We start from the raw sequence: 115,343 nt of genomic DNA, 5'->3' as shown, positions 1-115,343 counted from the left end.
GAGCTATTATAATAAATTGTTCAAGCAGCAAATCGGGATGCCGCCGAGGGAATATCGCTGCAAATATAGCAGTGGTACTCCCAGGGCGACTGCACCTTATTGAATCAGAGCAATCACAAAAGGCAATACGAGGAATGATGCTAATGTCGTCCATAAAATGCAGCGTGCTACAAACTGGGGTGAAGCGTCGAATTGCTCAGCAAGCATGAAGGCATTAACGGCAGCAGGCATTGAAGCCAGAATGAAGAGTACCGAAAATAAAGTTCCATCGATATTTAGAATGGCCAGCACGAGCAGCGCCAGAAGAGGCGAAAGCAGCAGCCGAATCGAGATACCGGTCCACAATGCCTTCTGCAGGCCTGGCTTCCAGGCTGCCGAGCGGCTGTTCACCATTTGTGCGCCGAGGACGGTCAGAACGACTGGAGCGTATGCGGTAGATAACATCATGATCCCTTTATCCAAACCTTCAGGAATCCCGATATGAAGACTGCGAACGATCACCGCCAGAGCAGCTGCATAGATGGATGGAAGGGTAAGTATCGACTTCATAGCTTGACGCACAGAAAAATGGGACCGGGCAGCGAAATAAACTCCAATCGTATTCACGATAAAAATTTGCCCGATTACATACACAGAAGCCTTTTCCAGACCAAGCTGACCAAATGCCAGCAGCACCAGCGGCAAGCCATAATTCACACTGTTTGTGAACGTGGAGACCATGGTTAAACCTGCACGTTCTGCTGGCGGAAGCTTGAGCACACGTCCGAGTATGCTTGCAATTCCCCATAGCAGCAGCAAGTTCAGGACACTGAAGGCGACGGTTTTGTACACATCATCAAACGACAGCTGCGCCTTTGTCAGCGTGTCGAAGATTAATGCCGGGCTCAGCACATACAAGGAGAGCGTGGATATGGCCTTCGTGTCCAGGCCACGGTACCGTTTGAGCAGCATACCCCCAATCACAGGTAATGAAATGGGAAGAAATACATGATATATGGTAGAAAAAAATGCTTGCAGCATGATGAAAGCCCCTTTACAAACAGACTGTACTTTTTACTTTACGCTACAAACCAACAGCTGTCCAAGAGATAAAGCCTATAATTGCGATAGGTATTTGTGAAGAGACGATGCATCACGATATTTATTTGAGTATTAGGGTTGTCTGTTCTATAATTTGAGTCGTGGTAATCGATTAGATCAGAGCAAAGGAAGTGTTGAAGCGTGGAATTGATTCGCAATATTTATTGTGTTGGACGTAATTATGGCTTGCATGCTGCGGAGCTTGGGAACGACATCCCGGATGAACCGATGATTTTCATGAAACCAACGCATGCACTTACCCCCATTCATGGGCAGATAATTACGCTTCCCGGAGACAAAGGAGAGGTCCATTTTGAAGCCGAGCTGGTTGTACATATCGGACAAGATTACCAGGCTGGTATGTCCGTAGACAGCTTGATCGATACGATGGCGCTTGGAATTGATTTTACACTGCGTGATGTACAGTCTGTGATAAAGAAAAAAGGCCAACCGTGGCTGCCCGCCAAAGGATTTTTGAATTCGGCTGCTTTAACGGTATTTCGTCCGTTCAAAGGCTATGAGGAAATAAGACAAACCGAGTTTTCATTACGAATTAATGATGCCGAGGCTCAACGGGGGAATATCAATGATATGATTTTTAATCTTCAGGTCATTGTTGATTATATTGCCGAGCATTATGGGTTAGGTAAAGGTGATATTATTTATACGGGTACACCTGCTGGTGTGGGTGCTGTTCGCTCAGGGGACAAATTCGAGCTGTTGTGGGGATCAGAAGCTTTGGGTGAATTTACAATTGGATTAACGTAAAAAGACAAACAAGGAGGATCGCTCTGTTAAGCGATTCCTCCTTTGTCCTTTTCAGCTAATGCAGCATCCGAATACAGCTCACGTACCTTGAGAATCTCTGGCAGCTGTGCCATAAAGGCATCGACGACCATTGGATCAAAATGCTGGCCTCGTTCTTCCTTGAACAGATTAAGAATACGATCCAGCTCCCAAGCCTGCTTGTACACCCGCTCACTGCCAAGCGCATCAAATACGTCGGCTATAGCGGTAATACGTCCATAGATATGGATTTCCTCACCTTGGATTCCTTGTGGGTAGCCACGGCCGTTCCATTTCTCATGATGCTGATGAGCGACGATAGCAGCTGTTTTCAAGATGCGTCGAGTTGAATTTTTTAACAGTCCGTACCCAATGTTGGTGTGCGCTTTCATGATATCGAATTCTTCATCTGTTAGCTTGCCGGGCTTCTTTAGTACAGAGTCGGGAATGGCGACCTTGCCGATGTCGTGCATAGGCGATGCGATTTTCAATAACTCGGCTTCCTCGTGGCTCATACCAAGTTGTTTGGCTAGGATGTAAGAGTATTCGGCTACCCGTTTGACATGATTGCCGGTTTCCTTCGAACGGCTCTCGCCGATCTCTCCCATTGTGAAAATAATTTCTTTTTGGGTTTCTTCAATTTCATTGGAGAGCAGGGCGGATTCGAGTGATTTGCCTGCATAAGAGGCAGCCAAGGTGAGATGCTCCAAATCCTTTTTTGAAAATTGCTCCTCCGCAGTCAGCTTATTAACAGCTTGATAAGCTCCCATAATTTCGCCTTCATTATTACGGAACGGAATGACCATCAAGGCTTTGGTACGATAGCCCGTTTTGAGATCCATGGCAATTGCGCCACTTTCCAATACATCCTTGAACTCGGTATTTTTGTAAGCATCCTCTATGAAAATAGGTTGTCCCGTCGTTATCGAGTGCCCGACCAAGCCTGCATCTCGGGGAAGTCTGAGCTGGGGGACGCCATGCGCAACAGTGGAATATAATTCATTGTTTTGTTTATCTATAAGCCATACCGTACATCGGTCTGAAACGATCATCTCGCGGCCCATATCAGCCATTAACATAATCAAATGATCCAGTCGCCGCTCGTTCGCTATCTTTGCTGCATAATCAAAAATAACGAGAAGCATTTCTTCGGGCTCAAGGTTACTCTTTATTTTGGTTGTCCCAAACGGATCAAGTTCATGCACGTAAATACCCTCCCTGGGGTTTTGCATTTTATCAGCTAGGAAAATCATATTATAACGCAATAGTTCTGTAAATATATATTGTGGAATTTTATCGAATAATGGAGGAAAACAATTCATGTTGGACTGGTTGATCGGTTTGGCGTGCAGTTCATTCATTGCCTGGGCAGCCTGGCGCAAACAATCTTTATCATTATCCGGAGCATTCGCTGCGGTGATTGTAGGTACTTTGCTGTATGCGCTTGGAGGGTTGCCGTGGTATGGAACGCTTATGGTCTTTTTCCTTACCTCCACCTTGCTTACGAAGTGGAAGCATAAGCGTAAAGCGGTCGTAGAGAGCAACTACGCAAAGACTGGCAGGAGGGATGCTGGGCAGGTAGCAGCCAACGGAGGCTTGGGAACGCTGCTTTGCTTGGGTAACAGCATATGGCCGCATTCTCTGTGGTGGGCCGCTTTCATGGGCATTATGGCTGCAGTCAATGCAGATACATGGGCAACAGAAATCGGCGGTTTAAGCCGTTCATTGCCACGTTCGATCGTGAGTGGACGAAAAGTTCCAGCGGGCACCTCCGGCGGAATAACAGCTGCGGGACTTGTCGCCTCTTTATCCGGTGGACTGCTGATCGGTGCAGCGGGCTGGGCTTTTACAAGTACGGGCTGGGGACAGCCTATCAGTGAGGCCGCTGCAGCTTCTTCCATCGTCGTCACTACAGCTATGGGTGTCATTGGGCTGCTCACATTAGGTGCTCTTGGCGGCATGGCAGGCTCGCTGTCGGATTCCTGGCTGGGAGCGGTATTACAGGTGATGTACCGCTGTCCGGTTTGCGGTAAGGAAATAGAAAAAAACCGTCATTGCAGCGATACTCTTGCAGTTCGTATTCGCGGAGCTTCATGGATGACGAATGATACGGTCAATGTGATCAGCTCTGGAATTGGCGGTGCTGTAAGCGCAGCATTTTTTTACTTGTACCTTTGAAATTGAATGAGATTCACCAAATGAAAACCGTTCCTTCATCAGCGAAGCTATGTAATTCGCTGGATGAGAAGAACGGTTTTTTTTGCATCGATTAAGGTAAAGTAATCGACTTTAAGTCATTCATGGACGATATGTCAGTTGCTTTTAATATTTGCTCTGATGATGTGTACAGCGCATCTCCAATATATAGAATTCGTTGGATATGGCGTTTGCCATTGAAAGCGACCTGTCCGGCTTTCAAGTAATCGTCACTGCTTAAATGGGTGATTTTTCCTTTGAGCTTAAAGCCGTTTGCTACATCGATTTGGTATGCATAAGCACCTTGAAACGTAAAATCGCCATAGCTTGGAATATTATTGACAGACACTGCCGGGCTTGAGCTTGAAGCTGCATGACTTTTGGTCTCCATTATAGTGACAGGGAAAGCGAGCAGGTTCTTCTCCTTGGAGAACAATAGTGCTTTATGGTTATGAAGCAGCTCCGAATCCGTACCGCGGTCTCCGATGCTTTCCGAGAACAGCTCCTTTGGATTCGCCACATCACTTACATCAAACATCGCCATCTTCATACCCTGATAATAAGCTGTCGTTTGTGCAGAGCCATTAGATCCATTATTGCTTGAGACCTCGACCGCATCCTTACCGAAGCCGATCAGATGGGTATCATCGTATGGATGCAGGTAGTTGCTGTAGCCTGGTATCTTGAGCTTGCCAAGAATTTTGGGTGCCTGCGGCTCCTGCAGATCGATGACAAATAAAGGATCAACGGTCTTGAAAGTAACCATATAGGCGCGATTGCCTGCATAGCGGACCGAATAGATCTGCTCGCCGGGAGCAATATCATTAATTTGACCAATCACATTCATCGATTCGTTCAGCACGTACATGTGATTTTTGGATGTCATATCATCATCGCGTCCGACAAATCCGGTTGTTGTGGCGATCCGGAAGCTGCCATTCATTTCATCCATCGCAAATTGGTTTATGGCCCGTCCTGGAACCTTGCCGCGGCCCGTATAGCGAATGGTGCCTTGATCCATAGCAAATTTGTAAATAACGCTGTTTGTTTCTCCTGGGACTATGCGTCGTTTTGCTAGCGGTTCCTCACCTGTGCTAGGCTGTTCGACGGCAGGTGTGTATTCATTAGTCGTGACAAACAGGTTGGATTGTGATGCATATACCTGCTGACCGGAGCCGAGGTAGCTTGAGACGTTCAGCTTTTGCTCGGGCTGATTCAGGTTAAAGCCGCCGATTAATAAATAGTTTGGCTGCACCGAGTTAGGAAAGTAACGAATGTCTTCATAGCCAATACTAATGAAGGCGTCACCCGCAGCAGAATCCTTGTAGGCTGGGGCTGAGTTTTTTAAGGCTGCTGCTTTGTCAGTTGCTGACACATCGCCGCGCAGCAGCGGATATACATTGAGCCCTTTATTGGAGACCAGATACAGCGAGGAGCCAACCTTGCGTGAAGATACATAATTGCCATCCAGCTCGACCTCACGAAGCTTCTTCACCTGAGTACGATCCCCAAGTTCATAAACGATTGCTTTGGTTGTATTTCGTGCAAGATTAATACCGGGTAAGGATACGATCCTTATATTGTCTGCTGGAACAGGAGTAGGTACAGGTGATATGGCTATGGACGGTACTGCCACCGATTCAGAAGAAGAGACTGCTGACTGCGGGACCGCAGGTCCGGATACTGGCATGGCAGGAGCTGTTTGGCCCTCCATAGGTACTACGTGATCGGCAGTTCTGTAGAAGGTTGAACCGATGACCACCATATGCTTATCATCGATATATAGCTCCTTGGCTCTGAAGTTTTGATCCTCAAATGTCAAGGTTTGTGTGACCTTCATTTGGTCAGCAGGATAAGCGGAAGCAATGATGACACGATTGCGATTAACCTGATAAATATAAGAGCCGTCTGTCTTAATAATATCAGCTTCGTCAACGCCTTCAACCTGAACATTGGTACCTGAATAATCCGGGTTGGCTGCCGCTGCTTGAGGAACGGGGGCTGCTGCAGAAGCACTGCTCGATGATTTTTCTTTGGAAGTCGATTGTTCCTGTACCACGGCCGTTGTAGCCATATCTGATTTCGTCATCAGGCTCACGCTGCCGCCGCCTGCACTAGAATAATCCTTGAACAGCTCCAGCATATGATCTGCAGAGCCGATTGTAGGCAGGCTTTTATCAGCATCGACAATAGCGACTGACTTATTCAAGCCATCCCAATATACATTAAAGTCGAACGATTCACTAAAAAAACGCAATGGAATGAACAGCTTGCCATTGTGCATACGAGGCGCTGCTTCCAGATTTACGGTTGTTTCCCCGCGAAAGGCTTGTTTATTGTCGATTGTCAATTTAATACTGTGTATTCCTTTAACCGCTGCTGCCGTTTGAGAGCTTTCATCCCAATCGATTTGTACACCCAGAGATTCAGATAAATCTCGTAAAGGGACCATCAAGGTATTGTCGATCAAAAGCGGCATAGAGCTGAAGGCTACATGGCTCCCGTTTACTTGCAAACCGATGGCTGTGCCGCTTTCCGTAGCTGCTGGTGGTGCCGCAACCCCATACGAGAAAACTGTAGTTGCCAGAAGGCACACCAACGTTAATGCTTTTTTCATTTTTTTCCCTCCCGTCAATAATTGTATTCCTATACTTCTTACAAGCTCTAACGTAACAAAGAGGGAATATGTTCCATAGTCATCCATTTAATTTGTCCAAATTAAAAAACCGTCCCATAGGAAGGGAACGGCTCTAATGATCGGAATCAGAACAGGCATCTTCACAGGCTGATGCTTATAATTCCGACGAAGGCATTTTCTCGGGTGCAGCATAGGATAAAGGCAGTGAGCCGGCATCAGTGGAAGCTGCTGAAGTTGGAACTGCATGTGCCATTTGTGCCTCATTGAGCTGCTTTTCAAGCTGCTTGATGGTCCGTTTCAATTTGTACTGCTTGCTCATGCCAATCAATCCGAGGATCAATCCGCCGAGCAGGGTGGAGCTAAGAATGATAATAATGAGGGGCAGCTGCATATCTGTAAAAATCAGATGTACATTAACCGGCTCCGTATTGATTGCAGCAAAAATGGCAGTCAACAATCCAAAAAATAAAATACTGATCAATATCCATTGGGCCTTCATGCTAAGCTATCCTCCTTGGGTGCCAAATAACCAACAAGACTGCAAACATGTTGAGCGTAAGCAGCCTTGTTGAGTGAGTCAACTACTTGGTTAATTGCTCCATTTGGTCCAGGAGGCTTTTGAATACATCCATCGCTTGCTTGATCGGTTCCGGTGTTGACATGTCTACACCTGCGCGCTGCAAGATATTGATTGAGTAGTCACTGCCGCCGCTTTTCAGGAAGCCGAGATAACGGTCTACAGCAGGCTGACCCTCTTCGAGAATTTGTTTGGCAAAGCTGGTTGCCGCGGAGAACCCAGTCGCATATTTATAAACATAGAAGCTGTTATAAAAATGTGGAATGCGCGCCCATTCGATTTCGATATCCTGATCTACAACCATTCCCTTACCGTAGTACTTCAGGTTCAGATCGTAATAGATTTTGCTTAGCTCCTGAGGCGTGAGCGCTTCGCCTTGTTCCGCTTTTTCATGAGTAATTTTTTCGAATTCGGCGAACATCGTTTGGCGGAACACTGTCGTACGGAACTGATCCATGTAGTAGGTCAACAAATACATTTTTTCCTTAGGATCTGTTGATTTCTTGAGCATGTAATCCATCAGCAGCGCTTCATTCAATGTGGAGGCTACTTCTGCCAGGAAGATCGTATATTGCGCATAGCGATATTCCTGATTTTCATCCGACAAATAGGAATGAATAGCGTGGCCCATCTCGTGAGTGAGGGTGAACATGCTGTTCAAATTATCTTTGTGGTTCAGCAGCACGTATGGATGGGTTCCATAAGCACCCCAGCTGTAGGCACCGCTCCGTTTGCCTTCATTTTCATAAATGTCAATCCAGTGCTTGTCAAAGCCTTCTTGCAAAATGTTCAAGTAATCCTGACCGAGAGGCTTCAAGCTTTCCTTGACCATGCCTTGTGCTTGCTCATACGTAATATCCATCTTGTATTCATCTACAAGCGGAGCGAACAGATCATACATATGAAGCTCATCGACCTTCAGCAGCTTTTTGCGGAGCTCCATATAACGATGCATCAATGGCAATGACTCATGGATCGTATCAATCAGATTGGTGTACACTTCTTTGTTAATATTGTCTCCATACAGGGAGGCTTCCAGGGCTGAAGGATATTTACGAACCTTGGAATAAAAAATATCTTTTGAAATATTGGCAGATAATGTAGCGCCGATTGTATTTTTATTTTTGGAATAGGTGTCGTACATCGTCTTGAAAGCATTTTTGCGAACATCCCGGTTACGGCTTTCAAGGAATTGAATATAACGCCCTTGTGTCAGCTCAATTTCTTCGCCGTGTTCATTTTTCACCTTGGGAAATTTCAGATCGGCATTATTCAGCATACTGAAAATCGTACTCGGCGCTTGTGAGAGGTTGCCTACCTGAGCCAGTAGCGCTTCTTCCGATTTGGAAAGGATATGCTGTTTTTCACGAATCATTTCGGTCAGGGTACGCTTATAAAAGCTAAGCTCGGGGTGACTCACCAGCTTTTGCAGCTCATCGTCCGACAGGCTTAAAATTTCCGGAGAAATAAAGGATAAGGCTTCGCCCGATTCCACGCTGAGCTTCTTGGCTTTATCGGATAATGCCTGGTAGGTCGGTTCAGCAGTATCTTCATGATGCTTCATATTGGCGTATACGTATAGACGTTCCATATGTATAGAAATTTTGTCTTCCAATTCAAAACATTGCTTGATGACAGCAGGCTTGTTCAGCTTGCCTTGAAATTCGCTGATTTGCTGCAAAGCTTCTTTAACTTCCTTGTATTCCGTATCCCATGCTTGCTGGTTAGGAAAAATATCTTCCAGCTTCCAGCGCTGTTCTACAGGAACATCCGTACGTTTAACAACTTGACTCATGGGAGCCCTCCTCGATAATTTGGATGGTTTGGTGTTGCCGTCCGCCGTTACGGGGGATGAAAGAATCGTACCTGTAAGCAGAATACCTGTCATGACTATGGGGAAAAAACGCATTATGCTCACGCTCCCTGCAATTTTCCCCTAGTATGACCCGATTGTAAGTTAATTATAAGAGAAACCTGTATCGAAGTAAAACAAAGGTGAGCGACCGCGCCTTTAAGGTAGGTTCTCTTGCTGATGAACGAAGGCAATTCCGGTAGTGACGCTCTCATCATAAAGAGAATTTATTATCGAAGTAAAACTCAGGTGAGCGACCGTGCCTTTAAGGTAGGTTCTCTTGCTGATGAGCGAAGGCAATTCCGGTAGTGACGCTCTCATCACTTCTTCTCACTGCAATGAGAAGAAGCTGTACACGATCAAGGTGAAGGCAAAGGCGACCATGACCAGAGCCATAATGGCAAGAGGGCGCTTGACACCGCTCGGTAACGAATCTTTTTTTAAGATCAGGATCAAGGCGAAACAAAATGCAACAATAATAAAAGTAAGGATGGAAGCGGAATTGCTCACCTAAAAAAACACCTCTTCTTACGATGGAATCGCATGTACCGTGTGGAGTACCGGCTGATGCTCTCCTAATGGTTTCGCCGTGCTGTCCCAAACTCCTTGTTTAGCTGTTCATTTTGATAAGCACCAGCTTGCCGTTTTCATCACGACTAGCCTTGAAGCTATCATCCTGAGATATCCCAGCTTCCACAACCAACTCCTGTGGGATGGACAAATGTCCGCTTTCATTGATGGAAACAAAAGCTCTTTGCATTTTTTTAAACATGCCTGCCAGCAGCACACCACCGGTAATTACAATGAGAACCGTCCATTTCATGACAGGGTTATCAGCAAACCATACGTTTACCAATGGATCTCCAGTCAACATTTTACCAGCTGTAAATGCAAGCACACCTGCACCGATATACATGATCCACGGAAATTTTTCCATCCAGCGGATGAACAACGTACTGCCCCAGACCACAATCGGGATGGAAATCACAAGCCCCAGAATGACCAACAGAAAGTTACCATGAGAGGCGCCCGCTACAGCGATCACATTATCAAATCCCATCACCGCGTCAGCAATCACGATGGTTTGAATCGCTGGCCACAGTCGAGATTTAGCCTGGATATTGTGATCTTTTTTATCTGTTAACAGCTTATATGCTATCCACACGAGAACAAGACCACCGAATAATAAGAGAGCGGGCAACTCCAGCAGCCAAACAACCAACAAGGTGGCAACGATACGAATGCCTATCGCCCCGGCAGTCCCCCAGAGAATAGCCTTTTTTTGATGTTCTTTGGGTAAATTTCTTGCGGCCATACCAATCACGATTGCATTGTCACCCGCAAGCACCAAATCAATAACGATAATACTTAGCAGTGCTGTGAAAAAAGCTGCATCCAACCATTCCATTCGAATCATCTCCTCAATAGGTTTGATTACATAAAAAATGACCTCTACCGTAATGGTAAAGGCCATTTCAAACATAAAAGACCTTTACCTAATAGGCAAAGGTCTTGCTAACAACGTTACGTTGCCAATAAAGCCGGGGTTCACACCCGTAATGACGACTTTACTGTGACAGCTACTCCCCTTTGGAGGAAATCCTTATGTAATTAACTTTAGTATAAAAGAAGGACAAGCACCAAGTCAAGTCCAGCTTATGGCAGTTTAGATTTCCTTGAAGGCAGTGAGTATCGCTTCCCGTTCTTCCAGACGATCTGCATACTTTTCCTCGGAAAAACGATTCTCGGCCCAATGCATCATCTCAGGTCGGCTTAAAAAGGTATGACTTTCCTCGCCCCATTGATCGGATATTTCACGCAAAATCAAAGTTTTACCTTGTACCTCAACCGTCATCATGTTCCATTTATCTGTTTTGTATATCGTGTGTTTCTTAAATCCGTGATTAGACAAATCTTTTCCCTCACTTCAAATCTTTTTTGTTGCTTTAGTGTATATCATTGCTCACATAATTTCAATTATTCCTTCATTTTAAATGATTACTGAGCAATATGCCACTGTAAGAGGCAATTTCCGTAAAGCTCTACAGATAAATAAAATGGTATTGTTTGTATGAAATAGGTGTGTTAAAATCTCCATTAAGCTCGCATAGGCGGGCTGTGGCCTTGAAGCCAAGCCAAGCACAGTATAGCTGAGGAGAGATGAGAAATGAGTAATCAGAGGTATGAACAAATCGGTGTTGCCATGACATGCAGATCGTTTGCGGAGTATGAGAGCATGTTTGTGCTCAGGCAATTATCCCTGCAGGATGGTCCTGTGCTGGATGTTGCTGGAGGTGCGTCATCCTTCGTTGCAGAGGCGTGTGCAAGGGGCATACGGGCGCAGGCGGTAGACCCGCTGTATGATATGAACCCCGAATCGATCTACGGGCATGGAACACAGGAAATTTCAGCCTCGACCGAGAAGCTGTCACGTTTGGAAAGCTCCTTTGACTGGACTTATTACGGCAGTCTGAACAATCATAGGAAACAGAGGGAGCAATCTCTTCAGAAATTCATTGAGGATTACCGCTTGCAGGAAGGAACAGGGCGTTATTACTCGGCCCGTCTCCCGCAGCTGCCTTTTGATGATGAAACATTTTCATTTGTGCTGTGCAGCCATTTTTTATTTCTCTATCACGAACAGTTTGATTATGAATTCCATCTCAGTGCTGTTGAAGAACTGCTGCGAGTATGCCGTGCAGGCGGGCAGGTCCGGATTTATCCGCTTCGTTCGCTGCAATGGGATGTATACCCGCACTTGGAGCAGTTAAGGGCAGCGCTTGAAAAACAAGGCTTCCTCACTGAGCTTGTACCGTCTGAGCTTCCGTTTATCCCCGGCTCCTCAGAGCTGTTATGCATAACGAAATAAGCTGTATAGAGGCGCAGGAAGCTACTTTACAGATTGATTTATGCCATTTACGATGCTATAATTATCCTATTCGCTCTCGAATGGCGATATTTCTAGGAGGTAGTTTTTGATGACAGGTACAGTTAAATGGTTTAACGCAGAAAAGGGTTACGGATTCCTTCAGGTTGATGGCGGCGAAGACGTATTTGTTCATTTTTCCGCAATTCAAGGCGAAGGCTTTAAAACACTTGATGAAGGCCAATCCGTTGAGTTCGAAATCACTCAAGGTAACCGTGGTCCTCAAGCAGCTAACGTCGTTAAATTATAAGAATCAGGCTTTTCTCGATAGCTAGTAAACCTCAAACAGCTGCTGAAAACTTCGGTTTTCTCCAGCTGTTTTTATCATTTTCTTTGACCCGTACCCTTGCAAAATGGTAAGATACCTTTGATACTTTTTCCATAGGGAGCGCTATATTATGAAATTTAAGTTATTTAAAGATCGCAAAGGTAAAGCAGACCAAGCGAAAAATAATCAGTTTGTTCGATTAGGACGGGAAATTTTCGTGGCAGCTCGTGCAGGTGGTCCGAATCCTGATAGCAATTTTGCTTTGAAGGTAGCCATTGAGAGCGCACGACGGATCGATATGCCCAAGGACAACATCGAGCGTGCCATCAAGAAGGCGACAGGCGATGGCGACAACGTGGAGTATGAAGTCATCATGTACGAAGGCTACGGACCCGGCGGGGTCGCTATTATGGTTAAATGCCTGACAGACAATCGTAATCGGACTGCTTCTGATGTTCGTGCGGTTTTCAACAAACGCGGCGGTAATATGGGAGAGTCCGGTTGTGTATCGTATATGTTTGACGAGAAGGGGCTGCTTACCATTGACCGCGAGGAGCATCCGCTGGATGAGGATGAGCTGTTGATGCAAGCATTGGAAGCTGGAGCTGAAGATGTGAGGACCGAGGAAGAAAGCTTCGAGATCATAACACATCCACATGAGTTTGAAAAGGTGAAAACCGAGCTGGAAAAGCAAGGGCTGGCATTCACCGAGGCTTCGGTAAGCTGGACACCGCAAAATACGATCAAGGTTGAAGGCGAAAATGCTGAGAAGCTGATCAAAATGATGGATTCGTTCGATGATCTGGATGATGTACAGGATGTGTACTCCAACTACGAAATCGAAGAGGATGAAATGTCCCGCATCGGTTAAACCTGATAGGATTCCCAGGCTGGATAACAGCTGCACATCACATAAGCACAATTGTTAAGCAAAAAGGATGTACGGACAAGCTCAACTCAGGAGCTGCTCTGTACATCCTTTTTATATATGCTTAATTTCACTGACTGCTGATTTGTTATCCCGATCTAGTCGACAATTCTTAAAATATCGTCAACTTCCTTACGCGCCATCAATCCTGGTCGATCGACCGGATGGCCCAAGGAAATGACCATATTGATCTGGCACTCCGCAGGGATGTCCAGATAAGTACGCATCTGCTCGGCAGCAAGCAGGACCGGGCCTGTCATCGGACAGGTGGCCAAACCACGCGCGTGAGCAGCCAGCATCAAATTTTGTGCAGCTAGACAGCTGCTTTTAATACCTTCCTCATCCCATACGGAGTCAGGGACAAGCTGGATGGGATCGAAGATTTTATCACGAAATTTGGATGCATACGGTGTTGCCAAACAGATGATCAACACAGGTGCATCAGCGAATGCGGTAGCGTAAGGACCGAATGACTTTACCAGCATACGGGCTTCGCGGCTCAATCCGCGCGTCTCGGCCTCTGCCGCCTTTTTATGCAGCTGGTCCCAGGTCATTTGTTCAATTTCTTTAATTTTTTCGCGATTGACAACGGCAATGAATTGCCATGTTTGCGAATTTGTATCGCTTGGGGCATAACGCGCGCAGTCGATCAATTCCTTGATATCCTGAATAGAGACATCCTGCTCTGTAAAGCGGCGAATGCTTCTTCGTTCCATGAGTATTGTTTTGAAATCTTCATATTGCATGATTGGTTCATCCCCTTAAGCTTTCCTGCATGTATTATGACTTGGTACTAAGATCTACCGATGATTATAACGGTTTTCATGCTGGAAGACAACCAGGAAGAATGGCAAGCATGGTTGTATCTAAAGGTTACTCCAGTACGACGGTATCTCCTTCATTCAACCCGCTCAGAATTTCTGTCTTCTCCGGTGTTTCCAGGCCGATCGTGATGTCTTGCCGAACAGCTGCGCCTTGTCCATTATCCTTCATCACATAATACTTATCCTTGTCGCGTTGGACAGCAAGCGTATGGACTAACAAGGTATTGGGCTTTTTATCGGCATGTATGGTTGCCGTCAGGCTGAGATCGGCTATTAATTGATCATGGGGCTCCAGGGAAATGACAACCTCGAATTGTGCGGCTGCGGTGCTGCTTGAATTGGAGGTGCTGCTTTTTGCAAATTTGGAAAGCTTCTCGACCTTACCCTGCAGCACGGTATTTCTTAGAGCATCGACCTTGATTTCTGCTGGCATGCCTACTTTAATGCGAAAAAGATCATATTCGCCGACGAGACAGATTAGCTGCAGCTTGGTGAGGTCAACGATTTTGCCGACACGTTCATTTTCTTTTAGTGACTGTGGCTCCTTGGTGCTTTCGAACAAAAAGATGCCATTCTCGGGAGAAGTAAATTGTGCAGCTTTGCGCTTTTCCTGTTTTTGAGCTAATTGCGTTTGCATATGCTCCAGATTCAGCCGATGGATGTCCTCCTGCATTTTTCTGCTCTGAGTTTGCGCATATTTTTGCTTTGCTTCCGTTTCCGATATGCCAGCAGTTTGAAGGTCCACTCCATTCAGGTTTTCCTGTTGAAATTGACTTAAACGGATATCCATCTCGGTTTTCTTTTGATTGGATTCGATCTGTGCGATTTCATCACTTAGCAAGGAATCGTCCAGCTGAAACAACAGGTCGCCTTTGGATACCTGCATGCCCTCGTTTACTTTCCACACCTTCACATCGGCTGAAAAGGGCGCATTGACATAGGTTTCCTTTTGATAAGATGATTTCCCTTTGACTTCTACGGAGCTGACCAAATCCTCACGTGTCACTTTAAAGGTAAGGCTGGACATACTTTTTAATCCATTTTGCTGAGCCTGCTTGGGAGTGTGGCTTAATACATACAACGCAACGGTTATCCCTACTATGAATACTCCGGCTGCTGCGAGCAGCCATGTTTTCTTTTTCATGCTCAGATTCTCCTAGTCTCGTTTGATTGCGGTTAAGGCATCGGTTCGGGATGCTTTGATAGCCGGATAAATGCCTGAGAGCACTCCGGTCATGACGGCAAAAAATAAACCGACAGGTAAAATCCACGTGCTGATAAATAAAATTTCCAGATCGCTGCCTGACTGGGAAGGGGAAAATTGAATGACAGCCAGATTAATGCCCCATATGACCCAATACGATAATAAAATGCCGCAGGCGCCTCCCAGCAGCCCGAGCATCGCGGATTCTGCAATAAACATATTCCGAATCTGACTGAGGTTGGCTCCGAGCACCTTCATGATCCCGATCTGTCTGCGTCGCTGGTGGGTGGACATGGTCATGGCAACAATAATAGATATGGAGGCCACGAACAGGATAAATAAGCCGACGCCGCCAAATATAAACCGTAAAATAACTAACTGTCCCTGCATTTGCTCTTCATAATGAAGGTTGGTTTGGGAAGAGAGCTTCAGCTTCTTGACCCCATCCTCGATATTCTTCACATGGGTACTATCCGTTACTTTAATTTTGACTTCGTTGAACTCAGGTACTGGCTGTTGTTCCTGATTGCTACCATTACCATTGGTATTAGTAGCATTCGTGATCGCTTCCTGTAATTTCTTCCCTAAGGACGGAGAAATGAAAGCCGTTTTCATATTACTGGCAGCCTGGTCAGACATACCTTCCGGTTTCTTTAATATCCCGATTACGCGTAGCGGAAATTGTATATTAGTGGACGTTATTCCATTTGGACCATAGAGATTAGGCTTCAATATGACCTGTTTTTGATATAAAGGGTAAGCGATCAGACGCGTTTGGATATTTCTTGCGGAACTGCCTCCATCATAATCTGAGTCATTGCGGTAGGCCTGCTGATTGGAGCGTGAGAGCTGTTCATCAAAAAGTCCCATCGTCGCGCCATAGCTCAGAATAATCGTATTTTCTTGATCCGTTGGGCCGCCCTGCTGAAATTCAAAGCCGAAGTCGCTCAATGTATCCAGCTCTGTAGCAAACAGGTTGTTGATGTAACCGGATTTGTGATCAACCTCAAACTGCATCGAATTCAGTGTTTGGTAAGTCGCAATGGCTTTGACATTAGGAAAGGTTCGCATAATATCAATTTTGGACTTGGTTATCTCATAGGCCTTGGTTTCATTCGGATCTCTGCTGCTTGTACTTGATGGCGGGTTTCCGCTATGTATAGTGATTTCGTCTGTCTTCATAAACTGGCTCATCTGCACACGGCTGTAATGGTTAATGGATTCGCCAAACGACAGCGCAACGATAATAGAGGCCGATCCGATTGCGATTCCCATCGTACATAACGCCGTAACGACGACACGTCGTTTCAGCTGGTCCCAGGCGAGTCGCAAATAATCAAATATATTCATTCGTCTTCACCGACCCATGGCTCCCCTTCAACCAAAAAGCCATCACGCAGCTGAATCACTCTTTGTGTGCGTCTGGCCACTTCCAGCTCGTGAGTCACAATGACAAAGGTGATGGACAAGGTTGCATTTAATTCGATCAGCAGATCGATAATTTCCTTTTCGGTTTTCGTATCGAGATTACCGGTCGGTTCATCTGCAAAAACGATGGCGGGGGAGGTGATCAGCGACCGTGCAATACTGACTCGCTGCTGCTGTCCGCCTGATAGCTGGGAGGGAAACATATCGCCTTTTTCTTCCAAGCCTACCTTTGTTAATAAAGCGATTGCTTTTTCCTTGCGGATTTTGGCTTTGATACCTTGAAATATCAAGGGCAGCTCTACATTCTCGCGAACAGTGAGATGGGGGATAAGCTCATAGGATTGGAAAATAAAGCCGATTTGCGTTCTACGGAACTCGGCGAGCTGATTTTCCGACATTTTCTCGATAGGATGGCCATTAATGAGGATGCTTCCCTGGGTAGGCTTCATAAGCCCCGCCATCAGATTGAGCAGGGTAGACTTACCGGAGCCCGAGCTGCCAAGCAGTGCGACTATTTCGCCTTTATCTATGACAAAATGAATATCGTTGAGCACTGACGTTTCTTCAGTGCCATTATTGAAACGGTGAGACAGATTTTCTACTGCAAGCACGTGATTCCTCCTAAAAGCTTCCGCAGGAAGCTAACTTCGTAAGCCTAAGCTTAGAGTTTTGCTAAGCAAAACTACTTCGTAAGCATGGACTGAGCTTTCGCAGGAAGCTAACTTCGTAAGCCTAAGCTTAGAGTTTGCGTAGCAAAACTACTTCGTAAGCATGGACTAAGCTTCCGCAGGAAGCCAATTCTGTTACTATCAACTTTGTATGTACGATAGTAAGACGAACGAAGCGGCCATTGTGTTGCAGAAATTGTAGATTTTTAGAAAAAAACAGGGTTATTCGACATCCCGGGATCGTAAATGCAGCACGAAAAAGCTCACCATCGCTACGGCTGACAGGCAAGCGCCTACTCCATACATGACATGTGGTCCCCAATCACGGAACAACCAGCCGCCCAAGGCACCGCTGAATAAGCCGGCAAGGCCCGACCAGGTCACCGCGAACAGGGCTTGTCCGGTTGCCCGATATTCATCAGGAATCATACCCTGAATATAGCGGATAACGGTGAACAGGAAGATGCCGAAGGAAATACTGTGCATAGCCTGAATCGCGATGACCCACAACGGGTTTTCCACCTGACTCATGAACAGGAAACGAATTGCATAAACAAAGGAGCTAACAACGAGCAATGGCAGCTCCTTGTAGCGATGCCCGTATTTGCTGAGCAGAAAAAATATAGGAACCTCGCTTAACGCCGATACCAGCCAGGACCAGCCGATAATGGTCTGATCCGCGCCCAATTGCTGCAGAAACAATGCCAGAAACCCATCGTTAAAGCGGTGGGCCACTGAGGCGATCAGCACAATAAGCATGAACATCAGGAAACCATTGGAGCGAATGACCTTGGCCAAGTCGGCTATTATGAGCTTTTTATGCGATGTTCTTCGACCGTCTGTCAGACCTGTCGATATGATCAATGACAAGCCAATGGTCCCCAAGCACAAATAAATCGTCAGATCAGCACCATATTGCTTCAACACCATACCGAATGCCAGAGAAGCTGCAGCAAAACCGATAGAGCCCCATACCCGAAAGGAAGCGAAGCTTTTGGTAGAGCCCTGAATCGTCAATAGCGTCAAGCTGTCAGATAGCGAATTGATCGGGGACTGGAAAAAGAAAAAAACGGCCATGAGCATGAGCAGCACGCCGAATTGAGTACTTTGAAATACACATAGCGCCATCATCCACTGACCGATCAGAACGACGATTAATATCTTCTTAACTGTTCGGTATTTGTCGCTAATCAAGCCCCAGAACAAATTGGAAAAAATACCGATCATCGGTCCAATTGAATACAGCAAACCGATCTGCACGGTGGAATAACCCATGGATTTGAAGTACAAAGGAAAGTAAGAGACGATGACTGCCATGGTCATGTAAGTAGAAAAGCTGAAGCCTCGCAGGATGGCATACCTCGGCTGCTGTTGCGGTAAAGCGTTGTTCAAACCTATCACTCGTTTCTCGAATTAAGTTTCATATGGAAGGGAGAGCGGTCTCCCGATTTGCGTATATTTCTCAGTACAAGCCCTACGACAACAGCCTCGGCTACCATGCCGAGCGACTGGGCAAAGGCCCCGATCATTCCGTTCATTCCTGGACTTAACGCAATACACAAGGTCAATGTGATTAGCGTAATGAGCACATTTGCCGATTGCGACCATACCATGACCTTCGTTTCACCACGCAGCATGATCAGGCCATTACCATAATCGAGCCAAGGAAAAACCAGTACCATAATCATAAACATCTTCAATGTATTTAAGCTTGCATGCATCAATCGTTCATTTACCCCCATAACGTGCTCCATAAACCACATGCCAATAGGCGTATAGCACAAGATCGTCAGCAGGAGAACGGGTATGCAGGACAGCACAATCGTAAATCGAAGGACAGCCTTGGCATCCTTGTTATAGAAGTTCAACACAATCTGGTGAATATAGGAGAAAAAGCTTTGTACAAGCTGAGTCAAACCCGCTGCGATCGTAAATGATGCGACAGATAGCTGAAAGTCTGACGTTTTCCCCATAAACGAATTAATCGCCGGGCCAATAATGACGGCTATGATGGAAGAATAGAGCAAGGGCTTGTAAAATTGAAAAATTTGACCCGGACGCTCAATCGTATGCTCAGGCGCTTTCTCGGGAATTTTTTTCAAAAGCACGCGTCCCTCCAGGAAGCTCATCAGCGCTTCAACCATCATACCGGACAAGAAAATAATCGCACCAACCTGCCCGCTGGTTACGCCATTGGTTTTAATGAAATATAAAGAAACCAGATACATCACGAGCAGGCGAACGATCATGCCTATGGTCAGCCATTTTGTACGCATGTTAAATATAATGACACCTTGAAATAAACAGCGCAGCCCGGAAAAAATACTCACAAACATCAGTACCCGGTACACATCAATCATCGGTCCAAGCATGTCGTCATCAACGCCGAACAAATAGAAAAAAACCCATTTGCCAATAGGCGTATAGGAGATGAGAGCGCCCATGAGCAGGATACTGGAGAAAATATATAGGCTTACAATGGATACGGCCCTGAACGAGACACGATCCCTGACGAGAGCAGAGCAGGTTTGTCTTAGCAGAATTGCAGGTCGCTCGGTAATCGCCAAAATACTAAAGGGCAGTGCATAGCTGGCGATAATAATTTCAGGATGTGCGGACCTTGCCAGTGTACTGTTAATAATCAAATGAGAGATTGTTATCAAACTGGCTGAAATACCAAGCGGGATAAAAAAAGATAATAGCTGTCGAAAGGAAACTTTAGTTTCTGGATCGTTACTCATATAAGGATCTCCTACTTGAACCCATTCTCAAAATCATTCCTCCCAGTATAGCACACTTTACGAGAACTCAATGCGAAAATTTGTCTATTGCCTCTGGCAGAAGGAAAGGGGTTCATGGTACATTAGTGTACATACAAAACATCTCTATTGCATGGAAAGGTGCTGTGCCGTATGGCTTGGAGCTTCGTAACCGATGAACGTCTCGGCATCCCGCTGCCACACTTTGATAACGATTGGGAAGACTATTCGGAAGAAGAACGTTCGATTATTTTACTGCGATGGGAAGAAATTCGCGGTACGATACCTGATCATATAAAAAAGCTGGAGCAAATCATCATTAAGAAGCAAAATCATCTGAATGTTGAGGATAACTTTAAGCTGTCATGTCAGCTTAACTCCGAAATAGCCGAATTAGCGGGTACGATTAATGAATTAAACCTTTGGTTTAGAGTCAATCAGGACGTTGCACCCTCAGCTGCGCATCACTAAGGCAGGTCATGGGGATTCATTTTGTCGATTCGGTTTATTTATGGTGGGCATTGCCGATTCTTTATATTATAATGTAGGGTATGGGTTTCGACTGGAATCAAGTTAAGGAAGGTGGAAATGTTTTGTCGTGGACAGAAGGAGTAAGTAGATTATGGCTCGTGTTAAAAGAACATCGGCCATCGCTCTATCCTACGGAGGAGTGGGATGATCTGCTGGATATCAAAATTGCGAAGCTGTCGAAGGAAGGCACGAACACGGATCAATTAACTTACGTACATGCCGTTCAGTCGGGTTTGCATTTGTTGAATGAAAGCTTGGACAAGTCACACACGCTCTCGCAGGATATTCACAATTCCACAGGGAGCTATTGGCATGGGATCATGCATCGGATGGAGGGCGACTACAGCAACTCGAAATATTGGTTTCGTCAGGTAGGAGACCACCCTGTATTTACTCTGCTGCTTCAACAAGTGAAAGAGGTTTACCGTCAATCCCATGCTGAGTATGAATCCATAAGCAGCGACAATTTGAAAGGGCGTTTGGACAAACTCGTATCGAACTCGTCATGGGACCCTTACGGCTTCGTCGATCTGGTTCAGCAGCAGGTAACGGTTGTAAGGGATGATAAGGCTGAACAGCTTTTGCAGTATGTGCAATGGATTGAAATCAAGCTCCTGCTGCAATATTGCTATGATAAGAGTGGAGGAACAGCTTTTGATTTTTGAAGCTGGCCGCACGCTGCTCGCTCCACGCCATCCCATGCAACTGATGCTGCGTATGTATCGCTATGTGCTTCCCGAGGTTCAGGAACAGCTTCAGTATTGGCGGAACAAGGCGGAGGCTATGCCAGACCAGGAGTTAAAGAAGCAGGCACTTGACAGCTTGACAAGCAAACAATTTCATTGTCAAGGCGGAGCGGTATATGCGACTGCCAATATGCCTATGCGTCATGTATTAATTCCGTTGATTATTGCGTTTCAGACGATCAGTGACTATCTGGATAATTTGTGTGATCGAAGCACCTCGCTGGACCCTCAGGATTTTCGCAGGCTCCATCAATCGATGCTTGATGCTATTAATCCAGCTCAGCCACTCCATGACTATTATGCATATCGAACGGAACAGGAAGATGGCGGTTATTTAAATGAGCTTGTCAAAACATGCCAGGCTAGTATTCGCATGCTGCCCTCCTATGCGCTGGTCACGGATTCGGTGCTGAAATGGGTTGGACTGTATTGTGATTTACAGGTGTACAAGCATATTCGGCAGGATCTCAGGGAGCAGGCGCTGGCGGATTGGTGGGAGCAGTATAAGAGCAGCCATAAGGACATTAGCTGGAATGAGTTTGCTGCGGCAACTGGCTCTACTTTAGGTGTGTTTATGATGTTTGTGGCAGCTTCGGAGTCAACCTTGACGGTCCGGTCTATTGATATTATCCAGGAAGTCTATTTTCCTTATATTTGCGGCCTACACATTTTACTTGATTATTTGATTGACCAACAGGAGGATCAGCTCGGAGGCGATCTCAATTTTTGCAGCTATTATGCGGATATGGAGCAAACCGTGGAACGTATAGCAGCGTTTGTTATTGAAGCCAGATTGAGAGCCAAGAGGCTGATCAACCCGACTTTTCATCAGATGATTATAGAAGGATTGCTCGCGCTCTATTTGTCAGATCCGAAGGTTAGTAAACAGAGACAGGTGAAGGCAATATCGCGAAAATTAATGAAGGGAAGTCCTTTGACGAGGCTCTTCTTCTTTGCAAACAGCATACTGGTTCGTAAAAGATACTAATTGTTCATTTCCTAGGGAGGAAACCATACATGACAGTCAAAAAAATAGCAGTGCTTACAAGCGGTGGAGATTCACAAGGTATGAATGCAGCGGTCCGTGCGGTCGTGCGCAGCGGGCTTTATCATGGCTTGGAGGTATATGCCGTCCAACGGGGTTATGCCGGCTTGATTAATGATGATATTCGTCAAATGGATCTTAGAAGCGTGGGAGATATCATTCAACGTGGCGGAACGATACTGCAGACGGCTCGATGTAAAGAATTTATAACACCTGAAGGTCAGCAATTGGGTGCCGACAACCTGAGGAGAAGAGGAATTGACGGTCTTGTTGTCATTGGCGGCGATGGCTCTTATCAAGGCGCGAATAAGCTGAGCAAGCTCGGAATTAAAACAATGGGCCTTCCAGGAACGATTGATAATGATATTCCATTTACCGACTATACGATCGGATTCGATACAGCCGTCAGCATCGTAGTCGATGCGATTAACAAGCTGCGTGATACGATGAGCTCTCATGAACGTTCCTCGATAGTCGAGGTTATGGGACGTTATTGTGGAGATATTGCCTTGTATGCAGGTCTGGCGAGCGGTGCAGAAACGATTCTTGTACCGGAGGTTCCATTTGATTTGGATGAAATTTCGGATCGGATGGAAACGAACTTCAAATTGGGCAAACGCCACAGTATCATTATTGTTGCCGAAGGTGTATGTAAAGGCGAAGATATTGCTAATGAAATTTCCAGACGTAAAGATTCGATTGAACCGCGAGTAACCGTACTTGGCCATATCCAACGGGGGGGAGCACCTACGCATAACGACCGTGTCCTAGCTAGTAGTCTTGGAGATTTTGCGGTAAGAATGTTAATCGAGGGTGAGTCCGGCAAAGGCTGTGGAATTATCAAGGGCGAGCTTACCATTACCGATATCGAAAAAGTCGTTAATACCAAAAAACAGTTCAATATGGAGCTGTACGAGCTGGCTAAGCGCCTGTCCCAATAATCTAAACGTTAAACAGGCAGTTCCCTTCAAAGAAGAGGACTGCCTGTTTGTTTGCCGAACCAATATGTCAATCTGAGCTATCTATTTGGTTTGCTGCAGCTTCAGTGCATCCAAAATTTCCGCTGTCGGCCGATTTCCCTTTTTGGCATACACAATGATTCCATCCTTGTCGATTACGAAAACACAGCGCTGCTGGCCAAGGAGAAACATTTTACCGACATCATACAAATGACGCACCTGGTCTCCCTGATCGCTAATTAACGGAAAATCATATCGAAACTTTTGAGAAAATTGTTTGTGATCAGCTAGTGAACCTGGGTTTACTCCCACTACCAATGCATTGTACTTCGCATACTCGGTTTTGGAATCGCGAACAGCACATAATTGTTTGGTGCAAATCGGAGTCTCATCCTTAGGGTAAAAAATCAGCACAACAGGCTGTTTGCCCAAATAATCGCTCAGGTGCAACGGACCTTGTGTGCTCTCAGCGTTAAAAGACGGTGCTTGTTGTCCAATTGCCAGCATGGAGCTTCATCTCCTTTAAGTAGATATTCTGCTATTGTAACGACAAATCGAAATGACATGCAAGTTTTGAGCCTATTAGCAAAAGCAAATCAGCAGACAAAGATTGACCTCGTTATTTGAGTATACTAAAATGTATGAAAACTGCATGATCAAGGGAGATATCATAACATGACAAAAATTGCTATCGTTTCTGGGAGTAATCGTAAACAGGCAACAACTACACTGCTATGCCGCCATTTGAAACAAGTGTTGGAGGATAAAGGATGTCAGGTTATATTTCTGGATTTGTACAGCCTGCCTTTACCGCTCTATTCACCTGATGTCGAATGCGATGATGCGAATCTTGCCATTTTCAAAAATGGTCTGAATGAAGCGGACGGCATTATTTTGGCAACACCTGAATACCATGGTGCCCCATCAGGTGTGTTAAAAAATGCGTTGGATTATACGGGGTTTGCCCAATTTGACGGGAAAGTGGTGCTATCGGTCAGTTCGACAGGTGGTCCGGTAGGCGTGAGCTCCTTGCAGCAGCTGCAGACGATCGTTCGTAATGTACATGGCATCAACTGCCCGGAATGGATTTCGATTGGTGGAGAGAACCGAAGCTTTACGCCTGAGGGTGAGCCGGCTAATCAGAAAACGCGTGAACGTGTTTTACATACGCTGCAATATTTTGTGAAAATGGTCGAGACGTTCAGTTCGATCAAGCAATAACTCAAGCTTGGGGTGAAATCAGCTAATGACAATATTAAGCAATGACTGGGCCGAGCAGCTTGCAATTGAATTTGAACAACCGTATTATCTGGAGCTTCGTCAATTTTTGAAGCTGGAGTATAGCACACGAACGATTTATCCGAATATGCATGATATTTTTAATGCGCTGCACTATACGCCTTATGCGAAAGCCAAGGTGGTTATTCTCGGTCAGGACCCTTACCATGGACCTGGACAGGCACATGGGCTAAGCTTCTCGGTGAAACCGGGCGTGAGACAGCCGCCATCACTGCAAAATATGCTTAAAGAGCTGCGTGACGATCTTGGCTGCACGATACCGAACAATGGATATTTGGTGCCTTGGGCCGAGCAGGGGGTATTGCTGCTTAACACAGTATTGACAGTGCGGGAAGGCGAAGCCAATTCGCATAAAGGCAAAGGCTGGGAACGCTTCACAGACCAAATTATACGCAAGCTTAACGAGCGTGAGCAGCCGCTGGTATTTATTCTGTGGGGCAGCAACGCCCAGCAAAAGACTCAGCTCATTACTAATGAGCGTCATTGCATACTGCGTTCTGTACATCCAAGTCCTTTGTCCGTACACAGAGGCTTTTATGGGAGTAAACCATATTCGCAAACCAACGAATTTCTGCGAAGTATAGGTCAGACAGAGATTGATTGGCAAATTCCGAACTTATAATTTTATAAAAATATAATCCACCTTAACTACGTCTATGAATGAAAATAAGGCCTTGCGTCAGCAAGGCCTTATTTTGTATACCTTTCAACCCGAACTCCAGCCATCACACTCAAAATCAAGCTTGTCCCTAAGGGGCCAAAGCGCCCCGAGAACACCAAAACCCGAACTCCAGCCATCGCACACAAGCCCAAGCGTGTCCCGCAGGGACGATAAGCGCCCCGAGAACACTAAAGTCCGCGCCCCACCCATGGGAGTCCAGAGGGCAGCGCCCTTTGGGGCCCTCCCTATCAGGGAGGGTTTGGGAGGGTCATCCCCCTCCGTAGTTGACGTCCGCCGTATACGTATTAACCGCGTTCCATAATAAATATTCTTCCACGCCGTTGTCCTTTAACGCTCGAATTTGCTCATCCAGCTCATGCTTGCCGTATTTCACATAACCTTTAACCCACGACGCTGTGAAATCCTGAATCCACGGTCGGACAATCGGCTTTAAATTGAGTGCTTGGATCGGCTCCAATTTCTTGGTCGTATCCTTCATGGCTCCGTTAATCGTTTGATAAGGTGCGGCATCCGGCACATTGGAGCCGTACCACCCGGTACTGTAATGACTTGGATAAATCATCGGGCTTATGACGTCTACATTTTCCGAGATTTTTTCAAAATCCTGACCGATCCCTTCCGCGGCAGGAACGGCTGCTGCGTAGCCAAAAATATCAACGGATACTCTGACGCCGAGAGGAGTTAGCTGTTCTCTGGCATATTTGACGAATTCGGATACAGCATCGATTCTTGAACGCTCATCCTTATCATACTTTAAGATGTCAGCACGTTTTTCGAAGCCTTCAGGGAAGCGCACATAATCAAATTGAATTTCTTTAAACCCAGCTTTAGCCGCTTCTTTGGCAATGTTAATATTATAATCCCAGACTTCTTTGCTATACGGGTTAACAAAGCTTTCCTTACCATTGCTCCATAAGGTACCATCCGGATTTACAAATGAAAGCTCAGGTCTTTTTTTGGCTAACACCGTATCCTTGAATACTACGATTCTAGCAATTGGATAGATTTGATGTTCTTGTAGAGTGCTCATGAGCTTTGGCATATCAGCTATAATTTTTTGAGTGGATTCCATAGCTTCAAGCTCAGGATTTCCTGTTGGATAAGTAATATATCCCCAATCGTCTTTAATATCTATAACCATCGAGTTCAACTCGGTGTCATCCATCAGCTTCAGAAGTGTGTTCATCCGCGCACCTGCTGCGCTATGAGCCGTCACATATACACCTTTCACCTTAGGGGCATCCTTTTGCGGGTCTACCTTGTTCACAGGACGCAAACGGTCAGCTGTTGTGCTTCCATTTGCTGCTGTTTGTGGAGAAGCTTGCTGTACGACCGCATTTTTCGAATCGAGTGATGCCTGTACGAGCTGATCAAAGCTTACATCAGGATGATCTGCACCGGTTTGACTCATCATCATTAATAATGAAGCTAGCAATAATTCCATGATTGACTAATCTCTCCTTGCCAGAATGATATTTTCTATTATAATAGAGAAGCTTGGTGCATCATAGGGAAAAATAACGAATTTTGTTGAATTTTCTTATACAGTGACTATTACCCAAAGGACAGGTGTTATGAATAAACAAATTTGGACACTGCGCGGCTTGAACTTAACGTATTATGCAACTTCAGCTGTCCTGATGCCTTTTCTCCCTCTTTATTTTGGCTTAAAAGGTTATTCTTCATCACAAATCGGATTGCTGATGATGGTCGGTCCTTTCGTAGCCATATTCGCACAGCCGCTGTGGGGTTATTTAAGTGACCGCTACAATACACTCAAATTTATTATTTTCGGGTTATGGGCCTTGACGGTTGCTTCCAGTGTAGGAATTTTTCAGACGGACGCTTATATTTGGGCGTTTGTTTTTATGCTGCTGCTTTATTTCTTCATGTTGTCAGCCGTACCGCTGCTCGACAGTATGACAATCAAGGGGGCTGCCCGTAGCGGGAAATCGTATGGGTCCGTGAGACTGTGGGGGTCCATAGGCTTTACAGCGGCGGCAGTGATATCGGGTTTTATTCTTGATCTCCTGGGTGGGGTGCAGCATATGGCCTGGCTTTATTGGTGTTTCTGGATATTGCCGTTGATTTTGCTGCTGTTTTTAAAAGATGATAAAACAAGCGGCAAAAAAATTTCGTTAAAAGAAATCGGCAGCATCGTTAATAATCGCCCCTTTCTTTGGTTTTTGCTGCTGATTTTCATATTGATGGTTCCTCACCGGATGAATGATGGACTATTTGTGCTTTATTTGAAGGATTTGGGGGGAAGCGACTCGATGGCTGGCTGGGGATGGGCTATAGCCGCTATCGGTGAGATACCCGCATTTGCCCTGTTAAGCAGATATATGAATCGTTTTCACGAAATGGCTCTCCTTGGCGTGGTATCCATACTGTATACGATACGCTGGCTGCTGTACGGCTGGGTTACAGATCCAACGGCTTTGATGCTTATGCAGCTGATGCACTCCTTTACTTTCGCGGTTTTTTGGATCGTAGCCCTGCAGTATGCAGTTCGATTAGTACCGGAAGAGATGCGATCCACAGGTTTAGCACTTTTTTCAGCGGTTTTTTTAGGATTGGCAGGTATTACGGGAGGTTTCGTAGGTGGTTACATCAAGGATTTGTGGGGTGGACAGTGGATGTATGTACTGGGTGCTTGTATGACGGCATTAGCTGCAGTGCTGTTCCTCGGGACTCACGTTGTTGCCCTGAAAGCAAAAAAAACCAACTGATTCCTCGAATCAGCCGGTCGTATACGACTTCGTTGAACCTTCAACGAAGTTTTTTTCTAAATTATTTTGTATGCTGATTGCTGGAATCCTGGGTAACTTCATGCAGCTCTTTTTTAGGGGTTGGTGTCGTTTCATCTGATGAGGAAGACCCGTTTCCAGAAGTTGCCTCTTTGAATTCGCGAAACATTTTACCAAATCCGCGACCAAGTTCAGGCAATTTATTGGGTCCGAATAGCAGCAGTGCAACAAGAGCGATTAATATGATATGCCATGGAGATAAAGCTCCCACGTAATACACCTCCGATTTTGTTTAACAAACCTATCATAACATGTTTTTATTATAACATAGCAATCATTTATTACGAAACCATAACAATTTCAAAGGTAGCTCAAAAAGTCACCATTTGATCACGAAGTCACGCAGGATGCTTACTCGGCATCGAATCTTGCATTCAGGCTCGAATTGCGGTGCTCATTTAGATATTGCCTAAACTCCGCTCCTCCTTCTTCACCTTCTTGCAACCTTCTCGGTGCTGAAATGTCGACTTTTTGAACATGCACTTTAATTATGATCCCAAATAAAGACGCCCTCCTTAATGGAGAAAGGCGTCTTTTTGTTGTTCCGAAATACTGTGTTGAATGATTTCCATAGCATCTCCCGCTTCCAACGCTTCAATCCCATTCCTAAGTACAATCTCAAATTCGAGCTCGGATCTTGTCAGGAAAGGATACAACTCGGGAGTCAATCTCATCACGATCGTCGATAACTTCACTGTTTCCACAAGCAACACCCTTCCTCGTCTTATTTGAGAAGATCAGGTTTGACTTACGATGAACAAAGGTAAAGCTGAAGATATGAATGAGATTACTCTTTCATTATAGCACAAGGAGACTAAATAGAAATGGTTAAATTACTTCTTTTTAAAAGATCCCGAGCGTGTATTCGTACTGGGCTTCGAGCTGCTTGGTGATTTATTGGTCGAAGTTGACCCGTCGTTTTTCCTGATATTGCTGGATGAGCTGCTGCTGCTTGGTGATGTTGACGGCTTGGTTGATGTTGATCCAGATGGCTTCGATGAAGATGATGGGCTTGTAAAGCTGCCCTTACCATCGGATACAGAGGGTGCTGCCGGCTTCCCCGTTTCAGGCGCTGCCGGCTTTGAGCTGCTGTTCGAGCTATTGCCGGAAGATGGAGCCGGTGCTGCAGGAGTAGTGCCAAAGCTTCCTTTGCGATCTGACGTTGTCGGCGTCGGTATCGATTTGGCTGGTGCCTGCGGCTTGGCTGCCGGCTGCTGATATTTGCCATAATCATCATAACGCTGGGTGTTTCGGTAACCCTTGTAATCAGAACCTGACCGGTCACCATTAAGCCAGCTGCTTCCAAGCAATGATTGCAGCACCGAAGCTGCCAGGTACCCTTGAAGAAAGGATGAGTCATAGTTGGCTTTGGCATATTCAATGCTGTCGATTTCAACTAATGTATTATTTTCTTTGTCAGGATCCTTTTGTACATTAATAATCCTGCTATTATAAACAAGGAACATTTGATCTAATGATTCCTTGCTCATTTCCTTAGGTTTTTCATTAGCTGCAATTTCTTTGGATACGGTAGGAACGTCCTTGCCTTCTACAGCATAAACCTTGGCTGTGGTTTTTCCTTGTCCCTGAACATCAACAAGCGAATAATTATCTTTTACAAAGTTGCCCGCATCACTGCAACCTACAAGCAAAGGAAATATAAGTGAAAAAACGAGAACGATAGCTAACCACGAGACCCGTCTTTTATTCAAAAAGCATCACTCCTCCATACGGTGGTAAGTACCGTATTGTACCGCCTGCTAGCGGCTGCCTTTCATAAATTTGATTTGTCCTGCCGGTGTTTTGGTGCCTTCCATCGCAATAAATTTACCATCCTGCCATTGCAGGAAGAAGTATTGTCCGTCCGGCCCGAAGTATCTCCATAGCATGACCTCTTCACTGCCGCGGAAATCAGTGTTCCCCTCTATTCGAACCAGATCGCTTGCCTGGCTTTCCAGAGTGTAAGTAATACCTCCATTAACTTCCAAAGAGGTTGGAACATCATGCGGACTATCGAGCGCCCCTTCAACAAATTCGCAAATAAAGCATTCATACGTGCGGCCTTTCTCGACCAGCAAGCAGGAAATTCTATTACCATTTTGCAAATAATAAGCTATTCGATGGGGCGGGAAGCCACGGTCAAAATAAGTCTGTTTACCAGATACAATATACTCCTCAAGGTCAACATTCACAATGTCACCCACCACGGTGTCCTCCATCGGATTGGAAGCCTGCACAGGGGGCTGTTCCTTTTGGCTCTTCAGAATAGAGCCGATTCTTTTCCAAATCGACATGGGCAACTTCTCCTTTATACAACCTTGAAATAAATAACGACTTAACTAACATTATAACTAATTTATACGATTAAGAGGTAGTGCAGGTTTCAAACGTACTGTTATTATTCAAAGTCATCTGAAATTTCTGGAATATTTTTAGAGTTTATGGTACAATACTAAAGATATTCTTAAGTACGGCCTTGCGTATGTAATTACGAATGCTTCGGACGCATTTTATAGATACAAAAAAGGATATAGGAGTCGCACTTAAGGGTATATACAAACACAACACCCTAAAAGGAGAATGAAAACATTTGAAAAATTTTAGTGAATTCGGCTTGGACCCAACGGTATTGCGTGCCATTACAGAGATGGGCTTTGAGGAATCGACACCGATTCAGGAAAAAGCTATGCCTATCGCAATGGAAAATCGCGATTTAATTGGCCAAGCGCAAACCGGAACAGGGAAAACGGCAGCATTCGGTATTCCATTAGTAAACAAAATCGACGTTAAAGAAGACAGAATCGTCGCTTTGATTATGTGCCCGACTCGTGAACTGGCCATACAGGTTGCAGAAGAAATCGAAAAGCTTGGCAGATTCAAGGGCATTCGCTCTTTGCCTATCTATGGCGGTCAAGATATTGTGAAGCAAATTCGTGCTTTGAAAAAAAGACCGCAAATTATTATCGGTACACCAGGACGGTTGCTTGATCATATCAACAGAAAAACAATCAAGCTTGATGATGTACAAACAGTTATCCTTGACGAAGCAGATGAAATGCTGGACATGGGTTTCATGGAGGACATTCAGTCCATCCTGAAGCTGGTACCAACGGAACGTCAAACGATGCTGTTCTCGGCAACAATGCCAACCAATATCCAAAGATTGGCGCAACAATTTTTGCGTAATCCAGAGCATGTATCTGTAATTCCTAAGCAAATGAGCGCACCTTTGATCGATCAATCGTATATTGAATTGCAGGAAAGACAAAAATTCGATACCTTGTGTCGTTTGATTGACATGGACTCACCAGAACTGGCTATTATATTTGGACGTACAAAACGCCGGGTTGATGAATTGGCTGAAGGTTTGCAAAAACGCGGCTATACAGCAGAAGGCCTGCACGGTGACTTGTCACAAAATCAGCGCGATAACGTAATGCGTAAATTCCGTGACGGAAGTATTGATGTATTGGTAGCTACCGACGTTGCAGCCCGTGGTCTGGACGTTTCCGGTGTTACTCATGTAATCAACTTCGATTTGCCGCAAGATCCTGAAAGCTATGTTCACCGTATTGGTCGTACAGGTCGTGCAGGTAAAGAAGGGGCAGCTTACACCTTCGTTACACCAAGAGAAATCGATCACCTGAATTTTATCGAAAAGCTGACTCGTCAAAAAATCGCCAAGAAGCCAATGCCAAGTATTGCTGAAGCTATCGAAGGCAAGCAAAAAATGACAGCTGAGCGTATTTTGGATCTGTTGGAAAAAGACGATCATAATGAATATAAAGGCTTGGCCATTCAATTGCTGGAGCAGCATGATTCCGTTCACCTGTTGGCTGCAGCACTGAAATTGTTAACTGGCGACAAGAAAGAAGTCAATATTGAATTGACTCCTGAAGAGCCATTACGTGCCAAAAAGAGAAGACAAGATGTACGCAGCTCCGGACGCAGACCGACTGGCAGCTACGGTACAGCCGCAGGCGCTCGCAGCGGTGGCAGTGGCAGACCTTATGATCGTTCTTCTGGTTCCAGTAGTGGCGGTTCGAGATCTCCACGCAGTGGCAGCAGCGGCGGTGGAAGCCGTGATTACTCCTCACGCGAAGGTCGCGACAACCGCGGCAGCAGCAATCGCAATGAAGGCCGTGATTATGGTCGTGATCGTGGTTTTAACCGTACCACTTCCGCTCGTCCCAATGAAGATCTTGTGAAAAACTAATGCTCTCGAGGTGAAGCTTGCGTTTCAAGCTTCACCTTTTGTTTTGCTACCTTCCAATGCTAAAATAAGCTATAATAAACGATATACGAATTTTTAGTTACGCATATGAACGAGGAGGGCGTTGTTTTGGAATTTAGAGGTATCATGGGAGGGTTTTACCGTATATCGGAATGGATTATGCGGTTATCTGTTATTAACGTTTTATGGGTAATATGTGCACTTCCCTTTTTTCTGTTAGGGCTGCTTTTATTACAAACGGAATCGTTGGATCAATTGTTATCGACTTTGATTCTGATTGCCATTGTATCGCCGTTTACTTTGTTTCCGTCTACTTCTGCGATGTTTGCTGTTGCTCGAAAATGGTTGACAGGCGAAGAGGATGCACCTTTATTAAAAACCTTTTTCAGAGGCTACAAAGAGAATTTCGTACAGAGCATGATTGGCGGCATTGTGTATGCTTTAATCGCTGTCATCCTGTACACGAACTTTAAGTTTTATGGAAATCAAACAGGAACCTTTGGTGTATTAAAGTTCTTAGTGTTGACGCTTACAGCTTTAATTGGAGTTTCGTTCTTCCATTTCTTTTCGATCATTAGCCATTTACACATGAAATTTTTTCAAATCCTGAAAAATGCGATATTGATCTCAATCGGCCATCCGGTTCGTTCGTTGTCGATGATCATTTGTAACGGATTTGTGCTGTATATCAGCTTTACACAATTTACATTTTTAATCCCATTCTTTATGGGAAGTCTGATCGCGGTTATTTCATTTTGGCACTTTAATCTCATATTTGGCAAGCTGCAAACCAAGCAGCAGGCGATGGAGGAGAAAGCTGCTGAGGAGGCCGAGGAGGCTGCTCGTAAAGCGAACGCTGAGTCGGGTGTTGATTCATTGGGAGCATCAGAAAATGATCAGGATGGCCGGGTATTGCCGACGATAGATCTGCACAAAAAAGACTCGGAAGAAGAAAACAAAACGGATAAACCATAACTACCCTGACCTGGATATCATCTATGGGGCACTGAGGTTTACAAACATGCCTCAAAATCATATAATAAGGGTACAAAAAAATCCTGCGATGTTCGTTACGGTTTTAAGTTGTTTTGAACCAATGACTGTTTCTTGGGAGACCTACATCAAACCATGGCTGACATGCCCTCGAAAAGGGACCTCAAAAGTGGTTTTGCGGACACCCACCTGCGAGAGCGGGTTTGAAGCGCTAAACCGGACGGCATTTGCGGGTTTTTTTGTTTTCCTCGGAAATACACATCACTATATACATAAAGAAGCAGCCGCTAATAGCACTGCTTCTTTTTTTCATCTTAACAGAAGATCCTGCGTTAAGCTTATGAGGAAACGAGGTCGTTGAGTTGATGCATCGTGTTTCGTAATGTGGGATACAATGTCTGATAAACCTCGTAATATTTCTCGTATTGAGCCTGTCGCTGTGGATTTGGATCAACTCGTTCTACAGTCTCGATCCATTGCTCGCAGAGGTCGCTAATCTCCTGCTGAAGCACGCCTGAGGCTGCCATGACGGCAGCACCGTATGCAGGGCCGTCTGTTGAATTGACTGTGATTACCGGATATCCAAATATATCGGCAATCATCTGTCTCCAAAATAAACTGCGCGCACCGCCGCCGCTTACACGCAGCTCCTTGATCTCAATGCCTGAGGCTTTGATAAGCTCCATAGAATCTCTCAGACCAAATGTAATGCCTTCTAGCACAGCTCTTGTTAAGTGAGCCTTGCCATGACGAAGGTTAAGGCCTATGAAGCCTCCACGGGCTTTAGGATCGGGATGTGGTGTGCGCTCTCCGGTCAAATATGGCATGAAGAGCAGCCCTTCGCTGCCCAGAGGAGCACTTTCTGCAAGCGCTGTTAAAAACTCATAAACATCGCGTCCTTCAGCCTCTGCCTGCTGAAGCTCTTCAAATGCAAAATGGTTTTTCCACCATTGAAATGAACCTCCGGCAGCAAGCATGACACCCATCCGGTGCCATTTACCTGGAACCCCATGGCAAAAGGAGTGAAGCCTGCATGCGGGATCCATCTGATAGCTGTCATCATGAACGAACACCACACCCGAAGTGCCAAGAGCTACGGAAGCTATTCCTTCGCGTACAACGCCAACACCTACCGCACCGCATGCTTGGTCGCCACCGCCGGCAACGACGGGTGTACCGGTCTTGAGGCCTGTTAGCTCGGCAATTTCAGGGAGCAGATAGCCTGCGACTTCGTTGCTTTCGAATAAGGGGGGGAGCCACTCCATGGGAATATCGAGACGGTTGACAACTTCCTCAGACCACTTGCGATCGGCGACATCCAGCAATAAAGTGCCGCTGGCATCGGCAACGTCCATACCAAGAGCTCCTGTCAGCTGTAAACGTACATAGTCTTTTGGCAGCAGTAAGTGTTGGGTTTGGCGATAGTGCTCAGGCTCATGATTCCGAAGCCAAATCACCTTGGGTGCTGTGAAGCCCGTAAGTGCCTTGTTGCCTGTTAATCGGCCTAGCTCTGCCTGACCTCCTACAGCCTGCTCAATGTAGTCGCATTCTGCGGCTGTACGCTGGTCGCACCATAATAAAGCAGGACGTACGACCTGCAGCTTGGCATCAAGGAATACAGAACCATGCATTTGACCTGATAATCCGATGCCTGCAACCTCGTCGCCAGCCACCGAAGCTTTGGATAGCAAGGCTGCGACACCTGCTACTGTACCTTTCCACCAATCCTCGGGGTGCTGCTCGGCCCAGCCCGGTTCTGGCTGCAGAAGTGGATATTCCTCGCTATGGCTTGCTTTGACCTTTCCCTGATCGTCAACCAAAATACATTTAACTGCTGATGTGCCTAAATCAATACCTAAAAAATAACTCAATGGGTTTCACCTCGAATTGTGATATGAAAACTTTGTTTATTTAATAAACAAATGATTCTCCTACATATATTCGCAATGAATTGATGAATTCCTGCTCCGTATGCCATACAAATCGTGTAACTGTCATAAAATTGTAAAGAATTTTAATGTGAATCACATAGTTTGTCTAAAGTGTGAAATAATACTTTCTCAACCGAACAAACAATGGTATGATTAAAGATAGTGTTTACAGATTATATTTTGCACTTCTCATGAGGGGGGAAAGCTTTGTTAAAGCGAACCTTAATCGGCCTAATTCGCAGTCACGATGGGACAGGAGAGAAAGCCAAGGATCCGGCATTAAAGACCCGGTACTATAAGCTTTCTATGGATCAAGTATGGGATGAAGTTACCAATATGTTTAAGAAAATGAATGGGTACAAGCTTCTCCATGAGGTAAGAAATGTAGGGGAAATCGTTGTAGAGAAAAAGACAGTTACAGGCCGTACGCAAGATATTACATTAACCTTATTCGGGATAAACCCACTAAAAACAGCTATCGATATCTATTCGGCTTCTCGGGGTTCGCTCGGAGACCTTGGATCCAATTACCGCACTATACTGGAAATATACAAGCAGCTGGACAAGAGGCTTGCCGCTTACAAAGATGATAATTGAAAGAAATGTGCAGGTTGGTTTGAGAGGTATGTAAGGTTATTTAATGAAGGATCTACATAAAAACAGCGGGGGAAGCATGGCTTCTCCCGCTGTTTTTATGTCATGGAAAGCTATACTTTCCACCAGATTGAATTATACGAGCTTTTTGACAGCTTCGATAGCATTTTCGTAATTTGGATGTTCTGTCATTTCGCCTAAGTATTCAACATATTGTACATTATCATTAGCATCAAGAACGAAGATAGATCTCATCAGCAAATGAATTTCCTTGATCAATACGCCGTAAGCTGTTCCGAAGGAATGATTTTTGTAATCGGAAAGTGTAATAACTTTATCAATACCAGCTGCTCCACACCAACGGGCTTGAGCAAAAGGAAGGTCAACGCTAATAGTAAGTACGACTACATTATCACCCAATTTAGCTGCTTCTTCATTGAATCGGCGAGTTTGAGCGTCACAAACGCCTGTGTCAAGAGAAGGGACCACGCTGATCAGCTTGACTTTGCCTGCATAGTCAGCCAGTGTTGCTTGCTCCAACAAATTTTTGTTAACAGTGAAATCTGGAGCTTTGTCGCCTACCTTAACTTCATTGCCAACTAAGGTTATCGGATTGCCTTTCAGGGTTGCTACACCTGTACGCTCTTGTGCCATGTTAATTGGGCCTCCTTATTATCTTATGAGAATGATTGGTATTTCACCAAGTTTTATTATAAACTTTTTAAAAGGAATTTGTCCAATCGAAGGGAGATCAATCGTGTGGAGTTAAGGCAGCTTCAATATTTTGTGAAAGTGGCAAGAAAACAGCATGTAACCAATGCCGCAGAAGAGCTTCACGTTGCACAATCAGCGATTAGCCGACAAATTCATCAGCTTGAAGAAGAATTGGGAGTCCCGTTGTTTGTACGCAAAGGACGCAATTTGCAGCTCACTTCGGTAGGCAAGCTGTTTCTGGAACGGATCGAAGTGGTCTTGGCTGATATGGAGCGTGCGGTCAGTGAGGTTAGGGAATTTCTTGACCCTGAAGCGGGGGAGATTCGTATTGGCTTCCCGCATAGCCTTGGAATCTATTTGCTGCCGACGGTAGTTGCGAGCTTTCGTCAATTGCATCCCAATGTGAAATTCAGGCTGCGACAGGGTACGTATAACAGTCTCATTCGCGATGTGATGAAGGGGGAGATTGATTTATCTTTTATTTCACCTTTTCCTGAAAAGCATCTTTATGTATGCGGCAGACTGCTTTTGCAGGAGGAATTGTATGCAATATTGCCGCAAGGACATAAATTGGCAGACAATGAGACGATCAGGCTTGAGCAGCTTAGGGAAGAATCGTTTGTTATGTTCAGCGATGAGTATTCACTCCGAAATATTGTATTGGAAGCCTGTGCGAAGGCAGGTTTTGTCCCAAGGATCGGTTTTGAAGGGGAAGAGACGGATACGATTCGCGGATTGGTAGCTGCTGGCGTTGGAGTAAGTCTGCTGCCGGAGATGGCCTTAACTGAAATTAGCCAGCTGCAGCCGGCCAAAGTAAGGGTTATTGAGCCGCTGGTTACTCGTAGTGTTGGGTTAATTCAAAGAACCGGGGACAAGCTGCCGATTGTTGCTGAAATGTTTCAGCATTTTTTATTTGATCATTTTCAAGAAAATTGAAAAAGCTGGCCTTCCTGCTCGATAGAGCGTCGGAGGACCAGCTTTTTTTAATCCCTGCGGTTGTTGAAAATCATGATGTACTTGAGAAGCTGGAGCAGGGATATCAGTGCAGCGGCTACATAGGTAAGTGCAGCAGCGTTTAAGACCTTGGCAACACCCTTTTTCTCATCATTTCGAATAAAGCCTTGGGAAATCATGAGCTCTTTGGCGCGATTGCTTGCGTTGAACTCAACCGGTAGCGTAACGAGCTGAAAGGCGACTGCCGCGGAAAAGAAAATGATGCCAATACCGAGCAGAAAATTAAATTGCTGAAAAAATAGCCCTGCCATGATCAGAAACGGAGCAATTCCGGAGGCGAAATTAACTGCCGGAAACATAAAGTGCCGGAATGAAAGCATGGGATAGCTCAGCTTATGCTGAATGGCATGACCGACCTCGTGACAAGCGACGGATATGGCTGAAATGGACGTTTCGTAATATACCGGCTCGGATAGACGCACAACACGATGGCTGGGATCGTAATGATCGGTAAGACTGCCTTCTACAGGTTCGACAGGTACATCATACAGTCCGTTGGCATCCAGCATACGACGGGCTGCTTCGGCTCCTGTGAGCCCTGAAGATGCATGAACCCGCGTCCATTTATTGAAGGTTCCTTTGACTCGAAATTGGGCCCATAAGGAAAGGATAAAAGCGACGATGATCAAATAATCCAAAGGGTGGAAAAACATGCTGTCAGACCTCCAGTGTCTTTAAGATAGGGGACTTTTACCCAGAAGCAAGAGCAAGGCTTCGATGCAGGCCACTGTGTGAGGAGTGAGCACCTTGTTCATTTTTTTCATCTGCGCAGGTTTCATCTTATCTATAATAGGACGAATTTCTTGAACCTCCCGCTGCAGCTGCTGAAGATGAACTTGGATAGAAGTTAGCTTATCCGTTACAAGCTCATTGTGAGTCACCTTGGTCCACGATAATAAGCTTGCCTTGATTTCTTCCAGAGTATATTTGTCCTTTTTCATAATTTCAATACGTTTAAGACGCATTAACGTTTCATCGCTGTATAAGCGATAGTTGGTATCGGATCGCGTTTCCGGATCGATCAACCCGATTTTGGTGTAATAGTCGATTGTTCTGGGGCTGACTTCAGATAAGCGTGCCAGCTCTCCGATTCTATACAATTTCATATCCCCATTCACATCACCCCTAATGAAATTCAATAACGGCAAGCCCCTCTATAATAAGTAGGACTTACATTAAAGTATGTAATCGTGTCGTTCTTTAGTATTTATGATACCTGAAAGCAAACCATACAGTCAAACGTTATGCTATTTTGAAAAAAGAATGAGAGACTGCGTAACATACCTGACATCAATTGGATTAATTAAATGCAAAATATCCATTAAAAAAATGGTCCTGTGTCATGTATAAGGCTGATTTCCCTTGGAAATTGCTATCATATTACTAGAAAAACCGAATTATGCTTAATTCATGTCAGGTTATTTTTCGTTTTTAACTATTTATTCAATAAAATCCTATTGTCAAATCCAAAAAAGCTGGTTATAATGGCAATAAGAGTTTCAGAACATGTTATATAAACTAACATTAAAAAGGAAGTGTCGACCATGTTAAAGAAGTTACTTTTCTCCACTGGCGCCATGTCGCTGCTAGTACCCACCCTTGCTTTTGCTGCAGATGATAAAACACCTGTGCAACTAGCCGCTGCGATTGACTCCGTTTGGGTCATGTTAGGAGCCATATTGGTTATCTTCATGCAAGCAGGTTTTGCATTGCTGGAAGCTGGCTCGACACGTATGAAAAATGCTGGCCACGTTGCCGGTAAAACGATTTTAACCTTCGGTCTTTGTGCCATCGCGTTCTGGGCGGTAGGGTTCGGCTTGGCTTTCGGAGATGGTAATGCCTTTGTAGGAACTGGCGGGTTCTTCCTGGATGGAACGGCTGAGCAAACAGCGGCTTCAATCAGTGTGTTTGCAGGATCACCGATTCCAATCAGTATCCTGTTCTTGTTCCAATTAGCTTTTGCCGGAGTATCACTTGCCATTGCTTGGGGTGGCTTTGCAGAGCGTGGTAAGCTTCCTGTTTACTTCATCTTCGGTATTTTGTTCACTGTGCTGATTTATCCTGTGGTTGCTCACTGGGTATGGGGCGGCGGCTGGCTTGGTGCGTTGGGTATGCAGGACTTTGCAGGCTCGACAGTTGTTCACTTACAAGGCGCAACAGCGGCATTAGTAGCCACTATCCTGCTTAAACCACGGATTGGCAAGTATAATAAAGATAAAACGCCTAATCTGATTCCCGGACATAACCAAGTATTATCGGTTCTCGGTGTTATTATTCTCTGGATCGGCTGGTTTGGATTTAACGCTGGCTCTACGCTAAGTGCAACTGGCGACGGCTTCTTCGGTTATGTAGCCTTAACTACGAACCTTGCAGCAGCAGCTGGTGCGGTTGCAGCGATGGTGGTATCATGGATGTACTTTGGTAAAGCGGACATTCCAAGCATGTTGAACGGTGTACTTGCAGCGCTTGTAGCGATCACGGCAGCTTGCGCATTCGTAACTCCTCGTGATGCTATCATCATCGGTGCGATTTCCGGTATTATTACCTTCTTTACGGCTCAATGGTTTGAGAAGATGGGTGTTGACGATCCAATCTATGCTTTCTCGGTTCATGGTATTGCCGGGATTTGGGGAACGTTGTCCACAGGCATTTTTGCAACACCGCAATTGGCGGAATCAGTTGGTGTAGGTGGAGCTGGATTGTTGTACGGCGGTGGATTCCATCAATTAGGTATTCAAGCTCTCGGCGTGTTCGGTGCTTTCTTGTTCGTGCTCGTACTTTCCTTCATCATTCTTGGTATATTGAAAGCAACTATCGGCTTGCGTGTTACTGAAGAAGAAGAAATTATCGGTCTGGATCTTTCCGAGCATGGAACTTATGGCTATCCGGAGCAAATGAAAAAAGCAGTTCAAGCAGGTACGACATCCGCATAAAGCTTGAATATGTGAGTCACTTAATTAAATAACTTGTGGATTGAAGGAGACGCGCATGAAACCTCTCTCATTGGATATGATTCGTATGGAAATCGAGAAAGCTGACAATGTGGAGCAGCTTCGACATTTACGGGATCAGCTGCATGAGGAATTCGAGCAACGTCTCCTTCTTTCTCATTCTCTGGATTGGAACCGTGAATTGAATCAGGTCCATGACTGGTTGATCCATCAAACGATTGAGCTTGCACAAGCCGTTGTTCATGCTGAGCATGGCGCATCTCCAGAGCCTTATGCCTTCGTGCTTTTCGGTAGTGGGGGCCGACGTGAGCAGACGTTGTGGAGTGATCAGGATAATGGTTTGATCTATGCAGAGCCTGCAGACGAAGCGGCCTCAAAGCGGGCGGATTTATATTTTAAAATATTGACGCAGCGCATTAGCAGCATGCTGATTGAGTTGGGATATCCTCCATGCTCGGGTGATGTGATTTGTACAAATAATAGATGGAGAAATACGTACAGCGGTTATCGCTCGATGCTTCATGAATGGCTGCAGGACCCGCATTGGGAAAATGTTCGGTACTTGCTTATTTTGGCGGACATGCGTTTTATTTATGGAGACGAAGGGTTGGTTAAGGATCTCATGGATGAGTTGTTCGCTTATATCGACAAGCATCCTGTTATGCTCGAACATATGCTGCACAACACGCTTCATCATAAGATTTCACTTGGCTTGTTCGGACAATTAATTAAAGAGAGATATGGAGAAGATGCAGGGGGCGTGGATATCAAATACGGCGCTTATATCCCTATTGTTAACGGAATCCGTTTATTAGCTATACAAGCTGATGTGAAATCATCTTCAACTGAGCAAAGAATTGAAAAGCTGCGGGAGCTTGGGCATGTAGAAGAGGAAATAGCCTACGATTGGCTTGAGGCTTTATCGATTGCTTTGAAGCTGCGCTCATTAACACCGTATCAAATTGAGGAAAATCAATATACATCCAGAGGCAAGCTGACGGCGGACGGACTGACCAAACAGCGGATTAATGAATTAAAGCTGTGCTTGCGAATTGGCAATGATTTGCAAAAATATGTAAAAAAGATGATATCCAAAGAGTTGGATAAAGGTTAGGTGAACCTCGTTATGAAGGATATGAGACCTGCAGGCAGAATGTGGCATTTATATAAAATGGGGGGGATAACACCGGCCCTTACTTCAATGTTTGATGTCCAGAGTGCTCAGCAGATGGCATTCATGCGGTCAATGATGAAGGAACAGAGGAAAAACTCTCTTTATGATATTCCGCTGGATACGGTGGAATTAGTCGTGTTTGATCTGGAAACGACTGGTTTTTCACCTTATAACGGCGATGAGATTATTTCTGTAGGTGCTGTGGCCGTCAATGGTGACGCCATTATGGAGGATCAGAGTTTTTATAGTCTTGTCAATCCGAAGCGGTTGATTCCCGAACAGGTGATCGAGCTGACTGGAATTACGAACGAAATGGTTGATCAGGCGCCTGATTTGTATCAGGGACTACGAGCTTTTTTGGAATTTGTACAGCAGAAGGTGCTGGTAGCTCATGGAACGGGCCATGATAAGCATTTTTTAAACTCGGCATTATGGAAAACCTCAAAGGTAAGTCTGTCACACCGGATGATTGATACGATGATGATCGGCAAGTGGTTGAATCCGAGGCTGGGCAAATATGATTTGGATACGTTGCTGCAATATTATGGTATTGATATATCGCTGCGTCACCATGCTTTAGAGGATGCTTTAATGACCGCTAAGCTGTGGAGCAGCTATATGAATGAGATCAGGTCCAGAGACATCCATTCGCTGGGTGATTTATATACGCATCTTGGCAGCCATTGAACATCTTCCACGGGTCTTGTGCAGACCGGATGGGAGGTGTTTTATTGCATTGAACGCAGTCAGTTAATCATCACCTATTAACATGATCGGGATAGGGTGATATTGAGCCTGTACTAGGCTATGATTATTGTACGTGTACCGGTAAGCTACAATTTCGATCACAGGCTGCTGCAGTGATACGATCCAATGAGACGGGATATCATACCATATTGTTGACAGATCCTCCGAAGAGGGAGTAGCCGCGGCGGATGGATGAGAATGAAGAATCCCCACAATAGTGAAGGTATTATTTGATATAACGGGGATCATATCCGAAGGGTGCATCGAAAATTGGTTCTCTGGCTTTGTAGAAGCATTCGCAACAGGAACAAAAGAGGTAACACGGATCTGGGTTAAGTGCACAGATCCCAACAGAAAGCCGCATGCTTCCTTCGGCTTATTTGCCATGCAATGACTTATGATCGTCTCTTGGACGGATTTTGTTAATTGAATCAATGTATACATGAGAGTCAACATCCTTAGGCAGTGACGTATGACTCTCAGTATAACGGAATGGATGAAGGTTGGAAACCGGCTAGCTGATGGTGCCTTCCGGCTTAACAAGGAAAAAGACAAAACCCAAAGCTATTAGGCATAGCGAGGTCACAGAAATAAAAATAATTCGGTGTGAAATGTCCATCATCCAGCTGAACAAAGGCGGTCCCATAGCGACCCCGAGAAAACGCAAGCTGCTATAGATCGATGTAATCATCCCGCGCTGCTCCCGCTCGACAGAGCCGGTAATCATGGTGTTCAGACAAGGCAGCAAAAGGCCGGTACCAATGCTGCTGAGAGTTAGCAAGCCGATGAGGAGCGGTAAGTTTTTATCGTGCAGCAGAATGCAAGCACCCAGCGAGAGAGTCATCAAGGAAAGTCCGATATTCATCAGCCAGCGCATAAGGGTTCCGTTTTTCTTGATCAACGCTCCTGTGGTGTAGGAAGTAATTACAAGGCCCAACAAAGGAATGGCTAGCACAAACCCTTTTTTGACTCCATCGATCAGATAGGGTGGTTTCTCGAGCAAGTCCGATAAATAAAAAAGCACGCCAAACAAGACGAACAAGGCAAGTGATCCTGCAAAAAATGACGTGATGAGCCAACGCCCCTTTTCGTGTAAAATAGCGCCAATGCTTTTCAAATAAGGCTTGAGCTTCGTGGGCTGCTTTTCTTTGGAAGGTTCCTTCAAGAAAAAAATAACAGCCAGCAAGGACAGCAAGCAAAATACCGGAAAAGCAAAAAAAGCTGCATACCAAACAATAAGTGCTAACAGTGAGCCAAGAATTGGGCTAACGACCTTACCAAATCCATTGGAAGCTTCGGTTAAGCCAAGCACCTTGCTTTCTGTGGCTCCTTTGAATAAATCCCCTGCCAAGGCCATGGCAATGGGAGCTGTCCCTGCTGCTCCTAGCCCCTGAATCGCTCTTGCTATAATGAGAATGCTGTAAGAGTTCCAGACGGCTCCCAAGCCTGCCAGGACACCAGCGGCGCCGTATATAATCAAGGATGGGATCATAATCGCTTTTCTGGAGAACCGATCCGATAAATACCCCGAGATCGGGATGATGAGTCCAGCCGTTACCGAAAATAAGGAAATCACAAGACTGCTTTGAAATTGGCTCACACCAAGCTTTTCCTGTAAATCAGGTAAAATAGGAACGAGCATGGAGTTGCCAAGTACGAGCACTATAGGAACACTTGCAATGGCTGTGAACTCGCGGCCGTGTCCCTGAGAGCTTTGGGAGTCAGGTGTTTTGCTGTTTTCGAAGGATATGCCGAGCTTTCTTTTTTTAGTTTGTTCCATCCGTCAATCTCCCTTATAAGGTTTGATACCACTAAAGTACCCCATTACTTATAAAGTCATTCTTTTCGCGGTTTTGGGCCATAATAACGGCATAAACTGATTTCGGAAAGGGTGTAGGGTAGTGAAGCTAACAACAATAGCGGTGATGCTTGCTCTGATGCTAATGGGGGAAATGGTGAGTTTGGACAAGCTGAATACCCATAAATCTGTTGCAGCAGGAAGGTTCGGTCCGGTCGCAGCACGTAATCAGCCGGCTCCTGAATTTGATTTACAAGGCTTGGACGGTAAGAGTTATCATGTAGGAGGGGCAAGGGACAAGCCGCTTATAATCAATTTCTGGGCTTCATGGTGTGGTCCTTGTCATGAAGAGGCACCAGATCTAAATCGTATGTATGAAGCCTATAAGGATGAATTGGATATTTATGCGGTTAATGTGACGAAGGGAGATCGTTTACAGGATGTACAAGGTTTTGTGAAGCAATACGGGCTGACTTTTCCAGTGCTGTTGGATTCGAAGGGGCTTACAGCAGAACAATATCGGCTGCAGGTAGTTCCTACGAGCTTTCTGATCAATAAAGAGGGTGTCCTGGTGGACGTCATTCATGTGCTGCCAGCAAAATCGCTTGAAGCCAAAATCAGGCTGCTGCTCAATAAAGAACCAAAACCGCCATTGTGATGGATACATCACCGTGGCGGTTTTTGAATACAAATGATATGAGTGGCTGCAGCTTAATGATTAACGAGCCCCAAACGTTCTTTCTGTTCCTCTGGCTGTACTTGAGTTCTCGGTTTGCCGATTAAAGCGTAACGAATGCTGTCGGTTAACGCCTGCCAGCTGGCTTCGATAATATTGGCAGAAACTCCGATCGTGCTCCAGGTGTTGTCAAAGTCAGAAGATTCTATCAGGACACGCACTTTGCCCGCTGTATTATCCTTTTCATCCAGAACGCGTACCTTATAGTCGCTGAGATGAATGTTCTCCAGAGCAGGATAATATTGCAGCAAGCATTTGCGCAGTGCATTATCCAGAGCGTTCACAGGACCATTGCCCTCTGCGGCATTATATACAGACTCGCCATTGACCTTCAGCTTCACGATAGCTTCCGTAACAACCGGTTGGTTGATCGTCTTCACAACCATGATCTTGAACGATTCAAGCACAAATACTTCCTCGGAATTTCCGTAGGCATCACGAATCAGAAGCTCCAGAGAAGCATCGGCACCTTCGAATTGGTAGCCTTGATGCTCCATTTCCTTGATTTGCTCAATAAGCTGACGGGACTCCTGATTGCTGCTGTTAAAGTCGATGCCAAGCTCCTGTGCCTTGAACACAAGATTGCTCTGACCCGCCAATTCGGATACAAGTACACGCTGTTTGTTTCCGACAAGCTCAGGTGTAATGTGCTCATAGGTGCTCGCGTTGCGCATAATCGCAGAAACATGAATGCCGCCTTTATGGGCAAACGCTGCAGATCCGATATAAGCTTGATTAACAGGCAAATGCATATTGGCAATTTCACTGACATACTTGGCTACGCTTGTCAGGCTTTCAAGCTGTGAAGAGCTGATACAGGAATAGTTCAGCTTTAACTGCAGATTGGGAATGATCGAGCACAAATTGGCGTTGCCGCAGCGCTCACCAAAGCCGTTGATCGTCCCTTGCACTTGCGTTGCGCCTGCCATCACAGCAGCCAGGCTGTTGGCTACGCCAACCTCACAATCATTGTGGGCATGAATCCCGATCGGGATTGAAAGAGCCTTCCTGACCTCTGTTACAATTTCCGTGACTTCATGGGGCAGTGAACCACCGTTGGTATCGCATAGTACAATCCAGTCAGCTCCGGCTTTCTCAGCTTGTTTGATTGTTTGAAGCGCGTATTCGGTATTATTTTTATAACCATCAAAAAAGTGCTCGGCGTCATAGATGACTTCAAGACCTTTACTTTTTAAGTAGTGAACGGAATCGTAAATCATCGCAAGATTTTCTTCAAGTGTTGTTTGAATGGCATGATGAACATGAAAGTCCCACGATTTTCCGAAAATTGTCGCAACAGGAACACCGACCTCGAGAATACGGTTCAGATTCACATCATCTTCGGGAAGAATGCCTTTCCGACGTGTGCTTCCAAACGCGGTAATTTTCGCATTTTTTAATTCAAGCTCATGCACGCGCATAAAAAACTCAATATCCTTGTTGTTACTGCCAGGCCATCCACCTTCTATATAGTGAACACCGAGCGAGTCCAGTTTACGGGCGATTTTCATCTTGTCCTCGACCGATAAGCTGATCCCTTCACCTTGGGTGCCATCTCTTAACGTAGTATCAAAAATTTTCACGAAATTAGCCATAATTAGTCCTCCTGATCCTGTAACGCTTTCACGAAATATAATGTAGTATTATACCACAACAAATATCGATAAGGTATTCTTTTCACAAAATAGACGGTTTGAACAGTTGACCTCATACTCTCGTAAAGGTATGCTTGTGAGTGAAATCCTTTTATTTATTTAAAATGTAAGGCTAACTCGTGGGGGTGCATGACTGATGTCTACGCAAGCAACCAGAGCTATCACATTTAATTATATTCAAGGCTCGTCCCTCATAGAATTTAAATTGTTGAACCATTTGTACCGAATATGAATAAGGCGAATCATGAAGCTTATCCGGTTAATGGCAGAGTCATTTTGCATATCGATATGAATGCTTTTTACTGCTCCGTGCACGAAGCGGTAGCCCCTGAGCTTTATCGTAACAAGCCCACTGCGGTTGCCGGGAGCGTAGAGCTTCGGAAAGGTATTGTTGTAACCTGCTCCTATACGGCTCGGGCCAAAGGCGTCAAGACTGGCATGCAGGTGGGGCAAGCGCTGAAGCAATGTCCAGATCTCATTCTTATTCGTCCTGACTTTGATCTGTACCGTGAATTTTCACAAAGGTTTATGAAAATTGCATATGACTATTCTCCTCTGATTGAGGCGATGTCCATTGATGAATGCTATATCGATATTACGGGGTCCAAGCAATTTGGGACACCTATTGATATTGCAGAACAGCTGCAGTCCCGTATACGCCGGGAATTATTGCTGCCTTGTTCAATCGGTATAGCACCCAATAAGCTGCTGGCCAAGATGGCCTCGGATATGAAGAAGCCGAATGGTATCACGATTTTGCGTAAAAGGGATGTGTCAAAGGTATTATGGGACAAGCCCTGCAATCAGCTTTACGGAATTGGGAGTAAAACTGCGGACAAGCTCAGGCTGTTGAATATTCAGACATTAGGCCAGCTCGCAAAGGCTGATGAACACTTGCTGTCGGAGCATTTTGGCATCATGGGAGCTGTATTGAAGAACGCTGCCAATGGGGAGGACGCTTCTGTTGTTCATTCGGAGCGAGAGCAGAGCAAATCCATAGGACATACAACGACTTTGCCGACTAATTTTACGGACCGAACGGCAATATTTAGAGTGTTTCTTAATTTGGCTGATCAGGTGGGCCGTCGAATGCGCAGGCAGCAGCTTCTGGCTCAAACCATATCAATTACGATTCGTGATCCGGATATGCGAACCATTACAAGGGCTGCTACGTTGTCAACTCCTACGGAAATCCGTGAAGACATTTACAGGACAGCATGTAAGCTGTTTGATGAGCATTGGCATCCAGGAAAGCCCATTCGCTTGCTGGGTATCACTCTGCAAAACCTGTTGGACAAAAAGGAAGCCGCAATTCAATTGGATTTGTTCGATTATCAGAAGCAGCCGATGAAGGATAAGCTGGTCCAAACCCTGGACGCCCTACGTGACAAATTTGGCGAAAATGCGGTTTTAACCGCTGGCATGCTGGGTGACGACCCATCCGCTTTGATTCGGAATCACAAGCTGAGAGGTACTTCTTTGCAGATGGACCATCTAAAGCAGCGGCGCTTTGAGGAGGAATAGGCATGGCGGCTGTGATTGGCTTCGCTGGTTTCTCCAACAGCGGCAAAACAAGGCTGATTTCCCGACTCGTCAGCTACTTTACAAGCATAAGCATTCGTTGTGCAGTAGTAAAACATGATGCTCATGGACATTATACAGAGGCGTCTGGAACCGACTCCGCCCAATTTGTAGAGGCAGGTGCAGCAGCGACGGTGATTATTTCCCCCAATTCCTCTGTTATAATGCATAGAGAGTCCTTCTCGCTGGAGATGATGCTGACAAGGCTGCAAGCAGAAGGATTTGAGCTCATACTAATAGAAGGGTTCAAAAAGGGGAATCATGAACAAGTCGCACTGTTTCGCAATAAGGAGCAGGCAGATATTCTCTCTGAATTGAATCATTTGCCTATTGCCGTTGTCGCTCCTGAGGATCTTAAAGCATATAGTGTTGCAGGAGTTCCTTTTTTTGAGCCCGATGATGTTGCTTCTATAGCAGGTTGGATTCGTAGACGTATGTAAGGTTAATTTACTTTTTTAATTGAACTTTTGCTTGTTTTATATTATATTCTAGGATGAGCTTACAATTTAGGAGGGAAACTAACAATGGCAAAATATACTTGGGTAGAAAAAGACACCTGTATCGCCTGTGGCGCTTGTGGCGCTACGGCACCAGACATTTATGATTATGATGATGAAGGATTGGCCGAAGTTATTTTTGACAACGATGGAAATAGAGGCGTAACCGAAATTCCGGACGATTTATACGATGATTTGCAGGATGCTCAGGATGGCTGCCCTACAGATTCAATCAAGGTTGCAGATTCTCCATTTAACTAAGTAATAGTGTTCAAGAGAGATTTTTGAACATCTAATAGCAATTTTTACCAAAAGCCTTTTTCTACAGGGATTTATGCCTTGGGAGAAAGGTCTTTTTTTTGTGAAATGTTGCGAAATTTATGTGTTTAGGGAAAAAAGTATGGTAATATTAGAGCGAATCTTTGGGTAGGGGGCTAAAAATGAAAAAAGGTGTCAGCAAATCTGCCGTCATAGTTATAGGTAATGCACTTGTTGTAGGTATTTGTCTGATTTTTCTCGTATTTGGACTATGGAAGGTATTATCCGATCAAGTATTCGACATCAATATGAAACAATCGATGTCCGGAGCACCGCATGAGGATATTCTTGTCATCGGGATCGATACAACCTCGATTAAAGAAGTCGGTCCGTATCCGTGGGACCGTAAAGTGTATGCACAGTTGATCAGTCAGCTGGAAGCGGCTGGCGCCAAAGCAATCGGCTTTGATATTGAGCTTTATACGGAGAGCAATTTCCCGGAAAGCGATAAGCTGCTTGCAGATGAGCTGACCAAACACAAAAACATTATTTTTCCTTCACACGCCGATTTGGAAGGTGACTTTGACCGATCGAGCAAGGTGAAGGAGGGCGAGCTCATTATGGCCCGCAAAACCGACCAACCAATTCCAATGATTCAAAAATCAGTAAACAAGGCACACATCAACGCGGCCTTTGATACGGACGGAGTTATCCGTACAAACTGGCTGCAAATCAATACACCTGATGGCGTTTTTCCGACGCTCGGTCTGGCATTGGCACAGGTGGCTGGAGTTGATGTAACGAAATATTTGAACCTTCCTGTGCTTCAAAATCGCCCCAAGTCGGAAATGCTGATCAAATGGGAAGGCAAGGAATTTGATTTTGAAACCATTTCATTCGCCAAGGTGCTTAAGGGGGAAATCCCTCCACAAGTGTTCAAGGATCGCATTATTCTGGTTGGTTACACGGCACCCGGATCGGATGAAGGTATCACACCTATTGAACGCCACATGCATCTGGTTTATGCCCATGCGAACATCCTGAATCAAATATTGAATCAGAAGGTTATTGTCCCTGTCAGTGGTGCAATTACGTTAGCGATGTCCGCTTTGATGATCCTGTTGTTCGGTTTCCTCACATGGAGGCTTAAACCGATTACAAGCATCGTATTGGTTTTTGGCGTATCCCTGGGTCTTTTGGCACTGCAATATATAACCTTTACATACAACGACCAATACCTCGACACAATTGGGGCTGTTTTAAGCGGACTCATTTCCTATATTGGCAATATCGCGATGAAAACCTATTTTGAGACAAAGCAAAAAAATTACATCACCAAGCAATTTGGACGTTATATTTCGCCTGATCTAGTTAAAGAAATTGCTAATAGCGACTCGGAAATTCAGCTTGGCGGAATTAAGCGGGAATTGTCCTTGCTATTTCTGGATGTCAGCGGGTTTACTCCACTATCAGAGAAGCTTAAGCCCGAAGAGGTCGTCGACTTCCTCAATATGATGTTTAACCTGATTACTGAGGTTACCCTTCAGAACCGTGGAACTATTGACAAGTTTATCGGTGATGCTGCAATGATCCTGTACAATGCACCGTTGGATGTGCCCGATCATGCTTACTATGCAGTCAAAACCGGCTTTGAAATACAGGAGGGAATGGAGCAGATTCGCAGAGACGTTGAAGCTAAGTACGGTGTTACCTTGAGTATTCGGATCGGGATTAATACTGGAGATGTCGTTGTCGGCAATATTGGTTCTTATCTTCGTGTGGACTATACGGCCATTGGAGACAATGTCAATACAGCCGCGAGAATTGAATCCAATGCGCGTCCGAACAAGGTTTGGGTTTCTGAATCTACCTACGATTTAACCAAGGATTATTTTGAATATGAGTTTGCTGGGGAGAAGCTGATGAAAGGGAAAAGCGCTCCACTCAAGCTGTTTGAAGTAGTCCGAATAACAGGGGCTCCTGTAGAGGGGAAAAAGCAGGTCAAGGTCTCATAATGTGTCAAATTTTGCATTGCCATTTGAAGTCTCTCAAATTACAATTGGTAGAGAGAGTCTGATTGTTCAGAAATATTTCAGATAGAAAACGAGAGGAGATTCATTGTGGGATATTGGAACAGGATAAGGATGGGTGGCAGCAAATCATTTTTGTCTTTATTTGTAGCATTTAGCATGATATTTTCCTTGCTGTCTGTCGTAATCTCCGAGCCCATCCAGGCCAAGAGTACTCGGACCGCTATCATTGTTAAGGTCAAAGGTAATGTAACCGTTAAAAAATCAGGAGGCTCAAAGTCCTATACAGCCTACGGAGACATGACTTTGAATCAGGGAGATGTTATTTTTACGGGAGCAAGCTCTTCGGCTGTTGTAAGAATAGCTGACCATGATGATGAAATCACAATTGGAGACAATGCCGAGGTGAGTGTCACTGACTTGGCTAGCGAGGGCAACGGCAAGCAGTCCAAGGTATCTTCATGGGCGGGTTCGATGTGGGTTAAGGTTAAATCATTGGTTGGCGCAGAGGATGAGTTCGAAGTTGAGACTCCTACGGCAACAATGGGGGTCAAAGGTACGCAATTTTACACAGGCGTTAATCCAGTAACAGGTGAGACTTTTGTCGTGGTTGGAGCGGGAGCTGTTCTGACGACAACAACTACTTATCAGCTGCCGGATACCAGCAATCCGCAGAATACCAATACCACGTTGCTATTGCCTACACAGCAAATCAATTTAACAGGTCGTGACGAAATAACAGATGTGGCTGCCAAGACAGAGATTATTGATATTTTTCAATTGGTAGAAAGATCCTCTCCTGAAATATTGGAAGCTATCATCAAGAACAAAGCGGAAATCGATAAAGAAAACGCGGAGTTTATTGAAAAGAAAAAAGCAGAAATTGCTGAAAAAAATAAAGCGGACACAGGTAATTCCGCATTGACGATCAACGATATAGAGACCTTGAACAAGATCAGTAAAAATCTGGATAACATTATAGGCAATATTGTTAAGGCTGCGTTAGAGCAAAAGAAAATCGATCCGGATAAAATGAATCAGATTGTGGCTGAAGCTAATGCCAAGATTAATGATATTGACAAAAAGATCGATTTGAATAAAGTTGAACCTCTTGATCGCACAGCAGGCTTGGATCTGGAAAAAGAAAAACAAAAGCAGGCCGAATTAGATAAGCTGAAAGCAGAAAAAGAGCGTAAGCTTGCTGAACAGAAAAAGCTTGAACAGGAGAAGCTTGAAAAATATAAAGCGATCCTGGACGCGATAGCCAAAGAAAAACAGCGTTTGCAAGAAGTTAACAAAAAAGCGGAAGAAGAGGCTGCGAAGCTTGCGGAAGCAGAATACCTCAAGCAATTATCTGCTGCTGAGAGGGCAGTGTACGAACAGAACAAAGCTAACAATACGTCGACGCCTACAAACACCACAACCACAACAAACCCTACAACAACGACTCCTGGAACAAGTGGTGGATCTAGCGGAGGCAGCTCCAGTTTACCTTTCCCATTGGCTCCTGTGCTAATAAGTCCAACGCAGGTTACATCTACCAACAATGGCATAGTTCAGTTGAAACTTAGAGCTGATTTCACAACAAATATTAATATTTTAAACGGTACGACTGTGCTTTCCAGTGCACTTGGACAAGGAGATTCTGATGTAGTGTTTAACATTCCTTTGCCAATAGGGGTATACAACCTGACTGCTCAGACCGAGAGGTACGGTAGATTTAGCCCAGTAGTACCGATTCCACAAATTACAGTCGGCAGCAGTCCTGTTAGTTCTGCTAATATCACGCTTTCCCAGGCAGGTGGACCGAGTGGAAGCATCGTCAATCTTAACCTGAATTTAAATGACTTTGTGGATGCCAGCCAATTTTATGCGGTGGAAGCGCATCTGGTTTATAACAATTCCTTGAGCTATACGGGTACATCTGCTTTGGCTGACGTGCCTGGCACCGTTTTCGATGGACCGAATATGGCTGAAACGTTAACACAGCATGCAGGTTCCACACAAAACGAACTTATTTATGCAGCTTCACAATTCGAAACGACTGCAACGACTGGAACCATCAATAATCTTTCTGTAAGCGGCCAGAAGCTTCTAGTAACGATTCCGTTAACCGTCAGCATCGCTGCTCCCAATACGGCAGTGGTAGATCTGGTTTATGTGAAAATTGTTAATAAAACTGGAGCTACGGTGTACGAATTGGGATCAAGCTTGCCAAACGCGCCCAAATCAATAAGTGTTACTACAAGGTAAGGAATGATCCGGGAAGGGGAAAACTATGAAAAAAGTTAGCAAAATCGTTGCCACAGCTTTTATTTCATCCTTATTGATGGGCACATCGACTGTATGGGGCGCTTCATTCTCGGTGGATAGTTTAAAAGGAAGCAACGATCAAATATTAACCGATGTTACATCCTTGGCCGGTATCGGTGATTTCGGAAATGAGGATGGAGCTTCGGCTGCAACCTCGTTTCGAAACCCTTCCGGTGTGGTTGCTTTGTCGGATGGATCGATCCTTGTCTCTGACACTCGTAATCATGTCATTCGGAAGCTGAAAGATGGTCAGGTGACTACTTTTGCCGGGCTGAATCTTCTTAAAGATGCAAAGGGCTTTCCGGTCGGCGGACGCTATGATGGAAAGCTAGATGCCTCCTTTTTCCAAGAGCCGATGGGACTTTCCTTGGACAGCAAAGGAAACCTGCTCATAGCCGATGCAGGAAATCATGCGATACGGAAAATTGATAGCGAAGGTAACGTCACTACAATTGCCGGCAACGGTGAAATTGGAATGAAGGACGGAACGGGCAGCACGGCTACCTTCAATCGACCGTCCGATGTCGTAGCTGCTGCAGATGGGACCTTATATGTAGCAGATACGCTTAATCATCTGATTCGGAGCATCAGCCCGAGCGGCGAGGTCAAGACATTAAATGCTCTATCAGGACGTTTAATTGAAGTGACTGCGGGTCAGGTCGTTCAAGCAGGCGATTATTTGGATGGTGCTCTGCAAACGGCAAAGTTCAATGAGCCAACTGGACTGGCCCTGGATAGCAAGGGGAACTTATATGTAAGTGACACAGGGAACCAAAGAATTCGTTATATTGACCTCAAACAGAACACGGTAACAACAGTGGCAGGCAGCAGTACGATTGATGCTAAAGGCACTGTGTATTCAAAAACGGATCTTTACGCACCTGGTGATTATGCGGATGGTCCGGCCAATAAAGCATTATTCAATTCTCCAAGAGGACTCGCTGTTACGGCAGATGGCGGCTTGGTCATTGCAGACACGTTGAACCATTCAATCCGTTATTTGGATAAAGGTCAAGTCACAACATTAGCTGGAGCTGCCGGTTTACGCGCTGGCGAAGCTGATGGTGTTGATCGCAGTGCTGCATTCAAAAACCCTGTTGATGTTGCGATCACATCTGATGGCAATATCATCGTCGCAGATGCCTACAACAACAAAATACGGAAAATAAGCGCCTACCAGCTCCCGGCTAATTTGCCTAAGGATGCTAACGTTAAGGTAGTGTATGGTCCTCAGTGGATTCAATTCGATGCGCAACCGGAAATTGTTAACGGAAGAACGATGGTGCCGGTTCGTGCTATAACGGAAGCACTCGGTTATAAAGTTACCTTTAACGATGCGAATCGCAGTGTGCAATTGGCCAAAGACGGTGTTGCTATTGAATTGTACATTGACAAGACAGGCGTTAAACGCATTGTGCAGGGTAAGGATTCAGCTGTAAAGGAAACGGATGTGGCACCTTATATTAAAGAAGACCGCACCTATGTTCCAATTCGTTTTTTTGCAGAGGAAATTGGGCTGGATGTTCAATGGAATGATGCAGCCCGTACAGCAATTTTAAGAACTAAATCAACGATTACTCGTTAAAGCTTCATTCCAAAGACCTATTGTGTGCAGGGAAGATGCATTCTTCACTTCACATAGTAGGTCTTTTCGATTATGATGAGAAAAAGCGATACAGTTGGAGGCATATCCGTGTCCGAAATACAGCGGCTCAAAGACAAACTGGTACAGTTGGAACAACGTAATCGAGATCTTACCCTGTTGCTGGAGTCGGCATTGGAATTAAAAAGCGGCTTGGCACTGATGGAGCATCCCTTCCCCATAAATGTTATACATGCATTGGTTTTTGCCTTGGATTCCAGAGACCCCTATACATCCGGACATTCCTCGCGGGTAGCCCTTTATTCTTTGTGGATAGCGAGGGAGCTTGGGATAGCTGAAGAGGAATGCAAGCATTTTTATCGTTCGGCCTTGATGCATGATATTGGCAAGATTGGAGTACCCGATCGAGTGTTATTGAAAGCAGACAGTCTGAATGATGAAGAATTTCAAAGTATGATTTCTCACACCTTGATAGGTGCGCGTATTCTGTCCAAGGTAGAGCCTGTCGAACGGATGATTCAAGCGACTGAGGTTGCGAAGTACCATCACGAAAAAATGGATGGAAGCGGCTATCCAGAAGGGCTCAAGGGCGAAAGTATTCCCTTTTATGCACGGATTGTCGCAGTTGCTGATGCTTTTGATGCAATGACTACGGATCGTCCTTACTCCAAAGGTATCAGCTGCCAGGAGGGCGTGGAAGAGATTGTACGCTGTAAGGGCTCGCATTTTGACCCTGTAGTAGTTGAGGCTTTTAAAAATGTGATGCAAGCACGTAATTACTTAAAGGGTGAGGATCTCGATCCCCCGCCTTATACATTCGAATAACAACCACAAGCACCTCACTTCATCCTAGAAGTAGAGGTGTTTTTTCAAAATATAATAATTTATATGTTTCACTCTATAAAATGCATATATTTTCTGGGTAAACGCACTCGTCCATGAAGGACGGCGTAGCCGTTTATCCTCGACTCTTTACAAAATGAAGGATGGTGCCGATATTACAAAGAGAAGGTTGAAAGAAGGGATATCGTGAAACCTAAGGATCATGAGGAACAGTTGAGACAATTTTTCAATAATAATACCTTGGATGATCAGATGCTCCTGAAAAAATATGTGCGTGAGCATCCTGCCAATAAAATGGCCTGGTACCTGCTTGGAAGGGAATATGATGGACAAGGCAAGCGCGGAAAAGCCTTGTACTGTTATGGACAAGCCGGTGAGATTTATGAAGCCTTTGAAAACCAAACGATAACAGTGTCCCTTGAATCACAAGAGGCACTGAAGCAATTGGACAGACGAGGCAAACGGAAACGCTGGCTGAGTCGTGCGCGGCTGGCAGTTTTGCTGGCCATGACTGTATTCGGGATCGCGTATCTTCCTGCATTTGCCCCTGCACCTGAGCCCGAGACGCAGACTGCTCTTCCGGCATTACCAAAGGATGTAAGCCTGGAACAGGTGCAGCAGACCAAGGTGTATTACATAGCGGGTGCGAAAACGAAGGAGCGGGTAGGGGCCGCTTTACAGGAGATGCTGATTAAGGAACGGATAAACAGCTACGCGATACTGGCATCGGGTAAACTGACAGAAGACGGCAAATGGATATCCTGGCTGCAGCCTCCTGACATTCTGCTTTCCGTCGAAGGCAAGCAGGATGCTGCCCAGCAGCAAATCCAATATCACGACGCAGAAAGCTGTCAATGCGTGCCGACAGAAGATTCGAAGCCCAAATCTATCTATCAGTCCTGGATGGGGCAGCGTGAGCAGGAAGTCGTGCTTCGTTCAGCTATAGATGCATACCGTCGTATGAATGGAAAGCTTCCTGAGAACCTGCAGGCATTGAACCAGCCGCATCCACAAAATATACTTCCCGGGGTTACTCCCTTCATGGAGCAGCTATATGAGCAGGACAAAGCCCAATTAACAGACATGGGTACGCCTCAGGGGAGTCCATCAGCATCAGGAACGCCAACAACGGTACCGCCAAGTCAAGGTTCCGGCTCTCCCGGGAATGGTCAAGAAGCGTCAGCGTCCGGACTTCAGAAGCCACTTAAGGATCCACTGCGGATTATTGTGGACAAGACTAATCATAGGCTGGCCTTGGTCAGTGGAACGATTATCGTCAGGAGCTATCCCGTTGGCTTGGGTGCGGATCGTACCCCCGAGGGAACTTTTGAAATAGCGGAGAAAGTAAGAAATCCGAATGGAAAATCGAACGGTGATTTTGGCAGCAGAGGCATGGGGCTTTCCAATCCATTATACGCTATTCACGGAACGAATAAACCAAACAGTATAGGCAAGGATGAGTCTTTGGGCTGCGTACGAATGCTGAAGGAAGATATCGAGGAATTGTTTGATATGTCACCGATCGGGACACCGGTTACGATTGGCAAAGGCTTGCTGCCCTCAGAGATAAAGCGTGGGGAGCCTGTCTTTACACTTCCCCTGACCAGTAATGAAACCAATCCGGGGAAAGTGTACAAATGGCTTGACTAGCTTGATGCAGATCCAAATAGAACGCTTACTTAACGCAGCAAAAGTAATACAGCCATGGCTATGATGAGGGCAGCAAAAACGGAGCATACGATGATGATCCGTTTTTTGTTGACGGTATCCTGAGGTTTACGTTGTCGTAAATAAGTTGGTTTTTTTCGTTGCATAGGAGTCGCCCTGCCTTTTTGATGGATTTATGAATATTTTATCATACTGTAGCTGCGAACAAACATGATTTTGTGTAACCTCTGCTCTTTATTTTTCTTGCATAAAACGATAAACTGTTCAAAGAGAATAAGTTATCGTTTGTTTAAGGGAGAGACAATAGGAATGTTATACAGAAATATGTTAAAACCGCTGCTTTTTCGAATGGATGCGGAGAAGGCACATCATCTGACTATAGATGGACTTCATACGGCTTCGACCATACCAGGAGTTAATAGCTTGCTTGAAGGTTTATATGGGGTCAAGCAAACGGCAGCATTGGAATCAACGTTATGGGGAATTCATTTTGCTAATCCGATAGGATTGGCCGCAGGGCTCGACAAGAATGCGAAAGCAGTCACCGGGTTTTGTAATCTTGGTTTTGGATTTATGGAAGTTGGCACCGTCACACCGAAGCCTCAGGCTGGGAATGAGCTGCCGCGGTTATTCAGACTTCCTGAGGACACCGCATTAATTAACCGGATGGGGTTTAATAATGTAGGCATTGATGTAATGGCCAAGCATTTGGAGCAGACGACCAAACGTACGATCCCGGTTGCGGTGAATATCGGCAAAAATAAGCTGACACCAAACGAACAGGCGGAAGACGATTATCGTGCTTGTATTTCCAGATTGTATACGTACGGAGATTTTTTTGTAGTGAATATCAGTTCGCCCAATACACCGGATTTGCGCAGCCTTCAGCATGGTGACGATTTATCTCGATTGCTGGCTGCTGTTCAAGATGAGATGGAGCTCCAGCATCAAAAGCATGGAGGAGCCGCTAAGCCGGTTTTGGTCAAAATAGCACCCGATCTTGGGGCTGATGAAATTGCGTATATGGTGCAAACGATTGTAGCAAGCGGAGTATCCGGAATCATTGCCTCCAACACGACAATTTCCAGAGAAGGTTTAACCCATCGTCATAAAGGAGAAGCTGGTGGACTCAGCGGCAAGCCGTTAACCGAACGTTCCACACAGCTTATTCATACTTTATACGAGCTGACGGAAGGCAAGCTGCCGATTATTGGCTCTGGCGGTGTGTTTACTGCCCAGCATGCATATGACAAAATATGTGCGGGAGCAAGTCTGGTAGAAATCTATACGGCTTTAATCTATGAAGGGCCCTCACTGGTTAGGCGATTGAATGAGGGATTGCAACAATTGCTGCAGAAGGACGGATTTGCTAACATTACGGAAGCAGTCGGTTCTGCTCATCGGCATCGGTAAAATGGAGGGGTATGGATGGATGGACGCGATTGGAAAAAGTTTCTCATGCCTTATGATCAGGCTGTTGAAGAATTAAAGGTCAAATTCAAAACGCTGCGCGGCGAATTAAAAAGTCGTGATGAGTATTCACCTATTGAATTTGTGACGGGTAGAGTCAAAAAAATTTCCAGTATCCTGGATAAGGCCAAACGATTGAATGTTCCTATGGAGCAGCTGGAAACAGGAATTGAAGACATTGCCGGCATTCGCATCATGTGCCAATTTGTGGAGGACATCGAACGGCTGGCTAATTTGATTCGTGTCCGGCAGGACATGACTTTGTTATATGAAAAGGATTATGTGCTGAACAAGAAGCCAAGCGGCTATCGCAGCTACCATATGATATTGGAATACCCCGTGCAAACGGCACTTGGGATGAAGCGGGTGCTGGCTGAGGTTCAGATCCGTACACTGGCAATGAATTTCTGGGCAACTATCGAGCATTCCCTGAATTATAAATATCGGGAGAGCCTACCGCCTGAAGTCATCAAGCGACTCAGTAAAGCAGCCGAGGCAGCCTATTTGCTGGATCAGGAGATGAGCAGCATCCGTGACGAGATTATGGAAGCGCAGCAGCTGTTCGAGGACAACTCGAATATTGTATCGCGAATACTTAACGGGATTCAGGAGCTGTACTTTTACCATCGGGTACGTGAAGCGGTACAGTTTCAATTTCGGTTTAACGAGCATTGGGAGACAGAGGATATCAGATATTTGAGGGAACTGTCCATGGAGATTGATGATGCGATCACTCGTGCCAAAAAAGGATAGAGGCTTCATAAGAAATGGAGGTGCTTCCATTGACTGCGAGGCCGGAATATGACCGATTGTACGTGAAATTCGTCTATTATTTTAATGTGGAACGCGATTACTTTGAATGTCACGAGGTGATGGAGGAGCTCTGGCTTGAGGAAGGAAGAGCTCCTTTATATCAAGGGCTGCTTCAGGTAGCCGTTGGTTTGTATCATCACCGGAATGGGAACGTGAGTGGAGCGATCAAGCTGTTCACCGCGGCACTCGAGAAGCTGGCGGGGCGCCAAGCCGAGGTAATGGGGATCGATCTGGCACTGTTGGTCGCGGATAGCCAGCGTTACTTGCAGCAGCTCGAACGAATGACTGAACAGCCGTTCACATTTTATGACTTGAACATTCGGGTCGTCGATCCGAGCTTGGATGAAGCGGTGGGGGAGCTCATAGCCAATCCGCCGCTACCTGATGTTGAGGAAGAAGACCATTGAATCTAAAAAAATAGAGCAGGAGCTTTCGCTCATCTGCTCTATTTGGCTTTGTATTTTTGCAAAAATTGTTTGAAGGAATCCGAATTATACCCCTGCTGACCGGCTTCAGCGATACCGCCAACAATACGCTCCACTTCTTTGCCTGCTTTATAATAGATCAGAGTAGGTGTGGATTGAATGTTGTATTTGCTCCAGCCGTCTTTGAATTCTTCAAGATTAAACTGTTTGACATCAATCCCCAATTCCTTGCTCAGCGGTGCCAGAACCGGAGTCGTTCTTTTGCAGTGCGGGCAGGTGGAGGCAAAGTAATATACAAAAAAGTCTTCTTTTGCATTCAGCTTTTTATCTAACTCTGCCGGCAAAATGATATTCTGATAATTGGGGTCATCAAGCTGCTTGACGGTTTCCGGATTCATTTTGTCGGGTGCCATGCCGTATACATTGTTGGCAAATTTACTATTCTTGGCTTTGTCTGATTGCTGGTTCACGACATATAACCCTGCGAATAGCACAACTATGATGGATAAGTAGATCGCAATCTTTTTCATTCGGGTATAATCCTCTCTGCTTGTGAATTCAAACCTTATATGATAAATCATTTGGTTATCCAAGGATTTCGATAAAAGGAACATGATTTCCTGCTGTTGTTTCCTTTAAAAAATGAATGAATTATGACATGTTGCAGCATCCCGCCATAAGAAATATAATAGGTACTGTTCATGAGCACCAATGCATTTATTTTTGATACTAAGGAAAGTTGGACACCTATTGACTGACAGTGATGGAGTACTGGGCAGGTATTTACCTGCGGAATTTAAGGTAAGAATGAGTTCGCTGTTGGGAGAGCAGTACCCGGCGTTCCTTGCTTCCTATGACAAACCGAGATTGTATGGGCTCAGGATTAATACCTTGAAGTGCACCACGGATTTGTTTCTAGAGCTTACGACATTCCAGCTAAAATCAATTCCCTGGGTATCCAGTGGTTTTTATTATGACGAGGACAGCAGACCGGGCAAGCATCCCCATTATCACAGCGGCTTATATTATATTCAGGAACCTAGTGCTATGGCGCCAGTGGAGCTGCTTGACGTTCAGCCTGGTGAACGTGTGCTTGACTTATGTGCAGCACCTGGAGGAAAGTCTACACAAATTGCCACGAAGCTTGCAGGTCAAGGCATGCTGGTAACGAACGATATTCATTCGGATCGGGTAAAAGCACTGGTCAAAAATATCGAGCTGTCCGGCGTACGGAACGCCGTCGTATTGAACGAGCAGCCGGAAAAGCTTAAGCATAGCTTTGTGCAGTTTTTTGATAAAATATTAATTGATGCACCCTGTTCTGGTGAAGGAATGTTCCGTAAGGAACCGGATATGGCCAAAGCCTGGGAGCCTGATTGGGTAGAACGATATGCCGCCATGCAGAGAGAGCTGTTGGACCAAGCTGCCGATATGCTGCGACCTGGAGGCCGCATGGTCTATTCGACCTGTACGTTTTCATTAGAGGAAAATGAGGCGATGATCGCTGAGTTTCTGGATAAGCACCCCGAATTCATGGTGGTGCCTGTAGCGGCTGTGGATGGATTATCTCATGGATATGATACAAACCTATCCGGACAGCTTAACAGCTTCTCAGAACGTGCGAGAGAGGCTGTACAAGGGTCGGTAAGACTATGGCCGCATCTGCTGGATGGTGAAGGGCATTTTGTGGCTGTACTGCTGCATAATGGAATTGTTGAGCCCTCTGCTCAAGCAGAAACGAATCTTCAGTCCGCGGCTGCTCGTCCGGCTATAAAACCGAACAAGTCTGCCAAGCTGGCAAAGGGCAAGCCATCTTCAAGCTTACCGTCATCTGGTAAGCAGCAGACTGAGGTTGATTTGCAATGGTTGTATCGTTTTATGGCAGAACATGCTCCTGAAGTTGTGCTTTCACATGTAACGCTGCATGGGCAGCATGTTTATGCATCACCGATTGGGTTACCAGATTTAAGTGGCATTCGGATCATTCGTCCTGGATGGTATATGGGTACCATAAAAAAACAGCGATTTGAACCCTCACATGCCCTTGCTATGGGACTCAAAAAAGAGGATGCCGTACGTACGATAGAGTTGGAATCGACATCAGCCGCCGCTGCCCGATATTTGAGGGGTGAGACATTGGAGGTTGCTGAAGCAGCCATTCATAGGCGCAATCATGACATTCCATGTAAAGGCTATTGCCTTGTTCTTATCGATGGTTTTCCGGTAGGCTGGGGTAAATGGCAGGATGGTATATTGAAAAATGAATATCCCCCGGGTTGGAGGTGGACCTAGTTGAAGCAAACAATGCGTCTGGAAAAGCTGTTGGCTCATGCTGGCCATGGTACACGCAGTGAAATTAAACGAATGGTCAAAAATGGTCTTGTTCAAGTCAATGACCGACCGATCAAGGATGGAGGGATGCAGGTTCATCCGGAGCAGGATCGGATCACTGTGGACGGACAAGTCGTACGTTACCGTGAGTTTATGTATTTAATGCTGAACAAGCCGCAAGGCGTCATATCAGCGACTGAGGACAGCCGCGAGCGAACCGTACTGGATCTGCTTGATGAAGCATATGCCCATTTCGAGCTGTTTCCTGTTGGGCGTCTGGATAAGGATACGGAGGGCTTGCTGCTGCTGACCAATGACGGTAAGCTTGCACATAATTTACTTTCACCCCGCAAGCATGTGGCTAAAATGTATTTTGCTGAGGTGGAGGGTTTGGTTACGGCCAAGGATCAGGAAATTTTTCAAAACGGAGTGACCCTTGATGATGGGTATCTCACGATGCCGGCCCAGTTAAATATACTGGAGGCTGGCAATCCTGAAAAAGGTGTCGTTGCCAAAATCGAGCTGACGATTCAAGAAGGTAAGTTTCATCAGGTGAAACGGATGTTTGAAGCCGTTGGCAAACGTGTCGTTTTTCTAAAAAGAATTTCCATGGGAACGCTGCTGCTGGACGAGTACTTGGCGCCCGGCGCTTATCGCGAGCTGACGGAGCATGAGCTTGCTCAATTACAGCTGGCCCATGTATAAATGCAAAAGACCGAATGACTGTGATTGCACAGCATATCGGTCTTTTTTTGAGCGAGCTTGCCGTCAACGGTCTATTTTATCATAGGACAATGATCATGCTTGGCATGGACTTTTATCCTCATGAATCATATTTTGGGCGTGATGGGACACGCTAATCATTGATGGTTTCTGACATCTGGCAACCATACATATCAAGTCCATTGGAGGCGAGCTTGGATGACCGATGTTTGGCTTAGAACCGATTTGAAAACAGCGAGTGGAGAAGTAAGCGACATTATGTGGAAGCATCAATGTATCGGAATGATGACGCTCGTTTTTCGTGAGGCAGACCGGATTACCGGGGCCGTCCAATTGGAGCAAGCGGTATTTCCCGAACATGCCAGACAGCAGGTGTTGACCTTTGTACAAGAGCATCTGGAGTCCTTGACCTATGCTTTGGGTGCCCGAACTTGTGAGGTAACCGTATCTTACAGCGAGCTGGATCCGCTTATTTATGCTAATCTGGAGAAATCAGACTGGGTTGATGTTGAAGAGGATTATGACTACGATTATGATTGGATGGAATACGAACGCTTTGAGGATGAATATGCCGAAGAGCAAAATGAATATGTGATGGGATTAGAAAATTCATTCAATGATGATGCGGCTGATACTAAACCGCATTCGGCACGCTCGGCAGCGCTAGAGGATGAGGCGGAACGGGACTATACAGTGGTCCGTACCAGAGGCGATGGCGACACCTATATTTTTGATATTTACCAGCAGTCACATGGCGGCTTGCCAATAGGGAGAGCTACAATTGATGCCAGCTATCGTCAGCTGCAAGGATTTATTGATTTTCGTGAGCCGGGAGAATCCATAGACCATGATTCGATTGCCATGCTAATGATGCAGGAGATGGACAAGGAAAAGGATTTTGAATCCTTCAATCTCATTATGCTGTATCAAAATCAACCGTTTGAAGAAATTAATTATGAAGCAGATTGGGTACATTAGTTAACCAAGCTTGGACACAACCGGCCCGATGGCGTGGATTAAGGACTATAAAGGTCTTAATCTGCACTATCGGGCTGCTTTGTTTTACAGAAGATTGTGGGAGAATGGCTTAGACTTCCGTTTTCTCATCTTTCTTTTTGTCTTTCCAGAACAAGACGGTCAACATCCGTTCTATCCATTCCTTATCCTGCTCGGTGAGTTCAACACCATCAAAGCTCAATTCATTATCACGCAAAAATCGTCTCAGGTTCACACGAGGTTTTACATAATCCTTACTGCGTTCACTATCCTGAGGCTGCTCCAGATAACCTGCGATTTCCATCAAGTTGGAGTAGGGGGTGTTCAAGCCCTCTGATAGCTTCATCAACACATCCGGAGAAGGTACTCCGCGATTGCCATTTTCCATTTGGGAAATGTAAGCCGAAGACACGCCGGAGCGATCCGCCAATTCGCGAATTGTAAAACCTTTTAATTTGCGCATATCGCGCAGCTGCTCATAAAAATTCATAGGGGACACCTGCATTTTCATAAGTAAACAATGGTTAACATTGATATAATATCAGTAAACTTCTGTAATTTCAACGCTCACACAAATGTATTCAAAAGTAAATTAAATATTTCCAAAAGTAAAATATAATGATAAACTGGGAAATAGAAGGAAAAGAGGGGGAGTGTCTGCTTACAGATGAAAAGAATTCGAACCAATACTGACGCTTTTGTGAGAGCCCGGGTATTCAAAGGCTTGTCCCAACGAGAGCTGGCCAAGCAGTCGGGTCTGAGTCCTTCTTACATCAGCCTTTTGGAGCGTTCTGTGAAGTCGGTTGGTCCTGGAACAGCCAAGAAGCTTAGTGAGCTGCTGGAGCAGCCGCTCGACTCATTGTTTGTCATAGAACAGTGAATTAGAGAGCTGGCATAGTGAAACGGTCGGTGGAATTCGCATCCCTAATTAAATTGCGTTATAATAGGTACGAGGATTGAAACAGATAGCCTCAGGGAATCCTATTCCTGACAACTTAGAAGAAAGGGAGGAGATATTCTTTGCGCCAACTTATTATCCTAGTCGCTGCTTTGACCATCATCCTTTCCGGATGCACCAAAGACACGACGCCACAAGCAACAAAACCAGGAGAGGCTGCCACACCTGCGACACCAGTGCCCGCACCGTCACCGGCTCCTGCAACGACAACACCAGCGCCAAGCACAACGACTCCACCTGCAGCAGGTACAACGACACCTCCGGCTACCACTCCACCAGCTGGAACCACACCAGCGGCACCTGAGGTTCCAAGACCAGATGGGGCAAAGGAGCAGCCAACTGCAACCTTAAGTCAATTAGAAAAAGTCGAATTTGGAATGACATATGATGAAGCAGCTAAAGTCATGGGTCAAATGGGAAAATTGATTAGCGAATCGCAGGACGATGGCGGCGTTAACAAAGTACAAACCTATGAGTATAAGACTAAAGAAGGAACTTCTATTAAAGTAACGTTCCGTAATGGTAAAGTGTCGAGTACATCCGGATAATTGCAAACAAACAAAAAGGCGAGGGTGCATGGCATGCACCCTCGCCTTTTTGTTTGTTGTTATGCGTATGCGATCACTTTGTTTTTACCGGTCGTCTTGGCTTTATACATGGCTTCATCTGCTTGCTTGATGAGTTCGTCTGCACCGATACCTTTGCGGTAGCAGCTAAAGCCTACACTTACGGTTACGATTGTCTCAGCTTCCACCCGCGCCCGAATTTTTTCGGCTATTTCAGACGTTTCATCTTTGTCGCCTATCACCATCACGACAATTTCTTCACCGCCATAACGGCCGCAAATTCCATCGGGTTCAGCAACCTCCTTGGCGATCTGAGCAACCTGCTTGAGTACCTGATCCCCCATATGGTGACCCTTGGTATCGTTAAGCTTTTTGAAGTTATCGATATCACTGAAAATGACGGCTATTTTAATATGCTGTGCCAGATGCTGGTTAACGCGATTGTAAAAAAATTTGCGATTATAAAGTCCCGTCAATCCATCACGGATCGAAGAATTATAAATCGCCTGCATCATTTCAATAATCCGTTCGAAAATAAACAGGAACAGTACGATATGAAAGGCCATGGGAAACAATTGCTCGAGCTTGGTGAGCACTCCCTGAGTCCCGTTGAACAAATATTTGTTCGTCATATAAATCATATGGGAACAAAAGTAAAGAGTCAGCATCAGCTGGAATTTGCCATTTTGCCCTATTCGCGGGTTGACCAGCATGAAGCTGACAAAAATGATCACGAACATGAATAATTCCAGGCCGAGCGGCTGTAGCTGCTGAATCTGTTCCTTACTGCCTTCAAAGCTGCCAGGTATATACCAGTAAGTAGCAGCAACAAGCGTCATGACCGCACAGATGACCCCGATAATGATTCCATCCTTGGTCTTCGTCGGATTGTAAAGCTGAAAAATACCGATATTGACCAATAAAAAAGCCGATGCTTTCAGGATGAGCGCAATGAATACCGCCGTCTCATTCGGGGTCGGATACAATTGAAATTGAATCAGCTGCCCATACTGGACGATCAGAATGACTAAGGACAACATCATGGAGAGATAACCGATTTTTCTGCGATTGACCAGCAGCCGAAAGGAAACTAGCAAGGTCAGCAGCAGGATAACGACAATAATCGTGTAAGAAATAATAGTTCCCAATGTCCCGATCCACAAATCTGATAAATTTAGCGCATTCATTAGTGATATAAGCCTCGCATTCATGGAGAGATATCCTTTATTATAGAAACGTACATTCGATTTGGTCAACATTCTTCTTTTCGCGAATACGCTTGTAGTGGTCATACATACCTGATACGATATCAATGATGCAGGCACATGTTATAAAATTTAAAATTTACAAGTGATACTACGGAGGGCACTCATGAATATATTACAAGCGTTATTTTTTCCGCCAGAGCAGCCGGGCGGCGTATCTTCCATGATTCCTTTCATTTTGGACCGTTTTAACAAACGTGGCTGGGAGATGGAGCTTTTTTCACTTCCGAAGCGGGTACGAGGCAAGGGAATGGAACCGGTGAAATTTGCAACCTTCGATTGGGAAATGTATGCGGGCAATCCGATTGTCGATAAATATATTCAAACCTATAAGGATTACGTCTGGTGGACGAAGCTTCGAATTACCAAAACCTATGACGTGATTCATGCTCACCATCCTATTGTAGGACTCGTGATGAAGCAGCTGTATCCAGACACTCCGGTCATTATGACGGTTCATTCCAGTTATGAGAAGGAGCTTATCCTTAATGGCAAAATAGAGCCAAATGGAGTTGAGCATGCATTTCTGACCTCGATCTACTGTGAGCTGGAAGATAGGGTGGATCAACTGCTTACCGTGTCGAATTCCTTTAAGCAGTATTTGGGCGAATTTGTACAGGAGCCCGAGCGTATAGGTGTCATACCTAACGGATTTGATGAAAAGAGGTTTCGTCCGGTTCCACATGAGAACAAAATTCCCCAGTTGATCACGGTGTGCCGTTTGGTTCCGGCCAAAGGCATTGATATATTGCTGCTTGCCTGTGCAGAACTGAAAAAAAGCGGTCAAGCTTTTGTACTGCATCTCATTGGAGATGGTCCGATTCGACCTGAGCTTGAACAGATGGCCATTGAGTTGAATATTTACGAGGAAATTATTTTTTATGGCTACATGCTGCATCCCGAGGACTTTATGCCGTTTTTTGACGTGTTCGTGCTGCCCTCCCGTGCGGAGTCCTTCGGTTCGGTTTTTGCCGAGGCAGCGTTGTGCGGGCTTGCCTTAATCGGAACGGATGTCGGCGGCATTCCTGAGCAAATCAATCACGGGCAAAATGGTCTGCTTGTACCTGTCGACGATGTGGCTGCACTAACAATTGCTTTGGAAAAGGTGACAGGCGATCCAACCTATCGCTACAATCTGAGCCGTATTGCATGGGATAAAGCTAAACATACGTATTCCATGTCACGTGTGGTTCAGCAGTTGAAGACGGTATACAGAAGCTACCGAAAAGAAGAATAACCGCTTATTATCGGCATAACAAATAAACTGTCATCTCCAGGATGCAGTTTATTTGTCGTGTCAGTGCCGTATGCCACGGATATAGATCTCACTGTCTCTTGCGCTTTTAGCCCGCCAGACGCAGCACGATAATGCCGATAAAAGCGAGAGACAGACCGCATGTCTCCAACAGACTGAAACGCTCCTTAAGCCCAAATCGAGCGTATAACAGAACGAGGATGACATTCATTGCAATAACTGCAGATACAAGTCCGGTTACCCCCAGCTTAAAGGCAGGCATGACCAGCATCATGCCGGATATATTGGTTAAGCCTATGACAAGGCCCCACAATAAGGTTTTGGGTGTACTCCACAAGATCGGCGCGTCCGCTGCTGCTTGTCTGGCGTGCAAGGCTGCCGTCCGGTCCTTGCCAGAAGGATTCATTTGAACGGCTGCCGCCGTTTCTTTCTGGATCATCGACAGCCTACGCTTGTTAAGCAGCCATGCGATGCCGAACAGAATCGTGCCCGTTACATACATGGCGGTCAGGGTAGGCAGGATTTCTGCGCCAAGCAGGGTAGCTTGCTTGGAGGATAGGTCGGTTAACCCGAAGCCGAGCATGGCCAGCGCCCCCCAGCCAGCGCCTTTGAGATTTTTCCATGAAATATCATTGGAATAGCGGATCAATAAAAGACCAACAACGATAATAACAAAGGAGAGCGATTGCCAGAGACTCAGCTTTTCCCCCCATATCAGGTAGGCTGCTATGACGACTACAACGGGTGGGAGTCCCGTAAACATGGCGACCAGCGATGCTTTGCCCACGGCAAAGCCGCGGTACATGGAGGCATTGGATATAAAGGAAAACAAGCCCATCAGGACGCCCACCCAAGCTCCAAACGACCCATGCTGCCCGACGAACAGATTGGCGGTGAATGCGATGATCGATCCGGACAAATAAACGCCTAGCAGCAGTAAATTACGGTCAATGGGACGCTGCGATGTCCATTGATACAAAATGCCCCTTAAACCAAAGCAGACCGCTGAAGCGGCTGCAAACACAAACCACATGTCACTACGCTCCTCGTAAATTGAAAAACATTCTGATAAACTCATTGCTTTTTTGGGTGTATATAAATACTATAGTATATAGGAATTCGAACGGGGGCGCAATAATGGAGCCGAAGCAGCAGAGAGAAAGGGAAATTACGTACCACATTGGCTGGAAACGGGGAGTTATTACTTCAAATACAAGGCAAGAGGTTGAGCCAGCAGCAGAAATACCGTGGGTGCACCGCTTTAATAGAGCATTTGTGTGGGGTCACGCCGGCACATACCCAATGGGTATGATGCTGGCGCTATTATGGATATTTCCAATTCTAACTTTTACTTGCACCTTATGGCTTATACATGTATTATCTATGCAGTCACATTGAACGAAGATGGAGAGGTGTATAGGGAATGAACCAGACATTGGCCATAATAGCCGGGTTGATTGGGCTATTGGTTACCGGATCTGCGGTGCTGATGGCTTGGCTCACGATGAATCAGCTTCAGGAAAGACGCAAGCAAGAGTCGGCGAATGGCAAATTTCTCGATGGCAGCTTTCGGCATTTACTAAGGTGGACTTATTTTGATTACGCTTTAATTGGTGTTTTTACGATTGGAAGCTTGTTTCTTTTAGCTGATGTGCTGGCCGTGATTCGTGATGCCCAGAGCTATCCTTTGTACCATTACGGATATCTGGTATGCGGCTTTGTGTTCATGCTTTTTGGGATGCTGTTTATGGTACTGAGATTATCCCTTGTCCTGTCATTGGTTCGCATGGAATCCACGCTTTCTGGGCCAGATAAGCATGAACATCCAGGCAAGGCTGAACAGCCCGAAGAGCGGATACAAGGTGGCGAGGAGCGATTTAAACCCAAACTGACTGATTATATAGGTAAATAATAATAGGGAAAGCACGATCCATACGCGGGAAATTTGGAGATGCTGCTCCATTTGTCTGGATAGTCCAAATAAATCAGCGATATAGGTAGTGAAGATTTCACCAAAGATGACGCATGCAAACAGCAGCTGCCATACCCACCCTATGCTCGAAATGAGCTGTCCCATCGGGATATCGAATTGAACAATGCCAGGCATTTGCGCCGATAAGGCGAAGTGTCCAGCCAAAAGCATCAGTCCGATAATCAGTCCTCCTACTATTCCCCCCCAGTATAGCGTATGTCGATCCTGAATTTGGCCGCCGAGAGGGACAAGCACTCCCTGTGCCATCGATAGATTAAAGGCAGCGTACAGCAGGGGAGAGAGACCGGTTTGACCGATACTGAAGTCAGAGGTAAGCAGCAGCCAGTTGTCAGAGCCCGGTAAGCTCCAAGTATGCCAGACCACCATGCCGATAAAACACAGCATCAGCGGCACTACGACAGAATTCACGGCCATTATGGCTTGCATGCCTTTAGTCAAAATCAAATAGGATAACAACAATGTAATGAACAACCCCCACTGATAAGGCAAATGGAACTGTTCTTCAAACACCGATCCGGCACCCGCAAGCATGACTGAGGAAACGCCCAACATCGTAAACAGTGTAAACAGATTGATCCACCTGCCAACAGAACGCCCGAATAGGAATGTATTCATATCCTCATAGGAACGAGCTTTAAGATCATGAGCAAGCAGCATCAGCTTGATACCGAGTGTAATAAACAATAAAGTAGACAGGCAAATACTTAAAGTCGCAGGCCACCCATACCTGGTGAAAAACTGCAATATTTCCTGCCCCGTTGCGAATCCGGCACCCACAACTGTACCGGCGTAAGTAAAACCAACTTGTATGATGCGTCCAAGCCTTCTCATGCAATGGTGTCCACCCTTCATACAGCTTGTTCTATGCAGAACAGTACAAGGTATGAACAACGTGATGATAACATGACATGAATTTGGGGAATTGATGCACTTCTGTTAAAATAGATGATATCCACTTAATTATGAATGCCATTTTATTCGTTATACCATATCTTATGCTGGAGCGTGTCCTGGTGCTGGATGAAATCTTACTACTAATTGAAAGTTATGGGTATATCGCTCTATTTGGTTTACTGGCTGTTGGGATCGTGGGTATACCTATTCCTGATGAGATTCTTATGACGACTGTGGGTTCTTTGACTACGATTGACGGACCACTTTCTTTTGGAAAATCACTTTTGGCCAGCTTTGCAGGTACGATGGTTGGAATGACGGTCAGCTACTACTTGGGAAATACAGTAGGAAAACCATTTTTGTATAAATATGGGAAATGGGTGAAGCTAACGCCTGAGAGACTGGATCTGGTTGAAAGCTGGTTTAAAAAATACGGTCTGTGGACGGTTGTGTTCGGTTATTATATACCGGGTATCCGGCACTTCACTTGCTATTGGGCAGGTGTAAGTGGTGTTAAACTATGGCGTTATCTGTTGTTTGCCGGATGCGGAGCGCTCATATGGTGCATGACATTTTTGACCTTGGGGCATTTTATTGGAGTGAACGCACCGAAAATTATGGGTGTTGTTCATCATTATTTGGGGATTACCGGAATTATTATTGCCGTTGTAGTCATTATCGGATTAATTATTTATTGGCGTGTGCGTAAAACCAAATCACTCACTAAGTAACATAAAGAAAAAGCCTGGACCGGAAAATCCGATTTAGGCTTTTCTTTATGTTACTCTTGAAGGGTAAATAGCTTGATCGAGTTCACTTTATCAGTTTTGGGATCAACATCAAGCTTGAGAACGGCGCCTGTCGATTTGTAGGTCAAGACAAAGCTTGTATTGGTATCCGGCTTGCCTAAAGCTTCATAAACCTGACTTGTTGATTGCCCCAATTTCAGCCCATTCAATCCAGGGTTGATTTCGGCGCTCCGAATGTCGATGAAGGTTAATTGATTCTTTTTGTTGAAACCGACCAGAAAGTCTTTGTAATCCAACACCGTTATCGGATCACTATCCTCATCCATCACAAATTGCTCAGAGGGTTTTCCGTAACGAGTTGTGACGCTTTCCTTGGAGCTATTCAAGGTTAATCCGAGCAATGTGGGCTTAGCCTGATTGTAAGGATCGCGAATGTCAATCTTAGGCTTGGCAGGTGCAGGCTTGACCTCGCTAACCGGTGGCTCCGACTTGGCCGCAGGCTCTGCGCTAGCCAAGGATACTTTGTCACTGGTATTGGCCGCTGCAGGAGGCGCAGCAGGTGCGGGTTCGGTAGTTGCCACAGGCAGCGCAGGAGAAGTAAGTGCAGGCTCAGCAAGAGTTATGGGCTGAGGCGTCATATCCTGCATGCCGGGCTGATGTGCAGACTCGGATGTCGGATAGGTGCAGCCTGATAATAATAAAGTGAGGACGATAGTAGCTGGCGACAAGGTATGTAATTTGGATTTCATTGTCATCTGCATCCTGCCTTCCATTGAAATGTAAAACCAATCTAATCATACTCTGTACAGGGAACGAGAACGTAACGTAAATTTGACCAATTCCAGACAATTTGGAAATAAACTGCTGTTTTGTAGCACTATATACTATATCTGACGTATTACCCCCTCAGAAAGTTTCGAAACTTACAAAAGATTATTGATGTGGGACTTGAAACGCAGAATGGCATTATGATAAGTTAACGAGTAAGGATTTTTCGGATGGAGGATATGAGATGGAATTATTGAAGCAGCGTATACGAGAGGTTGGCCAAGTTCTTTCCAATGAAGTGATCAAGCTGGATGCCATATTGAATCATGCCGTGGACCCCGTGCTCACAACAGCGATGGGTAAGGAATTTGCTAAGATATTTGCTGAAGAGGGTGTAACGAAAATATTGACGATTGAATCGTCAGGGATTCCCATTGCTTTTGCGGCGGCACAGATTATGAATGTACCTATGGTGTTTGCCCGTCGTAAAAAACCGGTCAGCTCTGACTCGACCGAAATTTACAGTGAGCGTGTTCCGTCTTTTACCAAAGGCTTTGTTACCGATATTATGGTAGCTCGCGAGTTTTTATCTTCAGAGGATCGTATTCTGTTGATCGATGATTTTATTGCAAATGGAGATGCAGCGAGAGGGCTTATCCGTATTATTCGCAGGTCAGGAGCCCATTTGGTCGGGGTAGGAATTGCTGTTGAGAAAACGTTCCAGGCTGGTGGACGAACAATCAGGGAGTCCGGAATCAGAGTAGAATCGTTGGCAAGCATCTCTTCAATGGAGAATGGAAACATTATTTTTGAATAGATTGCGAATAGATGTAGTGTTGAGATGAATAATTTTCAAAACTGGAAAGCCTTCCATCTGAACGCATTTTCATTTATAATACTATTATGCATAAGAGAGGAGGCATTTGCTATGGGGAATGAAATTCCAAATGATTTTTTCATGACCAAGTTAAGCGAAGCGAAAATTCACTTTGAACGTGCCCTCGATTGTAAACATACAGAATTTGATGATCTGTATCCCTATATGATTGAACATCCTCAATTTTTTTGGTACAAAAGATATGTGGCATGGTCCGAGCTGCTGACCATCGTGAAGTTGTGCAATGAGCTTGGGGTAGAATGGCAGCAGAATTTTTCCGAACAGCAAGTTGATTACATCAGCAAGCGCGTGATGTCGAGCAAGGTATTGGATTACTGGTTTGAAACCAATGATTCAAAGGAACATGTCAGCTAATCGTATTTGGGTACGATCCATAGTAGGGAAACCTATTCTCCATGGTGGGAATAGGTTTTTTGTTGTATCAGCATACTGATTATTGTAGAGGTAAAATGTTCATGTTCTTGATGTGAACTTTGGTTTCATCTGTACCGAGCTCATACAGCTTGCTGTAGATTTGAGTGAGATAATAATCAGCCGTGTCATTTTCTTTGTCATGATGGTACAACCGGATAGGGATGTGTGCCCTGAAAAAAGTATCGTCCTGTGCGTCCTCGGATTCTTCGAAAAGCTCTTGCAGTTGATCGATCTCCTCTTCGGTGGCCAAAATCTCAAAATCAAAATTACCGATAGTTTCTTGTGGTTCTAATATCTCGCTGGAACCAACAGTTACGTAGTAGTTTTTTTTGTCCAAGTCAACATTCTCCTTTTGATGGGTTCATGTAGCACAGCGTGTCCTGTTTATTGTGTGCTCGGATTGGTGTATTCTATACTTAGTGACTGATGTAAGGGAGGTATACAAATCATGATTAGTGAAGAGCAACTGGATCAATACCGCATAGATGGCACAAAGCTTCGTGTGGTCAGGGATGCTGATCCGAAAAATGATGTTCGGGGGATTGTAGTCGCCTGGGATGACGAAACAGTCGCTATCCGTAAGCAGAATCGTAATGTCGTAAAGCTGAACCGCAAATATCACTATCAGCCCTACACAGAGGAGCGCTACAACGAATGGTTATAAGCGTTAATTCTTAAAGGACCCGATAATAAACAGCACACCCAACGCGGCCAGCATGCCGATAAAAATGAGCAAAATTCCGCTAATGAAGGCAAAGGCACCGGGTATAAGCAAGCTGACTACAAGCGTTATACCGATGACCCATAACAAGCTGTGAAACGACAACCGAATAAAGCCCCAAATAAACAAAGCAGCAGTAATACCGATCAACAGCTGAAGCAGCACCATACGGATTCCCCCTTCTTGACTATTATATGGAGCCTGTATGCAAACATGATGAATGTGTCATAAGAATTTACAAGCTTGCATAGGATACATCAACGATGTACGAAATGCAGTTTGACGCTCTGTATGGTAACAGGGAGGTGGGGCATGTCGGACAATGGCTCAGCATTGAAAGGAACCATATACGGACTTTTGTTTACGCTTCCTATCTGGATTGTTGCAGGATGGTTGGTGTGGGTCTGGTGCAAATAAAGCGGTTTACAAAATAATTAAAAATAACGTTGACATCAGTAAAAGATCGTGATATATTATCTCTTGTCGCTACAAGCGGTCATGGCGGAATTGGCAGACGCGCACGGTTCAGGTCCGTGTGGGCTAACCCCCCGTGGAGGTTCGAGTCCTCTTGACCGCATCATATGTACTTAAAAACCTTCAATTCATTTTGAAGGTTTTTTTGTTGTTTCAACATGCACTTAACGGTTCATGTCCGAAATTAAAAAGGCAGACGAATGAGTAGATTCGATCTGCCTTTTTTGCATTGTTATACAACAAAAAAATTATATATAAAACAGTATTGTACAGTTGGGAATTTTGTTATACAATAAAAAAACAAAATATAAACTGTATTAATACAGTGTTGGCTTGTAGGATCAATAACTATTTATTAGGGAGATGGGATGGATGTTGGTAAATTCAAGTACGTTTTATGAATCGCTTCCTGATAAATGCTGCTCGAAATGCGGCGAGAAGCTGGAAGAACTCGCTGACTGTTATTACACCGTATGTTATGCGTGCACTGAAACTACCTTTTATCCATTATCACCGGTATATTTGACACTTAATTATCCATCAGTAAAGGAATAATGTAGGGGCGGTTATGATTAATAGTTACGGCAGTTCTTTTCCGAATGTGGGAAGGAACTGTTTTTTTGTGCTGTTATCGTTTAATATAAAAACAGAGTGATACAGCGGTAGTATGAGGTGAAAAGGCATGAACGAGGATAATCAGGATTTTCTCACTAAGCATCAACAAATTGTCCAATATATAGAAGAATTAAGTATTGGCACGCGCATTTCGGTTAGAAAGGTCGCTCAAACGCTTGAAGTTAGCGAAGGAACTGCGTATCGGGCTATTAAAGAAGCGGAAAGTCTGGGTATTGTCAGCACGAAGGATCGGATCGGAACGGTTCGCGTGGAGAAAAAAGAGTATTCGAAGATTGATAAACTGACTTTTGCCGAGGTTGTGAATATTGTCGATGGTGAAGTTATTGGTGGGGCCAAGGGACTGCATAAATCGTTACATAAATTCGTGATTGGAGCGATGCAGCTCGAAGCGATGAAACGCTACATCGATCCGGATAATTTGTTGATTGTCGGTAACCGAACGCAGGCTCATGTGTATGCCTTGGGGCAGGGGGCAGGCGTGCTGATTACGGGGGGGTTCCATCCCTTGGATGAAGCCAAAGAGCTGGCAGATGAGCTCGAACTTCCTATCATCGTTACGAGTTATGATACTTTTACAGTGGCTACGATGATTAATCGGGCAATTGACGATAGAATGATTAAAAAGAAAATCATGCTGGTTCAAGACATACTTAGCACGGATCCAGATACTCCAGTGTATGTCCTCCATGCCAAGGATAAGGTATCGGATGTGCAGCAATTGATAGAAGAGTCGGGTCATACCCGTTTCCCTGTAGTCGACGAGCAATATAGACCTATCGGAATGATTACGACAAGAGACGTCTGGGGCTCAGAGCCAGATCAAACGGTCGATCAATTCATGACTAAAAATCCGCTGACGATCGAGTCTCAGGCCTCTGTTGCTTATGTCAGCCATACGATGGTGTGGGAAGGGATAGAGCTGCTGCCAGTAGTCGGAAAAGACCGCAGAATGATCGGTGTCATTAGCCGTAAAGATGTATTAAAGGCGCTTCAGTTTGCCCAGACGCAGCCGCAAAACGGGGAAACCTTTGAAGATCAGCTCTGGTCCAGTGTGGAGAAAATGCGTGACAAGAACGGACAATTGTTCTATCGCCGAACGATATCCGCACAAATGACCAATCATGTCGGTATGGTATCGGAAGGATTAATGACAACCCTGATGAGTCAGGCTGCGATGCGTATCGTTAAAGAAGAGAAGAGGGGCAACCTGATATTGGACAGCTCATCGAATTTTTTTCTGCTGCCTATACCGATCGATAGTGTGATCGACCTGGTTCCCAACATTATTGAGCTTAGTCGAAGATACTGCAAGATCGAGGTAGAAATCTATTGTGAAGGGGCCCGGATGGCCAAATCGATGTTCACTGCTCGTTTGGCTGATTAAGGCTTGAAGGGTTGTTGTTACTTTGCTGCTTGACTCGATTTTTGCGGATAGCTATAATGTTCATAGACAATTAACGGTATTTTGGGACTGAAGTCTAACAAGCACCCCGTCCCGGGGTGCTTTATTGCATACAAGGCAGTTTCATCGTTGGACAAGCAGTTGTAGTAGAGAGGGGCATATCATTCATGGATTATAAGCAATTGTTAGCAGCACAATTAGGACCACAATTAGAGGGCGTAGATGAAGCGACGATCATGGAACTGATCGAATACCCACCGAATCCGCAAATGGGGGATTTGTCGATGCCATGCTTCAAGTTCAGCAAGCTGCTGCGCAGAGCGCCGCAAGCGATAGCTGAAGAGCTGGCAGCAAACTGGAAGGAGCATCCGGCCGTTCAGCGGGTAGAAGCGGTTGCAGGGTACTTTAATGTATTTTTACAGCCTGGACATCTGGCATCCAGTGTAATTGGCGAGATTCTGGAGCAGCAGGATCGCTACGGATCGCAAAATATCGGACAGGGCCGTAATATCGTCATCGATTTTTCGTCGCCTAATATTGCAAAGACGTTTCATATTGGACATCTGCGTTCAACGATGATCGGCAATGCCATCTATAAGATTCACGAATTCCTCGGTTATCATTGTGTAGGAGTTAATCATTTGGGTGATTGGGGTACGCAGTTCGGCAAGCTGATTGTCGCGTATAAGCTTTGGGGAGAACAGGCTGCTGTTGAAGCGGAAGGTATTGGAGAGCTGCAGCGTTTGTACATCAAGTTCCATGATGAAGCAGAGCAGAATCCGGAGCTGGAGAATGAGGCGCGTCTGTGCTTTGTTCGTCTGGAGCAAGGTGACGAGGAAGCAATTAAGCTGTGGAAATGGTTTGTAGAAATCAGTCTTAAGGAATTTGAAAAAATGTATGAGCTTCTTGGCGTGAAGTTTGATGCGTACACAGGCGAAAGCTTTTATAATGATAAAATGGCCGCCATTGTTGAGGAACTGAAGACTAAGAATCTGCTTGAAGAGGATGAAGGCGCGCAATTGGTGCGTTTGGATGACTACAATATGCCACCGGCCTTGATGATCAAAAAAGATGGCGGTACCTTGTATCATACGCGTGATGTGACCGCGGCAGTTTATCGTCAGGCCACCTATGATTTTGAAAAATGTATTTATGTGACTGACGCCGGGCAAAGCCTTCACTTCCAGCAGTGGTTCAAGGTCATCGAGCTGATGGGCTACGATTGGCATAATCGTCTTGTGCATGTGCCATTCGGCAAGGTCAGTCTTGAAGGTGCGAAGCTCTCTACACGTAAGGGCAATGTGATTCGACTGGAAGAGCTGCTTACGCAGGCTATTGAAAAAACGAGTGAAATCATTGAACAAAAGAACCCGGATCTGGACAATAAAGCTGCGGTTGCTCAGGATGTTGGTGTGGGCGCCATTATTTTCAGCGATTTGAGCAATAACCGGATCAAGGATATTGTCTTCTCATGGGAGGAAGCATTGAATTTTGAGGGTGAGACTGGACCGTATGTCCAGTATACCCATGCCAGAGCGAGCAGTGTGCTGCGCAAAGCCGGAGAGCGAGCAGTTGGGGAGGAGCTTCCATTGAAGCTCGAGGATCATGCTGCCGGCCTGCTGGTTAACGCCTCCGAGCAAGCCCTGTTGAAACAGCTGTATGTGTTCAAGGAACGTCTGGAGCAAGCGGCGCAGAAGCTGGAGCCTTCTGTGGTCAGCCGTTATTTGGTTGATTTGGCGCAGAGCTTTAACCGATTCTACCATGATAGTCCGATACTGATTGAGGATGCAGCTCTTCGGCAAGCAAGATTGGCTTTGGTAAGATGTACACAAATTACGATTCGCAACGGGCTAACTTTAATTGGGTTGAAAGCACCTGAAAAAATGTAATTCAGTACGTTGTAATGAAGATGTAGATAGATACACGTGTTGGTGAGAGCCTGCAGGGAGATAAGATGATGAAGTAAACGTCATTGTCACTCCTTGCAGGCTCTTTGCTCTGGCAGCTTTAGGATGTCAGCAAGTCCATGCAGTGATGGAGACTTATATCAGGGTGTTCCCTTTCTTGAGAGGTTTGTAAACAGACGATCCCGGTTACACTTAAAATACGGGGGTGACTGAGGTTTGGCACAGGGTGAAGAATGGGTCACATACGTTACAGAGAAGCTGCTGGATTATGTGGAAACCCCAAGAAAAATTCGCAAGCAAACAAGAGCTATTCACCGGAAGGTACGTGAGCCTTGGCCGTATCGTTGGTTTGGAATGGTACCTTATGCAATAGCAATGTGGCTCAAAGGGCTGCTTAATAAGAAAAGCTTCTGATCGAAGCCTATTCGGAGAAGATACATCCGTGTTATAAATGTAGCTTTTCTTGCAATATCAGCATATTCAGCTCTGCTGAAAACTTATACGCTGATATTATAAGAAAAGCTTCTGATCGAAGCCTATTCGGAGAAGATACATCCGTGTTATAAATGTAGCTTTTCTTGCAATATCAGCATATTCAGCTCTGCTGAAAGCTTATACATTCCGATATTATAAAAAATGAAAAGCTTCTTGCCATCTTGATCGACTGAGACGTCGATTGCAGCAGGTAGGAAGCTTTTCTATATAGAGGAGGAGAACAACCTAAGGGGAGGATCGAAAAAGTTTTCCAGAATGGGATAAGAACGAGTAGGGAATAGCACGATGCCCATCCTGTTCCAGCAGTAGAAATGCATCGTCATTGGACCATTGATGGAAGCCAATGATCGCCGCTACAATACGTATTTTGGATTTGTAAAGCTCTGCTGTATAGGTTAACCTTCGCTGCTGCTGAAGCTCACCTTGAAGCTCGGTAAAGGAGGTGAAGCTGGCAGGTACACCTTGTATCCAAGGAAGCTTCTCATAGGGATCAAAGGAAGGGATTGCCTGTCTCTGCTTTATCGTATGCATGGAAAGCAAGGTAGTGTCAGCAGCGTTGGCTTGATCGGTATTTTTCTGAAGCAGGTCAAGCTGATCAATAGGCAAGGATTCACCGGATATAGCATCCAGATAATAATGGGTACCACCGGCTTCTACAATCCACAGGGCATATAAAGGATTCACGTACCAAGGCTGGACGGTATAAGAGCTATGTATTAGTTCGAGCTGTACCAGTGAACGGTACAGGGTTTGCAGGCTGAACAGCGGCTTACCGCCGCTGCCGTATTCGCTAAGCTGGTACTTGTTGGGATTAGCCGGATCGGCAGCGTGAATTACCATATAACCCACATCACGACCGTCGGATTGTATGAGAACAATCCAGCCGTGAGTTCCGGGACCGAGTGAGTAGCCCGACCAGGTTGCTTGCTTCCATGAGCTATATCCCGGTTCTACGGCTAGCTGCTTCATCCATTGCTGTACTGCTTCCATAAAGGAAGGTGCCTGCACAATACTATTGGAATCAGGTGGGATCGTCATAGCAGCGGGTACAGGCGCGGTCTGGGCAGCTAGTGGCAATGCGGCCGAAGAGAGGGGCGATGGAAGTGCAAGGCTTGTCCATATTAGTATTGTAATGACCCATAATTTTGCTTTATACATTCATTCACCTGCTTTCTTGGTGTGTTCGTAATATTCGATATTTCCTGTTATTTGGCTATGCATCTATTGTACAGAATATGCTTTAATTAATTTGTTACAACCTGTATCTCAAATAAACAAAGTTTGGTGCTTATTTTGCTGTCACGTAGCACATTACGTCATCTGCTGTGTATGCCCGTTGTCTGTAAATGAAAAAGACCGCAGTTGATGACGGATATCATAATGCGGGGCCGATACTGCCATTCGATTTCCTGTCTGCGGTTCGTATACTGCTGTTCAATCTCCGCTTTGTGCTCCAGTTCAGTACTCTCGATTAAGGGCTTGTAGTAGCTGTTGATCCGGTCTATTTCCTCCTGCAGGCGGCTGCCTGCTTCTTCTGCCCATCGATGATCATATCCACGAAGCAGCTGTTCGAGATGCTGCTCAAGGTACAGAACAGCGCGTGCCAATGTAATGGTATCCGGATTCAAAAATACGTGTGCAGGCAAACGCGGTGTTAGCTGTCTGGTTAGCAGCAGCTCTTGAAATTGTCTGCGAATTTCGCCATTTCCCAGATGAATGCCCAGTGAATGGATCTCGCTTCGCTTCATATCACAGGCCAGCTCTACCTTGAAATTGACTTGCAGCCAGTTCTCATAGGCGGAGGTGGTTTGTGACTTGGGCTGATCTGGTATAAATTGCTCATACAGGTGAACAAATTTACCTTTACTGCGGACAACATCAAAAAGCTGCAGCAAGCGACGACTGCCGAAGGTGACCTCATCCTTAGGAATCCTGGCGGTGATCTGTGTGGGGACAAATCCAAAATATCGCCCAAGGATGCTGTCCGGCTGCGGTTGTGACGTTGCGGTATCGCCAGTTGATGATACCGCAGCTGTTGTGGATACGGATATTCCACCTGAAGTCACATATCCGGGAACGGCTTGCGGCGGTTGATTCCCAGCTGATGGTTGAGTTGATGGGGTTATCGCCTTGTGCGCATCAGGATCAAAGATAAAGGTGCAAGTCATGGTCTCCGGCACAACTCCGGTTCGCTCCACAAAGCTCCAATAATAAGGGCGGAAGGTAAGCTCCTTATCAGCGGAAGGAGAAAGCTTGGCGGTGACATAAGCCGGGTGTTTTTCGATAATATCGCACTTCTCGGCTTGCAGGAAACGCATAACAAACCTTTCAATCTGTGCAGGCTTCAAGGGAGCACCTCCGTGTCGTGGATGATCGGTTGTCCTAAACCATCGAGGATTATGGAGAGCGGAGCGGCATCCTGCTCTTGCAGACGGGCCTCATTACGAATAGACGAGATCGATTGTCCAAGTTCGTCAATGTGACGACGAATCTCCTCCTCGCTGCGTGAGGTTAAAATCATTTTGGCCAGATGGGTTTCCAATGTTTGCGTTTTGTCAAAACGTTCCAATATTGTATCCAGCTCACCTATTACGAGCTCGAACATATTGATTTTTTCATGAAGCAGCGACAAAATATATTGTTCTATCGTGCCTTCAGTAGCCAAATTATAGATATACACATCATGCGCCTGCCCGAGCCGATGTACACGCCCGATTCGCTGCTCAACCCGCATTGGATTCCATGGCAAATCGAAGTTGATCATGTTATGGCAAAACTGCAGATTGATCCCTTCACCGCCAGCCTCTGTAGCGATAAGCACCTGTGCCCGATTACGAAACAAATCCATCATCCAATCCTTTTTGCCACGATTCATACCGCCTCTGTAAGGCACTGCCGAGAAGCCATGCTCCTTCAAGTAGTGCATCAAATATTCCTGTGAAGCACGATACTCGGTGAAAATAATAACCTTATCGTTGATCTCCTTGATAAGCTCAATAACGGCTTTTGCCTTTGTATTTGCCTTGATGCTGCGGATCAGCTCGATCAATTCCCATATCCGGGGCCGTGCAGGGGAATCCTCAGGTGTTTTTTTGAACATGTTCACCAGTGTAAGGAATACGGCATCACGACTGCTGCAAACCTCCCTTTGAAGCGTTACCAGTGATAAAGCACTGCTGAAGTCGCCGCCTGAATCCTCGAATCGGCCTTTTACGAATGCAGTCACACCCTCATAAAGCGCTTGCTCCTGCGGTGACAGCTTTAATGTCAGGTTTCGGACAACTCGCTTTGTAAAATGAATATTGCCGTCACTACGGCGATTACGGATCATAACCTTGGACAGCTCATGCTGAAGCTGATCTTCGTTTTTGGGAATGCGTTTATCGACCACGTAATTGCTTTGAAAGCTGCTTTGTCCACCTAATTGGCCCGGCTTCAGCAGGGTGATGAGGTTGTAGAGCTCCTTCAGATCGTTTTGCACCGGAGTAGCTGTCAGCAGCAGGCAATATTTTTTGCGCAGCTCAGTAACGAACTGGTAATTGGTCGTCTTTTTGTTTTTAAGCTTATGAGCTTCATCAATGATGAGCATGTCGTATTCGAGACCAAGCACGATGTCCCGATGCGGGTCCCGTTTGGCAGTGTCCATCGATGCGACGACAATGTCGGCCTGCTCCCAAATATAGGATTTTTTGTGGGCAACCGCAGGGATTGCAAATTTCTGGTTCAGCTCACGGACCCATTGCAGCACGAGAGAGGCTGGAACCAGGATCAGCACTTTTTTGACGAGGCCTCTGATGATATACTCTTTTAAAATGAGACCGGCTTCGATGGTTTTGCCCAATCCGACCTCATCGGCAAGAATCGCACGGCCGCGCATTTCGGTCAGCACTTTTTTGGCGGTGTCGATTTGATGACTCATAGGAGTCACATTCTGAATGTGCACAAGACATTGCAGCTCGTCAAAGCTCGAAATCAGGCTGGCCTGCTCAGCTTCATAGGCAAGCTGGTACAGCGTCCAGTCATCCCATGGCCCGTTGCGCATAGCTCTCGTGTGCAGCTCTTCAAACCAGTCACGTCCAAAATGCAGCTGGACATGGTCGTTAAAGGGACGTATATATTCGTTAGGGCCGGATGGTTGCACAGGTAGTGTCTCCTTTCATGCTTCTCGTTCGGAAGAACCTTGGTAGAAGGCTAGCATTACGTAGTAGTATGGACGAAAAGAAGCACTTTCATAACTAGTTCGGATGCATTATGATAGTGGATAGCACTAAATGAAGCTCAAGAGGAGGCAGGTAGATGACGAAGCAATGGCGGTTTCTTTCATCAGGCAGGCAGCATCCTGCTTATAATATGGCAGTAGATGAAGCAATATTGACGGCTCATAGTGAAGGTAAGGTGCCACCAACGGTACGATTCTATGGCTGGGATCCGGCTACGCTGTCGATTGGTTACTTCCAACGGGCAGCTGAGGAAATCAATTTTGAGCAATTAAAGCAGGAAGGTTTAGGGTTCGTCCGGCGTCCGACCGGAGGTCGCGCGGTACTGCATGATCAGGAGCTGACCTATAGTATTATTGTGGCTGAGAATTACCCGGGAATTCCACGGAGTGTGACGGAGGCCTATCGAGTTCTGAGTGAGGGGCTTGTGCTTGGCTTTCGCAGGCTGGGTCTGGATGCTGAAATGGTACAGCTGGCAAGTGAAGATGATAAGCGCAAATATGAGTCGATGGGGTCAGCCGCTTGTTTTGATTCTCCATCATGGTACGAGTTGGTTGTCGAGGGACGTAAAATCGCAGGCAGCGCGCAAACAAGGCAAAAGCAGGTGGTGCTGCAGCATGGGTCTATTTTGCTGGATATGGATGTGGATCAGCTCTTTCGGGTGCTTTTATTCAGAAGCGAGCGATTGCAGGAGCGGCTGCGGCAGCAATTTGTACATAAAGCTGTAGCGATTAATGATCTGTGCCGGGACCTTGGAAGGGCAGTTGTAGCTTTGCCTGAAGTGGAGGATGCATTTCGGATCGGTCTTGCCGAAGGCTTGGGAGTTGAATTTGTGGAAGAGGGTTTGACGGATTACGAAATTGAATTGGCCGAGCAGCTAATGGCAGACAAATACGCTAATGAAACATGGAACCTCCGGAGATAATTAATGCTTCGGAGGTTTTTTTGTGTTTTTCTAGCAAAAGCTGTTTTAAATATACAAAATTCGGGGTAAATACAAGATTAGAAGTTATTACAATTCTAAGCCAATCCGATGTGCTTTCTGAAAGCTTGCTGGAGCTGACGGGTGATGGGCCCAGGCAAGCCTGAAGCAATGGGGACATTATTAACAGATATCACAGGGGTGATTTCAACTGTAGTTCCGGTTATGAATGCTTCCTCTGCGAGCTTTAGTTCTTCTAATAGGAATGGAGTTTCGTGCACCTCAAGTTGAAGCTGCCGGGCTAGTTTAAGGACGACATCGCGTGTAATTCCATGCAGGATGAGATTATTTGCTGGATGTGTCCACAATTGTCCATTTTTGATGAGCATGAAGTTGGAGGCGCTGCATTCTGTAATAGTTCCAGCCCGATGCCAAATAACTTCTTCAGCTCCACGGTCCAGAGCATCCTGCTTGGCGATTACATTGGGTAGTAAATTCAACGTCTTCAAATCACAGCGAAGCCAGCGAATATCGTCAGCAGTTACTGCGGTTATCCCTTGCTCCATTTTATGTATAGGGCGCTGCAGCTCCGTGGTGAACGCCATCAGGACAGGCTTGGGCTGACTCGGAAAAGGATGTGAGCGCAGGGCGCTGCCCCGTGTTACTTGTAAGTAGACGGTACCTTCCTGCAGATGGTTAAGACGAATGAGCTCGATCAGCTTTTCATGCAGCTGCTTGATGCTGTACGGCAGGCGAATACGGACATCTGCTGCGCTTTTTTCCAGTCTGTTGTAATGCCCCTCGGCTTCGAACAGCTCTCCGTTATATACGCGGAATACCTCATAGATTCCATCTCCAAAGTAGTATCCGCGATCATCAGGCGAAATGGCAACTTCTTCTTTTGGTACAAATTGATCTTGATATAAATACAATTGAATGCCTCCTTGCGAATGGGAACATATGTTTGATTATATGGGCGTAATATGGTAAATTAGAAATAACGCTTACCATAACGGAATAACAAGAATTATCCCTCTGAATAGGGTATCAAGGAGATAGGCAGAAGTCAACGAATGAAAAACCTCGATAGAAAGAGAATAATTAAGCAAAAGCAGCTGCATCTTGTCCTAACTGCTGTATATCGCACTCACCCTATTAGAAAAACTACATATAGTGAACTATAATGATTCATACATACTACATATTGTGTTTTAATCGCATCTAATTCCTCGGGAGGTTATTACTTTGAATAAAATCGAAAGCTCCAGACTCCATGGTTTAAGTGAAAAAATCTTTCTTGACCGCTATGCCTTGAAAAATGCGGATACGAGTCTGACTCAAGTTGGTGATACCGTGCTGGTTCTGACCAAGGATGATCCCAAATTTCCAGCTAAGGAAGTTGGCGAGGTCGTTAGCAGGAACGGGAGCCAGGTAAAGGTGAAGCTCCGTAATGGAGAACTGGTCGATTCGTCTGTAGAAAAGCTTACCTTAACCATTGAGAAGACGCCGGAGCAAATGTGGGACCGTCTCGCATCGGCCATGGCTTCTGTGGAAGCAACTCCTGAAAAAAAGAGTGAATGGACCGAGAAATTCAGAGCTTTATTGGACGATTGGAAGCTTGTTCCCGGTGGACGTATTGCTGCCGGCGCAGATGCCAGTGATGAGCTTACCTTGTTTAATTGCTATGTCATACCTTCTCCCCATGACAGCCGGGGCGGCATTATGGCTACGTTATCGGAGATGACTGAAATCATGGCACGAGGGGGTGGTGTCGGCATTAATTTGTCGTCATTGCGTCCACGGCGTGCGATCGTCAAAGGCGTGAACGGATCATCAAGCGGAGCCGTCTCCTGGGGAGGATTATTTAGTTATGCTACGGGTCTCATTGAGCAGGGAGGCAGCCGCAGAGGGGCTTTAATGCTGATGATGAATGATTGGCATCCGGATGTTGTCGATTTTATTACGGTAAAACAGACGATGGGACAGATAACTAACGCCAATTTATCCGTATGCGTCAGCAACGGTTTTATGAAGGCTGTTAAAGAGGATCTGGATTGGCAGCTGGTTTATCCGGACACGAATGACCCTGAATACGATAATGTCTGGAATGGCGATCTGGATAAATGGAAGAAGCTCGGTAAGAAGGTTCTTGTGCAGCGTACGGTCAAAGCGCGTGAAATATGGCACACGATTATGGAATCCGCCTGGAAATCGGCAGAGCCTGGTGTTGTTTTCATGGAATATTACAACCAGATGTCGAACAGCTGGTATTTTAATCCGATCATTTGTACAAATCCATGCGGTGAACAGGGACTGCCAGCCTGGGGTGTCTGCAATCTGTCAGCAATCAACCTTTCCAAGTTCTATGATGAACAGAAGCAGGATGTCGACTGGGCTGATCTGGGGAGAGTCGTGCGTCATTCCACACGATTCCTCGACAATGTGATCGATAAAACCCCTTATCATTTTGAAGAAAATCGAATTAATCAGCAGGGGGAACGGCGTGTAGGTCTGGGTACGATGGGTTTGGCTGAATTGATGATCAAGCTGCAAATTCGTTATGGAAGCCCGGAATCGTTGCTGTTTCTGGATCAGCTGTATGGCTTTATGGCCAAGGAAGCCTATTTGGCTTCAGCCGACATTGCTGCGGAAAAGGGCAGCTTTGAGCGCTTCGAGACCGAGCCCTTTCTGCAAAGCGGGTTCATGAAGACGATGACGAGCGTGTATCCCGAGGTGGGGGCGGCGATTCAGCAAAAAGGTATGCGTAACGTGACTGTAATTACGCAGGCCCCAACAGGAAGTACAGGTACAATGGTTGGCACATCAACTGGGATCGAGCCTTATTTTGCATTCGAATACTACAGGCAAAGCCGGCTTGGCTTCGACAAGCAATTGGTACCGATAGCCCAGGAATGGAAGGATGCTCATAACGAAGAGGCGCTTCCCGAATATTTTGTAACCTCGATGGATTTGTCAGCTGAAGATCATATCAGGGTACAGGCTGCGATTCAGAAGTGGGTGGACAGCTCGATTTCCAAAACAGCAAATTGTCCAGCGGACTTTACGCTAGAGGAAACGAAACGCCTGTATGAGCTGGCCTTTGATTTGGGCTGCAAGGGAGTAACGATATATCGCGATGGAAGCCGTGACGTGCAGGTGCTTTCAACAGATAAGAAGGAAGAGAGTAAGGTGGCGCAGGGAGAGAAGGAAGCTGTTGTACAGGGAGAACAAGCAAATGTAGAACAAGCGCAACCAGATAAAGTACAACCAGAACAATCACAACAGCAAGAGAAAGACAAAGTGGCTGGAGATTTTATCGAGGTTGAGAAGTCCAAAGCGGCATACGCACCAACTACGAGCAGCGGAGTTGTGGATAAACAGTATAAAAGCCGTCCACAGGTGCTGCGCGGCGCAACCTACAAGTACAACACTCCTTTTGGCATGGCTTACATTACGATTAACGAGATGAATGGCTCACCGAGCGAGGTATTTCTGAACGTTGGGAAGGCAGGGTCTGATGTATTTGCGATGTCTGAGGCTCTTGGACGAGTCTGCTCGCTATTCTTGCGCTATGGTGATCATGGGAATAAAGTGCAGCTTTTAACGAAGCATTTGAAGGGTATAGGTGGTTCGGGTGCAATCGGCTTTGGCCCTAATCGAGTGGAATCTATTGCTGATGCAGTAGCTCAGGCATTGGAAATGCACGGAAGTACTTCGAACGACGCCGATGCTTATGTAACGGCAACGCAGGAAGTCATTATGGAGACAACTGCACAATATGCAGTCAATCGGAACTCGGCTATCTCATTGGATCTATGTCCATCATGCGGCTCAGCATCACTCATTAATAGTGAAGGCTGCAAAAATTGCAGCAACTGCGGATATGGGAGATGTAATTGAGTATAGAGGTATATAAGGATTAAAGGTGTGTTGTTATGCATAAATATACATGTATAGCATAGCAGTGGAAATTTATGTACAAGCCGTGTTTCTGATGTGCATTTTGATGTAATTTGTCACAGGTTTAAAGATATTTTGTCATAGAATTTGAGTTTAGAAATGTCTTAATATTTGAAAGTCTTTAGTGGCAAAAACTGAACTGTGACCCGGAAGGTGGACACTTTGAAAAAAGGGCAATGTCATAAAGTTAATTTAAGAGACAAGACCAGGAATAAAAATGAAATCCGAGACGGCACGGGAAAAGGTCCTGTGTCGTTTGTTTTTTATGAAAACATAAAAAAAGTGTACAGCAAACAAGCGGATGGACGATCCACTTAAAAAATGTTCATATGCAACGAATTATGCTACTCTGTAACGAAGCTTACAGCTGATTTATAACGGATTTTGCGCGTATTCTTCTGCCCTGGACTAACGGGTCGAATTGGCAAAACGTTTTTACGAATCCGTGCTTCAACATCGGTGAGAAATGACGATGTGTGAGGTCATTATTTCAACGAAATTGTACATGATCATTCTTGCGAAAATCTCTTGGGTGACGAACTCTCGTTTTCTTGCGTGAAAATTGGTAAGACCGATGGTGTATTTTAATGCTCTGAAAGAGGTTTCAATGCCCCATCGCATGTAAAATGGACTTGAGCTCATCGGGCGGAAAATCGGTGTCGGATAGATTCGTAATGACGGTTTCATAAGTGCCATTAAGCAGGATAAAACGAACAACCCGAAAGGAAATCGGGTAAAACAAGTGCGCATGCAAATCCAAAAAATCAAAGATGGACTTGGTAGAGATGAACTTGTAAATCTCGGGATGAGCCTTGACCGCGTTGGTTTGTTTTTTCGTGAGTGTCAGATGAACAGCAATATCAAACTCCCCACTAGAGGGCAACCGCAAGCCTGAAAGAATACCACTGGAATCCAAATCCTTTACCCGTATGACATAGTTCCACCCTTTGCGTTCAATATTCGCGAAATTGTTGTAACCTTCATAACCTCGATCGGTAATCACAATGGTTTTGCCCTTGATGGGGGAGCGGTCAACCCTATCTGCCTGTGCCCTTCCCTCGTTGCACAGCCTTCGCGGCTGAACAATGGCATCCACGTACAGTCTGTTACACAGGTCATAGGCTGCATTCGAATGTAGCAGGTTATAGTCTTTCGTGTTAGGTTGGCTTTGAAAGTAGGTGTCCGTGTCCGTAGGGTCCGTTGCGATATGCAAATCAGAACCGACGGCAATTAAACGATACCCTTGGTAGTCCTTGATAGCCGTATGTGATTGCGTAAATTGGTGAAACAAGCATTCCACAGCAGACGGCAGGATTTTATTTCTCTGCTGGGGCTACGCCACACATTTCCATCTACGTGTCAAGTCCGATCTAGATTTACGACTAAGTTTTACCCGTGGAATACAGTGGAAAATTGGCAGTACAATGCCAAGCTACTGTTACGGGCTAGTTCGACATACTAGGTGAACAAGGATATTCTCTTTTACCATAACCGGGAGTATCAACGCTCGATAAGCCATTTAAGGGTTTACCGGGATGTCGTTCAAAATCCTGATAATATCTACTGCGTGTGCAAGAGCTGTACGCGTGTGAAATTATTACCAAGCTACCTGCCTACGAATTGGATTGACGCACTTTTTGTCTTGTAAAGGAGATGTTTGCGGGTCGATGAGCGTTATTAAAAGTATTGTTGACTTGATCTAAAGCTTGAGCATAACGAAGAACAGACGCAAATCCATCAAGAATTGTTCTCAAACAGAAGATTAAATCAAATCTATGGTATCATGTGGGAAATAGGTAAAGGTTAGGTGAACAGATTTTCTTTTTTTTGCGAGGGAGGAGATAGAAGGGTATGAGTAGTTCGAATCAATGGGATGCAAAATGGGAAGTATCAGAAGATTTGGTTCATAAATTAATAGGCAGTCAATTTCCGCAGTTAGCTTCAAAAAGCATACAAAAACTAGGACATGGCTGGGATAACACTGTTTTTCTTGTCGGGGCCGAATATGTATTTCGCTTTCCAAGAAGAGAAGTTTCCATTAATCGTTTAAGGATGGAAGGAAAGATACTACCAAAGCTTAAAGATTATTTTTCCATTGCCTATTCCTTACCGATATTTTATGGGGAAGGGGATTATGATTATCCTGCACCCTTCCTTGGCTATCCCTATTTGTCTGGAAAGTTTCCATGCGGATTAACGGACATGCAACGTGCGCTATCAGCAACAACGCTCGCACAATTTTTAAAAAGCTTACATGCATTCCCTGTGAAGATTGCCCAAGAAAATGGGGTTCAACATGACCATAGAAATATGACTGATATTGCGATGCGTAAGGAAAAGATGCATACCTTCATTTCCGGCCTTGCCCTTCATTTTAATGAAGAAGAGCACCGTGCAATATCGAATTATTTGGCACAGCTCAGAACTGAAAGAGTGAAACCAAAGTACGTATTCCTTCATGGTGACCTTCATTTTAAAAATATGCTGGTAGATGTGAATGGAAGGGTTTCAGGGATTATTGATTGGGGAGATATCCATATAGGACATCCTGCTTGTGACTTGAATGTTGCGTATAGCTTCTTACCTCCGAATGCGCGTTCTGACTTTTTCAAAGAATATGGGGATGTAGATGAAGAAACAAAAATATTAGCTCGATTGATTGCCATATATACCCATTTTGATAATGATGCAGGCAATTGATAATAAAGATGAAAGGTTGGTTGATGAAGCAAAAACGAACATTAAACGTGCTCTCGCTGATTAAGGGGCAGAGCCACATGCCCATCAAGCTAAGAACAAAGAAAAAGGAACAGATGCTACCTTTCGTCGCTTGATCCAAATCAATTTGCTTAGAACTGGATTTTGTACAGACTTAAATAAGCCTTGGTGGCTTCGGTTTTAAAAATTTCAATTTCCTAAGCAGCAGATCGTGATTTCTGTCTATACTCATAGACTACACCTAGAATGTCAAATACGGTTTTCTTCTCATACCGATGTGACTTGCGTCCATTCTTTTCAATCATCCGAAAGAATTGGAGAAGCACCCGCTGTACATCATCCGCTTGCTTTTTCATGGCATCATGTAGAGAAAGAAAATATTCTTTTAAGATACAGATTACTTTGAATTCACTGGTTTCTTTCTTTTTCTTCATCAACAAAAGCCTGCGCATCTGAAACATGAGAGAAGAACTCAGCAAAATGGCGATCAACTGCCCGTATACATGACATTCAAAACGTTCGGTTTTGACCGGCTTGCATCGGTCAATATGGAAGATGGATTTCCACGTTTTAAATAAAATCTCGATTTGCCAGCGTAGGGAATACAGGTCATGGACATGCTCTTTTTTAAAATAAATGTCAGGGGCATTGGTCATGTAGATATTGATGGCACTTAAGCGTTTTGTTCGTTCTTTGTAAGTCATGTTTTTCTTTTTCTCCCGGGGCCAACATCCACCTGTAAGAATTCTCCGCTTTTCAACTCGTATTCGAGTTGTATTTTCATGCCAGCCGTATGAGAACTTCCTCCGGATCCCTGATAACGGTCGGCAAAGGGATCTAGAAGTTGAAAAACAGTCGAATCCAGAATACGGATCAGATGAAAATAGGAGTTACATTCACACGGCAGCGAAAAGGAAGTCAAGATTTTTTCTTGGAGAAGCGTTGAAAAAAGGGATTGAAGGAAGGCAACTGCAGAAGGATTGAACCGCTGGTTCAATCCTTCTGTGCTCATCGAAAGCTGATTGGAAGCATCTAGTTGGCTACATAATCGTGCGAGGGGAGTCACAGATACATGATCATTTAAAAAGACACATAAGGAAACCAAATCTTGCGCGGTATATTTGCTTTTTCGTTGGACGAAGCCAGCTTTTCTAGCGAGCTCCTCAAGTTGGGTAGGAGAAAAATGATGGTGAAGCTGTTGGGCTAGTAAATGCATTTCTTCGCTGATAGAAAGTGGAATAGAATTCATGGCAAACCATCCCTTCTATGGAATTATGCTTGATATAGAAAGGATAGCTTATTTTACCAGTTTGGGGTATAGATTCATCTTAGCTTGATGGGCATGGGGTACCGCCAACAAATTAACGTTGGCGGTACCCCCACATACATTCCACAAAAAAAAAAGTCCGCCGCCGCAGCCCCCCTTACACCAGTCTATTGAATTCCATTTCTGTCGAACTTTATTTGTAATACGACGTCGTCAATGGAACGACAAATCCGCCGCCAGACCCTTTGATCTCAATATACAATTCAGAAATGCCTCCGATATCGACCTCAATCGTTTTCATCTTGTCCTCGACAGTTACGGTATCCTGCTTAAGCAGTTTGAGCGAGCCGCTTTCATAAATGCTGATCATGAACTCTTTGTTTATAGCGCCTGCCTGCAGGTACAGCTTCTGATATTTTTTATCTGGGGTAAGCATGAAAGAACCGTTTCCATTACTGCTGTTGTCTTCTGCATTGTTATAAAATACTTCTTTATAGTCTTTGTTCTGATAGGTCGTGCGCTTCGGATCGGACGTAAGGTAGCTGCCGCCGTCATACTTTTCACCTGAAATGGAGGTACCGTCGACTTTCTCGCCAAGAAGCACGGTTGTTGTAGCCGCGTCGTAATCAACAGCAATACTTAACGCATTTGCAATTGCCCGCACAGGCAAGTATGTACTGCCTTGATAAGTAATTGGTACAATGGCGTTCCCTTGTTCGTCGTTCAATTGTGTTGGCACTCCGTTCACCTTAACGGCCAAAGTGCGATTCAAATAAGCTTGAATCGTCTCAAGATTGGCGCCTGCATAAGCACCCGCGCTTGCTCCCAACAGCAAAGATATCCCTGCGACTGAAGCGATTAGTTTCTTTCTCATGAATGTTCTCCTCCTGATATCAAATGGTGAACCATAAACTATATACGTTTCCGATAATAAAATGGTTGCAAAACCAAAAACACAAAACAAGCCGGATTTCCTTAAGTTTCCGCGTTTTGTTGGTGGTACCCCATGCCCATCAAGCTAAAATTTTCGAATACCCCAAAACGAAAAAAAACCATCCTTTATTTACAAAAAGAATAGCTTTTTTTCGTTTTGGGGGTGTATTAATTTCTTAACTTGATGGCTATGGGGCAGAGCCAACATTTTGACGGTTTTATACACTTAGCATTAGCGGACAGGCATTTGTCATATTCCTGAAAGCCTTAGCGGACGTAACAAGCCGATTTCCGACTGATTGATGACCGCTAATGAAGTTTAGTGGCCATATGTGCGGGATTTCGAATGGGCAGTTTAGATTAGCAATCCATAAGAAGCAACCCAAGTTGAATTATGCTAAAATGCAGTTAATGTATAATGTAAATATCCCTCATAAACAAAGGAGAACTGAAAATGAGAAAACTCGTTCTACTTCTGCACGCATCGCTTGATGGTTTTGTAGAAGGGCCGAATAGTGAAATGGATATTGGATGGATTTCCTACGATGCTGATTTGGAGAAACACGCGAAAGAAATTCTGAGTACTGCCGACACTGTCATTTGGGGACGTGGGACTTATCAGATGATGCACAGTTACTGGCCATCTGTGCCTTCGAACCCCTCAAGTTCGCAGCATGAACTGGAGCATGCCGAGTGGATCGAAAAGACAGCCAAAATCGTTTTTTCCACGACGCTGGAGAAAGTCGAATGGAACAATTCCAGACTGGTGAATGAAGATGTCGAGGAAGAGATCAAGAACCTCAAACAGCAGCCGGGCAGGGATATGGTCATCCTCGGCAGTCCTAGGTTCGCACACTACCTCATGCAATTTGATTTAATAGATGAGTATAAAATTACGGTTTCTCCCGTCCTGATCGGCAGCGGGTTGCCGTTATTCGAGGGTCTCAAGGAGAAGATCAATCTTAAACTTATCGAAAACAAGACATTTGATTCTGGAGCCATAGGCCTCGTTTACCAGACGGTTAGATGACCTTGTCTCCTAAAGTAGATTAAGCTAATATCTTTCAACATTTTGAACCGGGTTAAACATGGTTTCTACAAGCAGGGGGCGACCAGTTTTAGCGACGGGTTATGATCCCAGGAGAACGATCGATCTGCCCGGCTACTGACTACTTTACCAGGGAGCAGATCGCCGAGGCAACTGCTCCCTGCTTACATTAAAGACGGGCAGCATAGTTTAAGAATATACGCGCCGCCAACATTTTGATGTTAATGTGAGCCTTTTGAGGCATATTTCTCCATCATTTTATTTAAATAATTCCGAAAGTCTTCAACATAGGTTTTGGGCTCTACGATTTCCAAATTTGTACCGAAGCTTGCTATAAATTGAAATCCATTACTGTTTTGTGGAACATGGATTGTTGCTAATAAATAATCAGAGCTATAGCTTTCAATGCTCTTTCGACCGTACCTTTCAATGAATTGATCTTTTATGCCAGGCGAAATCAACGCCTTGACTGCGATTAGTTCCGGTTGATAACTTGCTTCCTGCTCATGTTCCAACAAATCATCTCTAGGGCTAAACGTGTGTTCATTTATATGAAGATGATCGATCCGAGATAATTTAAACGTTCTATATCCCATACGTTGTAAACAGAATCCTTTCAGATACCAACTCGTTTCGCTAAAATGAAGCTGATAGGGCTCGACGGTTCTTTTCGTCGCAGTGCCATTTTTATCACTATAATCAAATGAAATTAATCTTCTCTTTAATATGGCTTCCTGACATGTCTTCAAGGTTTGACGAATCTCAGACCGACCCTCCCAATCATAAAAAGACAGTTGAATTGAACCTTTCGGAGCCAATGGGCTAACCATGGCTTCTATTTTTTTGATCGTCATTTCAACTCCTTCGCTAATTAGAATTTGTTCCAATCCGCCGAGCGCAGTCAATATATTCTCCAAGTCGGAGCTGCTTAAAAGACGTTTATCAACCTTGTATTCATCCATAATGCCGTAGCCGCCATGAACTCCATTGACCGAATAGATCGGGATGTTGGATAAACTCAAGGTTTCCATATCGCGAAGTATCGTTCTTTTGGAAACGGTAAATAATTGCGCGAATTCTGTGGTGGAAACGACATCTTTTTTCAGCAAGATCATAATGATAGAGATTAGTCTCTCAACCTTTTCCATCGGTTCCCCTCTTTTATTAAATTTTGTATGAAACAGTGACATACAGCTGTCACCTATTATATAGTATATTACATTTATAACAAGAAGGAGGTTATGCTTTATGTCAGCTATTGCCTATTTAAACTATGATGGAATTGCAGAACAAGTGATTGAATTTTATTCGGAGGCTTTAAACGCAATTGAAGTAAAAAAAGTGAAATTTGGGGATATCCCGCAAGATCCAAACTACCCAATGCCGGAAAATGAGTTGAATATGATCATGGAATCCTCCATAGAATTTGCAGGCGGGAAAATCATGATGTCGGACATTTTGCCTTCAATGAAGGCGGTAACAGGTGAACTGGTGATTGGGAATAATATTCTGATTAGTCTAGTCATCGATGACAAGCAAAAACTGGAACAATACTTTAATAGTTTGTCCCTTGGTGGCTATGTCACCATGCCGTTATCCAATTATCCTTGGTCTTCGTGCTTTGGAATGCTAGTTGATAAGTTTGGGATCAACTGGAAATTTAATAGCGACGCCGATCATTTTCTTGATAACGTAATCGCCAACAAACAGTAACTTATTCTGAAAAATGGTCTTGCAGCTGAAGGCCATTTTTTTATGCACCGATGGAGGCACGATTGATGAAAAACAGCTATTCTTCGCTTATCTTTTTTCTGGCTTTAGGTATATTTGGCATCATAACAACTGAAATGGGCATGATCGGAGTTCTTCCCCAAATCACCCAAAAGTTTCACATAGAGCCCTCGGAGGCCGGGTACCTTGTGGGTGCATTTGCTTTAATCGTTGCCATTTCAGGCCCCTTCCTAACATTACTCACATCCGGCATGAATCGAAAAGCGATCTTACTATCCGCTATCCTGATGTTTGCGATCTCTAATTGGGTGTATGCTTATACTACCAGTTTCGAAGTTATGCTGGCTTTCCGGATTGTTCCTGCGTTTTTTCATCCTGTCTTTTTTTCGATTGCGCTTGCGACGGCTGCCAGCCTTGTTCCTCCCGAAAAGATCAGCAAAGCGGTCACCCAGGTTATGGCTGGAGTAACCGTTGGATTCGCTTTTGGCGTGCCGATTACATCCTATCTCTCCACAAAAATTTCGCTGGAAGTGGCTTTCCTGTTTGGAGCTATTGTGAGCGTCATTGCCTTTATAGGCATACTGGTCTGGCTGCCTTCAATGCCTGTTAAGGAAAGGATGTCTTTCGGCAAGCAGCTCGGCATATTGCGCAAACCTCAATTGTGGTTAACGGTCTTGATCGTAATGATGATCTTTACAGCGATGAGTTCGGTTTATAGCTACTTTGCCGAATATCTCGGAGAAGTCACCCATATGAACGGTACCTGGATCAGCGTGATGTTGATGGTCTTTGGCGTCACCATGATTGCAGGGAACTTCTTGTTCGGGTTCTTTCTGAACAAAAGCATGACAAAAACGGTTATCCTGTTTCCTCTCGTATATGCGGTCATTTACTTTTTTGCTTATTATTGGGGTTCTCATTTTTGGCCGATGGCGGTCATCGTATTTGTGTGGGGAGCTGTGCATTCCGGGGGGCTTATTCTAAGTCAAGCCTTGTTGATGACTGATGCGAAAGAAGCTCCCGAATTCGGTAACAGCTTATTTGTTTCCTTTTCTAATGTTGGCATTACGGTAGGAACATGGATCGGCGGCTTGTTTATTTCCCAGTTGGGTGCGCATCAGCTTATCTGGAGCGGTATTATGCTTTTATCGCTTGCTTTCATACTGATCCTAATAAAAGCAGCAATTTCCAATTCGCAAGTCGAGAAAGCTAGCATGAAGTAACGGATATATGATAAATGGTGAAAGGAGATTCTTTTTCAAATATGGAAATGGATAATTTAATTCCCGTAAAATCGAGAGAAGCGTTCAGGTTTTGGCTGCAGGAAAACAGTAAGACTGAAAAATCTTGTTGGGTCTTGGTTAGTATGACGCCCAAATCGGATACGCTTTTTTATTTGGATGCGGTCGAGGAAGCTTTGTGCTTTGGATGGATCGATGGAGTCAGGAAGAAAAAATCTGAATCGGAGCTGGCTCAGCGGCTGTCTCCTCGAAGCAAAAAAAGCTCATGGACTGAATTGAATAAAGAACGTGTTCGACGCCTCGAAAAGTTGGGGTTGATGACAGACGCAGGAAGAAAGGTTCTTCCTGATATGGATTACGATTCTTTTCGAATCGACCCAGTTATAGAGCAAAGGCTGAAAGAGGAAAAGCAAGTATATGAGAATTTCAAGATATTTCCGGATGTATATAAAAGAGTTAGGATCGACACGATACAAAGCATAAAAAATCAACCGGAATTATTTGAAAGCAGATTAGACAAATTCATAGCAAACACGAGAGAAAACAAAATGTATGGCCAATGGAATGATAATGGACGTTTACTGAATGGTATTTAAAATATAGCCTTAGTTATGCGTAATCTAGTAGCGATGATGGAAGAACGAGGACTACATATGGCTCATACAACCATTATCTTTACAGGGCAGTGGTTCAACAGGAAATACGATTGATTTCATGCTGTCTGATAATCGGGATGCTCCTGCGGCCAGACGATTCTTCAAGAAAGCGTTGACTTCACCACACAATACCGGAATCGAAGTCATGCATATGATAAAGAAAGGGCAGGTCGAATGCAATAATTCGTCTGTCCTTTTTGCGATAGATTTAATCAATAAAATGTTTGGTTTGATTGTTGACTCCTTCTGCAGACAGGGGTATAGTTAATTCATATTTATTAAATTCATTTTAATAACTAATTAATAAACGTGGAGGATGGATTATGACATCACTTGGCTTCCAAGCTTCCAGTCTTAGACCCTATCTTACGACAGCAGTTGAAGTACAACATACGTTCCGTAAACTGCACAATATGGGATATCGCGATGTACAGCTACAATGGATCGATCCTGCAGTACCTCTGGCATTCACGGCAGAAGCTTTGCGAGAAACAGGGCTGAAATGTATCGCAACTCAAGAAAATTTTACGGTAGTGCGAAATAATCTGGATTACTATATCACGATGAATAGGCTGTGGGAAAGTGATTCTTTATGTGTCAGTACCATCCCGCGTGAGCTAATGACACCGGAAGGTATCGTGGAATTTTGTGACGCGATGGGCCAAATGGCTGGGACGCTGGGTGAACATGGTATCGAACTCACCTTCCATCCGCTCTGGTTCAACTATGAGTACATAAATGGCATTCGTGCCATAGACATCGTTATGGAACAGTTGCCTAATGTGGGCTTAACCTTATGTGTGTATCACACTGTTCGGGCAGGTGAGGACCCTGTGGCTTTATTGGAACGGTATCAAGGGCGTGTAAACATATGTCATTTTAAAGATTCCGCACTCTCAACCGAGGGGAAAGAATACTTGGTTCCACTTGGTCAAGGTCGGATTGATTGGTTACCCATATTTGAGGCTTGTCATCGAACCGGTGTGAAATGGGGACTGGCCGAGCAAGAAAACTGGCAAAAAGACGCCTTCGATTGTGCAAAGGAGAGCTTCGATTATCTATCGAAATCGGGTATCACATCAGCTACTGTTTAGCCAAACAACAGCGAGTAGTTTTACCTTATGATGATGTATGGCTTTCAACCAATCTTACTATTTGCGGTGGTGTAACCATTGGAGATCGCGGCGTCATTGGTGCAGGAAGTGTTATACCATATGTTATAAATCATGGAAATTACAAAATTATAAAATGAAAATCGGAGTTAATAGGCTGGAGGGTTATTATGGGAATAAATATGCTGGATATGAAAGAGAGCAACTCACAAACAGTTCTTTGGAGCCTTTGTTCGTACAAAACCTCCACCATTAAACAATTGGCTCTAACGACAGGTTTAAGCTTTGTTACCGTTGGAAACATACTGAATGGATTTGTAGAAAGCGGAGAAGTCACACTCGGTAAAATGTATTCTGCAACGGGAGGAAGGCCGTCTCAAGCGTATAGCTTTAATGCAGAATTTGCACATGTGCTTGGGTTATCGGCGCGGGTACGCAAGGGGAAGAATGTTATAAGTGCTTGTATCGGGAATCTTTACGGGGAACGCGTATGGCACGCAGAGGAGGCGTTTGATACCATTCAACTTTCTAGTTTTGATCAGATGATCAATGAGGCCCTTCGAAACTATTCGACTATAAGCCTAGTTGCTTTTTCCCTGCCAGGAGTGGAGCGTAATGGTGTTATTTTGGAAAATGACTTTACAACATTAAAGGGGACTTCCTTTACAGAATATTTTCAGAAAAAATATGAGTTGCCGGCCATTGTTGAGAATGATGTCAATGCAGCAGCATTTGGTTTTAGCCAACATACAGAAAAAGTATCCTCTATTGTCGGCATTTATTTCCCTCGAACTTTTGGTCCAGGTGCAGGTGTTGTGATTGATGGCAGCATTCATAAAGGGGGCATTGGTTACGCAGGTGAAGTCAATCTGCTTCCGATCGGTGTTGACTGGATAACGATTAACTATGATGATCCCAAAGAGCTGGGAGCGGCCATTTCTAAATTAATCAGTATTTTTTGTGGGACAATCAATCCCGAATATGTTGTTCTTTATGGTGATTTTTTTTCCGAAGCTTTAAAAGATGAGATTGAGCAAGCAATACCTTCAGAGGGTTTGAGGAAAATATTCCCTGTTGTTAATTATGAAAGGGATTTAGATATCGACATCCTTCATGGTTTGATTGCACAGGCGATTGCAGCATATCAGTCTGGTATGCGCGGAAATTATCGACAGGACAACGAAAATATCTAAGCCATCGGAGATTGGACATGGTCTTATCATACTGATTTATCTGGCGTTTATGCCTCCCCGAGAGGATTGGACATGGGGTTTTACTGAGAGCCAAGAAATGCTAAAAAAGACAACGACGAGGGACGTTGCCTTTCAAGTGAAATAAGGTGAACAGTTTTCTTCTGTTTCTTCTTTAGCTACCTCGCTAATCCACTTGCTTCAATTAGCGTTCAAGATACAATGGAGGATTTTTTCTACACTACCCTGGTTAGTCCATCTCTCCCGCTATTCAATATACATTTGTCAGCCTGTTACTTCAAACACTTAGCCCTCCAGAGAAGCGCTTTTGTGAACGCCAGCTTTCTTTTTATACGCCCGCGTTAGTATTTCTCTACAAGTCAGCAAACCGATGCCGCAAGCGAGAAGCACATAAGGCATTAAGGAGAAAGAGACGTTCGCAAAGAGTTGTCCAAGCAATGGCGCAACCAGCGTAGTGCCGGTATAGGCAAATGCCATTTGCATGCCCATAGCTGCCTGTGCGTTATGCTGCCCAAAATAAATAGGCGTTTGATGCAGCATGGATGGATAGATCGGCGCAAGCCCTGTCCCAACAATAATGAATGAGATTAGTGTGAAAATCGTCGGAAGCGGCAACAGCATGATAAAAAATCCGAAAATCATAAAAATGGCTCCAAGACGAATCAACGCCTCATTGCTCAACTTAATGGAGATAAAGCCGCTTAACATTCGTCCGGCCGTGATTCCCAAGAAAAATAAGGATACCCACCCGGCAGCACTTTCGGGCGAAATGCTTTCGTTTTTCACCAAATAACTTGATCCCCATAGCATCATGGAAGCTTCCGTTGAAGAAACCAGGAAGAACGAAAACATCCCAAAGATAGCACCTCTTGTTTTCAGCGAAGCGAGCAGTCCTGGCTTGTCTTTGGATTGCAGATCTTCTTCAGTCGGCTTCGTTGACGTACCTTCAAATTTCCTCCACATTGGAAGTGAAAACAGCAGTAAGATAACCAATGCAAACTGTACTATCGATATGGTAAAATAACCACTTCTCCATGTGTTTCCCCACAATACTAACGTAGACATCAAAATGGGACCCAGCATGGCTCCAACACCCCAAAAACCGTGTAGCCAGTTCATATGCTTCGCTTCATAATGCTCGGCCACAAATCTATTCAGTCCGGCATCAACGGCTCCGCCCCCAAGGCCAAGCGGAATCGCACAAGCCAATAACCAAATGAAGGAAGGCGAAAGCGAAAAACCAAGTAGTGCCGCGGCAGTCATGGCGACACTGATAATCGTTACCTTGCCAGTGCCAATGATGCGAATCAACTTGTATGAGAGCAAGCTGGAAATGATGGTGCCTATAGAAATAATACTGGATGCAATTCCCGCGTTTTCGATGGGGACACCCAAATCAGTATTCATGATGGGCCAGGAGGAACCAAGCAGGGAGTCGGGCAATCCAAGGCTGATAAACGCCAGATAAATTAAGATAAGAAAAATCATATCCATTCTCCGTTATGTTAAATTATTTTGTAGTCCGCGAAGACCTGATAAGCCTCAATCGCCTGTTCAATTTAATAACCCGAAGTTCTAGATCGGCCTGGCTAAACCAGCGATACTACTCCAATAAAACCATCGGATCTTCATCGCTTTTCTAACGTGCTGGAAACATGCGGTTAACCCTAATTCCGGCAGCTCACTCGTCACCGTATCCACGGCACGCATGCCGTCCACGCAAAAGGGCTTTTATCCCTTCCGTCTTCATCAACTCATGGTGGAGGGTACTAATCGTGAAATGTTTGCTATCCCAAAGCCGGTTTATCTTGACAAAGTAGTCAAATTGGTCTCCACATCTACAAAGTCATCTTGCGTTGCCATAAATTGAAGTCCGCTTTCACACAAGGTTTCTGCTGTATCTTCAAGGATATGGCGCGGTTTAATCCGTACTATTTTTTATTAGTTATTTTAATTAATTTAATAAGATACGAAATAAATATATCTCATGTCTGTATGAGAGTCAATATCTGAATATTGTCCATCGGATGAACAATTTACCCATTCAAATTGTTTTATGGTATGTATGCTAAAAGGAGGGCAGGTACCTCCGTATTCATACATAAATCCAATCCATCAGGACATAATGAACTCCATCAGGAGTACCGGACTGGCTGGCCTTAGGAATGTCATTCATTTATAAGGTTGGGCACGCTTCTTCCCGATCCATCCTATTGGGAGGGTGAGCTTACCATTTCTGTCGCGGTGTCGTCTCCCAAACCTAAGCATCGGGAAGAGCTTAGAGTTATGGCTGTTTTGGAGAGCCTGCTTAAATTATTGAAGGAGCAGGCAAGCTTCCAGCTTGGTGATCTCATGTATGTGTTGTGAGCGCCCTTGGGCTATTCCGGTTTTTATATGGAAAAAAAATTCGATTAGAATTGGTCCTTGGGTGGAGGCGATCGTTGATCGGATAAGCGCTGTACCCCACAATGGATGCAAGGAGAGATAGCGATGAATTTGCTGATGCATTCCAGTGTCGGTCTCGAAGTTATGGGTTCCTTCTTTTGAGGTTGTTACTGCATCGCCCATCCTGCTCGTTTGTTTCCTCCTCCATACCTATAGGACACCATTTACTGACTTATGAATAGTGTTTTTCATCTTCACATGAAAAATTGATTTTCTTTGGAAATAAGGTGGGCCTATTGACTAGACACTATTTACTGTCCTATAATCAAAGCACTAACCTTTTTAATTTCATTTCATGCGAGGGAGTGGTGATGATGAGCGCATTTGCACAGACACGGGATGTCTATTATGCCCTGGCTGATCCGACCCGGCGTGAAATCATTCGACTGCTGGCGGATGCGGATGAATTGCCGCTCCATCGGTTGACTCCGCATTTTGCGATGGGCCGCAACGCAGTCTCCGGGCATTTGACGATTTTGAAGGAAGCTGGCCTTGTGACCGAGCGTAAAGTCGGCCGTGAGACGCGAAACAGTCTCAATCCCGCACCTCTGAAGGAACTCCAGGACTGGTTGTCGTACTACGAGAAATTTTGGAAACAAAATATGGTTCGTCTGGATCAGCTTCTTAAGGAGGAGCAGGACTAAAGCAAGATCTATCGCTCATCTTGATTGACTCGAATTAACATAATCCGAATGGCTTAGATTTTAGTGAAATGTGGATTCCTGTTGTTAGAAAATAAAGTGATAATACGAGGAGGATGGAAATGTCCCATATCGTTGATTTTAAAACTGTGTCTACGGTCGGTTTAGAGTCTTCACCTGTAGCAGATGCGCTTGCTGGTTTACGCGCTAATGAAGCCCGTTACTTCATGAATAAATACAAGCATGAATTTACGGTAGTACCAGCTAGCGAGAGCCAGGAGACCATTGATTATGTGAACCGAATTTTGAAAGAAGAACGTGATATTGAGTTTGCGGCCAAACCTTTAGAAACGTCGCGTTTTCAAGTGGAAAATATCCAATTTGCCTACGTTTTTTATGAAGATGGTCTTGGGCTCAATGTCATGTATACGGTTGATGACCCTAAGAAGCGGGCCGTTGGATTTAAGCTGTCTGAGGGGATGGAGGTACCAAAGGAGTTAGCAGAGAAGTTTAAGTTTGCTAGACAGAAGTCCAAACTAGCTGGAACAATTCGAGGCTCGTTTTTTGTGATTAAAAGAGTATATTAAAAGCAAAAGCGCGAGCATAGGAGGCCAATACGCTACGACCAACTACATCTTGCGGTGTTCAAACAAGCTTATCCACGAATCGGCTAACAATAAATGGATTGATTCTGTAAATTGGTCATAACGAGAAGCACTCGTATGCTGCGGATAATCCGCTTCGTACGAGTGCTTAATTTTTATATAGCGGGTCAAAAGAAAGACGGGTGCCAAAGCTTCTTTTTCAGATGTAAAATCTTTGTTTCATTGATATATCCTAATGGATTAAACCCGAGCTTTTTAATGTATCCATATATGTTCCTAATTCATTAGTACTTATAGAATCTTATTTAGCAGATACAAAAACAAACTCACTGTCGCTGATGCATGATGTCGTGAATCTCACAATAGGTCGTTTAAGTCTTTTTACGATCATTTTTAAGTTATAAAAAAACACTATTGGAATAGCGGAATTTTTAGCAAATCCCAAATAAAATACATCTTTTATTACTTTAAACATGATCATTATCAATATGAAGCTGCTACAAGATGAAAATAATATAAAATGCCCTTGTATAAACTTAAAAATGCCCCTTTGATAAATTAACATATTTAAAGTACATTTCGTGTAAACGGATACACAAAACCATTTCTATCTAGGATACTTCGGTAGCGTCGACGCATCACGACATGTACAATAGTAGATAAGACGTTTGATAAAGGAAGGGCTGGGTATGGAACCAAAAAGATGGATACGAAGGGCTGTTTTAATGATAGAAAGCATGAGATTCCAAAACAAATTATTGGTAGGCTATCTTCTTGCTTGTGTCATTCCACTGATTGGTGTAAGTACTATCATCTTCCATCAATCGGCAGCGGGGCTTGAGGATTCCTCTCAAGAATTCGCCTCTCTCTATACGTCCCAAATCAGGACTTCTTTGAACGAATTCATTAAAGAATATGACAAGGTCACGAAGTCGGTACTTGTTGACAACGAATTGATCTACAGGGTCGGAGAAGAGCGAAGTTTGCCCATGGACGAGTTGATTATCCAAAAATTTGCCGTCCAGCGGCTATTGATGCGGGTCGCATTGCTCAAATCGGAGATCAGCACTGTGATGTTGATCGGTCGCGATAGCAGCGTGTATCAGTATACCACTACAACAAGTAGAGTGAATGAGAACATGTTGTTATCACGTGAATGGTACAAGCAGCTCCGCAGTTCGGATGATACGTTTTTTATTACCGGGTTACATGACCGCTCCTATTATGAGGATAAAGGAGCAGGAGCCGTAGTGACGGTAGGAAGAGTGCTGTTCAGTTCCGATGGGGCATACGCGGGCATACTACTCATCGATCTGGATCCGTTTACATTACTGCAGCTTGATCATGATTTCGTCTTGGCTCGGGATAAATACGGCATCAGTGTCGTCATAAGCAATCGACAAAGGGAAATCGTCTACCATTCCGATGCGGCCAGCGGCCGTTTATCCTGGCAGCAGGTGCTTGAATCCGGAGCAGAATACATCAAGGATGACGGCAGCCAAGACCAAATTATTTTGTCGGGGAGCACCTCAACGGGGAATTTGTTTATCAAAACCGAAATTCCGCGCTCGAAGCTGCTGCAGAAAATTAATCAGATCAAAGGCATGACTGTGTTCGTGATCCTGATGAGCAGTCTGGTCATAACCTGCATCTCAATTGGTTTAAGCTATACGATCACAAGGCCTATTAAGGCGCTGCGTAGAAGCATGAAGCAGGCGGAAACAGGCCAATACTTGCCCATAGAGAAAGAGCAGGCGGGTGACGAGATCGGAAGCCTGGTGAACAGTTACAACAAAATGATTATAACGATCCGAACCTTAATTGAAGACGTATATATCGCGGAGATAAAGCAGCGTCAAGCCAAATTCATCGCACTTCAGAATCAGATCAACCCCCACATGCTGTACAATACTTTGGAATCCATTCGCATGAAGGCATTGATGAAAGATGACGAAGAGACCGCCAGTATGATTAAAATTTTGGCTCGCATGTTTAGGTTAGCTTTAGGTAAAGAGGGCAGACACCATTCGGTGAAGCATGAATTGGATTATACGACCAATTACTTAGAGCTTCAAAACCTCCGGTTTGATAACATGTTCAGACTGAATATCAGAATCCCTGATGAAATGCTGCATTGCAGTATCATCCCCCTGATATTTCAGCCTATTGTGGAGAACAGTATCAACCATGGATTTGAGGACTACAGTCGGCCCATGAATATCGATATTGAAGGCGTCTGGACGGAAGACGGGGAAATTTTAATTCGGATAACGGACGACGGGGTCGGTATTTCTCTGGAGAAACAAGAGGGACTGTTTGCATTGCTGGAGGATGCTGAAACGGACAAATACAAACTTGAAGAAACCGATGTACCGGAGAGCAACGGGTTAGGCCTCAAAAATATCGCCGAACGTATCAAACTTCATTATGGTGATCGGTATTATTTGACGATTCGTCGTGGAGCTGATCGTGGAACGGCGGTCGAATTTTTAATCCCCAAGCTTTAAGTTAGTGTTAGGCACGATATATAGAAGGAGAGGTGCTTGAGATGAGGTTGATCTTGGTTGATGACGAGAAAGGCATCGTAGAAGGTCTCAAAAAAATGATAACCCGCTATATACCGGAATGTGAGGTTGTCGGTGCAGCTTATAATGGTTTGGAAGGGTTCAAATTAATTCAAAAACTACAGCCGGACATTGTCATTACGGATATTCGGATGCCACAGTCTGACGGCCTTGACATGATTAAAATGCTGAAAGACAAGGGCAATCGGGCTAAATTCATATTGTTAAGTGGATATGCCGACTTCGAATATGCTCGAAGAGGCATTCAGCTGGGAGTGCAGTTTTACATCAATAAGCCGGTTGAGGAAGAGGAACTGCGCGATTGCGTTTATCAGGTCATAGAGGCGGTTCGTGCGGACAAGGCCAGGCTGCAGGAAGTGGACGAATTAAAGCAGGAGGTTCACAGTCGTATGCAAGAGAACGCCTTGCGGGATATCCTTGATATCGACAGCGTAAATACGGAACTCATGGAAGAGCTGCTTTTGATTGCGCGAATTCCAACAGAGGGTGCCTGGTTCGCTTGCATCCTGCTTGAATTCGACGGTAACGTCGATGCTTTGAAGGAACTTAGTCTTCAGCAGGTGTTCAACCATATCGATCTGGCCTTAAGGCAATACCGTGGCGTGTATCGGTTTCGTTATTCGGGTGCGCAAGTTGCAGTGGTGGTTACCCATGGCGGTTCCATCGTGTATGAAAATCTGGTTCGTTCGGTACACAGTCTTAAGAAGGATGTATGCAGGGAATTGGAACTGTCCATGACTGTCGGAATCGGTACGGTTCAGAAACGGGCCGCCGGAATCAGCCAGTCCTTTGAGGAAGCCCGTTATGCATTAAGCTATAAAGTCGTCAAGGGGACGGATGCCGTGATCCAGTTTCCCGAGATCATGAATCTGACAGGACGGATTCATTCTGTTCCTGAAACGTTGATTGCTAAACTGGAAGCCGGTCTTGACAACATGGATGAGATGGAATGTGCAGGCATCATCCGCGAGATCTTTCGAGGGATGGAAGCTGAACCAAGCATGAGTCCGGCAGATCTCCAGTTGCAGTGTTTGAACATCCTTTTATCGAGTGTTCGGAAGATGTCCTTTCAGCAGCTGCAGCAAAACGATTTCTTAGGCCGTCATATTTTGTCACTAGAGGGCATTTCGCGTTTCCGGACGTTAGAGCGTCTAGAGGAATGGATGGTTCAAGTCATCAGAAGAATAATTACGTTCAAGCTGGAGCATAATATTCCCAAGAAGAAGGACATTATCACCGAGGTCAAGGAATATATATCCACACATTACAATGAACCGATCACCCTTGCAGACTTGGCTGCCCGTTTTTTCATCAGCCCCTATTATTTGAGCCAGTTTTTTAAACAAAAGACGGGGGATACTTATATGAATTTTTTGACGCAAATCCGAATTGGCAAAGCAAAAGAGCTGCTGGAGAAAACAGATTTGAAAGTGTACGAGATCTGCCAGATGGTAGGATACTCGGATTCGCAGCATTTTGCGCGGCTGTTCGAGAAACTGACAGGATGCAAACCCAGGGAATACCGCAAGAATCTGCCGAGCGTTTAAACGTACTTAGCCACTCCAGGTAGGAGTGGTTTTCAATTTATTCTATAAAATGACCTTGTTTAAACTTAAAAATGCCCAATTGAGCAATATTTCCCCTGGTTGTATAGTTATAAGTGTAAGCGAATTCAACAACTAGATATTGGGGGAATCAAATTGAAAGCAGTTGCATTTCATCGAATGAAGGTTTTTTGGCCGTTGTATGTGATGGCCATTCCGGGAATCATTTTTCTCATCGTATTTAAATACATTCCGCTGGCCGGTGCTGTAATCGCCTTCAAGGATTATTCGGTTTTCAAAGGGTTCATCGATAGTCCCTGGGTAGGCCTCAAGCATTTTGAGACCCTGATTCACCATTATGACTTTTTCCGGGTGTTCGGCAACACACTCATGCTTGGATTTCTTAAGCTCGTACTGGTTTTCCCGATGCCTGTTCTACTGGCGCTAATGATCAACGAGATTCGAAAATCGGCGTTGAAGAAAGGGATCCAGACTGCTCTGTACATTCCTCACTTTTTGTCTTGGGTTATAGTTGCCGGTATCATCTTTGATTTCTTTTCATTAAGCGGATTGTTCAACATTGTAAGCGGATGGTTTGGTTTTGAACCCCTGCTAGCTATGCAGGAAAGCGCATACTTTCGACCTATTTACGTGATCGCATCTATTTGGCGGGATGCCGGTTGGGGAACCGTGGTGTATATGGCGGCCATCAGCGCGATCGATCCTCAGTTGTACGAGTCGGCGATGATCGATGGCGCATCCAAGTTTAAGCAAATCCGCCACATTACGTTTCCGCTGCTTTTACCTACCGTGTTGGTGCTGTTCCTGCTTGAAATCGGCAACTTCCTGGATCTGGGCTTTGATCAAGTGTATAATCTGCTCACTCCGATGACGTACAGTGTAGGAGATATCCTGGATACATACGTGTTCCGGACAGGCATTCAGCAAGCGCAATACAGCTTTGCAACGGCGGTCGGTTTATTCCAGTCGGTTATTGGATTTATCCTGGTGTATGTATTCAATAGGCTGTCGAAGAAAGTTTCGGATGGGGGGCTATGGTAGGCATGTTTGAATCGAGAAGTGAAAAAGTATTCGTCACTGCAATAACGGTCTTTCTCATCCTGTTGTCCATCATAGCGCTCATACCACTCTTGTCCGTAATCTCGACCTCGCTTAGTTCTAAAAGTGCCGTGGATATGAACCTGGTAACCATATGGCCGAAGCAGTTTACCCTCGAATCTTGGGGGCACATTATCGACCGTCCCGATCTTTGGAAATCGTTCTTTTTGACCTTGGTATCGACGGTGATTGGAACGGTTTTTGCTCTGCTGATGACCGCGCTGCTTGCGTACCCTCTGTCGAAGCCGGAGTTCCGCTGGGGGTCCGTGGTTATGGTCGGCGTCGTGATCGCGATGATCTTCAAGGCTCCTATCGTGCCTTACTTCCTGACGGTTCGCGGCATCGGGCTTTATAATAATCCGCTGGTTCTGGTAGTGCCACATATCCTGAATCCGTTCAATCTGATTATTATGCGAACGTTCTTCAAACAATTTTCCAAGGAATTGGAAGAAGCTGCCTTTCTTGAAGGAAGTGGATATTTCCGGATGCTGTTTCAATTCGTGCTTCCGCTATCCAAGGCGGTACTGGCGACGCTGGCTCTATTCTATGGTGTGGTGCTATGGAACCAGTTCCAGCATCCTCTCCTTTTCCTGCAAAATCCAGACTGGTTCCCGCTGCAGATCAAGATCCGGCAGTTCATCACCGACGATAACGTTATTATGGCAGGTGCCGCTTCAACGGTTGATCTGAACTATAACGAGCGGACCCTAAGAGCAGCGACCGTTATCTTTGCTATCATTCCGATCATTTTGGTATATCCTTTCTTGCAGAAATACTTCGTCAAAGGAGCCATGATCGGCTCTGTAAAAGGATAAAATATCCTTTCCGGTTTATAGGTGAGCTGCCTTTAAACATATATCATTACAATTAAAAGGGGGAAAAAAAATGGATTTCAAAAAAATGGGATTATTATCAGCGGCAGGTGTCCTTGCGATTACCGCTGTCACCGGCTGCAGCGGAAACACGAATTCTTCCGCAGATTCTTCATCTTCTGCCCAGAATCAGACCTCCAATGCAGATGAAATTGTCGATATTGAAGTATGGGGCACCAACATCGGTTATAAACCGATAACCAAAGGCAGTAAGCTCTATGAATTATATAAGGAAAAGCTTGGAGTCGGCGTCATTCATCCCTATGTGGAGTGGAACGGAGGCACCAACTACCTGAATCAGCTGAACTTAAAGATCGCGGCTAACGAAGTGCCGGATCTGTTCTTACCCAAGGAAGGCATCGAAAACAGTTTGGCTAAAAACGGCGCGATTGCCGACCTGACTGACCTGCTGCCCAAGTATGCCCCGAATCTATGGCAAGCCGTTCCGAAGGAAATGTGGGATATTGTCAAGGCCAACGATCCTACCGGTCAGGGAAAAATCTTTTATATCCCCGGTGTGGTGGACTACGGAAGATACGCTGGCATGATCCGCAAGGATTGGCTGGACAAATTGGGCCTGCCGATGCCGAAGACGCAAGAGGAATATGTCAAGGTTCTAGAGGCATTCCGGGACAAGGATCCCAATGGCAACGGCCAGAATGATGAGCTTCCGACGGGTGGTCGACAGGAGGCGCGTTGGATGGATCATCTGTTCGCCATGTACGGTGTGGCCATGTTCGAAGGGAATCCCCAATGGGACCTTTACGACGGCAAGCTTTCATATTCTGCGGTGACGCCGAATACGAAAGCCGCCTTGGAGTTCATCGCCAAGCTGTACAAGGACGGATTATTGGATAAGGAAACGCTCCTTAACGACAAGGCCAAGTGGGACGGGAAAGTTAATGCTGGAAGAGCTGGTAATTTTTTTCATTGGGCGGAAACGAGCAATTTGTATATGGAAAATACGTTCAAGAACACTGGCGTGAAACCTGACTTTGCTGTCCTCCCCGTACCGGAAGTACCGGGCTACAAAGGTTTTTACACCTGGAAGAGGTTTTTAGAACCGCAATGGGTCGTCAAGAACACCAAGGATCAGAAGAAGTTGATGGCCACCCTGAAGCTGTTGAACAACATGTATGACAAGAAAAATTGGAACGCTCTATTCCTTGGCGTGGAAGGCATGCATCATACGATGAAGGACGGCAAAGCCGTCAAACTTCCGGATGACAAGAGCAGCCAGGAGAATCTGATTCTTGATCCTTATTCAAAAATATCCACACTTGACTTCATGACCGAATTAAACAAAATTACAGCATCGGAAGACAGAATGTGGGCTGTTGATCAGGTTAACCGAAATATGCAAGAGGCTCAGAAGTACGCCAAGACCATTGCCGGAGACGGTATGCCGGCCAGCGTTTATGACGGCTTCCCGGACATTAACAATCGTACGCTGTACGTGGAATACGCTACCAAAATTATACTCGGGCAGTACCCGATCAGCAAATTCGATGAATTTGTAGATAAGTGGAACAAATCGGGTGGTGAAGAGGTTACGAAGCGAGCCAGAGAATGGTATGCGAAAGTGAAAAAATAATAAATTTTTCGAACAAGATGATCCGCCCGTCTTCGAATCGAAGCCGGGCGGATATTTTCATCCAATCTACAGGCATTGGATGAATGAACCTAAGTTGAAGCAGGAGGCTATCATGAACAATCGTTTTAAGGAAGTGCTTGAGGGTCAAGAACATAATTATATCCTTCCTTTTCTCTGGCAGCATGGCGAGGAAGAGAAGGTGATTCGTGAGGAGATGGCCCGTGTTCATGAAGCCGGAATCGGGGCCGTTTGTGTGGAGGCTCGGCCTCATCCAGATTTTCTCGGACCGAAATGGTGGACGGACATGGACATTATTATGGAGGAAGCCCGCAATCGGGGAATGAAGGTATGGTTGCTTGATGATGACCATTTTCCAACGGGACATGCGGCAGGCAAGGTAAAGGAGGCTCCGGAAGAGCTTCATCGCAAATTTTTGGGTGAACGTTATATCGATACGCTCGGTCCTGCAGAGGGAACCTCGCTGCTGCTGGATACCTTGCTGATGCGTGGGCTTCGACCGACCATCTCGCAGCCCCAAAACGCAAGTGGCAAAAATAAACTGATCTCCGTTGTCGCGGTACGCCGAGATCCATCCAATGGAACATTACTCAGTGAATGTACCGACATTACTGACCTTGTGCAAGACGGGATCTTATATTGGGATATCCCTGAAGGATATTGGCGAGTATTTATTATTTCTGAAAATAAGGATGGCGGCAGTCAGCAGCAGGAAGATTATTTGAACCCGCTAGATCGGGATTCCGTTCGTATTCTGCTCGATACGGTGTACGAGGCTGTGTATGAACGCTACAAGGCCGATTTCGGAAAGACATTTGCCGGATTTTTTTCGGACGAACCCGGATTTTACAATGATAAGACCACCTTTGATTTCAATTCGAAACCCGGAAAAAAAGGGGTACCGCTTCCTTGGAGCAATGAAATGCCTGCCTTGCTTGAGCAGATGTTAGGTGAGAACTACCGTAAGCACCTATATCTTCTCTGGCATGATGCGGGAGAACAGACTAATATCGTACGGTACATCTATATGAATATTGTCAGCAAGCTCTACGCGGACAACTTTTGCAGCCAAATCGGTGAGTGGTGCAGAGCCCGTGGAGTGGAATATATTGGACATGTACTTGAGGACAACAATGTGCATGCAAGGCTTGGTTCCGGAGCAGGACACTTCTTCCGTTCAATGTGGGGACAAGACATGTCCGGCCTTGACGTGGTGCTGTGGCAGATCGTCCCCGGCTTCGATGAATTGTCTTTTAGCAAGCCGGGAGGCGATACGGATAGTGAATTTTTCCACTATGGACTCGCAAAGCTTGGTGTGTCTCTTGGACATATCGATCCGAAGAAGCAAGGGCGGACAATGTGCGAAGTATATGGGGCGTATGGTTGGGCGGAAGGCTTGAAACTAATGAAATGGATCACAGACCATATGTTGGTTCGCGGCGTCAATTATTTTGTCCCCCATGCCTTTACCCAGAAAGCTTTTCCAGATCCGGATTGTCCGCCGCATATGTATGGAAGCGGGAAAAATCCGCAGTATCGCTACTACAAGTATTTAAATGGATATATGAATCGGATCTGCCACCTAATTTCAGGCGGAAGGCACGTGGCGACAGCTGCGGTTATCTATCACGCTGAAGCCGAGTGGTCTGGGGAATCGATGTATTTCCATAAGCCGATGAAGGAATTAATGCAGCATCAAATTGACGGTGATGTTATTCCTATAGACGTTCTTCTGGATGCGGCCAGCGTGAAAGAAGGCAAGCTGCATGTAAATCATGAGGATTATGGGTGCCTGATCGTGCCCTATGCCGAGGCGCTTCCAGCGGTGATGGTTCAGCGATTGGCCCAATTAGCCGAACAAGGGCTAGCCATTCGTTTTGTTGACGGGCTGCCGTTACGATCGAGCGAGGGCAGCGATGTTTCAGCTGAATTGTCTTGTCTTGCCGATCACAGGAACGTTAAGGTAGTGGCATTAGACAAGCTGTCACAAGAACTTATTGCAGACGGATATTATGATATTAGAGTAGCAAAACACGAACCCTATCTTCGGCACTATCATTATCTTCATGATGGTCTGGATGTTTTTATGTTCTTTAATGAACACCCGCATCAAACCATCAAAACGAAGATGGCTTTGCCGGTCCAAGGCAATGTATATGCCTATGATGCCTTCCTGAATCGGTTGACCAAGCTGAATGTAAATGGAGAGGCCGGTGTTACCGAGGTGCAGCTTGTTATTCATCCGTATGAATCCGTTGTTTTGCTTCATGGAGCAGATATGGAAAATTATGACGCGTTGCCGCAATATACATTGGATTCACATCTTGAACTTAAGGGCGAATGGACTGTATCCACCACCCAATCCGAACAATATCCTCGATTTTGGGAATGGGGAAAACTGGCGACTTTAACGAATATGAGTCTGCCGGACTGCTTGCCCCGTTTCTCGGGTAACTTCCGTTATGAGGCGGACTTCGAGTGGAGTGAAGCCAGTAGCCGAGTTTTGCTGGAACTGGGTGAGGTCTATGAAACGGCAGAAGTATGGTTAAACGGCGAGCACGTAGGAGTGCGAATTTGTCCGCCTTACTGCTTGGAAATCAATGGGTTGATCAAGAAGGGCATTAACAAGCTTGCCATCGAAGTTACGAATACGCTAGTGAAGGATCAACGCGATTTCTTATCGTCCTTCGCACAGCAGGAGCCAAGCGGGCTGATAGGACCCGTTCAAGTGATCAGTATTAAATAAGTAAAATGGACGGCAGTTACCGGATGGATTCCTATGGAGTTTCGCAACAGCGACGCATCAGGTTGACAGGGAGACCGCTGAAAAAGTCGGCAAAATCAAAGAGACAACTTTTACACAATTTATGTGTGTGAAAGTTTTTTTTGTATAGCAAAGGTATTGAATCCAGATGAGTAGCGATTGAATTAGAGGGCTGAACTACCTTGAAAATTGGAATGTAATTGGGATCGATTATTATTTAATTAAGTATTTTGTTGTAAATGCAACAAAATTATTATAATATTATTTAAAGTCACTAGCGTTGCATTAATTTTCTCTGAATGTTCATAATCTTCTGTCTATAGAAAGTTCAGACACAAAAAAATCCTTTACAATGAAATGGCAGGTAGTACCTGTCCATAATCCATTGAAAGGATTAGCCCATGGACAATAGTACCCTATTTTCTTCATTTGGTAAATGGATTTCTC

107 protein-coding genes, 1 tRNA gene, 1 other RNA gene and 3 pseudogenes (1 of these 112 running past the window's edge) are annotated in these 115,343 nt (G+C 45.1%); 68 read left to right on the top strand and 44 right to left on the bottom strand.

Going from position 1 to position 115,343, the window contains the following annotated elements; all coding sequences use genetic code 11:
* A protein-coding gene (locus LRL21_RS28055) for a helix-turn-helix transcriptional regulator (RefSeq protein WP_240419077.1) crosses the window boundary here: on the top strand, positions 1-103 show its end. It extends 803 nt beyond the left edge of the window; 103 of the gene's 906 nt are visible here — the last part of the coding sequence; the start codon falls outside the window, past its left edge; its stop codon occupies positions 101-103.
* Here the strand turns inward: LRL21_RS28055 and LRL21_RS28050 are convergent.
* A complete protein-coding gene (locus LRL21_RS28050; RefSeq protein ID WP_240419076.1) occupies positions 97-1,020 on the bottom strand; it encodes an AEC family transporter in 924 nt (307 codons plus the stop codon). The genes LRL21_RS28055 and LRL21_RS28050 overlap by 7 nt on opposite strands.
* A gap of 201 nt (positions 1,021-1,221) precedes the next feature.
* Here LRL21_RS28050 and LRL21_RS28045 point away from each other — a divergent pair, with 201 nt between their 5' ends.
* Positions 1,222-1,848 (top strand): fumarylacetoacetate hydrolase family protein, encoded by a 627-nt coding sequence (locus LRL21_RS28045; RefSeq protein WP_240419075.1) that lies wholly within the window; start codon positions 1,222-1,224, stop codon positions 1,846-1,848.
* 26 nt (positions 1,849-1,874) lie between these two features.
* On the opposite strand, the gene LRL21_RS28040 is transcribed toward LRL21_RS28045, so the two are convergent.
* Complete coding sequence (locus tag LRL21_RS28040) at positions 1,875-3,071, bottom strand: HD domain-containing phosphohydrolase (protein ID WP_240419074.1); 1,197 nt, start codon at positions 3,069-3,071, stop codon at positions 1,875-1,877.
* 115 nt (positions 3,072-3,186) lie between these two features.
* Between LRL21_RS28040 and LRL21_RS28035 the strand changes: the two genes are divergently transcribed.
* Entirely contained in the window at positions 3,187-4,044 is an 858-nt protein-coding gene (locus LRL21_RS28035) for a DUF92 domain-containing protein (protein ID WP_240419073.1), read from the top strand.
* 91 nt (positions 4,045-4,135) lie between these two features.
* Here LRL21_RS28035 and LRL21_RS28030 read toward each other — a convergent pair whose 3' ends face one another.
* The 3 genes from LRL21_RS28030 to pepF form a co-directional block, all read right to left on the bottom strand.
* A complete protein-coding gene (locus LRL21_RS28030) occupies positions 4,136-6,679 on the bottom strand; it encodes a beta-propeller domain-containing protein (protein WP_240419072.1) in 2,544 nt (847 codons plus the stop codon).
* Positions 6,680-6,854: 175 nt separating this feature from the next.
* Positions 6,855-7,199, bottom strand: a complete 345-nt coding sequence (locus LRL21_RS28025) for a LapA family protein (protein WP_240419071.1) — start codon at positions 7,197-7,199, stop codon at positions 6,855-6,857.
* Positions 7,200-7,281: 82 nt separating this feature from the next.
* Positions 7,282-9,072 (bottom strand): oligoendopeptidase F, encoded by a 1,791-nt coding sequence (gene pepF / locus LRL21_RS28020; protein WP_240419070.1) that lies wholly within the window; start codon positions 9,070-9,072, stop codon positions 7,282-7,284.
* Positions 9,073-9,415: 343 nt separating this feature from the next.
* Between pepF and LRL21_RS28015 the strand changes: the two genes are divergently transcribed.
* Entirely contained in the window at positions 9,416-9,643 is a 228-nt protein-coding gene (locus LRL21_RS28015; protein ID WP_240419069.1) for a hypothetical protein, read from the top strand.
* Positions 9,644-9,739: 96 nt separating this feature from the next.
* Here the strand turns inward: LRL21_RS28015 and LRL21_RS28010 are convergent, their stop codons facing one another.
* Complete coding sequence (locus tag LRL21_RS28010) at positions 9,740-10,537, bottom strand: TerC family protein (RefSeq protein WP_240419068.1); 798 nt, start codon at positions 10,535-10,537, stop codon at positions 9,740-9,742.
* A gap of 258 nt (positions 10,538-10,795) precedes the next feature.
* Positions 10,796-10,987: a hypothetical protein gene (locus LRL21_RS28005; RefSeq protein ID WP_240419067.1), complete on the bottom strand. Its 192-nt coding sequence runs from the start codon at positions 10,985-10,987 to the stop codon at positions 10,796-10,798.
* Between the two features lie 309 nt (positions 10,988-11,296).
* Between LRL21_RS28005 and LRL21_RS28000 the strand changes: the two genes are divergently transcribed.
* The 3 genes from LRL21_RS28000 to LRL21_RS27990 all read left to right on the top strand — a co-directional run bounded on the left by LRL21_RS28000 (position 11,297) and on the right by LRL21_RS27990 (position 13,194).
* A complete protein-coding gene (locus tag LRL21_RS28000) occupies positions 11,297-11,998 on the top strand; it encodes a class I SAM-dependent methyltransferase (protein ID WP_240419066.1) in 702 nt (233 codons plus the stop codon).
* Positions 11,999-12,107: 109 nt separating this feature from the next.
* Complete coding sequence (locus LRL21_RS27995; protein WP_076229182.1) at positions 12,108-12,305, top strand: cold shock domain-containing protein; 198 nt, start codon at positions 12,108-12,110, stop codon at positions 12,303-12,305.
* 148 nt (positions 12,306-12,453) lie between these two features.
* A complete protein-coding gene (locus LRL21_RS27990; protein WP_240419065.1) occupies positions 12,454-13,194 on the top strand; it encodes a YebC/PmpR family DNA-binding transcriptional regulator in 741 nt (246 codons plus the stop codon).
* Positions 13,195-13,349: 155 nt separating this feature from the next.
* Here LRL21_RS27990 and LRL21_RS27985 read toward each other — a convergent pair whose 3' ends face one another.
* From LRL21_RS27985 to LRL21_RS27960, 6 genes are all read right to left on the bottom strand, one after another.
* Positions 13,350-13,997 carry a nitroreductase family protein gene (locus LRL21_RS27985; protein WP_240419064.1) on the bottom strand — a complete coding sequence of 216 codons (648 nt, stop codon included), beginning with the start codon at positions 13,995-13,997 and terminating at the stop codon, positions 13,350-13,352.
* Positions 13,998-14,124: 127 nt separating this feature from the next.
* Positions 14,125-15,219, bottom strand: a complete 1,095-nt coding sequence (locus LRL21_RS27980) for an efflux RND transporter periplasmic adaptor subunit (protein ID WP_240419063.1) — start codon at positions 15,217-15,219, stop codon at positions 14,125-14,127.
* Between the two features lie 12 nt (positions 15,220-15,231).
* Positions 15,232-16,629: an ABC transporter permease gene (locus LRL21_RS27975; RefSeq protein WP_240419062.1), complete on the bottom strand. Its 1,398-nt coding sequence runs from the start codon at positions 16,627-16,629 to the stop codon at positions 15,232-15,234.
* Positions 16,626-17,318, bottom strand: a complete 693-nt coding sequence (locus tag LRL21_RS27970) for an ABC transporter ATP-binding protein (protein ID WP_240419061.1) — start codon at positions 17,316-17,318, stop codon at positions 16,626-16,628. The genes LRL21_RS27975 and LRL21_RS27970 overlap by 4 nt, the downstream gene beginning before the upstream one ends.
* A 279-nt stretch (positions 17,319-17,597) precedes the next feature.
* A complete protein-coding gene (locus LRL21_RS27965; RefSeq protein ID WP_240419060.1) occupies positions 17,598-18,767 on the bottom strand; it encodes an MFS transporter in 1,170 nt (389 codons plus the stop codon).
* A gap of 5 nt (positions 18,768-18,772) precedes the next feature.
* Positions 18,773-20,116 (bottom strand): multi antimicrobial extrusion protein MatE, encoded by a 1,344-nt coding sequence (locus LRL21_RS27960; RefSeq protein ID WP_240419059.1) that lies wholly within the window; start codon positions 20,114-20,116, stop codon positions 18,773-18,775.
* 171 nt (positions 20,117-20,287) lie between these two features.
* On the opposite strand from LRL21_RS27960, the gene LRL21_RS27955 reads away from it, so the two are divergent.
* The 4 genes from LRL21_RS27955 (at position 20,288) to pfkA (ending at position 23,397) form a co-directional block, all read left to right on the top strand.
* Positions 20,288-20,605 carry a hypothetical protein gene (locus LRL21_RS27955; RefSeq protein ID WP_240419058.1) on the top strand — a complete coding sequence of 106 codons (318 nt, stop codon included), beginning with the start codon at positions 20,288-20,290 and terminating at the stop codon, positions 20,603-20,605.
* A 122-nt stretch (positions 20,606-20,727) separates the two neighbouring features.
* Entirely contained in the window at positions 20,728-21,330 is a 603-nt protein-coding gene (locus LRL21_RS27950; protein ID WP_240419057.1) for a hypothetical protein, read from the top strand.
* 43 nt (positions 21,331-21,373) lie between these two features.
* Positions 21,374-22,399, top strand: a complete 1,026-nt coding sequence (locus LRL21_RS27945) for a tetraprenyl-beta-curcumene synthase family protein (RefSeq protein ID WP_240419174.1) — start codon at positions 21,374-21,376, stop codon at positions 22,397-22,399.
* Positions 22,400-22,428: 29 nt separating this feature from the next.
* Complete coding sequence (gene pfkA / locus LRL21_RS27940; RefSeq protein ID WP_240419056.1) at positions 22,429-23,397, top strand: 6-phosphofructokinase; 969 nt, start codon at positions 22,429-22,431, stop codon at positions 23,395-23,397.
* Between the two features lie 81 nt (positions 23,398-23,478).
* Here the strand turns inward: pfkA and LRL21_RS27935 are convergent, their stop codons facing one another.
* The gene (locus LRL21_RS27935; RefSeq protein ID WP_240419055.1) at positions 23,479-23,922 is read right to left on the bottom strand and encodes a peroxiredoxin; all 444 of its coding nucleotides are present in this window, start codon (positions 23,920-23,922) and stop codon (positions 23,479-23,481) included.
* Positions 23,923-24,090: 168 nt separating this feature from the next.
* Here LRL21_RS27935 and LRL21_RS27930 point away from each other — a divergent pair, with 168 nt between their 5' ends.
* Complete coding sequence (locus LRL21_RS27930; protein ID WP_240419054.1) at positions 24,091-24,636, top strand: NADPH-dependent FMN reductase; 546 nt, start codon at positions 24,091-24,093, stop codon at positions 24,634-24,636.
* Between the two features lie 25 nt (positions 24,637-24,661).
* Positions 24,662-25,336, top strand: coding sequence for a uracil-DNA glycosylase (locus LRL21_RS27925; RefSeq protein WP_240419053.1), 675 nt, complete (start codon positions 24,662-24,664; stop codon positions 25,334-25,336).
* Between the two features lie 307 nt (positions 25,337-25,643).
* On the opposite strand, the gene LRL21_RS27920 is transcribed toward LRL21_RS27925, so the two are convergent.
* Positions 25,644-26,840: a putative glycoside hydrolase gene (locus LRL21_RS27920; protein ID WP_240419052.1), complete on the bottom strand. Its 1,197-nt coding sequence runs from the start codon at positions 26,838-26,840 to the stop codon at positions 25,644-25,646.
* 130 nt (positions 26,841-26,970) lie between these two features.
* Here LRL21_RS27920 and LRL21_RS27915 point away from each other — a divergent pair, with 130 nt between their 5' ends.
* On the top strand, positions 26,971-28,128 hold the full coding sequence (locus LRL21_RS27915) for an MFS transporter (RefSeq protein ID WP_240419051.1): 1,158 nt from the start codon (positions 26,971-26,973) through the stop codon (positions 28,126-28,128).
* Positions 28,129-28,189: 61 nt separating this feature from the next.
* On the opposite strand, the gene tatA is transcribed toward LRL21_RS27915, so the two are convergent.
* From tatA to LRL21_RS27895, 4 genes are all read right to left on the bottom strand, one after another.
* Positions 28,190-28,417, bottom strand: a complete 228-nt coding sequence (gene tatA / locus LRL21_RS27910; protein WP_240419050.1) for a twin-arginine translocase TatA/TatE family subunit — start codon at positions 28,415-28,417, stop codon at positions 28,190-28,192.
* Between the two features lie 304 nt (positions 28,418-28,721).
* Positions 28,722-28,916 carry a hypothetical protein gene (locus LRL21_RS27905; RefSeq protein ID WP_076229199.1) on the bottom strand — a complete coding sequence of 65 codons (195 nt, stop codon included), beginning with the start codon at positions 28,914-28,916 and terminating at the stop codon, positions 28,722-28,724.
* A 123-nt stretch (positions 28,917-29,039) separates the two neighbouring features.
* Positions 29,040-29,918 carry a DUF4247 domain-containing protein gene (locus LRL21_RS27900; protein WP_240419049.1) on the bottom strand — a complete coding sequence of 293 codons (879 nt, stop codon included), beginning with the start codon at positions 29,916-29,918 and terminating at the stop codon, positions 29,040-29,042.
* Between the two features lie 48 nt (positions 29,919-29,966).
* Entirely contained in the window at positions 29,967-30,500 is a 534-nt protein-coding gene (locus tag LRL21_RS27895; protein ID WP_240419048.1) for a DUF4178 domain-containing protein, read from the bottom strand.
* Positions 30,501-30,796: 296 nt separating this feature from the next.
* Between LRL21_RS27895 and cshA the strand changes: the two genes are divergently transcribed.
* The 3 genes from cshA (at position 30,797) to ssrS (ending at position 33,673) form a co-directional block, all read left to right on the top strand.
* On the top strand, positions 30,797-32,422 hold the full coding sequence (gene cshA / locus LRL21_RS27890) for a degradosome RNA helicase CshA (protein ID WP_240419047.1): 1,626 nt from the start codon (positions 30,797-30,799) through the stop codon (positions 32,420-32,422).
* A 126-nt stretch (positions 32,423-32,548) separates the two neighbouring features.
* Positions 32,549-33,415 (top strand): YesL family protein, encoded by an 867-nt coding sequence (locus LRL21_RS27885; protein ID WP_240419046.1) that lies wholly within the window; start codon positions 32,549-32,551, stop codon positions 33,413-33,415.
* A gap of 77 nt (positions 33,416-33,492) precedes the next feature.
* Positions 33,493-33,673, top strand: a non-coding RNA gene (ssrS, locus tag LRL21_RS27880) — 6S RNA.
* Between the two features lie 98 nt (positions 33,674-33,771).
* Here the strand turns inward: ssrS and xylB are convergent.
* Complete coding sequence (gene xylB, locus LRL21_RS27875; RefSeq protein WP_240419045.1) at positions 33,772-35,304, bottom strand: xylulokinase; 1,533 nt, start codon at positions 35,302-35,304, stop codon at positions 33,772-33,774.
* A 267-nt stretch (positions 35,305-35,571) separates the two neighbouring features.
* Between xylB and LRL21_RS27870 the strand changes: the two genes are divergently transcribed.
* The gene (locus LRL21_RS27870; protein ID WP_240419044.1) at positions 35,572-35,961 is read left to right on the top strand and encodes a DUF1499 domain-containing protein; all 390 of its coding nucleotides are present in this window, start codon (positions 35,572-35,574) and stop codon (positions 35,959-35,961) included.
* Positions 35,962-36,093: 132 nt separating this feature from the next.
* Here LRL21_RS27870 and tpx read toward each other — a convergent pair whose 3' ends face one another.
* A complete protein-coding gene (tpx, locus tag LRL21_RS27865; protein WP_240419043.1) occupies positions 36,094-36,612 on the bottom strand; it encodes a thiol peroxidase in 519 nt (172 codons plus the stop codon).
* Positions 36,613-36,717: 105 nt separating this feature from the next.
* Here tpx and gltC point away from each other — a divergent pair, with 105 nt between their 5' ends.
* A complete protein-coding gene (gene gltC, locus LRL21_RS27860) occupies positions 36,718-37,608 on the top strand; it encodes a glutamate biosynthesis transcriptional regulator GltC (protein WP_240419042.1) in 891 nt (296 codons plus the stop codon).
* Between the two features lie 47 nt (positions 37,609-37,655).
* Here gltC and LRL21_RS27855 read toward each other — a convergent pair whose 3' ends face one another.
* Together LRL21_RS27855 and LRL21_RS27850 are read right to left on the bottom strand one after the other, a co-directional pair.
* Positions 37,656-38,339 (bottom strand): zinc metallopeptidase, encoded by a 684-nt coding sequence (locus tag LRL21_RS27855; protein WP_240419041.1) that lies wholly within the window; start codon positions 38,337-38,339, stop codon positions 37,656-37,658.
* A 21-nt stretch (positions 38,340-38,360) separates the two neighbouring features.
* Positions 38,361-38,792 (bottom strand): MerR family transcriptional regulator, encoded by a 432-nt coding sequence (locus tag LRL21_RS27850; protein ID WP_240419173.1) that lies wholly within the window; start codon positions 38,790-38,792, stop codon positions 38,361-38,363.
* Positions 38,793-39,230: 438 nt separating this feature from the next.
* Between LRL21_RS27850 and LRL21_RS27845 the strand changes: the two genes are divergently transcribed.
* The 3 genes from LRL21_RS27845 to LRL21_RS27835 all read left to right on the top strand — a co-directional run bounded on the left by LRL21_RS27845 (position 39,231) and on the right by LRL21_RS27835 (position 42,498).
* Entirely contained in the window at positions 39,231-40,619 is a 1,389-nt protein-coding gene (locus LRL21_RS27845; RefSeq protein WP_240419040.1) for an ammonium transporter, read from the top strand.
* Between the two features lie 76 nt (positions 40,620-40,695).
* Positions 40,696-41,751 carry a DUF294 nucleotidyltransferase-like domain-containing protein gene (locus LRL21_RS27840; RefSeq protein ID WP_240419039.1) on the top strand — a complete coding sequence of 352 codons (1,056 nt, stop codon included), beginning with the start codon at positions 40,696-40,698 and terminating at the stop codon, positions 41,749-41,751.
* 12 nt (positions 41,752-41,763) lie between these two features.
* On the top strand, positions 41,764-42,498 hold the full coding sequence (locus LRL21_RS27835) for an exonuclease domain-containing protein (RefSeq protein WP_240419038.1): 735 nt from the start codon (positions 41,764-41,766) through the stop codon (positions 42,496-42,498).
* Between the two features lie 63 nt (positions 42,499-42,561).
* Here the strand turns inward: LRL21_RS27835 and LRL21_RS27830 are convergent, their stop codons facing one another.
* Both LRL21_RS27830 and LRL21_RS27825 read right to left on the bottom strand, forming a co-directional pair.
* On the bottom strand, positions 42,562-43,002 hold the full coding sequence (locus LRL21_RS27830; protein WP_240419037.1) for a M67 family metallopeptidase: 441 nt from the start codon (positions 43,000-43,002) through the stop codon (positions 42,562-42,564).
* Positions 43,003-43,072: 70 nt separating this feature from the next.
* Positions 43,073-44,338 carry an MFS transporter gene (locus LRL21_RS27825; protein ID WP_240419036.1) on the bottom strand — a complete coding sequence of 422 codons (1,266 nt, stop codon included), beginning with the start codon at positions 44,336-44,338 and terminating at the stop codon, positions 43,073-43,075.
* A 121-nt stretch (positions 44,339-44,459) separates the two neighbouring features.
* On the opposite strand from LRL21_RS27825, the gene LRL21_RS27820 reads away from it, so the two are divergent.
* Positions 44,460-45,014 carry a TlpA family protein disulfide reductase gene (locus LRL21_RS27820; RefSeq protein ID WP_240419035.1) on the top strand — a complete coding sequence of 185 codons (555 nt, stop codon included), beginning with the start codon at positions 44,460-44,462 and terminating at the stop codon, positions 45,012-45,014.
* Positions 45,015-45,067: 53 nt separating this feature from the next.
* Here LRL21_RS27820 and cimA read toward each other — a convergent pair whose 3' ends face one another.
* Positions 45,068-46,687 carry a citramalate synthase gene (cimA, locus tag LRL21_RS27815; protein WP_240419034.1) on the bottom strand — a complete coding sequence of 540 codons (1,620 nt, stop codon included), beginning with the start codon at positions 46,685-46,687 and terminating at the stop codon, positions 45,068-45,070.
* Between the two features lie 288 nt (positions 46,688-46,975).
* Here cimA and LRL21_RS27810 point away from each other — a divergent pair, with 288 nt between their 5' ends.
* The 11 genes from LRL21_RS27810 to LRL21_RS27760 all read left to right on the top strand — a co-directional run bounded on the left by LRL21_RS27810 (position 46,976) and on the right by LRL21_RS27760 (position 60,230).
* Positions 46,976-48,271: a DNA polymerase IV gene (locus LRL21_RS27810; protein ID WP_240419033.1), complete on the top strand. Its 1,296-nt coding sequence runs from the start codon at positions 46,976-46,978 to the stop codon at positions 48,269-48,271.
* A gap of 2 nt (positions 48,272-48,273) precedes the next feature.
* Positions 48,274-48,768, top strand: coding sequence for a molybdopterin-guanine dinucleotide biosynthesis protein B (gene mobB, locus LRL21_RS27805; RefSeq protein WP_240419032.1), 495 nt, complete (start codon positions 48,274-48,276; stop codon positions 48,766-48,768).
* A gap of 84 nt (positions 48,769-48,852) precedes the next feature.
* Positions 48,853-49,086 (top strand): ferredoxin, encoded by a 234-nt coding sequence (locus LRL21_RS27800; protein ID WP_240419031.1) that lies wholly within the window; start codon positions 48,853-48,855, stop codon positions 49,084-49,086.
* Between the two features lie 179 nt (positions 49,087-49,265).
* On the top strand, positions 49,266-51,098 hold the full coding sequence (locus LRL21_RS27795; RefSeq protein ID WP_240419030.1) for a CHASE2 domain-containing protein: 1,833 nt from the start codon (positions 49,266-49,268) through the stop codon (positions 51,096-51,098).
* A gap of 129 nt (positions 51,099-51,227) precedes the next feature.
* On the top strand, positions 51,228-53,366 hold the full coding sequence (locus tag LRL21_RS27790; protein ID WP_240419029.1) for a FecR family protein: 2,139 nt from the start codon (positions 51,228-51,230) through the stop codon (positions 53,364-53,366).
* Positions 53,367-53,391: 25 nt separating this feature from the next.
* The gene (locus tag LRL21_RS27785; RefSeq protein WP_240419028.1) at positions 53,392-55,011 is read left to right on the top strand and encodes a stalk domain-containing protein; all 1,620 of its coding nucleotides are present in this window, start codon (positions 53,392-53,394) and stop codon (positions 55,009-55,011) included.
* 108 nt (positions 55,012-55,119) lie between these two features.
* Complete coding sequence (locus LRL21_RS27780; RefSeq protein ID WP_240419027.1) at positions 55,120-55,854, top strand: HD-GYP domain-containing protein; 735 nt, start codon at positions 55,120-55,122, stop codon at positions 55,852-55,854.
* Between the two features lie 204 nt (positions 55,855-56,058).
* Positions 56,059-57,522, top strand: coding sequence for a L,D-transpeptidase (locus LRL21_RS27775; RefSeq protein WP_240419026.1), 1,464 nt, complete (start codon positions 56,059-56,061; stop codon positions 57,520-57,522).
* Positions 57,523-57,849: 327 nt separating this feature from the next.
* Positions 57,850-58,953: a quinone-dependent dihydroorotate dehydrogenase gene (locus tag LRL21_RS27770; protein WP_240419025.1), complete on the top strand. Its 1,104-nt coding sequence runs from the start codon at positions 57,850-57,852 to the stop codon at positions 58,951-58,953.
* Between the two features lie 15 nt (positions 58,954-58,968).
* The gene (gene yjbM / locus LRL21_RS27765) at positions 58,969-59,763 is read left to right on the top strand and encodes a GTP diphosphokinase (protein WP_076229221.1); all 795 of its coding nucleotides are present in this window, start codon (positions 58,969-58,971) and stop codon (positions 59,761-59,763) included.
* 29 nt (positions 59,764-59,792) lie between these two features.
* The gene (locus LRL21_RS27760) at positions 59,793-60,230 is read left to right on the top strand and encodes a DUF309 domain-containing protein (RefSeq protein WP_240419024.1); all 438 of its coding nucleotides are present in this window, start codon (positions 59,793-59,795) and stop codon (positions 60,228-60,230) included.
* A gap of 38 nt (positions 60,231-60,268) precedes the next feature.
* Here LRL21_RS27760 and LRL21_RS27755 read toward each other — a convergent pair whose 3' ends face one another.
* Positions 60,269-60,778, bottom strand: coding sequence for a thioredoxin family protein (locus LRL21_RS27755; RefSeq protein ID WP_240419172.1), 510 nt, complete (start codon positions 60,776-60,778; stop codon positions 60,269-60,271).
* A gap of 181 nt (positions 60,779-60,959) precedes the next feature.
* On the opposite strand from LRL21_RS27755, the gene LRL21_RS27750 reads away from it, so the two are divergent.
* The 3 genes from LRL21_RS27750 (at position 60,960) to LRL21_RS27740 (ending at position 64,280) form a co-directional block, all read left to right on the top strand.
* Positions 60,960-62,540: an RsmF rRNA methyltransferase first C-terminal domain-containing protein gene (locus tag LRL21_RS27750; protein ID WP_275900932.1), complete on the top strand. Its 1,581-nt coding sequence runs from the start codon at positions 60,960-60,962 to the stop codon at positions 62,538-62,540.
* Positions 62,541-63,284 (top strand): pseudouridine synthase, encoded by a 744-nt coding sequence (locus LRL21_RS27745; protein WP_240419022.1) that lies wholly within the window; start codon positions 62,541-62,543, stop codon positions 63,282-63,284. It abuts the gene before it with no gap.
* Between the two features lie 216 nt (positions 63,285-63,500).
* Positions 63,501-64,280 (top strand): hypothetical protein, encoded by a 780-nt coding sequence (locus tag LRL21_RS27740; protein WP_240419021.1) that lies wholly within the window; start codon positions 63,501-63,503, stop codon positions 64,278-64,280.
* A 109-nt stretch (positions 64,281-64,389) separates the two neighbouring features.
* Here LRL21_RS27740 and LRL21_RS27735 read toward each other — a convergent pair whose 3' ends face one another.
* A complete protein-coding gene (locus LRL21_RS27735) occupies positions 64,390-64,788 on the bottom strand; it encodes a helix-turn-helix domain-containing protein (protein ID WP_076229226.1) in 399 nt (132 codons plus the stop codon).
* A 177-nt stretch (positions 64,789-64,965) separates the two neighbouring features.
* On the opposite strand from LRL21_RS27735, the gene LRL21_RS27730 reads away from it, so the two are divergent.
* Positions 64,966-65,178: a helix-turn-helix domain-containing protein gene (locus tag LRL21_RS27730; protein ID WP_240419020.1), complete on the top strand. Its 213-nt coding sequence runs from the start codon at positions 64,966-64,968 to the stop codon at positions 65,176-65,178.
* Positions 65,179-65,318: 140 nt separating this feature from the next.
* On the top strand, positions 65,319-65,804 hold the full coding sequence (locus LRL21_RS27725) for a hypothetical protein (protein ID WP_240419019.1): 486 nt from the start codon (positions 65,319-65,321) through the stop codon (positions 65,802-65,804).
* A gap of 59 nt (positions 65,805-65,863) precedes the next feature.
* On the opposite strand, the gene LRL21_RS27720 is transcribed toward LRL21_RS27725, so the two are convergent.
* Entirely contained in the window at positions 65,864-67,009 is a 1,146-nt protein-coding gene (locus tag LRL21_RS27720; protein ID WP_240419018.1) for a GGDEF domain-containing protein, read from the bottom strand.
* A gap of 184 nt (positions 67,010-67,193) precedes the next feature.
* Here LRL21_RS27720 and LRL21_RS27715 point away from each other — a divergent pair, with 184 nt between their 5' ends.
* On the top strand, positions 67,194-68,324 hold the full coding sequence (locus LRL21_RS27715; protein ID WP_240419017.1) for a glycosyltransferase family 4 protein: 1,131 nt from the start codon (positions 67,194-67,196) through the stop codon (positions 68,322-68,324).
* A gap of 106 nt (positions 68,325-68,430) precedes the next feature.
* Here LRL21_RS27715 and LRL21_RS27710 read toward each other — a convergent pair whose 3' ends face one another.
* Both LRL21_RS27710 and LRL21_RS27705 read right to left on the bottom strand, forming a co-directional pair.
* A complete protein-coding gene (locus LRL21_RS27710) occupies positions 68,431-69,375 on the bottom strand; it encodes an EamA family transporter (RefSeq protein ID WP_240419016.1) in 945 nt (314 codons plus the stop codon).
* Positions 69,376-70,116: 741 nt separating this feature from the next.
* Complete coding sequence (locus LRL21_RS27705; protein ID WP_240419015.1) at positions 70,117-71,166, bottom strand: YkvI family membrane protein; 1,050 nt, start codon at positions 71,164-71,166, stop codon at positions 70,117-70,119.
* Positions 71,167-71,330: 164 nt separating this feature from the next.
* Between LRL21_RS27705 and LRL21_RS27700 the strand changes: the two genes are divergently transcribed.
* Positions 71,331-71,960 carry a DedA family protein gene (locus tag LRL21_RS27700; RefSeq protein ID WP_240419014.1) on the top strand — a complete coding sequence of 210 codons (630 nt, stop codon included), beginning with the start codon at positions 71,331-71,333 and terminating at the stop codon, positions 71,958-71,960.
* A 50-nt stretch (positions 71,961-72,010) separates the two neighbouring features.
* Here the strand turns inward: LRL21_RS27700 and LRL21_RS27695 are convergent, their stop codons facing one another.
* Entirely contained in the window at positions 72,011-72,727 is a 717-nt protein-coding gene (locus LRL21_RS27695) for a DUF4309 domain-containing protein (RefSeq protein ID WP_240419013.1), read from the bottom strand.
* Between the two features lie 263 nt (positions 72,728-72,990).
* On the opposite strand from LRL21_RS27695, the gene LRL21_RS27690 reads away from it, so the two are divergent.
* Positions 72,991-73,563 (top strand): xanthine phosphoribosyltransferase, encoded by a 573-nt coding sequence (locus tag LRL21_RS27690; RefSeq protein ID WP_240419012.1) that lies wholly within the window; start codon positions 72,991-72,993, stop codon positions 73,561-73,563.
* A gap of 111 nt (positions 73,564-73,674) precedes the next feature.
* Positions 73,675-73,998, top strand: a complete 324-nt coding sequence (locus tag LRL21_RS27685) for a hypothetical protein (RefSeq protein ID WP_076229236.1) — start codon at positions 73,675-73,677, stop codon at positions 73,996-73,998.
* 79 nt (positions 73,999-74,077) lie between these two features.
* Here LRL21_RS27685 and LRL21_RS27680 read toward each other — a convergent pair whose 3' ends face one another.
* Positions 74,078-74,395, bottom strand: a complete 318-nt coding sequence (locus LRL21_RS27680; RefSeq protein ID WP_240419011.1) for a hypothetical protein — start codon at positions 74,393-74,395, stop codon at positions 74,078-74,080.
* A gap of 111 nt (positions 74,396-74,506) precedes the next feature.
* Between LRL21_RS27680 and LRL21_RS27675 the strand changes: the two genes are divergently transcribed.
* Positions 74,507-74,722, top strand: coding sequence for a hypothetical protein (locus LRL21_RS27675; RefSeq protein ID WP_240419010.1), 216 nt, complete (start codon positions 74,507-74,509; stop codon positions 74,720-74,722).
* A 3-nt stretch (positions 74,723-74,725) separates the two neighbouring features.
* Here the strand turns inward: LRL21_RS27675 and LRL21_RS27670 are convergent, their stop codons facing one another.
* Positions 74,726-74,947, bottom strand: a complete 222-nt coding sequence (locus LRL21_RS27670) for a hypothetical protein (RefSeq protein ID WP_240419009.1) — start codon at positions 74,945-74,947, stop codon at positions 74,726-74,728.
* A 324-nt stretch (positions 74,948-75,271) separates the two neighbouring features.
* Here LRL21_RS27670 and LRL21_RS27665 point away from each other — a divergent pair.
* From LRL21_RS27665 to LRL21_RS27650, 5 genes are all read left to right on the top strand, one after another.
* Positions 75,272-75,356, top strand: a tRNA-Leu gene (locus tag LRL21_RS27665).
* A 260-nt stretch (positions 75,357-75,616) separates the two neighbouring features.
* On the top strand, positions 75,617-75,808 hold the full coding sequence (gene yhfH / locus LRL21_RS45810; protein ID WP_338044687.1) for a protein YhfH: 192 nt from the start codon (positions 75,617-75,619) through the stop codon (positions 75,806-75,808).
* A gap of 127 nt (positions 75,809-75,935) precedes the next feature.
* Positions 75,936-77,273 carry a DRTGG domain-containing protein gene (locus LRL21_RS27660; protein WP_240419008.1) on the top strand — a complete coding sequence of 446 codons (1,338 nt, stop codon included), beginning with the start codon at positions 75,936-75,938 and terminating at the stop codon, positions 77,271-77,273.
* Positions 77,274-77,458: 185 nt separating this feature from the next.
* Entirely contained in the window at positions 77,459-79,180 is a 1,722-nt protein-coding gene (gene argS, locus LRL21_RS27655; protein ID WP_240419007.1) for an arginine--tRNA ligase, read from the top strand.
* A 234-nt stretch (positions 79,181-79,414) separates the two neighbouring features.
* Positions 79,415-79,612 carry a YqzE family protein gene (locus tag LRL21_RS27650; RefSeq protein ID WP_076229243.1) on the top strand — a complete coding sequence of 66 codons (198 nt, stop codon included), beginning with the start codon at positions 79,415-79,417 and terminating at the stop codon, positions 79,610-79,612.
* A gap of 306 nt (positions 79,613-79,918) precedes the next feature.
* Here the strand turns inward: LRL21_RS27650 and LRL21_RS27645 are convergent, their stop codons facing one another.
* The 3 genes from LRL21_RS27645 to LRL21_RS27635 all read right to left on the bottom strand — a co-directional run bounded on the left by LRL21_RS27645 (position 79,919) and on the right by LRL21_RS27635 (position 83,834).
* The gene (locus LRL21_RS27645; protein ID WP_240419006.1) at positions 79,919-80,851 is read right to left on the bottom strand and encodes a hypothetical protein; all 933 of its coding nucleotides are present in this window, start codon (positions 80,849-80,851) and stop codon (positions 79,919-79,921) included.
* A gap of 158 nt (positions 80,852-81,009) precedes the next feature.
* Complete coding sequence (locus tag LRL21_RS27640) at positions 81,010-82,041, bottom strand: YqhG family protein (RefSeq protein ID WP_240419005.1); 1,032 nt, start codon at positions 82,039-82,041, stop codon at positions 81,010-81,012.
* Entirely contained in the window at positions 82,038-83,834 is a 1,797-nt protein-coding gene (locus tag LRL21_RS27635) for a DEAD/DEAH box helicase (protein WP_240419004.1), read from the bottom strand. Before LRL21_RS27635 ends, LRL21_RS27640 begins: the two co-directional genes overlap by 4 nt.
* Before the next feature lie 155 nt (positions 83,835-83,989).
* Here LRL21_RS27635 and LRL21_RS27630 point away from each other — a divergent pair, with 155 nt between their 5' ends.
* The gene (locus tag LRL21_RS27630) at positions 83,990-84,835 is read left to right on the top strand and encodes a lipoate--protein ligase family protein (protein WP_240419003.1); all 846 of its coding nucleotides are present in this window, start codon (positions 83,990-83,992) and stop codon (positions 84,833-84,835) included.
* A gap of 95 nt (positions 84,836-84,930) precedes the next feature.
* Here the strand turns inward: LRL21_RS27630 and dat are convergent, their stop codons facing one another.
* The gene (gene dat / locus LRL21_RS27625) at positions 84,931-85,764 is read right to left on the bottom strand and encodes a D-amino-acid transaminase (RefSeq protein WP_240419002.1); all 834 of its coding nucleotides are present in this window, start codon (positions 85,762-85,764) and stop codon (positions 84,931-84,933) included.
* A 313-nt stretch (positions 85,765-86,077) separates the two neighbouring features.
* Between dat and LRL21_RS27620 the strand changes: the two genes are divergently transcribed.
* The gene (locus LRL21_RS27620) at positions 86,078-88,732 is read left to right on the top strand and encodes an adenosylcobalamin-dependent ribonucleoside-diphosphate reductase (RefSeq protein ID WP_240419001.1); all 2,655 of its coding nucleotides are present in this window, start codon (positions 86,078-86,080) and stop codon (positions 88,730-88,732) included.
* A 510-nt stretch (positions 88,733-89,242) separates the two neighbouring features.
* On the opposite strand, the gene LRL21_RS46860 is transcribed toward LRL21_RS27620, so the two are convergent.
* Complete coding sequence (locus LRL21_RS46860) at positions 89,243-89,413, bottom strand: transposase (RefSeq protein ID WP_420832495.1); 171 nt, start codon at positions 89,411-89,413, stop codon at positions 89,243-89,245.
* The gene (locus LRL21_RS27615; RefSeq protein WP_240419000.1) at positions 89,397-90,083 is read right to left on the bottom strand and encodes a transposase; all 687 of its coding nucleotides are present in this window, start codon (positions 90,081-90,083) and stop codon (positions 89,397-89,399) included. Before LRL21_RS27615 ends, LRL21_RS46860 begins: the two co-directional genes overlap by 17 nt.
* Before the next feature lie 560 nt (positions 90,084-90,643).
* Between LRL21_RS27615 and LRL21_RS27610 the strand changes: the two are divergent.
* Positions 90,644-91,556, top strand: a pseudogene (locus LRL21_RS27610) (phosphotransferase).
* A 151-nt stretch (positions 91,557-91,707) separates the two neighbouring features.
* On the opposite strand, the pseudogene LRL21_RS27605 reads toward LRL21_RS27610, so the two are convergent.
* Both LRL21_RS27605 and LRL21_RS27600 read right to left on the bottom strand, forming a co-directional pair.
* Positions 91,708-92,759: pseudogene (locus LRL21_RS27605) on the bottom strand (transposase).
* Between the two features lie 211 nt (positions 92,760-92,970).
* On the bottom strand, positions 92,971-93,651 hold the full coding sequence (locus LRL21_RS27600; RefSeq protein WP_240418999.1) for a stalk domain-containing protein: 681 nt from the start codon (positions 93,649-93,651) through the stop codon (positions 92,971-92,973).
* 513 nt (positions 93,652-94,164) lie between these two features.
* Between LRL21_RS27600 and LRL21_RS27595 the strand changes: the two genes are divergently transcribed.
* Positions 94,165-94,740, top strand: coding sequence for a dihydrofolate reductase family protein (locus LRL21_RS27595; RefSeq protein ID WP_240418998.1), 576 nt, complete (start codon positions 94,165-94,167; stop codon positions 94,738-94,740).
* A 239-nt stretch (positions 94,741-94,979) separates the two neighbouring features.
* Here LRL21_RS27595 and LRL21_RS27590 read toward each other — a convergent pair whose 3' ends face one another.
* The gene (locus tag LRL21_RS27590) at positions 94,980-95,906 is read right to left on the bottom strand and encodes a helix-turn-helix transcriptional regulator (protein ID WP_240418997.1); all 927 of its coding nucleotides are present in this window, start codon (positions 95,904-95,906) and stop codon (positions 94,980-94,982) included.
* Between the two features lie 100 nt (positions 95,907-96,006).
* Between LRL21_RS27590 and LRL21_RS27585 the strand changes: the two genes are divergently transcribed.
* From LRL21_RS27585 to LRL21_RS27560, 6 genes and pseudogenes are all read left to right on the top strand, one after another.
* Entirely contained in the window at positions 96,007-96,471 is a 465-nt protein-coding gene (locus LRL21_RS27585; protein WP_240418996.1) for a VOC family protein, read from the top strand.
* Positions 96,472-96,536: 65 nt separating this feature from the next.
* Entirely contained in the window at positions 96,537-97,712 is a 1,176-nt protein-coding gene (locus LRL21_RS27580; protein ID WP_240418995.1) for an MFS transporter, read from the top strand.
* A 41-nt stretch (positions 97,713-97,753) separates the two neighbouring features.
* A complete protein-coding gene (locus LRL21_RS27575; protein WP_240418994.1) occupies positions 97,754-98,326 on the top strand; it encodes a YdeI/OmpD-associated family protein in 573 nt (190 codons plus the stop codon).
* Positions 98,317-98,501 (top strand): annotated as a pseudogene (locus LRL21_RS27570) (IS6 family transposase); the annotation flags it as partial. The gene LRL21_RS27575 and the pseudogene LRL21_RS27570, both read left to right, overlap by 10 nt.
* A gap of 208 nt (positions 98,502-98,709) precedes the next feature.
* The gene (locus LRL21_RS27565; protein WP_240418993.1) at positions 98,710-99,480 is read left to right on the top strand and encodes a sugar phosphate isomerase/epimerase family protein; all 771 of its coding nucleotides are present in this window, start codon (positions 98,710-98,712) and stop codon (positions 99,478-99,480) included.
* A 188-nt stretch (positions 99,481-99,668) separates the two neighbouring features.
* Complete coding sequence (locus LRL21_RS27560) at positions 99,669-100,691, top strand: ROK family protein (RefSeq protein WP_240418992.1); 1,023 nt, start codon at positions 99,669-99,671, stop codon at positions 100,689-100,691.
* A 303-nt stretch (positions 100,692-100,994) separates the two neighbouring features.
* Here LRL21_RS27560 and LRL21_RS27555 read toward each other — a convergent pair whose 3' ends face one another.
* Positions 100,995-102,197, bottom strand: coding sequence for an MFS transporter (locus tag LRL21_RS27555; protein WP_240418991.1), 1,203 nt, complete (start codon positions 102,195-102,197; stop codon positions 100,995-100,997).
* A gap of 756 nt (positions 102,198-102,953) precedes the next feature.
* Here LRL21_RS27555 and LRL21_RS45800 point away from each other — a divergent pair.
* The 9 genes from LRL21_RS45800 (at position 102,954) to LRL21_RS27515 (ending at position 114,878) form a co-directional block, all read left to right on the top strand.
* A complete protein-coding gene (locus LRL21_RS45800) occupies positions 102,954-103,076 on the top strand; it encodes a hypothetical protein (protein ID WP_275900929.1) in 123 nt (40 codons plus the stop codon).
* A 392-nt stretch (positions 103,077-103,468) separates the two neighbouring features.
* Positions 103,469-103,798 (top strand): ArsR/SmtB family transcription factor, encoded by a 330-nt coding sequence (locus LRL21_RS27550; RefSeq protein ID WP_240419171.1) that lies wholly within the window; start codon positions 103,469-103,471, stop codon positions 103,796-103,798.
* A 119-nt stretch (positions 103,799-103,917) separates the two neighbouring features.
* On the top strand, positions 103,918-104,382 hold the full coding sequence (locus tag LRL21_RS27545) for a phage tail protein (RefSeq protein ID WP_240418990.1): 465 nt from the start codon (positions 103,918-103,920) through the stop codon (positions 104,380-104,382).
* Positions 104,383-105,089: 707 nt separating this feature from the next.
* Complete coding sequence (locus tag LRL21_RS27540; protein WP_240418989.1) at positions 105,090-106,907, top strand: sensor histidine kinase; 1,818 nt, start codon at positions 105,090-105,092, stop codon at positions 106,905-106,907.
* A 41-nt stretch (positions 106,908-106,948) separates the two neighbouring features.
* Positions 106,949-108,532, top strand: a complete 1,584-nt coding sequence (locus LRL21_RS27535) for a response regulator (protein ID WP_240418988.1) — start codon at positions 106,949-106,951, stop codon at positions 108,530-108,532.
* A gap of 153 nt (positions 108,533-108,685) precedes the next feature.
* Positions 108,686-109,591: an ABC transporter permease gene (locus tag LRL21_RS27530; RefSeq protein WP_240418987.1), complete on the top strand. Its 906-nt coding sequence runs from the start codon at positions 108,686-108,688 to the stop codon at positions 109,589-109,591.
* A gap of 2 nt (positions 109,592-109,593) precedes the next feature.
* A complete protein-coding gene (locus LRL21_RS27525; protein WP_240418986.1) occupies positions 109,594-110,463 on the top strand; it encodes a carbohydrate ABC transporter permease in 870 nt (289 codons plus the stop codon).
* Between the two features lie 70 nt (positions 110,464-110,533).
* Positions 110,534-112,114, top strand: coding sequence for a type 2 periplasmic-binding domain-containing protein (locus LRL21_RS27520; protein ID WP_240418985.1), 1,581 nt, complete (start codon positions 110,534-110,536; stop codon positions 112,112-112,114).
* 112 nt (positions 112,115-112,226) lie between these two features.
* Entirely contained in the window at positions 112,227-114,878 is a 2,652-nt protein-coding gene (locus LRL21_RS27515) for a glycosylhydrolase-like jelly roll fold domain-containing protein (protein ID WP_240418984.1), read from the top strand.
* Positions 114,879-115,343: the final 465 nt, after the last annotated feature.

Origin of the sequence: Paenibacillus periandrae (assembly GCF_022458865.1) — a bacterium.
In the GTDB taxonomy this organism is placed as follows: Bacteria; Bacillota; Bacilli; order Paenibacillales; family NBRC-103111; genus Paenibacillus_S; species Paenibacillus_S periandrae.
The sequence above is the reverse complement of the archived record's forward strand: the minus strand, read 5'-3'. Positions and strand labels throughout refer to the sequence as shown.

What these genes read in the sequence shown, in the direction of transcription:
- LRL21_RS27955 (WP_240419058.1), top strand. Translation starts at nt 20,288, where the DNA reads ATGGCTTGGAGCTTCGTAACCGATGAACGTCTCGGCATCCCGCTGCCA.
- LRL21_RS27675 (WP_240419010.1), top strand. Translation starts at nt 74,507, where the DNA reads ATGATTAGTGAAGAGCAACTGGATCAATACCGCATAGATGGCACAAAG.
- LRL21_RS27710 (WP_240419016.1), bottom strand. Translation starts at nt 69,375, where the DNA reads ATGTGGTTTGTGTTTGCAGCCGCTTCAGCGGTCTGCTTTGGTTTAAGG.
- LRL21_RS27550 (WP_240419171.1), top strand. Translation starts at nt 103,469, where the DNA reads ATGAGCGCATTTGCACAGACACGGGATGTCTATTATGCCCTGGCTGAT.
- LRL21_RS27915 (WP_240419051.1), top strand. Translation starts at nt 26,971, where the DNA reads ATGAATAAACAAATTTGGACACTGCGCGGCTTGAACTTAACGTATTAT.
- LRL21_RS27690 (WP_240419012.1), top strand. Translation starts at nt 72,991, where the DNA reads ATGGAATTATTGAAGCAGCGTATACGAGAGGTTGGCCAAGTTCTTTCC.
- LRL21_RS27920 (WP_240419052.1), bottom strand. Translation starts at nt 26,840, where the DNA reads ATGGAATTATTGCTAGCTTCATTATTAATGATGATGAGTCAAACCGGT.
- LRL21_RS27585 (WP_240418996.1), top strand. Translation starts at nt 96,007, where the DNA reads ATGTCAGCTATTGCCTATTTAAACTATGATGGAATTGCAGAACAAGTG.
- LRL21_RS28010 (WP_240419068.1), bottom strand. Translation starts at nt 10,537, where the DNA reads ATGGAATGGTTGGATGCAGCTTTTTTCACAGCACTGCTAAGTATTATC.
- LRL21_RS27720 (WP_240419018.1), bottom strand. Translation starts at nt 67,009, where the DNA reads ATGAATGCGCTAAATTTATCAGATTTGTGGATCGGGACATTGGGAACT.
- LRL21_RS27840 (WP_240419039.1), top strand. Translation starts at nt 40,696, where the DNA reads ATGATTCGTATGGAAATCGAGAAAGCTGACAATGTGGAGCAGCTTCGA.
- mobB (WP_240419032.1), top strand. Translation starts at nt 48,274, where the DNA reads ATGGCGGCTGTGATTGGCTTCGCTGGTTTCTCCAACAGCGGCAAAACA.
- LRL21_RS46860 (WP_420832495.1), bottom strand. Translation starts at nt 89,413, where the DNA reads ATGCGATGGGGCATTGAAACCTCTTTCAGAGCATTAAAATACACCATC.
- LRL21_RS27515 (WP_240418984.1), top strand. Translation starts at nt 112,227, where the DNA reads ATGAACAATCGTTTTAAGGAAGTGCTTGAGGGTCAAGAACATAATTAT.
- LRL21_RS27630 (WP_240419003.1), top strand. Translation starts at nt 83,990, where the DNA reads ATGACGAAGCAATGGCGGTTTCTTTCATCAGGCAGGCAGCATCCTGCT.
- LRL21_RS27520 (WP_240418985.1), top strand. Translation starts at nt 110,534, where the DNA reads ATGGATTTCAAAAAAATGGGATTATTATCAGCGGCAGGTGTCCTTGCG.
- LRL21_RS27750 (WP_275900932.1), top strand. Translation starts at nt 60,960, where the DNA reads ATGCATTTATTTTTGATACTAAGGAAAGTTGGACACCTATTGACTGAC.
- LRL21_RS27740 (WP_240419021.1), top strand. Translation starts at nt 63,501, where the DNA reads ATGACCGATGTTTGGCTTAGAACCGATTTGAAAACAGCGAGTGGAGAA.
- LRL21_RS27660 (WP_240419008.1), top strand. Translation starts at nt 75,936, where the DNA reads ATGAACGAGGATAATCAGGATTTTCTCACTAAGCATCAACAAATTGTC.
- cimA (WP_240419034.1), bottom strand. Translation starts at nt 46,687, where the DNA reads ATGGCTAATTTCGTGAAAATTTTTGATACTACGTTAAGAGATGGCACC.
- LRL21_RS27835 (WP_240419038.1), top strand. Translation starts at nt 41,764, where the DNA reads ATGAAGGATATGAGACCTGCAGGCAGAATGTGGCATTTATATAAAATG.
- LRL21_RS28050 (WP_240419076.1), bottom strand. Translation starts at nt 1,020, where the DNA reads ATGCTGCAAGCATTTTTTTCTACCATATATCATGTATTTCTTCCCATT.
- LRL21_RS28015 (WP_240419069.1), top strand. Translation starts at nt 9,416, where the DNA reads ATGAGCGAAGGCAATTCCGGTAGTGACGCTCTCATCACTTCTTCTCAC.
- LRL21_RS27600 (WP_240418999.1), bottom strand. Translation starts at nt 93,651, where the DNA reads ATGAGAAAGAAACTAATCGCTTCAGTCGCAGGGATATCTTTGCTGTTG.
- LRL21_RS27850 (WP_240419173.1), bottom strand. Translation starts at nt 38,792, where the DNA reads ATGAAATTGTATAGAATCGGAGAGCTGGCACGCTTATCTGAAGTCAGC.
- LRL21_RS27545 (WP_240418990.1), top strand. Translation starts at nt 103,918, where the DNA reads ATGTCCCATATCGTTGATTTTAAAACTGTGTCTACGGTCGGTTTAGAG.
- LRL21_RS27535 (WP_240418988.1), top strand. Translation starts at nt 106,949, where the DNA reads ATGAGGTTGATCTTGGTTGATGACGAGAAAGGCATCGTAGAAGGTCTC.
- LRL21_RS27580 (WP_240418995.1), top strand. Translation starts at nt 96,537, where the DNA reads ATGAAAAACAGCTATTCTTCGCTTATCTTTTTTCTGGCTTTAGGTATA.
- LRL21_RS27670 (WP_240419009.1), bottom strand. Translation starts at nt 74,947, where the DNA reads ATGGTGCTGCTTCAGCTGTTGATCGGTATTACTGCTGCTTTGTTTATT.
- yjbM (WP_076229221.1), top strand. Translation starts at nt 58,969, where the DNA reads ATGGATGGACGCGATTGGAAAAAGTTTCTCATGCCTTATGATCAGGCT.
- LRL21_RS28030 (WP_240419072.1), bottom strand. Translation starts at nt 6,679, where the DNA reads ATGAAAAAAGCATTAACGTTGGTGTGCCTTCTGGCAACTACAGTTTTC.
- LRL21_RS27980 (WP_240419063.1), bottom strand. Translation starts at nt 15,219, where the DNA reads ATGAAAAAGAAAACATGGCTGCTCGCAGCAGCCGGAGTATTCATAGTA.
- LRL21_RS27990 (WP_240419065.1), top strand. Translation starts at nt 12,454, where the DNA reads ATGAAATTTAAGTTATTTAAAGATCGCAAAGGTAAAGCAGACCAAGCG.
- LRL21_RS28000 (WP_240419066.1), top strand. Translation starts at nt 11,297, where the DNA reads ATGAGTAATCAGAGGTATGAACAAATCGGTGTTGCCATGACATGCAGA.
- LRL21_RS27960 (WP_240419059.1), bottom strand. Translation starts at nt 20,116, where the DNA reads ATGAGTAACGATCCAGAAACTAAAGTTTCCTTTCGACAGCTATTATCT.
- LRL21_RS27800 (WP_240419031.1), top strand. Translation starts at nt 48,853, where the DNA reads ATGGCAAAATATACTTGGGTAGAAAAAGACACCTGTATCGCCTGTGGC.
- LRL21_RS27705 (WP_240419015.1), bottom strand. Translation starts at nt 71,166, where the DNA reads ATGAGAAGGCTTGGACGCATCATACAAGTTGGTTTTACTTACGCCGGT.
- LRL21_RS28005 (WP_240419067.1), bottom strand. Translation starts at nt 10,987, where the DNA reads ATGATGACGGTTGAGGTACAAGGTAAAACTTTGATTTTGCGTGAAATA.
- LRL21_RS27700 (WP_240419014.1), top strand. Translation starts at nt 71,331, where the DNA reads ATGCTGGAGCGTGTCCTGGTGCTGGATGAAATCTTACTACTAATTGAA.
- LRL21_RS27565 (WP_240418993.1), top strand. Translation starts at nt 98,710, where the DNA reads ATGACATCACTTGGCTTCCAAGCTTCCAGTCTTAGACCCTATCTTACG.
- LRL21_RS27685 (WP_076229236.1), top strand. Translation starts at nt 73,675, where the DNA reads ATGGGGAATGAAATTCCAAATGATTTTTTCATGACCAAGTTAAGCGAA.
- LRL21_RS27590 (WP_240418997.1), bottom strand. Translation starts at nt 95,906, where the DNA reads ATGGAAAAGGTTGAGAGACTAATCTCTATCATTATGATCTTGCTGAAA.
- LRL21_RS27730 (WP_240419020.1), top strand. Translation starts at nt 64,966, where the DNA reads ATGAAAAGAATTCGAACCAATACTGACGCTTTTGTGAGAGCCCGGGTA.
- LRL21_RS27985 (WP_240419064.1), bottom strand. Translation starts at nt 13,997, where the DNA reads ATGCAATATGAAGATTTCAAAACAATACTCATGGAACGAAGAAGCATT.
- LRL21_RS27855 (WP_240419041.1), bottom strand. Translation starts at nt 38,339, where the DNA reads ATGTTTTTCCACCCTTTGGATTATTTGATCATCGTCGCTTTTATCCTT.
- LRL21_RS27735 (WP_076229226.1), bottom strand. Translation starts at nt 64,788, where the DNA reads ATGAATTTTTATGAGCAGCTGCGCGATATGCGCAAATTAAAAGGTTTT.
- LRL21_RS27825 (WP_240419036.1), bottom strand. Translation starts at nt 44,338, where the DNA reads ATGGAACAAACTAAAAAAAGAAAGCTCGGCATATCCTTCGAAAACAGC.
- LRL21_RS27795 (WP_240419030.1), top strand. Translation starts at nt 49,266, where the DNA reads ATGAAAAAAGGTGTCAGCAAATCTGCCGTCATAGTTATAGGTAATGCA.
- LRL21_RS27645 (WP_240419006.1), bottom strand. Translation starts at nt 80,851, where the DNA reads ATGTATAAAGCAAAATTATGGGTCATTACAATACTAATATGGACAAGC.
- LRL21_RS27935 (WP_240419055.1), bottom strand. Translation starts at nt 23,922, where the DNA reads ATGCTGGCAATTGGACAACAAGCACCGTCTTTTAACGCTGAGAGCACA.
- LRL21_RS27715 (WP_240419017.1), top strand. Translation starts at nt 67,194, where the DNA reads ATGAATATATTACAAGCGTTATTTTTTCCGCCAGAGCAGCCGGGCGGC.
- LRL21_RS27975 (WP_240419062.1), bottom strand. Translation starts at nt 16,629, where the DNA reads ATGAATATATTTGATTATTTGCGACTCGCCTGGGACCAGCTGAAACGA.
- LRL21_RS27785 (WP_240419028.1), top strand. Translation starts at nt 53,392, where the DNA reads ATGAAAAAAGTTAGCAAAATCGTTGCCACAGCTTTTATTTCATCCTTA.
- argS (WP_240419007.1), top strand. Translation starts at nt 77,459, where the DNA reads ATGGATTATAAGCAATTGTTAGCAGCACAATTAGGACCACAATTAGAG.
- LRL21_RS27995 (WP_076229182.1), top strand. Translation starts at nt 12,108, where the DNA reads ATGACAGGTACAGTTAAATGGTTTAACGCAGAAAAGGGTTACGGATTC.
- LRL21_RS27845 (WP_240419040.1), top strand. Translation starts at nt 39,231, where the DNA reads ATGTTAAAGAAGTTACTTTTCTCCACTGGCGCCATGTCGCTGCTAGTA.
- LRL21_RS27755 (WP_240419172.1), bottom strand. Translation starts at nt 60,778, where the DNA reads ATGAAAAAGATTGCGATCTACTTATCCATCATAGTTGTGCTATTCGCA.
- LRL21_RS27790 (WP_240419029.1), top strand. Translation starts at nt 51,228, where the DNA reads ATGGGTGGCAGCAAATCATTTTTGTCTTTATTTGTAGCATTTAGCATG.
- yhfH (WP_338044687.1), top strand. Translation starts at nt 75,617, where the DNA reads ATGGGATGGATGTTGGTAAATTCAAGTACGTTTTATGAATCGCTTCCT.
- LRL21_RS27695 (WP_240419013.1), bottom strand. Translation starts at nt 72,727, where the DNA reads ATGAAATCCAAATTACATACCTTGTCGCCAGCTACTATCGTCCTCACT.
- LRL21_RS27595 (WP_240418998.1), top strand. Translation starts at nt 94,165, where the DNA reads ATGAGAAAACTCGTTCTACTTCTGCACGCATCGCTTGATGGTTTTGTA.
- LRL21_RS27540 (WP_240418989.1), top strand. Translation starts at nt 105,090, where the DNA reads ATGGAACCAAAAAGATGGATACGAAGGGCTGTTTTAATGATAGAAAGC.
- LRL21_RS27810 (WP_240419033.1), top strand. Translation starts at nt 46,976, where the DNA reads ATGAATAAGGCGAATCATGAAGCTTATCCGGTTAATGGCAGAGTCATT.
- LRL21_RS27560 (WP_240418992.1), top strand. Translation starts at nt 99,669, where the DNA reads ATGGGAATAAATATGCTGGATATGAAAGAGAGCAACTCACAAACAGTT.
- pepF (WP_240419070.1), bottom strand. Translation starts at nt 9,072, where the DNA reads ATGAGTCAAGTTGTTAAACGTACGGATGTTCCTGTAGAACAGCGCTGG.
- LRL21_RS27925 (WP_240419053.1), top strand. Translation starts at nt 24,662, where the DNA reads ATGACAATATTAAGCAATGACTGGGCCGAGCAGCTTGCAATTGAATTT.
- LRL21_RS27525 (WP_240418986.1), top strand. Translation starts at nt 109,594, where the DNA reads ATGTTTGAATCGAGAAGTGAAAAAGTATTCGTCACTGCAATAACGGTC.
- LRL21_RS28025 (WP_240419071.1), bottom strand. Translation starts at nt 7,199, where the DNA reads ATGAAGGCCCAATGGATATTGATCAGTATTTTATTTTTTGGATTGTTG.
- LRL21_RS28035 (WP_240419073.1), top strand. Translation starts at nt 3,187, where the DNA reads ATGTTGGACTGGTTGATCGGTTTGGCGTGCAGTTCATTCATTGCCTGG.
- LRL21_RS27895 (WP_240419048.1), bottom strand. Translation starts at nt 30,500, where the DNA reads ATGTCGATTTGGAAAAGAATCGGCTCTATTCTGAAGAGCCAAAAGGAA.
- LRL21_RS27555 (WP_240418991.1), bottom strand. Translation starts at nt 102,197, where the DNA reads ATGATTTTTCTTATCTTAATTTATCTGGCGTTTATCAGCCTTGGATTG.
- pfkA (WP_240419056.1), top strand. Translation starts at nt 22,429, where the DNA reads ATGACAGTCAAAAAAATAGCAGTGCTTACAAGCGGTGGAGATTCACAA.
- LRL21_RS27930 (WP_240419054.1), top strand. Translation starts at nt 24,091, where the DNA reads ATGACAAAAATTGCTATCGTTTCTGGGAGTAATCGTAAACAGGCAACA.
- LRL21_RS27945 (WP_240419174.1), top strand. Translation starts at nt 21,374, where the DNA reads ATGCTGCGTATGTATCGCTATGTGCTTCCCGAGGTTCAGGAACAGCTT.
- LRL21_RS27770 (WP_240419025.1), top strand. Translation starts at nt 57,850, where the DNA reads ATGTTATACAGAAATATGTTAAAACCGCTGCTTTTTCGAATGGATGCG.
- LRL21_RS27830 (WP_240419037.1), bottom strand. Translation starts at nt 43,002, where the DNA reads ATGTATACATTGATTCAATTAACAAAATCCGTCCAAGAGACGATCATA.
- tpx (WP_240419043.1), bottom strand. Translation starts at nt 36,612, where the DNA reads ATGGCACAAGAGCGTACAGGTGTAGCAACCCTGAAAGGCAATCCGATA.
- LRL21_RS27575 (WP_240418994.1), top strand. Translation starts at nt 97,754, where the DNA reads ATGGAAATGGATAATTTAATTCCCGTAAAATCGAGAGAAGCGTTCAGG.